Here is a 115343-nt window from a genome sequence, read left to right on the forward strand (position 1 = left end):
CGTCCCGCTGGCAACCATGAGTGGGGCGCCCTGGCCGATGCCGACCTGGGCTTGTATGTCTGTGGCGACTGGTGCCTGTCCGGCCGTGTCGAAGGCGCGTGGCTCAGTGGCCAGGAAGCCGCACGCCGTCTGCACGCCAGCCTGCAATAAACCGCGTCACCCTGCGCCATCCGCTGCTGTCAAAACAGACAGCAGCCTGCCTTCGATAAAACGCCATCACCCCCACACATAAAACCGGTTGACTTGCGCTCGTTCGGACCTATTATGAAAATATTGTACATAAGTAATTTTATGTACAAGTTTTAGTAATCAGAGGTCGCCCATGCCCCACGAAGCGGTCATCAAACCGAAAATCGCCATCAGCGCCTGCCTGATGGGCGCTGAAGTTCGCTTCAACGGCGGACACAAGCAATCGCAGCTATGCAGCCGCACCTTGGTTGATTACTTCGACTTCGTGCCGGTCTGCCCTGAAGTCGCCATTGGCCTGGGCATCCCTCGCGAGCCGATCCGGTTGGTGGGCAATCCCGAACGGCCCGACGCGGTTGGCACGGTCAGGCAGGACCTCAATGTGACCCGGCCATTGGCCGACTACGGACAGCAGATGGCCGAGGAACTGGATGACATTTGCGGCTACATCTTCATGCAGAAATCGCCGTCCTGCGGACTGGAGCGGGTCAAGGTCTACGATCACAACAGCGTGCCCCAGGACGGCGGCGGTCGCGGTATCTATGCCCGGGCGTTTTGCGAGCGTCACCCCGACTTGCCGGTAGAAGAAGACGGTCGCCTGAACGACCCGGTGCTGCGAGAAAATTTTCTGACCCGGGTATTTGCCTACGCGGCCTGGCAGCCGTTGCGCCGCCAAGGCCTGACACGCCGTGACTTGATCCACTTTCACTCGCGCTACAAATATCTGTTGATGGCCCATAACCCGGTGCAATACAAGGCCTTGGGCAACCTGCTGGGCAACATGGGCAAGGCCGACCCTGACGAGCTGGGCACGCGCTATTTCAGTGCGTTGATGGCCGCCTTGAAAAAATGCGCCACCCGCCGCACTCACACTAATGTGCTGCAACACCTGAGCGGGTACCTCAAACGTGCCATCAACGCCGAGGACAAGCAGGAAGTGCAACACCTCATCGGGCAATACCGCCTCGGCATCGTACCCTTGGTGGTTCCGCTGACCTTGCTCAAGCATCACTTGCGCCTGCATCCCGACCCCTATTTGGCGCAGCAGGTCTACCTGCAGCCGCACCCGGAAAACCTCAGTCTGCGAAATGCCATTTGATGAAAAACGAACCTGATTCCAGCGCCAGCGAAGACCTGGGTGCCGACTTCGCCAAAGCCCTGGCGCAGGGTTGGCTGCCCATACGCGAAGTCGCCCGACAAACCGGCGTCAATGCCGTCACACTAAGAGCCTGGGAGCGCCGTTACGGCCTGATCGTGCCGCACCGCACACCCAAGGGTCACCGACTGTTCAATGCCGAACATGTGCAACGTATTTTGAGCATCCTCACCTGGATTGATCGCGGGGTGGCGGTGAGCAAGATAAAACCGCTGCTCGACACGCCGCAGCCGCCCAGCGAACCTCTGGAAAACGATTGGCAGCGCCAGCGCCACGCTCTGCTGCTGGCGGTCACACAACTGGCTGAGCGTCAGGTCGATGACCTGGTCAACCAGGCAATGGCGCTTTATCCGCCCTGGACCGTGTGTGAACAACTGCTCTTACCCTTGCTCGCCGAACTGCACGTGCGCTGGCAGGGCCAGTTTGGTGCGCAGTTGGAACGGGTATTTCTGTACTCCTGGCTGCGCAGCAAATTCGGCAGTCGGATCTACCACAACAATCGTCAGTTGCGCGGTGCGCCGTTGCTGCTGGTCAACCAGTCGGACCTGCCGCTGGAACCTCACTTGTGGCTAAGCGCCTGGCTGGCCAGCAGCGCCGATTGTCCGGTGGAAGTGTTCGACGGGCCGATCCCCGCAGGCGAACTGGCTTTGGCCGTCGAACGCCTCAAGGCCCGCGGGGTGCTGCTGTATTCCAGTAACGCACTGAACTTGTCCCAACTGCCGAAACTGCTCAGCGGGGTTGATTGCCCGATCATCATCGCCGGCCCGGCCGCGTCGATCCATCACGCCAGGTTATCCACAGGCGTCTCGACCGAGAACCTTACTTGGGCCGAAGATCCGTTATCGGCTTACCGCGAACTGAGCCGCAGAGAACTTATTTGAATGAAAAACCGCACGCAACTGATCTGGCTGCGCAGCGACCTGCGCCTGCACGATAACACTGCCCTCGCCACCGCAGCAGCCCAGGGACCTTGTGTGGCGGTGTACCTGCCGAGCCCGGAACAATGGCGCGCGCATGACGATGCGCCGTGCAAAATCGACTTTTGGCTGCGTAACCTCACCTCGTTGAGCACTGCCTTGGGGGAGTTGAACATCCCGCTGCTGATCCGCCACGCACCGCGTTGGGATCAGGCACCGCAGATTCTGCTCTCACTGTGCCACGAGCTGGAAATCGACGCCGTCCATGTCAATGAAGAGTACGGCTTGAACGAAACCCACCGCGATGCTGAAGTTGCCCGGACATTGCAGGGCCAGGGCATCGAGTTTCACAGTCACCTCGACCAGTTGCTGTTCAAACCCGGCAGTGTGCTGACCAAAACCGGCACCTATTTCCAAGTGTTCAGCCAGTTCCGCAAGGTCTGTTACAGCCGCCTGCACTTTTCGCTGCCGAGCCTGGTCGCCACGCCTCCCCGGCAGGCGCCCACCGGTATTATCAGCGACCCGGTGCCCACCCAAGTCGAAGGCTTCTCGCCTGCGAGCGAAACGCTGCGAGCCCTCTGGCCAGCCGGTGAAAACGAAGCCCGACGGCGCCTGGACACCTTCGCCGAACAACACCTCGATGACTACCAGAGCGAACGGGATTTTCCCGCCAGACCAGGCACCAGCCAGCTCTCGGCTTACCTGGTGGCCGGCGTGATATCGCCGCGCCAATGCCTGCACGCGGCGCTGCAGGCCAACCAGGGTGAATTCGAGAGCGGAAGCGTCGGCGCTGTGACATGGATCAATGAATTGCTCTGGCGCGAGTTCTATAAACACATTTTGGTGGGTTATCCACGCGTCTCCCGTCATCGCGCGTTCCGCCCGGAAACCGAAGCACTGACTTGGCGCAATGCCCCCGAAGAACTAGCGGCCTGGAAGCAGGCACGCACTGGCCTGCCAATCATCGACGCGGCCATGCGCCAACTGCTGGAAACCGGCTGGATGCACAACCGTTTGCGGATGGTGGTGGCGATGTTCCTGACCAAGAACCTGCTGATCGACTGGCGCGAGGGTGAACGCTTTTTCATGCAACACCTGATCGACGGCGACCTGGCCGCCAACAACGGAGGCTGGCAGTGGAGCGCCTCGACCGGGACGGACTCGGCGCCCTGGTTCCGGATCTTCAACCCCTTGAGTCAATCGGAAAAATTCGACCGCGAAGGATTGTTCATAAAACGCTGGTTACCTGAACTGAACGATCTTGACAAGCAACAGGTCCATAACCCAAACATGCAGGGAGGATTGTTTGACGCGGCGGATTACCCTCCCGCGATTGTCAACTTGAGTCAGTCCCGGGCGCGTGCATTGCAGGCGTTCAGAAACCTGCCAACGCGACAAACGTGAAGTTGAACAGTGGGGCGGTCAGCGAACAGAAAATTTGCTGACGCAGGATGCAATTTCAACCATGCAGCCATACAGTTTTAATCAAACGTGCGCGCTGCCGGTCGAAAGGAGTGTGGAATGGGCCTGGAAACTCGAAAACGCTATTGGCTAACCGGTGCCGGCAACGGCGTCGGCGCGGCGCTGGCCGAGGCGATACTCAAAACTGGTGCGCACCTGGCCGTTAGTTCGCGCTCGTCACGCTCGTGCGAATACCTTTCGGCGCATTATCCGGGCCAAGTACTGGCAGTGCCTGGCAACTTGACCGACAGCCAGACTGTACGCGAGATCGGCGAACAGATTGCCCGGCAGTGGGGCTCGCTGGACACCGTGATTCTCAACGCCGGATCAGCCGAATACATCGACGGCCAGCCCGCCGCCCCCCTGATCATCGAACACATCGTGCGCAGCAATCTGATGGCCGCCAGCCTCTGCATTCGCACTGCCCTGCCACTGCTGCGCGCAGGCAACATGTCTCATCTGGTGGGTATCGCCAGCCCGGCGACTTACTTGCCACCGTCGTATGCCGAGGCCGATGGCAAAGGGATGCGTTTTCTGTTCGAGTCGGCTCGCGTCGACCTCGCGGCCAAGGGCATCGACGTGACGCTGGTCCACCCCGGCTTCGATGGCCCTGCGCGCAGCCTCGATGATTGTTTTCCGGCTCCAGTCCAGTGGACGGCCGAAACGGCGGCCCATCACGTGCTGACACAACTGGCCGAGCGCCCCCGTGAAGTGGCGCTCCCCGTTTCGTCCATGACCGCACTCTGGCCTCTACCTTCATCGCCCGAGTCGATGCTCACTGACGTCAACTCAAATAAAGCGGGGAACGGGTGCCCGATCAAGGGCCAACCCTGAAGGGCCCGGTTGCCTTACACTGCGCGCCATGAAAACCATCCCTGTTCATCAAATCCCCCTGCCTGCCGTCACTTGTTCGACGTGCGCGGCGTGCTGCTGCCAGTTGGAAGTGATGTTGATCACTGACACTGGCGTGCCTGAACGCTTTATCGACACGGACGAATGGGGCGGGGAAGTGATGTTGCGGCTCGATGATGGCTGGTGCGCGGCGCTGGATCGCGACAGCATGATGTGCACGATCTACGAAAAACGCCCGTTGATCTGCCGCGAGTTCGAGATGGGCGCACCGGAATGCATTGAAGAACGCAAGGGGATTGCGACGGCGTATCGGTAGCCAACCAAGACACTGACTGTGGGAGCGGGCTTGCTCGCGAAGGCGTTGGATCAGTCAATATGAGAGTGCCTGACCCAACGCCTTCGCGAGCAAGCCCGCTCCCACAGGACTTAGGTGTTACAGCGGCATCGTGTAGTGCAGCGCGTAGCTTTCAACACCGTCGTTGGTCGACTTGATGCCGGCGTTGGAGTAATGAGTGGCGCGAATACCCACTTCATGTCCGCCATTGAAGCGCAGCCCCAGACCTATGCGATCCTCGAACTGGAAAGCGGTACCCAGTTGGTTGTTTTCAACTTGGGTGTTCTCGAATAACGCTACACCGATACCCGCTTCGATGTAGGGTTTTACGTTCTGCCCGGCAAACTCATACACAAAGACTGGCGAGAACGACAGGCTGTGGTTGCTGGATGCCTCATCACCCTCCCAGTACGTATACGCACCGCTCCAGTAGCCGGTCAGGCGACCGACGTCGCTCTGCCACCAACTCTTGTCCCAGTCGAACTGCATGCCCAAGCGATAGGTCATGGTCGACTCGCCGGTCTGGCCCACCCCAAACTCCACACCCGCCGCTTGTGCGGTGTAAGTGTGCCCCAACAATGCAGCCGCAAGTGCAGCCAAGCAGAATAAACGCTTCATTAGAAACATCCTTTTCCGAACAGACTTAGTTAGTTTTGTTACAAACAGACAAAGCTATAGAAATCCGCGTTAAAACAGAAGTTCAGCCCGATTTAGGTATTTTTCGTGTTTTTTTACAGGCTGAAGCTTCGCACAATGCCAGACGAATGCCATAGCGCCGGTAGGATTTTTCTTAAATGTATCGGATCCGCGCTACTCCAGAATTGGGTTTCGCTGACGGGGCCGGTGGCCAGGAGTCCGCGCTCGGTCAGCAGGCGTTGAAGTTGCCGAGCGACGGCGGCACCCGTGTCGATCAGGCTGATGTGCGCGGGGACCATTTTTTTGAGCAATGGCTTGAGAAACGGATAGTGCGTGCAACCCAGGATCAGCGTGTCGCAGCCGGCGGCCAGCAACGGTTCGACATAACCCTGCAGCAATTGACGCAGGGCCGGGCTGTGAAGATCGCCCGCCTCAATCAGCTCGACCAGCCCAGGGCACGGCTGGGTGACCACCCGTACATCGGTGGCGAACCGATCAAGTAATGCGGCAAATTTGGCGCTCTGCAATGTGCCGGTGGTGGCCAACACGCCGACAATGCCACTTCGGGTGGCGGCGGCCGCCGGTTTGACCGCCGGTTCCATACCGACGATGGGCCAGTGGGGGTAATCGCGACGCAAATCGGCGACCCCGGCGACCGTTGCGGTATTGCAAGCCACCACCAGCGCCTTGGCGCCCTGCTGATGGAGAAAGTCGGCAATGATCGCGCAGCGCTGCCGGATGAATTCCGGGGTTTTCTCGCCGTAGGGAATGTGCCCGCAGTCTGCGACGTAGAGCAGTGACTCATTGGGTAACAACCGACGGATCTCCCCCAGCACCGACAGCCCGCCAACACCCGAGTCGAACACACCGACCGGCGCTTCACTCATGCTGGCTACCACCACAGACGCTACACCCCGGATCACGCTTGACCCTCAGTTCACGAAAACGGCTACCCAAGGCGTCGATCAACAGCAGCCGCCCGACCAATGGCTCACCGAAGCCGGCCAACAGCTTCAAGGCTTCAAGCGCTTGCAGGCTGCCCACCAGCCCCACCAGCGGCCCGAGCACACCGGCTTCGCTGCAGGTCAACTCGGCTTCACTGCCGTGGCCATAGAGGCAGTGATAGCAGGGGCTTTCGGGACGGCGCGGATCAAACACCGACAACTGCCCTTCCAGGCGAATCGCCGCACCGCTGACCAGCGGTTTGCCTGCCGTGACACACGCCGCGTTCACCGCTTCGCGGGTGGAGAAATTGTCGCAACAGTCCAGCACCACATCCACCGCTGCGACTGCAGCAGACAGGCTGTCTTCGTCCATCGCCTGCGGGTGAGGCACCAGCCTGATTTCGGGGTTGAGCGCCGTCAGGCGGCGCATCGCCGAATCGACCTTGCTCAGGCCCACACTGTCGGTGTCGTGGATGATCTGGCGTTGCAAGTTGGTCAGGTCGACCGTGTCAAAATCCGCCAGGTGCAATTCACCAACGCCGGCTGCGGCCAGGTACAGCGCCACCGGAGCACCGAGGCCGCCCAGGCCGATGATCAATACGCGGCTGTGCTTGAGTCGCAGTTGCCCGTCGATGTCGACGTGCTGCAACAGAATCTGCCGGCTATAACGCAACAGCTCCTGAGATCGTTCAGCACGGCAGGCGCCCCAGGCTGATACGTTCATGCCCACCCAGGTCCTTGCGGCTGTGGACTTCAGCAAACCTTTGGGTTTGCAGCAGATCACGCACTGCGTCGGCCTGATCGTAACCGTGCTCGAGCATCAGCCAGCCGCCCGCTTCAAGATGTTCGGTGGCCTGGGCGATAATTGTGCGCAAATCATCAAGCCCGTCGTGTCCTGCTACCAGGGCACTGGCCGGCTCGAAACGTACGTCGCCCTCAGCCAGGTGAGGATCAGTGGCGGCTATATACGGCGGGTTGCTGATGATCAGCTCAAAACGCTCGCCGTCCAAAGCGCTGAACCAGTGGCTGCTCAGCACGGTGACGTTGCGCAGGTCCAGGCGCTGGCGATTGCGTTCGGCCAGGGCCACCGCCTCCAGCACACGATCGACCGCGGTGACTTTCCAGACCGGGCGCTCGCTGGCCAATGCCAGGGCAATCGCGCCGCTGCCGGTGCCCAAATCCAGAACCCTGGCCGCAGTGGCCGGCAGCAAGGCCAACGCGGTTTCCACCAGCAGTTCGGTGTCGGGACGCGGAATCAATGTGTGGGGCGCCACTTCCAGGTCGAGGTTCCAGAAGCCTTGCTGCCCGAGGATATAAGCCACTGGCTCGCCAGAACGACGGCGGCGCAGGTATTCAGAGAACAGCAACGCCGCTTCGCTTGGCACGATTCGCTCGGGCCAGGTGTGCAGGAAGCTGCGGGACTTGCCCAGAGCCGCGGCCAGCAGCAATTCGGCATCCAGTCGGGGCGTGGGCGAATCCGGCAGCTCGGCGGCGCGTAACAAACTGGCGATGATGGTCATATATTCACCTGTGCTTACTCGCCAATGGCAGCCAACTGGTCGGCCTGGTATTCGGCCAGCAACGGTTCGATCACCGCATCGACGCCGCCGGCGAGAATTTCGTCGAGCGAATACAACGTCAGGTTGACTCGATGGTCGGTGACCCGGCCCTGGGCGAAGTTGTAGGTACGGATCCGCTCCGAACGATCCCCCGAGCCCACCAGCAGCTTGCGTTCGCTGGCGATGGCGTTGGCCGCGGCGCTGGTCTGCTGGTCGTTGAGCTTGGCCGACAGCCAGGACATCGCACGCGCACGGTTCTTGTGCTGGGAACGTTCTTCCTGGCACTCAACCACGATGCCCGAAGGCAGGTGAGTGATGCGGATCGCCGAATCGGTCTTGTTGACGTGCTGGCCACCCGCGCCCGAGGAGCGGTAAGTGTCGACCCGCAGGTCCGCCGGGTTGATCTCGATGGCTTCTTGCTCGTCCGGCTCGGGCAAAACCGCCACGGTGCAAGCCGAAGTGTGGATGCGCCCTTGAGATTCGGTAGCCGGTACACGCTGTACGCGGTGGGCGCCGGATTCGAATTTCAGCTTGCCGTAGACATTGTCACCCTCGACCCGGGCGATGACTTCTTTATAGCCGCCGTGTTCGCCTTCGTTCTCCGAGAGGATTTCCACCCGCCAGCCGCGACGCTCGGCGTAACGTGAATACATGCGGAACAGGTCACCGGAGAATATCGCCGCCTCGTCGCCGCCAGTGCCGGCACGGATCTCGAGAAACACATTGCGACCGTCGTTCGGGTCCTTGGGCAACAGCATGCGTTGCAGATTGCCTTCCAGTTCGAGCAACTGCTCCTTGGCTTCACGGACTTCCTCGACCGCCATTTCGCGCATGTCCGGATCGCTGTCCTTGAGCAACGCCTGGGCGCCTTCAAGATCGCCCTGGACTTTGAGCAACTGTTTATAGGTGGCGACGATCGGCTCGACTTCGGCGTATTCCTTGGAATACGTGCGGAACTTGTTCTGGTCGGAAATGACTTCGCCATCGCCCAGCAAGGCGGTCAATTCTTCGAAACGGTCCTGGAGGATGTCCAGCTTATTGAGCAGTGACGCTTTCATTGCGATTTTTTATCCGAAAAGCTATCCGGTGAACCCTCACCGAGGGCAAAGAGTTCCTGAGCCATGGCCAACGCATCAAGGCGGCCTTCAGCGGTCAGCTTCTTAAGCTGGACACTGGGCGCGTGAAGCAATTTATTGGTCAGGCCGCGAGCCAGTTGCACCAGCACCTCTTCAGCGCTGCCACCATTTGCCAGCAGGCGCTGGGCCTTCTGCAGTTCTTCGTCACGCAGGCGTTCGCTTTGCTGACGATAAGCCTTGAGCACATCCACCGCCGCCAGCTCACGCAGGCGCACCATGAAATCCTCGGCGCCGATGGTGATCATTTCTTCGGCCGCCTGAGCCGCGCCTTGCCGGCTCTTGAGATTCTCGGCGACCACTTCGTGCAGGTCGTCGACACTGTAGAGATAAACGTCGTCCAGCTCGCCGACTTCCGGCTCGATGTCCCGGGGAACGGCAATGTCCACCATGAAAATCGGCTTGTGCTTGCGCAACTTCAAGGCGCTTTCCACCGCGCCTTTGCCCAGGATCGGCAACTGGCTGGCGGTGGAGCTGATGACGATGTCGCTGTGTACCAGCTCGGCCGGGATGTCTGACAGCAGCACGGCATGGGCGCCGAACTGCTCGGCCAGGGTACTGGCGCGCTCCAGTGTGCGATTGGCGACGACGATACGCTTGACCCCCAGGTCGTGCAGATGGCGCGCGACCAAGGTGATGGTCTCCCCTGCACCGATCAGCAGCGCCTGGCTGCGTTGCAAATCGCTGAAAATCTGTTTCGCCAGGCTGACCGCGGCAAACGCCACGGACACCGGGTTTTCACCGATGGCCGTGTCGGTGCGCACCTGTTTGGCGGCATTGAACGTGGCCTGGAACAGGCGCCCGAGCAGAGGGCCGACGGTGCCGGCCTCGCGGGCCACGGCGTAGGCCGACTTCATCTGGCCGAGAATCTGCGGTTCGCCCAGCACCAGCGAATCGAGCCCGGAGGCGACGCGCATCATGTGACGAACGGCCGCATCGTCTTCATGCACATAGGCACTGGCGCGCAGCTCTTCAAGACTCAGACCGTGATATTCGGCCAGCCAGCGCAGCACGGTATCGGCCGAAATGTGATCCTGCTCTATATAAAGCTCGCTGCGATTGCAGGTGGAGAGGATGGCAGCCTCGCGGCTCTCGGTGAGTCGGCAAAGCTGCTGCAGGGCCTCAACCAGTTGCTCAGGCGTAAAGGCCACGCGCTCGCGGACGTCTACGGAAGCAGTCTTGTGGTTAATACCAAGTGCAAGGAAGGCCATTCAAGGTCGCTGATAGTGACGTGAAGCCGGCAATTGTCCTACTTCGCCAGATTCAGAACAACCACTCGATATCTATCGCACTGCCCCGTACCGTAAATCGACGGGCCGGTTATGTTTGACTGAAGGCTTGTGTCATGATGATCCGACCGCAGGTTAGTCGTCCTTTTCCTATATGAATAGATCTTCCGCGTTGCTCCTCGCTTTTGCCTTGCTCAGCGGCTGCCAGTCCATGGCCCCCGTGTCGACAGACGGTACGCCGCCGGTCGAAGACAGCACCCAGGCCCCTGAAAAGCCCAAGGTCTACGGCTCGTTCAGCGAAGAAACCATTTTCAGCCTGCTGAGCGCCGAACTGGCAGGCCAGCGCAATCGTTTCGACATTGCGCTGGACAACTACGTCACCCAAGCCATCAACACCCAGGACCCGGGCATCTCCGAGCGGGCGTTTCGTATTGCCGAATACCTGGGTGCCGATCAGCCCGCCCTGGACACCGCGCTGATCTGGGCCAAAAACGCACCGCAAGACCTCGAAGCGCAACGCGCCGCCGCCGTGCAACTGGCGCGGGCCGGACGCTACGACGACTCCATGACGTATATGGAAAAAGTCCTGCTGGGCAAGGGCGACACCCATTTCGATTTTCTTGCGCTGTCAGCGGCCGATACCGACCAGGAAACCCGCGACGGCCTGACAAAAAGCTTCGATCGCCTGCTGCAGCGTCACCCCAACAACGGCCAACTGATTTTCGGCAAGGCCCTGCTGCTGCAACAGGATGGCGACACCCAAGGTGCCCTTACCCTGTTGGAAGACAACCCGCCGCAAGCGGGTGAAGTGGCGCCGATTCTGCTTCGCGCACGCTTGCTGCAAGGCTCGAACCGCGGCGACGAAGCCCTGCCGTTGCTGGAAAAAAGCATCAGGCAATACCCGGACGACAAGCGCCTGCGCCTCACTTACGCGCGCATGCTGGTGGAAAACAACCGCATGGACGACGCCAAGGTGGAGTTTTCCAACCTGGTTCAGCAGTACCCTGAAGACGATGAATTGCGCTATTCCCTGGCATTGGTTTGCCTGGAAGCCAAGGCTTGGGAAGAAGCCAAGGTTCACTTGGAAGACCTGATTGCACGGGGAACCCATGTCGACTCGGCTCACCTGAACCTGGGCCGTATCGCTGAAGAACGCAACGACCCCGAAAGTGCGCTGCTTGAGTACGCTCAGGTCGGCCCAGGCAACGACTATCTGCCGGCCCAGTTGCGCCAGGCCGACATCCTGATGAGCAACGGCAAAACGGCTGAGGCCCAGAGTCGCCTCGCCGTGCAGCGAGACACCCAGCCGGACTATGGCATCCAGTTGTACTTGATCGAGGCCGAAACCCTGTCGGCCAATAATCAGGGCGACAAAGCCTGGACCGTGCTCGATCAGGCGCTGAAACAGTACCCCGAAGACCTGAACCTGTTGTATACCCGCGCCATGCTGGCGGAAAAACGCAATGACCTGGCCCAGATGGAGAAAGACCTGCGCTTGATCATCCAGCGCGACCCCAACAATGCCATGGCCCTCAATGCCCTGGGTTACACCTTGTCCGATCGCACCACCCGATACGCAGAAGCCAAGGTGCTGATCGAACAGGCCCACCAGCTCAACCCGGAAGACCCGGCGGTGCTCGACAGTCTTGGCTGGGTGCATTTCCGCCTGGGGAACCTCGACGAGGCCGAACGCCTGCTGCGCCTGGCCCTGGAGCGCTTTCCCGACCAGGAAGTCGCCGCGCACCTGGGCGAAGTCCTGTGGGCCAACGGCAAACAGCGCGAAGCCCGGCAGATCTGGAGCAAGTTCCTCAAGGAACAGCCCGACAGCCCCATCTTGCGCAGCACCATCAAACGCCTGACCGGATCAGAGACCCTTTAAAATTATGTTTTTGCGCCACTTCATCGTTTTCAGCTTTATCGCCCTGCTCGCCGGTTGCGCCGGCTTCGGTGCCCGAGAGTCCGTCCAGGGCCACGGCAACCCGGCCCAATGGCGTGAACACAAACAACAACTGAGCGGTCTCGATGGCTGGCAGATCGACGGCAAGATAGGCATACGCGCACCAAAAGACTCGGGCAGTGGCACCCTGTTCTGGCTGCAACGCCAGGACTACTACGACATTCGCCTGTCCGGCCCGCTGGGTCGCGGCGCCGCGCGCCTGACCGGCCGGCCCGGCCAGGTTTCGCTGGAAGTGGCCAATCAGGGTCGCTACGAGTCCCCCTCCCCGGAAGCTTTGCTGGAGGAGCAGTTGGGCTGGAAGCTGCCCGTATCCCACCTGACCTGGTGGGTTCGCGGCCTGCCAGCACCGGACAGCAAAAGCCGCCTGACCCTCGACGCCGACAGCCGCCTGTCCAATCTTGAACAGGATGACTGGCAAATCGAATACTTAAGCTACGCCGAGCAAAACGGCTACTGGTTGCCCGAACGCATCAAACTGCATGGCAGTAACCTGGACGTCACGCTGGTGATCAAGCGATGGCAGCCGCGCAAGCTGGGGCAATGACATGACCGCTGCACGCCTGACCCTACCCTCCCCGGCCAAGCTCAACCTGATGCTGCACATCCTGGGCCGTCGCCCGGACGGCTATCACGAGTTGCAGACGATCTTTCAGTTTCTCGACTACGGCGATGAAATCACCTTTGCCGTGCGTGACGACGGCGTGATTCACCTGCACACCGAATTCCAAGGCGTTCCTCACGACAGCAACCTGATCGTCAAAGCCGCGAGAAAACTTCAGGAGCAATCCGGTTGCTCGCTGGGCATTGATATCTGGATCGAAAAAATCCTGCCCATGGGTGGCGGCATCGGCGGCGGCAGCTCAAACGCCGCGACGACTTTGCTGGGGCTCAACCACCTGTGGCAGCTGGGTTGGGACGCCGATCGCCTGGCCGCATTGGGCCTGACGCTGGGCGCCGACGTGCCGGTTTTCGTACGGGGCCACGCCGCTTTTGCCGAGGGCGTCGGGGAAAAACTCACACCGGTAGAGCCCGAGGAACCCTGGTACTTGGTGCTGGTGCCGCAAGTATCTGTAAGTACAGCAGAAATTTTTTCAGATCCACTGTTGACACGTAACTCTCCGCCCATTAAAGTGCGCCCCGTTCCCAAGGGAAACAGTCGAAATGACTGCTTACCGGTGGTAGCAAGGCGTTATCCAGATGTTCGTAACGCTTTGAATTTGTTAGGTAAATTTACCGAAGCAAAACTCACCGGAACTGGAAGTTGTGTGTTTGGGGGCTTCCCAAGCAAAGCTGAAGCTGATAAAGTCTCGGCCCTTCTGACAGAGACCCTTACAGGGTTTGTAGCAAAAGGAAGCAACGTTTCGATGTTGCATCGCAAGCTGCAAAGTCTGCTCTAAAGGAATCGAGTGCTGGGCACTCGCAGCAACAGATACAGGGGCGTCGCCAAGCGGTAAGGCAGCAGGTTTTGATCCTGCCATGCGTTGGTTCGAATCCAGCCGCCCCTGCCATTTTCCTATACTCATCCAGGTATACCCTCAGCCTTCAGGTACTGCGCGTGTCCAAGATGATGGTCTTTACGGGGAACGCTAACCCCGATCTGGCTCGGCGTGTTGTACGTCAGCTGCATATCCCTCTCGGTGACATCTCTGTCGGTAAATTCTCCGACGGCGAAATCACTGCCGAGATCAATGAAAACGTTCGCGGTAAAGACGTCTTCATTATTCAGCCGACTTGCGCTCCGACCAACGATAACCTGATGGAACTCGTCGTGATGGCTGATGCCTTCCGCCGCTCCTCAGCAACTCGTATTACTGCTGTTATTCCTTACTTTGGTTATGCCCGTCAGGATCGCCGTCCGCGTTCCGCACGTGTGGCAATCAGCGCGAAAGTCGTGGCTGACATGCTTACCGTAGTCGGCATCGATCGTGTGCTCACGGTCGATCTGCATGCTGACCAGATTCAGGGCTTCTTCGATATTCCCGTGGATAACATCTACGGCTCCCCGGTTCTGGTGGATGACATTGAAGATCAGCGCTTCGAAAACCTGATGATCGTGTCCCCGGACATTGGCGGCGTCGTGCGTGCACGGGCCGTTGCCAAATCCCTGGGCGTTGATCTGGGTATCATCGACAAACGCCGTGAGAAAGCCAATCACTCCGAAGTGATGCATATCATCGGTGACGTCGAAGGGCGTACCTGTATTCTCGTCGACGACATGGTCGATACCGCCGGCACCCTGTGCCACGCGGCCAAGGCCCTGAAAGAGCATGGCGCGGCCAAGGTCTTTGCCTACTGCACACACCCTGTGCTGTCGGGTCGAGCGATCGAAAACATTGAAAATTCCGTGCTGGACGAGCTGGTGGTCACTAACACCATCCCGCTGTCCGCTGCTGCACAAGCCTGTGCGCGTATCCGTCAACTGGATATCGCGCCGGTTGTTGCCGAAGCGGTTCGCCGCATCAGCAATGAAGAATCGATCAGTGCGATGTTCCGTTAAGGGCCCTGCCCTTTCCATAACATCTCGTTGACGAAAAGCGCCCCGCCCCGACATTAACTGCCGGGGCGGGGCTTTTTTGCCCATATCGCCTTTAGCGCTGGTCGCAAACGCTGGGGCGAATGTGGTTATTTTGGAGATACAACATGAACGATTTTACCCTGAATGCTGAAGTGCGTTCCGACCTGGGGAAAGGTGCGAGCCGCCGCCTGCGTCGTCTCGCAAGCCTGGTTCCAGCTGTAGTCTACGGTGGCGACAAAGCCCCTGAGTCCATCAGCATGCTGGCCAAAGAAGTTGCCAAACTGCTCGAAAACGAAGCGGCCTACAGCCACATCATCGAGCTGAACGTTGGCGGCACCAAGCAAAACGTCGTAATCAAAGCCCTGCAGCGTCACCCGGCCAAAGGCCACGTGATGCACGCTGACTTCGTACGCGTTATTGCCGGTCAGAAGCTGACTGCTGTTGTTCCAGTGCACTTCATCAACGAAGCTGCTCCGGTCAAGAAAGGCGGCGAAATCTCGCACGTGACTTCCGAGCTGGAAGTGACCTGCCTGCCAAAAGACCTGCCTGAATTCATCGAAGTCGACCTGGCTGACGCCGAAGTCGGCACGATCATTCACCTGTCCGACCTCAAAGCTCCTAAAGGCGTTGAGTTTGTTGCCCTGGCGCACGGCGATGACAAGGCTGTTGCCAACGTCCACGCCCCACGTGTTGCTCCAGAAGCGACTGAAGAAGAAGCTGCAGAGTAATTTCACTCTGTCGCCGGAGTGACCGGAAACATCGCGGACTGGAACGTAGCGAAACAGCGGGCGAGAACGCGAAGTTTACTTAACGGTAGATCCGCCATTTTCGTCCCACTGTCGCAACACCGTTTGAGCGCGACGTTGTTATCCACACTCCAGGAAGGGCCCCTATCGTGACTGCCATTAAACTGATCGTTGGCCTGGGAAATCCAGGCGCCGAATACGAACAGACCCGGCATAACGCAGGGGCCCTTTTTGTTGAGCGCATCGCGCACGCACAAGGCGTCAGCCTGGCGGCCGATCGCAAATATTTCGGCCTGACCGGGCGCTTCTCGCATCAGGGTCAGGATGTTCGTCTGTTGATTCCCACCACCTACATGAACCGCAGCGGCCAGGCCGTGGCGGCATTGGCCGGTTTCTTTCGCATCAAGCCTGAAGAAATCCTGGTGGCCCACGACGAACTCGACCTGCCTCCGGGCGTTGCCAAGCTCAAGCAGGGCGGCGGCCATGGCGGTCACAACGGGTTACGCGACATCATCGCGCAACTGGGTAATCAGAATACCTTTCACCGCCTGCGGCTCGGCATCGGCCACCCGGGCGTTGCCAGTATGGTTTCAAATTTTGTCCTGGGTCGTGCGCCTCGCGCCGAACAGGAAAAACTCGATGCCAGCATCGACTTTGCCCTCGGCGTGCTGCCGGATATCCTCGCCGGTGAATGGAACCGCGCGATGAAAAACCTGCACAGCCAGAAGGCCTGACTCTACTCCGAGGGGAAACACCATGGGATTCAATTGCGGCATCGTCGGCCTGCCTAACGTCGGCAAGTCCACCCTGTTCAACGCCCTGACCAAATCTGGTATCGCGGCCGAGAACTTCCCCTTCTGCACCATCGAGCCGAACACCGGTATCGTGCCAATGCCGGACGCGCGCCTGGAAGCCCTGGCGGCCATCGTCAATCCCAAGCGTATCCTGCCGACCACCATGGAATTCGTCGACATCGCAGGCCTGGTGGCTGGCGCCTCGAAAGGTGAAGGCCTGGGTAACAAATTTTTGGCCAACATCCGCGAGACCGATGCCATCGCTCACGTGGTGCGCTGCTTTGAAGACGAGAACGTGATTCACGTATCCAACAGCGTCGACCCCAAGCGTGACATCGAGATCATCGACCTGGAGCTGATCTTCGCCGACCTCGACAGCTGCGAGAAGCAACTGCAGAAAGTCACCCGCAACGCCAAGGGTGGTGACAAGGATGCAGTGGTCCAGAAAGCCATGCTGGAGCAATTGATTGCTCACTTCACCCTCGGCAAGCCGGCGCGCACCCTGATGAAGAGCATGAACGCCGACGAAAAAGCGGTTATTCGTGGCTTCCACCTGCTGACCACCAAGCCGGTCATGTACATCGCCAACGTCGCTGAAGACGGTTTCGAGAACAACCCGCTGCTGGACGTGGTCAAGGCCATTGCCGAAGAAGAAGGCGCCATGCTCGTTCCGGTCTGCAACAAGATCGAAGCGGAAATCGCCGAGCTGGACGATGGTGAAGAGAAAGACATGTTCCTCGAGGCCCTGGGCCTGGAAGAGCCCGGCCTGAACCGCGTGATCCGCGCCGGTTATGAAATGCTTCACCTGCAGACCTACTTCACTGCCGGTGTCGAAGAGGTCCGCGCCTGGACCGTACGCGTCGGCGCTACCGCCCCGCAAGCCGCTGGCGTGATCCACACCGACTTCGAAAAAGGCTTCATCCGCGCCGAAGTCATCGCCTACGCAGACTTCATCCAGTACAAGGGTGAAGCCGGCGCCAAGGAAGCCGGTAAATGGCGCCTGGAAGGCAAGGAATACATCGTCAAGGATGGCGACGTGATGCACTTCCGCTTCAACGTTTAATGGAGCCAGTGGAGTCACACGGACGTCCCTAGACGAAAAAATCCCCGTAATCATTGCTGATACGGGGATTTTTTTCGTCTAGGGATTTTCACCAGTGATAGAGGGCCGCCATACGTTTCAAACAAACGAGGCCGCGAATGCGGCCCCATCTCTTCCACGTTATCTTTTACGCAACAGCACCCTCGTCACCCGACGTTCCTCAACCTCGACAACGGTCATGCTCCACTCCTGCCAATCGAGTTTGTCTCCGATGATCGGCAAGCGGTCCAGCAAGCTCATGACCAGCCCGGCGAGCGTCTGATAGTCATCCGTCGCCTTCGCCTGGAAGCCGATGTGTTCGCGAACCTGGCTGAGATTCAGCGCACCGCTGACCAGAAAGCCGTCATCCTGGGCCACGATGTTCGGACCTTCTATTTCACTGGCATCGGGCAGTTCACCCGCGATGGATTCGAGAATATCGGTCATGGTAAGAAGACCAATGAAATCACCGAACTCGTTCACCACGAAGGCGATGTGGGTCGACTCTTTGCGCATCTGCTCCAGCGCGTTGAGAATCGTGAAGTTGTCCAGCAGGTTGATGGCCTTGCGAGCCATGGCTTCCAGATTCGGCTGGTTGCCCGCCAACAGTTCCTTGAGCAACTCCTTCTTGTGGATGAACCCCAAGGGTTCATCCACACGTCCTTCGCGGATCAACGGCAACCTGGAATACGACGAGTGCATCAGCCGGGTGCGGATCTCGTCTTGGGAATCGGCCAGGTCAATGTGGTCGATTTCTGCGCGATGAGTCATGACGCTGCGTATGGGCCGCTCTGCCAATTGAAGCACGCCGCTGATCATGACCCGTTCGCGTCGGTGGAAGACCTGTTCGGCTTCATCGCCTGACAGCATGTCAGCAATTTCTTCACCGACTTCATCAGCCCCCAACTTTTGTCCGCCCAGCAAACGCATGACGGCATGCGCGGTGCGCGCGCGCATAGGACGATGACCTTGCATGCTCTTCTTGCGACGTGAGCGAGCCAGTTGGTTGAACAGTTCGATCAGGATCGAGAAACCGATCGCTGCGTAGAGATAACCTTTCGGAATGTGGAAACCCAGGCCTTCAGCCGTGAGGCTGAAGCCGATCATCATCAAAAAGCCCAGGCAGAGCATGATGACAGTGGGATGACCGTTGACGAAGTTGGTCAGGGGCTTACTTGCGATGATCATCAGGCCGATGGAGAAAATCACCGCGATCATCATGACCGACAGATGCTCCACCATGCCCACGGCAGTGATCACGGCGTCCAGGGAGAAGACCGCGTCCAGCACCACAATCTGCGCAACGATGGGCCAGAACATCGCATAGGCGGCGTTACCTGTACGCTCTGTCACATGCCCCTCGAGTCGTTCATGCAACTCCATGGTGGCCTTGAACAACAGGAACACACCACCGAACAGCATGATCAGGTCCCGGCCCGAGAACGTCTTGTCGAAGACCTCGAACAACGGCTCGGTCAGGGTCACCATCCAGGAGATGCTGGCCAGCAGGCCAAGACGCATCAACAATGCCAGCGACAGGCCAATGATACGGGCCCGATCGCGCTGCTCCGGCGGCAGTTTGTCAGCCAGGATGGCGATGAACACAAGGTTATCAATGCCGAGCACCAGCTCCAGCACGATCAGGGTCAGCAGGCCTAGCCATGCCGTCGGATCAGCAATCCATTCCATAGGGGTTATCCAACCTCTCGTAGAGTCGCGGCGAAAGGCGCGAGAGGAAAAAACTTTATCAAGCGGATAGAGCGAGGCACAGCGTGAGAGACGACACCGTTACTCTCGCGGAGAGGAATCGCTGAGAAGCCTGCAGATAGAATTTGGAGGTCCGGCGAGCCGGAAAAACCGGATATACGCTGGGTAACACAGAGCGGACTGGTACAGGGCGCGAATTGAAAAAAACGACCGGGAGGCTCCAGAAGGGTGTTCATATAGACCTGAAAATAGTTGGGGAGGTGATCCTATAATGTTTCCGAACGCGTCATACGCATCGAATTATTACAGAATCTGACACACCCGAACCGAACGAGCCGGGAGATGGGACGCCTGCGCCACCTCATTAGCTTGCCAACGGCAACCTCACCACGAACTCGCTTCCCTTGCCATCGCCCTCACTCTTGCCGAGCACTGTGCCACCGTGGCTTTCGACCAACTCGCGCACCACCGTCAGACCAATGCCCAGGCCAGCGCCGTTGAAGCCGATGGCGTGAACATCCTGCACAAAGGGTTCAAAAATAAACGGCAGTGCCTTGGCCGAAATACCTATGCCGGTATCGCAGATGCTTACCTGCAAGACACTACCTTCGACGGTGACCGACAGTACGACGGTGCCCCCCACGGGGGTGTATTTGGCCGCATTCCCCAGCAGGTTGCCGAGAATCTGAGCAAGCCGCACCGGATCGCCGTACACCAGCAGGGCACACTCGGGCAGTGTGGCGCTGAACAGCAAATTGCCGCTGATCATGACCGGTTTACAGATATCGATGGCCTCACGAATGATCTGAACCATATCGACGATTTGGCAATCGAGACGAAACTTGCCGGTGCTGACGCGGGAGACATCGAGCAAGTCCTCAACTAATCGAGACATGTGCCGGACCTGACCTTCGATCAACGTCTGCATGCGCGGCAACTCCTCACTGGGCACCCGCACCAGCCGACCGGCAATCATGCTGATGGGCGTCAGCGGATTGCGCAGTTCGTGGGCGACCAAGGCGAGAACGCTACGCTGGCGCTCCAGCGCCCGTTCGGCCGAGTCTTGCAGGTGTTGCGCGCTGAGGGCGGCAATGACCAATTGCTCATTGGCTTCGCGCATCTGCAGATACAATTGTTGTTCTGCCTGCGTGAATGCCGGTTTTTCAGCCTCGGACTGGGCCGACAGGATCGCCAGGACCAACTGTTGATTGGCCTCGATCAGTTGCTCGACTTGTTGCTTATCGGCGAGTTGGGTGTTGGCGTCGTTCAGTTCCTTGTGCAGCGCGGCCAGCACCGCGCGCGCCTCGACGGTTTTCTGGCCGAGCAGGAACAGCTCGCGAGCGGCCGTCGCCTTCGCCTGCTCATTCCCGCCGTTGGCCTCATTCATGATGATGGCTCATCCTGTGTCTTTGCCAGAAAGCTGCCGGGTAGGCCGACCTCCGAGCAAACCTTCCTGGTCCGGCAACATTTCACCGATCTGCAAACCGCTATCGTCGATGCTGTAAAGGCGTAACTCATCGGAGTGAGCGCTGGCCCGCACCTTGACCACAGCCATGATGCGCAATAAGCGGCTTTGCACTTCAATGTAGCGCTGAACGATGATTGCGTCGGTGAGAAAAGCCGTGCCGTAAGGACTGAAACGCAGATCCGTGTAGCGATCCTCCAACTCCGAGGTCATCAATACACTGACACCGGCGCTGGTCAATGCGGTGACCATACGCGACAGTGACTCGCGAAAATCTTCGCGAAAGGTCGGCGCCAGGGCCAGTTCGAAACCCGACAGCGAGTCAATCACCACCCGGGTTGCGTTCAGGCGAGCAATCTCGCTCAACAGCAACTGCACGATCTCGTCGATGGACAGGTCTGGAGCGCGGCTATCCACCAATCCGACTTTACCGCTTTGAATCAAGTTTGAGAGGGTGGCGTTCTGGGAGTGATTGGGGCGCTGCTCGAACACCGCAATCACGCCGTTTTCACCATTTCGCGCGCCTTCGGCGAGGAAAGATGCCGCGAGAATGCTTTTTCCAGAGCCCGACGGGCCAGCCACCAACAGGGAATAACCGCGCGGCAGGCCACCACCGAGCATTTCGTCGAGCTGCGGCACTCCCATCCCCAAGCGGTTGATGGGGAACTCCAGCGGTGCTTCGCTCGGCTTGAAGGGAGCAGGGGCAAATACCCTGATCCCGGACGAGGCGATACGGAAGGTATGCAGACCCGGCAGCGTCGGCTGGCCGCGCATCTTCATGATTTCCATCTTGCGCACCATGGAATTGCGCTGAACGCTCTGGCGCAGCCAGATCAGCCCGTCGGCCACGGTGAAAATCGGGTTGGTATCGGTTTCGGTGAAATACTCACCAATCAGGAAAGTCGTGGCCTGCCAGGTGGTCATCAACATGCCCAGTTGCTGGACGAACTGCGGCAAGTTGTTATTCGGGTTGTCCTGGGTCTGGCTGGCCAGCACTACCGAGCGGAACGAGTCAACGAACACCAGCGCCGGGGAGTGAGCCTCCACCTCGCTGACAATGCGCCGCAGCACCTCGTCCAAATCCCCGGCCAGGGTGTCGTCAGCCAGGTTGACGTAGCGGATCGAATGATTGATCGCGTCGCTGTCGAAGAAATCGAACTGTTGCTGATAGCGCAGCATCTTCAGCGGCGGCTCACCCAGCACGGTAAAAAACAGTGCCGGACGTTCGGGGGTCGCCAGGGCAAACATCATCTGGTGCGCGAGGGTGGTCTTGCCGCAACCGGGCGGGCCGGCGATCAGGTTGAACGAAAACTCCGGCAATCCTCCGCCCAAGACCTCGTCCAGTCCTGGCACGCCGGTGGCCAAGCGGTTGATAGTCACTTTGCTGCTCATGGCGAATTTTCCTGCGAAGGGGTGTCGCTCAAAGAAGAATCCCACACGCCACGAAGCAAACGTGCGGTAAGCGAGGGTCCGATCAGCGTGGTCAGCAACTCGTAGAAGATAGTCAGCAACATTTCACCGAAAAACAGCGCATCGGCTTCGCTTTGCTCAACGAGCACTGAGTTAAGGGCGGTCAGAACCCGGCCGGGCTGCACCTTGTCGCAGACGCTGGTCAGGCGCGGATGAGCGGACCCACACAGGCGCAGGCTGCGGCGAAACAACGCGGCAACCCCTTGCTGACCAATGACAGGCGTCAGGGCCACTTCTATATCCTGCAAAATGGAAATGATCGCGTGGGCGGTCTTTGCAATGTCAGCGTTGGGACCAACGCGGTGCGCCAGAGAAGCTACGATCTGACGGCTCTCTTCGCTTAGCGTGGACATGGCTAACTGATATCCGATGGGCGAGTATTGATAGTACACCCTCAGGGGCGTTATCGAGACGCTGATAGACAACGCAATACAGTTGCGATCATTCAAGAACAAGAACTGGATTGACCCCGTGGCGAGGGAGTTTGGTCCCTCGCACAATAAATCTTGAGTGAACAGTGTGCCCGTCAATATGGCGATATCGCTTGATCGAGCTCCAGACAGGCGCCTGAAGCCGACCAGGCAACCAACTACCCCCTTTTGACTTTGAAGCGCCCCAACACCCGCTGCATCAGGGATGCGCGCTCCGAAAGATCCTTGGCCGCCACCGCGCACTCTTGTGAGTTGGACTGGTTTTTCTGCGTCACTTCATCGATCTGTTCCAACCCGATGCTGGCCTGCTGCAAACCTGAAGCTTGCTCGCTGGAGGCTTGATAGATCAATGAAACCAGGTTGGAAACAGCGCTGGTTCCGGTGACGATGTTTTTCAGCGATTCGGCGGTCCGGCCGGCGATGATCATGCCGCGCTGCGTTTTGCTCGAAGAATCGGCAATCAGTGCGGCCGTCTGCTGGGCGGCCTCGGCGCTGCGGGCGGCCAAGCTACGCACCTCATCCGCCACCACGGCAAAACCGCGCCCCAACTCGCCTGCTCTAGCGGCTTCGATGGCCGCGTTCAAAGCCAGCAGGTTGGTTTGTGCGGCGATGTTATCGATGGTGGTGATGATTGCGGTAATGTCTTTGCCCGAATTGTCGATTTCGGCCATGGCGGCAATCAGCTCACTCATCAATTGGTCGCTTTCTCCGGCATCGGCCCGTGATGCCTGGGACTGCTCATCGGCTTTTTTGGCGTTGGCGGCGTTGTCCCGGGTCTGTGCGGCCATTTGCGTCATCACCGCGCTGATTTCGGTGATGGACGATGCGGAATTGGAAGCCCCATCGGACAATGACTGGCTCAGGTCGGTAACCTGCGCCGAGCTGCCGGTGATCTGGGTAGCGCTGGCCTGAACTTCGCCAATCAGTTGGTTCAGATTACCGACCATCTTCTCCAGTGACTTGCCAAGGGTGTCGTGGGGCGAGGACAACCGGACCTCCAGGTCCAGATCACCTTCAGAAATGCGCTCGGCCACCCTGACCTGCCGTTGCAGACTTTCAGACATATCGTTGAGCGCGACAGACAACTGGCCTACTTCGTCCTCGGATTTCTGCACCAGGCGACGCGAGAAGTCCCCCAGGCTGATGTTGGCTGCCAAAGCGGCGGCTTCGCGAATCGGCCCGACGATTTTTGCGGCGGCAAACCACAGGGCGGCCAAGGCCAACAGCGAAATACCCAGGCCAACCGACACCTGCCAGATGCTGTTGCTGATACTGCGCGCCTGTAACTCCTGCTCCAGGGCAATGGCCTGAGTCATGACCACAGCCTTGGGCAGGCGAATCAGCACCGCCCAAGGTTTGCCCGTGCGCCCCAGCTCAATGGGCATCAGTACTTCGATATGCTGGGTGCGCGGATTGAGCAGACCGTCACCATGACCACTCTGGATATCGCGCAGCACTTTCTCCCAGGACTCAGGCAACAAGGCCTTGATGGGCTGACCAATCAGGTCGGTTCGCTGACTGTCCGCGACCACCAGCCCCTGATTACTCAGGATCGACACCGTGCCCTTGCCACCGTAGAGATCGGCCGACATCTGCTCGCTGAGTTTCTGAATAAAGTCGATATCGAAGTCAGCTCCGACCACACCGTAGAACTTGCCATTGGCTACGATCGGAACCGACAAAGTGGTCAGCCATACGTTTTTGCCCTGAACCACATAAGGAATGGGGTCCAGCACGCTTTCCTTCAGGGTGTCGCGTGGGCCGCTGTACCAACCCCCTTTGGGTACACCGTTGGGGTGACGATCCGGGGAGTCATACTCTACCAATGGCTGTACCGCCACATGTCCGCCAGCGCTGCGCGTCCAGTAAGGCGTGAAGCGCCCTGTCAACGGATTACTGCCGTCTTGTACATTACGGAACACAAGATCCTGGCCATCCAGCGCATCCGGCTCCCAGCAGGAGTAAGTGCCATTGAAGTCAGGGTTATCTTTTAGAACGCTGAGCAATACCGTGTTGATCTGTTCACGCCCCAACGCCAAAGGGCTTTGCGAGACCTTGCTGGAGGCAAAGGTGTTGGCCATGGTGCGGGCCGCATCCAGAGCATTTTGCAGCTTGGCCTGAATGGCATTGGCACGGGACTCGGCCAGGTTCTGAATCTCCCGGATCGTTGATTGTTCAACCAGCGCCGAGACTTCGCTCGCCACGTATTGCTCATTAACCCTGGCGGTAAAGAGCCCGTAAACAACCAGGCTGACTGATGAAACAAACAGACATACGCCTGCCGTGACACAAATGCGTGCCTGCAACGATTTGAACTTCATATCATCCCCTGCCTGATTCTTTTTATTGCCAACGTTTAAGACGACAGCCTCAAACTTTTGCACGACACGGTAAATAACAATCAATCACTGCTGTTTACGCTGGCCACGAGGCAATCGCCTTGAACGGGCACGGCGATACAGCTGCTTTATTAGTATTTGAAGCGTGGCAGGTTGGGGCGTGAGTCACCTCACCAGAGGGGGTGAAGGTATTCAGATCAAGAGCCGAAGGCCTTATGTCCCAAGACAATAAGAGCGGCGGGTGGAAAGAATGTGGAAACCTGCTTTCCGGTCACCCCAGCGGACCCCCTTGAAGATTGCCGCAGCGTCCATTCAGTCCATCAACCACAACAGCAAATTAACATGGCCGACTTTTATACAAAATCAAACTTAAGACTTATACAGAACGGTACTTTAGTCGCGGATCCAAGCAACTGGTCAAGTCGCTCTTGTTGGCGGGTATTTTTCAACGCGTTGAAATTCAACTGTGTTGCAAGGAACGGCGGGGGAACTCGCCCCCACCGGCTGGGTATACGTCAGTTTTTTCTGCTTTTAGGCAGAAAAATCGCCAACACCCCAAACAACGGCAAAAACGAGCACAACCAATACACATACTCGATGCCACGGATGTCCGCCAGATGCCCCAGCAGTGCAGCGCCAATCCCGCCGAAGCCGAACATCAAGCCGAAAAACACGCCGGCGATCATGCCGACATTACCCGGCACCAGTTCCTGGGCATACACCACGATGGCCGAGAACGCGGAGGCCAGGATGAAGCCGATGACCACGCTGAGGATGCTGGTCCATAGCAGGTCAACGTGAGGCAGGATCAGGGTGAACGGCGCCACGCCGAGAATCGAGAACCAGATCACCGCCTTGCGCCCGACCTTATCGCCGATAGGGCCACCAAAAAAAGTGCCCGCCGCTACCGCGCCAAGAAACAGGAACAGGTGCAACTGCGAGGAGGCTACCGACAGGTCGAACTTCTCGATCAGGTAGAAGGTGAAGTAGCTGGTGAAACTGGCCATGTAGAAATACTTGGAGAACACCAGCAGCCCCAACACCGCCAGCGCACTCAAGACCCGGCCCTTGGATAAACCGTGAGTAGCCGCCTGACCTTGCTTGAGCTTGAACAGGTTCAAATGATTGGCGTACCAGCGGCTGATGCGGTACAGCACGAACAGCGCAAACAGTGCGAACAGCCCGAACCAGGCCACGTTGCCTTGCCCATACGGGATGATGATCGCCGCCGCCAGCAAAGGGCCGAATGCGGAACCGGCGTTGCCCCCCACCTGGAACGTCGACTGTGCCAGGCCGTAACGCCCACCCGAGGCCAGTCTGGCGACTCGCGAGGCTTCCGGGTGAAAGGTCGACGAGCCAATACCGATCAAACCGGCGGCCAGCAGAATCATGGCGAAACTACCGACCATGGACATCATCACGATACCGATCAGCGTGCACACCGTACCGGCCGGTAGCAGCCAGGGCTTGGGGTGTCGATCCGTGTGATAACCCACCCAAGGCTGCAGCAGCGACGCCGTCATTTGGAAAGTCAGCGTAATCAGGCCAACCTGGGTGAAGGTCAGGCCATAACTGGCCTTGAGCATTGGATAGATAGAAGGCAGTACCGCCTGGATCAGGTCGTTGATCAAATGCGCCAACGCCACGGCACCGATGATGCGCATGACCAAGGGGCTGCTTTGGGGCGTCGCAGGGATGGACGCGGTATTGACCTGGGTATCGCTGATGGCCATGGAAGTTTCCATACGGGGTTGCACAGGAAGCGGGTTCTGCAATGTGCCATTTTTCGGTGCAGCAAGGCTATCCCCTTAGCTTGCTACCGACTTGAAATATTCTCAGCGAACATGGTGATAGCGCAACGCCATGGTCTGAATCTTGCCTTGTTAACGGTCTACAACGCGGCCCCTTACAAAGGGGACCGAGAATGGGAAGTTTCGCTACAGAACCTGCCTACAGAGCGGGCCTGGACAAACTTTCGAAGCCTTTTAAAAGGGCGCCCGCTTCGACACCGTGTCGAAACGCACAAAAATAGTGCAAGGGTGCTCAGGGGAGTATGGGCATGCAGGCTTTTCTATCACCGGGAATCAGGTTGCTGGGGCGTTTTGGCTTTGCCCGTAAATTTCAGTTGTTGTTCCTGCTTTTCATCCTGCCACTCATGGGCAGCCTGTGGATCATCGGCCAGGACTATCGCGACAAACTCAGCCTGATTTCCGAAGAGCGTGCCGGGGTACGCCAGTTGCTGGCCCTGGACAACCTGGACAACCTGCTCGCCGCCCAGCGCAACCGCGCGGCCCGCTGGCGAGCCACGGAAACCAATCGACAGGCAACTCCCGCGACGCTTGCCGCGATGGCAGCTTTCGATGCCGTGCAGCCGGCACTCAACCAGGCCGCCAGTGATCTGGGCAACACCTTGCAAACCGAGGATGCCAAAGCCGACACCCTCGCCCGCTACCAAACGCTGCAAACCAGTCTCAATGGCCTTGATTCGAAAAGCCTGGGCACCGTAGGTTGGTGGCCGGACGGCTATGACCGTTTCACCTCAGCCCTGAGTGCCTTGCAAGGCTTGCGCGAGCAGATCGTCATGGACAATCGCCTGACCCTCGCCTCCTGGCTGGAAACCTATCTGCTGACCCAGATATCGACCCAGCAGACGCCGGACTTGATCGAACGGGTCGGTCGCCTGGCCAGCGTGGGTCAGGCTTCCGTTGTGTCGGGTCAATTCACCCTGCAAAGCCGGCTGCAATTGCGCGACCTGCGCAGCCGGATCGGCGATGCTCGGGATCAACTGGTCAAAACCGGTGGGGTGCTGCAAACACGCCTGCCCAGCGAACTGCAAACCTGGGCCGGACAATTCCAGGGCAGCCTCAAGCATCTGGATTCCGGCCTGAAAGTATTGGATGAAGGGGTGTTCGCCGGCTCCATCAACCTCAAGCCGGAAGATTTCGAGAAGCACATGGATACCCTTCTGGCGGACTTGGCGACCTTGCGTCAGCAGTCTCTGATGGCCCTGGACGCGCGACTGGACCACTACCACACCTCAGCGATCCGCCAGTTCACGCTGGTGGCCACAGTGCTGGGTTGCCTGCTACTGGCCGCGCTTTACCTCTTCGTCTGCCTGCAAGCGTCCATCCGCCGCAGCGCCAGTGGTATCACATTACTGGCCGAAGCCCTGCGTGACGGCAACCTCAGCCTGCAAGTACCGGTGCAAGGACGCGACGAACTGGCGGCCATCAGTACCGCCCTCAACGTCGCGGTGGTGCAGTTGCGCAACAGCCTGTTGGGTGTGGACCACGAAACGTTGCAGTTGAGCAATGCCGTTCGCACCCTCAACACTCACTCCAGCGGCGCCCTGGGGGAAGTCGAAGCCCAACAGATGCAGATCAGCCAGATCGCGGCCGCCGCAACGCAACTGGCCGCCACCTCTCAAGGGGTCGCCAGAAGCTGCGAGCAGGCCTCCGACAGCGCCCAGCAGACCCGGCGCATCGCTGCCGACAGCAGCCGCGACAGTCAACGCACCACGGCGAGCATCCAGCAACTCAACCAGCGGCTCAACGAAACTGCCGCCGCGTTGGGCCGGGTCAGCGAACAGGGGCAACAAATTCAGCTGGTGGTCGACACCATCCGCGGTGTGGCCGAACAGACCAACCTGCTGGCCCTCAATGCCGCCATCGAAGCTGCGCGCGCTGGGGAACAGGGCCGTGGTTTCGCGGTGGTGGCCGATGAAGTGCGCAGCCTTTCGCAACGCACCCAGTCCTCCACACACAACAGATTGCTGGCACCGTCGACAGCCTGCGCGCCACGGTCAACGAAGCGGTCAGCCTGATGGAAGCCGCGTGCGACCAGGCCCAGACCGACGCGCAAGCTGTCACCGGCCTTGGCGAGCGACTGGGAGAAATTGCCAACGCAGTGCAAAGCGTCACCGACACCCTGGCGCAAATCGCCACCGCCGTGGACGAACAAGCCAGCACCGCCGACGAGGTCAGCGGCAATATCCAACAGGTCGACCAGGCGGCCATGCGTTTGCTTGAAGGGGCACGCGCCGTGAACCTCGCAGCGGATACGTTGAGCCAGGGCAGCCAGGCTCTGAGCGCCAACACAGGGAGATTTCAACTCGGTTGACGGGTATTTACTGCGAGGATTGATAAGCGGTTGAAAGCGCTGAGAAATATTTCAGATTTACGCTTGACACATCTTCGTTACCGGCGAATAATGCGCGCCACACTTGGCTACATAGCTCAGTTGGTTAGAGCATAGCATTCATAATGCTGGGGTCCGGGGTTCAAGTCCCTGTGTAGCCACCAAGTACTAAAAACGGCTTATCGAAAGATAAGCCGTTTTTTTATGCCTCGAGAAAAGCAGCGTGGCTGGCAGCGTACGGTTTGCTTGATTCATTGTGGCGAGGGGATTTATCCCCGCTGGGTTGCGCAGCAACCCTGAGATCAGTCGCCTCGGTTTGTCAGGCTGATTGTTTTCAGTCTTTTTTTGGGGCTGCTGCGCAGCCCAGCGGGGATAAATCCCCTCGCCACAGGGTTCTGTGCCTGACTGATATTGTTTAGAGGCATTGCTGTCGCTGATATCACTTTTTGTTCTGATCCGCGCTGATTTGCGCCAGACGCCTCGCATCGCTACAGTCGTTCCCTATCCCCTGGCCCACGGATGGAGCGACATATGCTTGCAGATCTGAAACCCAATCTTCATCGCCTGTCAGCTATTTCGCTACTGGCTGTAGCCCTGGCACTCGTTGCCTGTAAGGCCCCGCCCTCCTCTACAACCCCAGCATTGCCCGTCGCACCGGAGATCGCCTCCGGCTATCGCACCGACTTGCAGACCCGCCACGCCGACAAGCACATGGCCGCGGCGGCCAACCCGCTGGCGGCCGAAGCCGGGCGGCAGATGTTACGGCGCGGCGGCTCGGCCATCGACGCGGCGATCGCCATGCAGGCGGTGCTGACCCTGGTGGAGCCGCAGTCCTCCGGGATCGGTGGCGGTGCATTCATCGTGTTGTGGGATGGCAAGGCTGTACGCACTTACGACGGGCGCGAAACGGCACCGGCCGGCGCCAGCGAGACACTTTTCCTGCAAGCAGATGGCAAACCCATGCCGTTCACCGCCGCGCAGATAGGCGGCCGTTCCGTGGGCACACCGGGCGTGTTGCGTGCGCTGGAACTGGCCCATCGCAAACATGGCCGACTTGAATGGGCCACGCTGTTCGAACCGGCCATCGCGCTGGCAGAACAGGGCTTCGCGATCTCGCCAAGATTGCACTCGATGATTGCTGCCGACACCTCTTTGCCAGAGTCGCCGGACATGGCCGCCTATTTCCTGAACGCCGATGGCAGCCCGAAAGCGGTCGGCACGCTGCTGAAAAATCCGGCTTTGGCCGACGTGCTCAAGCGCATCGCCAGCGAAGGTCCCGACGCGTTGTACAAAGGGCCGATTGCCGAAGAAATCGTCGCCAAGGTGCAGGAACATGCCAACCCCGGCAGCCTGTCACTGGACGATCTCCAGGGCTACGCCGCCCGGGAACGCGCGCCGTTGTGCACGGATTACAAGCGCTGGCAAGTCTGTGGCATGGCGCCCCCGTCTTCGGGCGGGATCGCCGTGGCGCAGATCCTCGGGACTTTGCAGGCATTGGAACAGCGCGACGGCCGCATGGCCCTCGCCCCCTTGAAACCCGTCAAGAGCGATAAACCCGCCGGCATTGAACCAGTGTCCGAAGCGGTGCACCTGATCGCCGAAGCCGAACGCCTGACCTACGCCGACCGCGCCCTGTATGTCGCTGACTCGGACTTCGTCCCTGTGCCGGTCAAAGGCCTGGTCGATCCCGGTTATCTGGCCAGCCGCGCGCGCCTGATCGGTCCGCGCAGCATGGGCATTGCCAAACCCGGCACACCGCCGGGCGTCCAGGTTGCCTACGCCCCGGACCGTTCGCCCCTGCGCATCTCCACCTCGCAAGTGGTGGCGGTGGATGACCAGGGTGGTGCTGTGTCGATGACCACCACGGTGGAGTCAGCCTTCGGCTCGCACCTGATGGTCCGAGGTTTCATGCTTAACAACCAGTTGACCGACTTCTCGTTCATCCCCGAAGAAAATGGGCAGCAGAAGGTCGCCAACCGCGTCGAACCCGGCAAACGCCCCCGCTCGTCCATGGCGCCCACCCTGATCTTCGATCGCCAGAACGGTGAACTGCTGGCCGCTGTCGGCTCACCGGGCGGCTCCCAAATCATCGAATACGTCGCCAAGTCAGTGATCGGCCTGCTGGACTGGGACCTGGACGCGCAAACCGCCATCAACCTCCCCAACTTCGGCAGCCGCAACGGCCCCACCGAACTGGAACAGGGTCAGTTCAGCCCGGCACTGATCCAGGTGCTGAAAGACAAAGGCCATGCCGTGAGCGAGATCGACATGACCAGTGGGACCCAAGCGATCGTCCGGGTGCGTGATGTGCAGGGCAAAATCTCACTGGCCGGTGGGGCCGACCCGCGGCGTGAGGGGCAGGCACTGGGGGATTGAGCGTCGGGGCTATCTGATGGCTTGCGCGGTGGCGTCGCCGGCCAAGTCGAATTCGATCACCGCCGTTGAACGCACCAGCGCACCGATGAGGTTTTCATGCTCGCGCGACGCCTCGATGGTGCGGGTCAGGTCATTGGAATACATTGAGAAATAGCGGATTCGCCCATCAGCCGCCCGTACCGGTTGGAGAATCGAACGCAACCAGGCTTCCTTGCCGTTGCCGCGGAGCAGCCGTACGGCGCCGGAAAAATGTTCGCCTCGAGTCAGCGCCGTCTTGAAACGCAGCTGGAACTCATTGGATTTCAGGTAAGCCGGAACCAGGTCCTCGACGGACCGACCGATGAGGTCCTGGCCCTTGTAATGCATTTCGTCGAGGAAATTCTGATTGGCCGTTTGCACCCGCCCGTCGGCATCCAGCGTGAGGGCCAGCATCTCGTGGTCCAGGCTCTCTTTCACCTGCATAAGGCTGGACAGTTCCTGGCGAAGAGCCGAAAGCTCCTGCTTCAAGCGCTTGTTGAACATGGGCATGCTCCGAGAGCAGGAGAGTGAGCGGGCCTGTTCTCTTGCCATCGGCTCAGCGTTTTTTTTCTAAAGAGCGCTACAGGCCGCGTCTGAAAATATCCTGCGCGCTCGCGAACCCTGATTAGCCTCCCATGGTCACTGGATTGTTCCAGTGTTGGCGCCTGACCGCCAAGACCCTGCCGCTCCCAATACCCATAACCATAAAAACCGAGGTAATTGCCGTGACCACCGACATTCAAGACAGCCGTTCCGCCCGCTTCGCCTTGCGCTGTTCCAGTTTTGCCGAGCGCTGGTTCCCTGACTCCTGGGTATTTGCCGCATTGGCGGTATTGGTAGTAGCGGTGGCGACCCTGTTCATCGGCGCCAAACCCACGGACGCCGCCATGGCGTTCGGCGATGGCTTCTGGAGCCTGATACCGTTCACCATGCAAATGGCTTTCGTGGTGATCGGCGGTTACGTGGTCGCCAGCTCGCCGCCCGCGGTCAAATTGATCGATCGCCTGGCACGCATCCCGAAGAACGGCCGCTCCGCGGTAGCCTGGGTCGCGCTGATTTCCATGGTCGCCTCGCTGCTCAACTGGGGTCTTTCCCTGGTATTTGGCGGTTTACTGGTACGCGCCCTCGCCCGTCGCACCGATTTGAAGATGGACTATCGCGCCGCCGGCGCCGCCGCTTACCTGGGCCTGGGTGCGGTTTGGGCACTGGGTTTGTCTTCGTCGGCGGCGCAATTGCAGGCCAACCCGGCCAGCCTGCCTGCGTCGATCCTGTCGATCACCGGGGTCATTCCGTTCACCCAGACCATTTTTCTCTGGCAGTCCGGGGTGATGTTACTGGCGCTGATCGTCATCTCGATCATCGTGGCCTATGCCACCGCTCCCGGCCCGAACAGTGCCCGTGACGCCGCCGCCTGCGGAATCGATCCCAGCTTCAGCATGCCGGCCTTGCAGCCTCGCACCCGTCCCGGGGAATGGCTGGAGCATAGCCCTCTGCTGACCATCGCCCTGGCGCTGCTGGCCGCAGGCTGGTTGTTCCACGAGTTCTCGACCAAACCTGCGATAAACGCCATCTCCGGTCTCAACACCTACAATTTCCTGTTCCTGATGCTCGGCGCATTGCTGCATTGGCGGCCACGCAGTTTTCTCGATGCCGTGGCGCGCGCGGTGCCGACCACCACCGGTGTGTTGATCCAGTTCCCGCTGTACGGCTCGATTGCCGCCCTGCTGACCACGGTCAAGGGCAGCGACGCCCAGACGCTCGCCCATCACATATCCACCTTTTTCGTACAGATCGCGTCCCACGACACCTACGCCCTGTTGATGGGTGTCTACTCGGCGGTACTGGGCTTTTTCATTCCATCGGGGGGCGGCAAATGGATCATCGAAGCCCCCTACGTCATGCAGGTGGCCAACGACCTGAACTATCACCTGGGCTGGGCGGTACAGATCTATAACGCCGCCGAAGCGCTGCCGAACCTGATCAACCCGTTCTACATGTTGCCGCTGCTGGGGGTGTTGGGGCTCAAGGCCAGGGACCTGATCGGTTTTTCCTTCGTGCAACTCCTGGTTCACACACCATTGGTACTAGTGCTGCTGTGGGCGCTGGGGACGACATTGTCTTATCTGCCACCCGTGATGCCATAAAGCCATAAAAAAGGGCCGATATTTTCGTCGGCCCACTTTTTCTTCGCCCCGGTCTGTTTCAGTATGGCTACACCCTGTTCGAGGGGTCCACACGCTGAAAAGGATCTGAGCATGTCCAAACTCGCCGTACTTTCTCTTGCCACCCTGGCCTTCAGTGCCGCCGCCCACGCCGCCGACATAGACGTACAACTGGGTAGCACCGAACGCGTCACCCGTCTCTTTGCCTACCCCAACAACTGCAACGTCATCTGCTTTCGCGACTGGACCCTGGAACAGACCGTCGAGCACTACCTGAGCCAAAGCGTGCAGCGCGACGGCTACGGCACGGCCAAGGTCCACGTCAAAATCGATAACGACAAGGTCTATGCCAGCATCAGCGGGGTACCGAAGAGCTACGGCCAACCACTCAAGGCCCTGCTCGACGCCGGTGACCTTGCGTACAAAGGCGCCACCAAACTCAACAGCGATAACAAATGGGCCTACGACTGGTACTTGTTCCTACCGCTGGGCATGGCTCTGGAAAACCGCAAGAGTGTCGAGTTGCTGCACTTCCCGCCGGACTACTCCCTGACCCAGGCCCAAGACTATCTGGAGTCGGCCACCACCGACCGTTGGGCCACGCTGCTGACCGTCAACGGAATCGCGGTTGAACAGACGCCGGCCTACCAGACCATCATCGACATCGCGCCCATCGCGGCGCCTTCCAACGCCGGCAGCACACTGGCGGGGCTCTACAGCTACTTCAACGACTACCAGACCACCATGGTCACGCAGGTCACCCAAACCGCCAGCGGCGCCGCATTGCCGATGGTGGCCTTTGGAGCGCCCGTTCGGGACTGGATCAAGACCCAGTACGGCCCAACCGTGAATGTACTCGGCCTGGCGACCATCACAACCGGCAGCGGCGTCAAGGTTCCGGTCCTGGGCTCCAATCACCCGAGCTACATCTGGTATGCCGCCGATCCTGACAGCTACGACGGTGACCAGGCCAAGGCGGATGCGGCAGGTTTGAAAGTCATGGGCCAGGACCTGAGCGCTGCGTGCTGGCAAGCCGGCATGGGCAGCAAACCGGGCACCGATCCGAGTGCGCAATTAAACCAATGCACACAGACCTGGCAGGTCACGCAAAAGGAAGAAACCTGTGAGCTGTTCTATACCTCGATCCGCAAGCTGTCTGCGGACGAAGCGGCGAAAAAATGCGCGGTACCGGAGATCAAATCACAACTCCAGCAATTGAAAGTCCCCATGCCACCGCTGCCTGACGCGGTGTAACCCCCAAGGGCTTTCCTGCGTAAGCCTGCGCTCACGCGGGAAAGCGCCTTTGGCTCCTGTCAGAGTCGACAGTAGATGTCGTTTCAAGGTTGCGCGAAGCTAGGCAGGTTTCAACGACCGCTGGCAGGATCGCCAGCGCCAGAAGGCTGAGCGTCCTACGCGACAGGGACCGTCATGACCACCTTCCTTGCAGACAGCGCTTTCTCACCGAACCGGGACGGCATCTACCCCGAGAAACAACTCAGCACGCGCATGGGTTATCCATCCAGGCACGATTTCGAAGTACGCCAGACGACTAACGGCCGCGGCAATGGCATCGTCGCCCGCAAGCGGTTTGCCCCGCTGGAAAGGATGTGCAGGGTATCAGGGCTGATCGTGAACCGACGACGCCTGCATACACTGCAGATCCTGCCGGACATCCACATGTATGACCCGCGCTTCGCCGGATTGCTGCAGCACTCTTGCAGCCCGAATGTCTTCCTGGACATGAGCGAACTGTGGTTATGGGCGCTGACCAGCATCGAGGCAGGTGACTGCCTGACGATGGATTACGCCAGTACCGAACAGAAATTGTATCGACAGTTCGCCTGCCGGTGCGGTTCGTCCAACTGTCATGGCTGGATCACCGGCTATGACGAACCGCCCAACGAGCGAGGGATGAAATTCCTGCGGCACTGGCGTCGCCGCTGTCATCGCGACTGAATGAGCCGAATCAGGGCGCGTCGACCGGACGCAGCCGATACTGCGGCGGCAACTGCTCGAAACCGCTGATCGTAGTGTCCAGGCTTTTCCAGCGACCATCCTTGATCCCGTAGATGCAGCCATGGATCGACAATTTCTGCCCGCGATGCCAAGCGTTCTGCACAATGCTGGTGTGGCCGACGTTGGCCACCTGCTGGATCACGTTGAGCTCGCACAAGCGATCCACGCGCTCTTCTTCGGTCGGCAATTGGCCCAACGCTTCGCGATGCTCGTAGTACAGGTCGCGAATCGAGCGCAGCCAGCCATCGATCAGGCCCAGTTGACGGTCCTGCATCGAGGCACGCACGCCGCCACAGCCGTAATGGCCGGTGACCAGGATATGTTTGACCTTGAGCACGTCCACCGCGTACTGAATCACCGACAGGCAGTTGAGGTCAGTGTGCAGCACCACGTTGGCCACGTTACGGTGCACGAACAGATCACCGGGCAGCATGCCGACGATCTCGTTGGCCGGCACCCGCGCATCGGAACAGCCGATCCACAGATACTCAGGCGTTTGCTGACGGGCCAGCTTGGAAAAGAAGTCAGGATCTTCCTGCTTGATCGCATCGGCCCAGCGTGCGTTGTTATCAATCAGATCTTGTAATTCGTTCATGCTATCTAGCCCTCGAGAATAGTGCGCAACTTTGACAGACGACCGCCCGTCGAGGTCACGTCCATAATGCCGTTGGAATTCTCGCCACGGCTGTGGGTCCACCCAGTAAGCCCCACAGTATGAGGAATTGCCATGAATGATTCACGACGTCCTTTCGACGCGGTGCAACCGGAACCCATCGACGATAATGAAGACCGCATGGGCTCGATGCATGAGCTGGAATTCGACGAACAAGAGCCCAGCGCGAAGATCGGCGACGAACTGCCGGAAAACGAACGCGAGCAATTGATGCCACGTGAACGCGTGCGTGAGGCCGGGCTGACAGGGGCTTCGACGGATGATCACGAATCCACCGACGACGACATGAGCCCGGAAACGCTCATTCGCGAAGACGGCGCCCGGGACGCCCATGAGGCCGGCGACGACGAGCAGGCCGACTGGGATCTGAGCGTGGTGGATGAAGATGATATTGGTGGGGGTGACGGGCTGGATGAAGCGGAAATGGCCGATATCGATCCGCTGGATGGCAAGCGGTAAGCGCCGATAGCGTTGGGTCAGCTTGCATCAAGGTTTTGAATGTGCTGTCGCCATCGCGAGCAGGCTCGCTCCCACATGGGTATTGGGCTGGTCGCAGGATCCGGGTTAACCGCAGATCCCCTGTGGGAGCGGGCTTGCTCGCGAAAGCGGTGGGTCAGCTTGCATCTGTTGTGAATGTGCCGCCGCCTTCGCGAGCAAGCCCGCTCCCACCGGGGGTCGTGGTGTTCAATCCACCAAAGTACAGGCCATGACCACCGCATCTTCGCGCCCGCCCACCGCAGGGTAATAATCGCGCCGTCGGCCAATTTCATTGAAACCATAGCGCTCATACAGCCGGAACGCCGTGCGGTTGCTGTCACGCACTTCCAGGAAGCACTCCCGAGCCTCGGCCTTGTAGGCAATCGACATCAGGTGCTCCAACAGCCGCAAACCCAAGCCACGGCCCTGGTTTTCCGGCTTGACGGTGATGTTGAGCAGGTGCGCCTCATCCAGAATGATTTGCACCACACCGTGACCCACTTGCTGCTGGCCTTCGAACATCAGCCAGATCTGGTATTTGCCCAGCCCGTCGAGAAATATCCCGCGGGTCCAGGGGTGGCTGTAGGCCGCATATTCGATTTTCAGTACAGCGTCGAGGTCCGCCTCGGTCATCGGGCGGAACGATACAGCGTCACTCATTCGATTCTTTCCAGCGCGCCATCAGCCGGCGCATGGCTTGCCAGACATCAGCCTTGCGCTGTGGCGTCTCCATTAACAATTCCAGGCCGGGCAACGCCCAGGCCGAGCCCAGGCCTTCGACCTGCAACTCGCGATTGAACGCTTGCGCGTCCACCTCGCCAGCAAACTTCACCGCCGGCAAGCCGATCAGCCACAGGCACACGCAGGGCTCATCCTCGAGTCGCGCCGAGACAAAACCCTGGACAAAATCCCGCGCCGCTTCCGGCCCCTGGTCCATGGTGCCGCGTGACAACAGCGGCCAGCGCACCGGCTCGCCAATGATCTGCGGGCTGTCCGGCAGGCCGGCGGCGCGCAACATGTCCTTGAGCAACAGATACGCCGGATCGCGGCTTTGAAACGGTTCGCCCGTGGGCAATTCCACCAGTAGCAGGCAACGCCCGGCCCGCAGCAATTGCAGCGCGAAACGCGGCGGTGCGACGTAGGGTGCCTTGGGTGGCGCCTCGACAATCTCTTCCACCGGCTTGGCGTTGGTGCGGGTCGAGGCCAGGCTCGGGCGCGGAACCTCGACCTTCGGCCGTTCGACCACGGGCGCCATCGGCTCGGCAACCGTCCTGGCCACGGGCGCGGTCACGACCGGCTCGATATCCATCGGCTCGGGCGTTTCCAGCAGCTCGGGCCGCGACGGGGCGGCGAACGGCAATTCGGTACGCGGCAGCCAGTTGACCACCTGCATGGCGGTCAGATAGGCGCGGCGGCGGGACTCGATAAGCAAGGGTCGGCCACTTGTGGATAACTGAAAGTGGAAGGGATTCTACCGCCCTTCGAGGCAGATCGCTTCCCTGTTGAATCAATAGTTGAGCGATTCAACCGACAGTCCGTCTCAGGGGTGAATCGCAACCGGCCTGATGCAGTACAATCGCCCCTTTTAATTGCCAACCCGACGGCCATTGCGATGATCGAACCCAAGCGCGTCTTGCGCGCCCTCGCTGAACACTGGGCATTGCTGGAACCTTTGTGCGAGCACTTCGACCAGGGCACCCTGAGCCTCAACGAATTGCGTTCACAACTGGCCGCCCAACAACTGGACAGTACGCCCCAGGACATCACCAGCCTGCTGGACGTGTGGATCCGCCTGGACATCCTCGTACCGGTGGCAAAAAGCCCGAACCGTTTCGAGCTCAACGCCCAGATCCATGACTTCCTCGCCTACCTGCGCCGCGAACACCGCCTCGGCCTGTGCCTGGAAATCGAAGCCTACCTGCGCCACCTCGAGCGCCTGGCCGGCTACATCCAGGACGCGTTCGACATACGCGACGGCAACGACCTGGCCCGCCAGTTGCGCCTGCTGGACATGCGCGTACGGGACGTACTCAAGAAACTCGCCAACGACGAACAGGCACTGGTAGCAGTGGCCGAACGGGCCAAGACCAGCGACCGGCAGATTCCGTTGCGCCAGCGCTACGCTGAAGTGCTGGCGACCTGGGATGAATACGTCGAACCGATGATCCAGTTGGTGAACGCCGACGGCGCGTTCGAGCAAGGCGTGCGCAAGGTCGAGAACGTGTTATTGCGCATGCTCACCGAACAGCAGCGCCTCGGTCACCTGGTGGACGACGACATGTTGCTGCGCACCCACGCACGCATCCTCGAAATGCAGACCAGCGCCCAACTGACCCTGCGCCATGCCCGTGAGCTGTTGCTGCCACTGCGCGAAGAGGCTCGCCGCCACAACGCCGTGACTCGTGGCGCGGCCCTGGCCCTGGCCGCCATTCGCCGTAAAGGCATCGACGCCGTGCCGCAAGCCGCCATGCCGCTGTTCACGCGGCCGCAGAGCACCTTCCTGGGCAGCGCCAGTCAGGTCGAAGCCTACGTCTATGCGCTGGCCCGTTTCGAACCGAAACCGGCGCGCTTCCCCAAGTCCCACAAGACCCACAAGAGCGGCGAGGCGCCGCGCGCGCCACGCACCGTGCGCGAGATGGTCGAGCGTTGCGAAGATGCGCTGCCAATGCCGGACCTGATGACCTGGTTGCTGGAGCAGGAACCGGACGGCGCCACCGACGAATTGCTGTACTGGTTCTCGCGCCTGTCGCGGGAAAAACGTTTCAAGCGCGAGCGTCTGGAACGCCGCGACTACCACACTCACGAGCATCAGGTCAGCCTGCGCTCCTTCGCCCTGCTCTCGGCCCGCGACACCGCCGCCGAGGATTCTGCGAGCATCCCCCATGCATCTTGATCTATCCGAACTGTCCCAACTGGCGCCGATTTTTCGCGAGCTGTTCAAGGGTTACCACGTCAGCCGCCGCGACCCGGAGCTGTATGCGCAACTGTCGAACTTCCAGGACCAGTACCGCACGCTGTTCAAGGCACTGGGTTTTGAGCTGGTGTGTGACACCCGAGGCTTCTACTATTTTGTGCCGGACCTGGCTGCCGCCGCGGTGAACAAGACCGCCCAGCGCCTGGCGCTGTTTACCTTCATCCTCGTCGAGCACCTGGCCGACCAGGGCCGCGACCCGATTGCCGTGCTCGACGGTGGTAGCCTGGGTCGCGATGAGTTGCCCTCGCTTTTGGAAAAGTATCGCGACCTGTTCCTTCAGGCCGAAGTGCAGACCCAGGAAGAGCTGGAAGAAAAAATCATGCGCCGCATGACCCAACTGGGTTTTGCCAGCGAAGAGAACGGTGTGTACCGCTTCCTGCCGCCGATGCACCGTTTCCTCGACGTCTGCCTGTCGGTCCAGCAGGACCGCGACCTGGCCGCCAGCCTGCACAGCGTGCTGCCGTTGCCCGTGCCGGTGCTGATCGACGAAGACAGCGACGAGAAACTGCTGCAAACCGATGATCCGCTGGACCTCAGCCCCTTTGACGCTGAGAGCGAAGAAGACGCACTGGCCCGCGCCATTGCCGAAGAACAGGAGACCGACGCATGAGCAAGGAACGCTACGGCATCCGCCGCTTTGCCCTTTTAAACACCGCCGGTTACAGCCTGGGTCTGTTCCCGCTGGAAGAACCGCTGTCGGTATACGGCGCCAATAACCTCGGTAAATCCGCGTCGATCAACGCCTTGCAGTTCCCGATCCTGGCGCGCATGTCGGACATGAGCTTCGGTAAGTACAGCCTGGAGCAATCCCGGCGGTTCTACTTTGCCTCGGACACCAGCTATATCCTGGTGGAGGTCGCCCTGCCCCACGGCCCGCACGTGATCGGTGTGGTCGGACGCGGCCCCGGCGGCGGTTTCGGCCACCAGTTTTTTGCCTACGCCGGCAAGCTGGACCTGGCCCATTATCAGAAAGACGACACCTGCCTGCGTCAGAAAGAGCTGTTCACCAACCTGGAGCGTGAAGGCCTCAAAGCCTACGAACTCAAGCCTGATGAACTGCGACGCCTGCTGGTGGGTGGCCACACCTCGATCCCGCTGGACTTGACGCTGATCCCGCTGCGGTCCACCAGCGAGCAAAGCCTCAAGACCTTCCGCGCACTGTTTATCAACCTGCTGCACATGCGCGAAATCACTGCGGCCAAGCTCAAGCAACTGTTCCTCGATGCCTTCGAGCACAGCCTGCGTTCCGGTAGCGTGGATTACATCGCCGCGTGCGAAGAAGCCTTCCGCGATGTACGACGCATGGAACAGGACTACAACTCCCTGGTGGCCGCCGGGCCGTTGGTGGAAGCCCTGGCCAATGGCGTGAAGCAGCGCGATGTACTGCGCGGCAAACTGCATCGCCTGTCGCCTCTGCTCGACTCGCTGCTGGGCACTTGGTCGGACTACGCCAGTGCGCGCAAGGAAGAGCTGACCATTCAGGCCGAACACTACCGCAACGAGCAGGATTCGCTGCAGAACGACCAACGCGGCGGCACCCAGGAACTGATGCGACTGGAACGCGAAATCAGCGGCATCCAGCGCTGGCTCGGCGAACTGTCGGTGCTCAAGCATCGTTTTGCTCTGGTCGATGACGTCAAGGTCCTGGAGCAGCAACTGCTCGCGGCCAAGGACGCCCACGACGAACTGGCCGGCGCCCTGGCCCAGTCCCGGCAGTTCAGCGCCGAAGACCTGGATGAGCGCCTGCGGGATCTGGAAAAACGCCTGAAGTCGGTCAAGCAGCAACTCGATCACGCCGACAACAACAGCTACGCCCGCCTGCGGGAAGAGTTCTCGCAGCAGGACGTCGAACGCCTGATGCGCCTGTTCAACAGCGCCCTGTTCAGCCTGCCGCTGGGCGAGCATGGCATCGCGCTGGACGAGAACGGCGATTGGGTCAAATCCATGGAACTGATCCTCGACGGCTTCAAAGGTGAGCGTTTCGAAGTACCGGGCCTGTCCATTGACCTGTCCCACATCGAACCGCCGGCCCTGCAAGCCCTGGCCGACCGCGCCGCGCTGCGGGACCAGAAAGAACGGCTGGAAAAAGAACTCAAGCAGCTCAAGACCCAGCAAGCGGTGGCCGCCGACCGGGCCGCGAGCAAGACCCAGACCGAGGCGCTGTACCAGCAGGTCCTGGATGCGCAGAAAGCCCTGGAAGACTTCCGTCGCAGCCAGACCCTGAGTGCAGAGGAAGGCGAGAAGCTCGAGCAACTGGCGCAGATGGAAGCCGCCCAGGACGAACTCAAGCGCTCCAGTGATGCCTTCACCGAACGTGTCCAGCAGTTGTCCGCCAAGTTGCAACTGGTGGGCCGGCAGATCGCCGACATGGAAGCCAAGCAACGCACCCTCGACGATGCCCTGCGCCGTCGTCAATTGTTGCCGGCGGACCTACCGTTTGGCACGCCATTCATGGACCCGGTCGACGACTCCATGGATAACCTGCTGCCGCTGCTCAATGACTATCAGGACAGCTGGCAGGGCCTGTTGCGGGTCGATGGCCAGATCGAAGCGCTGTACGCCCAGGTACGCCTCAAGGGCGTGGCCAAGTTCGACAGCGAAGACGACATGGAGCGCCGCCTCCAACTGTTGATCAACGCCTATGCCCACCGCACCGACGAAGCCCTGACCCTGGGCAAGGCACGGCGTGCAGCGGTGACTGACATTGCCCGGACCCTGCGCAACATCCGCAGCGACTACGACAGCCTCGAGCACCAACTGGCGCTGTTCAACCGCGAGATCAACAAGCGTCAGGTCTCCAACCTGCAGAGCTTCCGGATCGTTCTGGCCCCCAACAAGGAAGCGCTCAAGCACATCGACCAGATCATCCACAGCGCCGGCCAGTACGAGGAAGGCGAGACCCTGTCGGTGTTCGACCTCAGCCAGAGCGCCGAGCAGGACAACAAGAACGAAGAGGCCAAGGAATACCTGGCGCGGCTGGTGGCGGCCAACCACAACCAGCTCGGCCTCAAGGATCTGTTCGAACTGGCCTTCGAGATCACCAAGGTCAACGGCCAGCCCGTGATCCACACCGATATCGATGGCGCGGCGTCCAACGGCACCACGATGACCATCAAGGCGCTGACCAACATGTACTTGTTGCTGCACCTGATGGACCGTGAACAGGCCGGGCGCGTGCGTCTGCCGTACTACCTTGACGAAGCGGCCGACATCGACGAGAAAAACCAGGCCGCGCTGCTGGAAACCAGCCTGCAACTGGGTTTCGTACCGATCCTGGCCAGCGTAAAGCCGCAAGTCTGCGCCAGTGTCGCCATCGACCTGGAAGGCGGCAGCGGCCCGAACGGCATCTACATCGACGAGGCGGACTGGAAATACATCCGACGTCACGATGCGGTGAAAGCCACCGTGAACGTGCAGGCCGACGAGCCGGAGCTGGATCCGGTTTGAGGTAAGTAGCCGGATACAAAAAAGGCCGCGATCCAATGGATCGCGGCCTTTTTCATTGCGGTGGGCTTTTTAGGATTATCGCGAGCAGGCTCGCTTCCACAGGTTTAGCGTCGTTCATGGCACTCAGGTACGACACGTATCATGTGGCAGCGAGCCAGCTCGCGATGGCGTCAGAACAGGCAGATTGCCCCCAATCACTTGCCCAGCTTGATCTTCGGCGCCCAGGTCAGCCATTCATCTTCAAACTGATCGAACAACGGGAAGGTCTGCTCCGGTCGCGCCGGGTTGCCCATCCGCTCGCCATCCGGCGTGGCAAAAGCGATGCCGCCCTGGATAAGCGTCTCCAGCGACTCCGTCCGCACCGTCGCGCCTTTGAACAACCCGAAGTCCATGCCGAAGCCACTGGTATTCCAGAACCGCGTGCCGCTGCGCACCAGTGGCGCGTACTTGGGCTCGATCAGGATATGGACCAGCACACGGTCCGCCGTCTGACCCAATTCATAGCCGGTAACCTTACCCACGGTAATCTCACGATACGTCACCGGCACACCGGTCTTCAACGAACCACGGCGAGCGGCGCTCAACACCAGACTCAGGCCGGCTTCGGGGACAACCTTTTGCGGCGGACTGGCGAGGGCCACGAAATTTTTCTGCGGCCCCAGGTTTTTCACCGGTGGTTGTACTTCGATGTACTGCCCGGTCACCAGCGTCTCCAGGTTCGAGGTTTTCATCAGCCCCAGTTCGGGCTTGACTACCCAGAACTGAGAGCCGACCCGGGCAATACGTTCCGGCACCTCGGTGATACGTGCGGTGAGCAGAATGGATTGCATGTCGGCGCTGAGGTCCACGTCCTCGATCTTGCCCACATCCAGCCCTTTGAAGCGAATCGGCGTACCGCTGCGCAAACCGTCGGCGCGATCGACCTTGATCGTCACTATTGTGCCTTTCTGTTGCGCGGCTTCGCGGTCTGCATGCAGGCGGAACCGTGGGATGCGCCTTTTCAACGGCACATTGGGCTCCGGTGTCTCGAAAGAAATACCGCCGGCCATCAGGCTTTGCAGGGATTCGCTCTTGACCTGGATACCGCCGGTCAAACCACCCGTGAGCGTAATCCCACTGGCGTTCCAGAACCGGGTCGATCCGTTGACCAGACCTTCGTATTCCTTCTCGATGTGCACACCAATGATCAACTGCTTTTTCTTGCGGGAGAACTGGTAGCTCTGCACCGATCCAACCTTGACCTGTTTGTAGAGAATCGGACTGCCGACCTCCAGTGAGCCCAGGTTTTCAGTGAGCAGGACCAGGTGCAGCCCGGGCGAACGCAAGTCCAGCGGTGGTGCCTTCGGCCTGGCTTCAAATTCGCGCTGCGGCGCGCCGCCCTTGTCGCCGGGACGTATGGCGATGTAGTTACCTTTGACCAGCGCCTCAAGGCCCGTAATCCCCGCCAGGGAGATCGACGGCTTGACCACCCAGAACTGGGTGCCGGTCACCAGGTAATCCTCCGCCAGTGGGTCGAGGGTCAACTCAGCAGTAGCGCTGGACAGGTCCGGATCGACCTTGAGATTCTTCAGGCTGCCGACCTGGATACCTTTGTACATCACCGGGGTACGACCGGCCTGTAACCCTTCGAAGTCGCTGAGCTTGACCTTCACGCGGATGCCGGCGGCGGCGGCGTCGAAGTCTTCATAAAGACGGAACGGCAAGCTCGGGTCCGTGGGCGGACTGTCTTTGCGAGTCTCCGGCGTGGCGAACGCGATACCACCGGCCACGATACTCGCCAGGGATTCGCTGCGCACTTTGACGCCCGACAGGTTGGCATCGATGCTGATGCCGCTGGCATTCCAGAAACGCGTATGTTTTCGCACCAGACTGGCATAAGTCGGCTCGATGTAAATTTTGATTTCGACCGTGCTCTGGTCCTCGGATAGCAGGTAGCTTTTCACCTGTCCGACCTGGATCTGTTTATAGAACACTGGGCTGCCACGGTTCAGCGAGCCCAGCCGCTCGGCCTTGAGGGTCAGGTGCAAACCGGGCTTGGCGTCCGATAGCGGCGGCTCTTCGGCCAGGGCTTTGAATTTACGGATCGGCTCCCCCTCCCCCGGGCTGATGGCCACGTAGTTACCGGAAACCAGGGTTTCCAGGCCGGTGATCCCGGCCAGGGTCACGCTCGGTTTGACCAGCCAGAAACGTGTCCCGGTCTTGAGGTATTGCTCGACGTCCTTGTTCATCTCAATGGTTGCGACCACGCCTTTGGAGTTGCCTTCGTCATCGAGCTTGAGGGTCTTCACTTTGCCGACCGGCATACCCTTGTAGACAACTTCAGTCTTGTTGACCTGAATGCCCTCGCCGCTTTCAAAGCGCACATTAATCTCGATGCCGGTTTCGTTGTAAGCCCGCCAGCCGAGCCAGCCGCCAATAATCAAGGCAATCAGCGGCAAGACCCAAATCGCGGACCAGTTCGAAGCCGGTCGGGTTTTAGCGGTAGGCAAATCAGTCATGGTCGTCATCCGACTCCGTGTTATCCCAAATCAGTCGGGGATCGAAAGTTACTGCGGCAATCATTGTCAAAATCACTACGCTGGCAAAAGCGATTGCACCAAGACCGGCTTCGACACTGGCGAGCCGGCCAAAATTCACCACTGCTACTAAAATGGCGATCACAAAAATATCCAGCATCGACCAGCGCCCAATGAACTCGATAAAACGGTACATAAGGATGCGTTGTCGTGCAGACATGGGCTGGTGCCGTTGCACGGAAAACAGCAACAAGCCAATGCCCACCAGCTTGAAGGTCGGCACGACGATACTGGCGATGAACACCACAGCAGCAATCGGAATCATGCCGTGCTGAACCAACTCGATGACCCCGGCCATGATGGTGCTCGGAGCACCTTGCCCCAGCGAGTTGATGGTCATGATCGGCAGCATGTTGGCCGGGATGTAGAGAATCGCGGCGGTGACCAATAACGCCCATGTGCGCATCAAGCTGTTCGGGCGACGAGGATGAACCAGGGCGCCGCAGCGGGTACAGGTTTGTGTATCGACGTCAGCGTCCTGCCGATTCAACTCATGGCATTCGGTACAAATCCAAATGCCCGCATCAATCGCCCGCATGGGCATCCTCTCCTGATAACGCTTGCCATATCTGATGCGGCGACATCACCACCTCCAGCCAGACCTGAACCAGCAACAAACTGATAAAACACGCCAGACCAAGCCCCACGGTAATGGCCGCCATGTCTGCCAACTTGACGATGGCCACCAGCACGCCCATGAGGTAAACCTCCAGCATGCCCCAGTCGCGTAAATGGTGATAAATGCGATACAGCAATAAACCGTAGCTACGGCCGATATTCCAGCGGATGGTCAGCAGTACGGCCAGTTGGCAAAGCAGTTTAAGCAGCGGAATGCCCATGCTGCACAGGAAGACCACCACCGATACGCCTTGCATGCCGGTATTGAACAAACCGACCACGCCACTCCAAACGGTGTCCTGGGAAGACTGCCCGAGTAGATTGAGCTGCATGATGGGTAAAAAGTTCGCCGGCACATACAACAGCAGAGCGGCAATGACCAAGGCAAGACTGCGTTCGACCACGTTGTGTCGGTGAGCATAGAGCTCATACCCACAGCGGGGGCATTCGGCTTTTTCGCCATGAGCCAGCTGGGGCTTGCGCATCAACAGGTCGCACTCATGGCATGCCACCAAGTCATCCAACGGCAGATCTGACAACCGAGGGGTGTCAAACGGATCGGGCATAAAGAGCTCTGGCTCAACTAGGGTGGAGGTTATTCTAGTGCGCTGGCTTGAAAATAACTGTGCAATTTTATTACCAGCGTCGGCAAACATTTATTACAGGCAAAACAAAACCCCTACCTGCATCAGCAGATAGGGGTTTCGGAATTTAATCTTGACGATGACCTACTCTCACATGGGGAAACCCCACACTACCATCGGCGATGCATCGTTTCACTGCTGAGTTCGGGATGGGATCAGGTGGTTCCAATGCTCTATGGTCGTCAAGAAATTCGGTAGCCGGTGCGTGCCTTGCGGTCACGTGCCAGCGAATGGGTATGCGATAGATTTGTGTGTTGTGCGAACTTTCGGTTCATAGCGTCTTCACACACCCATCTGTGCCTTTTCGGGTCACAAATTGCTTGGGTGTTATATGGTCAAGCCTCACGGGCAATTAGTATGGGTTAGCTCAACGCCTCACAGCGCTTACACACCCCACCTATCAACGTCGTAGTCTTCGACGGCCCTTCAGGGGACTCAAGGTCCCAGTGAGATCTCATCTTGAGGCAAGTTTCCCGCTTAGATGCTTTCAGCGGTTATCTTTTCCGAACATAGCTACCCGGCAATGCCACTGGCGTGACAACCGGAACACCAGAGGTTCGTCCACTCCGGTCCTCTCGTACTAGGAGCAGCCCCTCTCAAATCTCAAACGTCCACGGCAGATAGGGACCGAACTGTCTCACGACGTTCTAAACCCAGCTCGCGTACCACTTTAAATGGCGAACAGCCATACCCTTGGGACCGGCTTCAGCCCCAGGATGTGATGAGCCGACATCGAGGTGCCAAACACCGCCGTCGATATGAACTCTTGGGCGGTATCAGCCTGTTATCCCCGGAGTACCTTTTATCCGTTGAGCGATGGCCCTTCCATACAGAACCACCGGATCACTAAGACCTACTTTCGTACCTGCTCGACGTGTCTGTCTCGCAGTCAAGCGCGCTTTTGCCTTTATACTCTACGACCGATTTCCGACCGGTCTGAGCGCACCTTCGTACTCCTCCGTTACTCTTTAGGAGGAGACCGCCCCAGTCAAACTACCCACCATACACTGTCCTCGATCCGGATAACGGACCTGAGTTAGAACCTCAAAGTTGCCAGGGTGGTATTTCAAGGTTGGCTCCACGCGAACTGGCGTCCACGCTTCAAAGCCTCCCACCTCCTACACAAGCAAATTCAAAGTCCAGTGCAAAGCTATAGTAAAGGTTCACGGGGTCTTTCCGTCTAGCCGCGGATACACTGCATCTTCACAGCGATTTCAATTTCACTGAGTCTCGGGTGGAGACAGCGCCGCCATCGTTACGCCATTCGTGCAGGTCGGAACTTACCCGACAAGGAATTTCGCTACCTTAGGACCGTTATAGTTACGGCCGCCGTTTACCGGGGCTTCGATCAAGAGCTTCGCGTTAGCTAACCCCATCAATTAACCTTCCGGCACCGGGCAGGCGTCACACCCTATACGTCCACTTTCGTGTTTGCAGAGTGCTGTGTTTTTAATAAACAGTCGCAGCGGCCTGGTATCTTCGACCGGCGTGGGCTTACGCAGCAAGTGCTTCACCCTCACCGGCGCACCTTCTCCCGAAGTTACGGTGCCATTTTGCCTAGTTCCTTCACCCGAGTTCTCTCAAGCGCCTTGGTATTCTCTACCCAACCACCTGTGTCGGTTTGGGGTACGGTTCCTGGTTACCTGAAGCTTAGAAGCTTTTCTTGGAAGCATGGCATCAACCACTTCGTCACCCAAAGGGTAACTCGTCATCAGCTCTCGGCCTTAGAATCCCGGATTTACCTAAGATTCCAGCCTACCACCTTAAACTTGGACAACCAACGCCAAGCTGGCCTAGCCTTCTCCGTCCCTCCATCGCAATAACCAGAAGTACAGGAATATTAACCTGTTTTCCATCGACTACGCTTTTCAGCCTCGCCTTAGGGACCGACTAACCCTGCGTCGATTAACGTTGCGCAGGAAACCTTGGTCTTTCGGCGTGGGTGTTTTTCACACCCATTGTCGTTACTCATGTCAGCATTCGCACTTCTGATACCTCCAGCAAGCTTCTCAACTCACCTTCACAGGCTTACAGAACGCTCCTCTACCGCATCACCTAAGTGATACCCGTAGCTTCGGTGTATGGTTTGAGCCCCGTTACATCTTCCGCGCAGGCCGACTCGACTAGTGAGCTATTACGCTTTCTTTAAAGGGTGGCTGCTTCTAAGCCAACCTCCTAGCTGTCTAAGCCTTCCCACATCGTTTCCCACTTAACCATAACTTTGGGACCTTAGCTGACGGTCTGGGTTGTTTCCCTTTTCACGACGGACGTTAGCACCCGCCGTGTGTCTCCCATGCTCGGCACTTGTAGGTATTCGGAGTTTGCATCGGTTTGGTAAGTCGGGATGACCCCCTAGCCGAAACAGTGCTCTACCCCCTACAGTGATACATGAGGCGCTACCTAAATAGCTTTCGAGGAGAACCAGCTATCTCCGAGCTTGATTAGCCTTTCACTCCGATCCACAGGTCATCCGCTAACTTTTCAACGGTAGTCGGTTCGGTCCTCCAGTTAGTGTTACCCAACCTTCAACCTGCCCATGGATAGATCGCCCGGTTTCGGGTCTATTCCCAGCGACTAGACGCCCTATTAAGACTCGCTTTCGCTACGCCTCCCCTATTCGGTTAAGCTCGCCACTGAAAATAAGTCGCTGACCCATTATACAAAAGGTACGCAGTCACCCAACAAAGTGGGCTCCCACTGCTTGTACGCATACGGTTTCAGGATCTATTTCACTCCCCTCTCCGGGGTTCTTTTCGCCTTTCCCTCACGGTACTAGTTCACTATCGGTCAGTCAGTAGTATTTAGCCTTGGAGGATGGTCCCCCCATATTCAGACAAAGTTTCTCGTGCTCCGTCCTACTCGATTTCATGACTAAGAGATTTTCGCGTACAGGGCTATCACCCACTATGGCCGCCCTTTCCAGAGCGTTCCGCTAATCTCAAAGCCACTTAAGGGCTAGTCCCCGTTCGCTCGCCACTACTAAGGGAATCTCGGTTGATTTCTTTTCCTCAGGGTACTTAGATGTTTCAGTTCCCCTGGTTCGCCTCTTGCACCTATGTATTCAGTACAAGATAACCATCTTATGATGGCTGGGTTCCCCCATTCAGACATCTCCGGATCACAGTCTGTTTGCCGACTCCCCGAAGCTTTTCGCAGGCTACCACGTCTTTCATCGCCTCTGACTGCCAAGGCATCCACCGTATGCGCTTCTTCACTTGACCATATAACCCCAAGCAATCTGGTTATACTGTGAAGACGACATTCGCCGAAAATTCGCATGCTCAAAGAGCACTCACAAATTTTACCTTAGCCTGATCCGTTACCAGTGAAAGTAACGTCCAGTCTATCTTTCTATCACATACCCAAATTTTTAAAGAACGAACTAGTCAAAGACTAGAAATCAACATTCACCATCGAACCGATGGAATGCTCATTTCTAAGCTTTATACAATCGAAGCAGTAGTGGTGGAGCCAAGCGGGATCGAACCGCTGACCTCCTGCGTGCAAGGCAGGCGCTCTCCCAGCTGAGCTATGGCCCCGTATTTCTACAGGCTTTTCCCACACAAAATTGGTGGGTCTGGGCAGATTCGAACTGCCGACCTCACCCTTATCAGGGGTGCGCTCTAACCAACTGAGCTACAGACCCAATTTCGAGCTAATAAGGCCGACCTCACCCTGCTCTTTACCACAGAGCATGGGGTGCGCTCTAACCAACCAAGCCACAACCCTTTTGGCTGCTTTTTCGTCTTCTTCAATGAATCAAGCAATTCGTGTGGGAGCTCATGAGCAGCTGCGGTCGTCGATTAAGGAGGTGATCCAGCCGCAGGTTCCCCTACGGCTACCTTGTTACGACTTCACCCCAGTCATGAATCACACCGTGGTAACCGTCCTCCCGAAGGTTAGACTAGCTACTTCTGGTGCAACCCACTCCCATGGTGTGACGGGCGGTGTGTACAAGGCCCGGGAACGTATTCACCGCGACATTCTGATTCGCGATTACTAGCGATTCCGACTTCACGCAGTCGAGTTGCAGACTGCGATCCGGACTACGATCGGTTTTGTGGGATTAGCTCCACCTCGCGGCTTGGCAACCCTCTGTACCGACCATTGTAGCACGTGTGTAGCCCAGGCCGTAAGGGCCATGATGACTTGACGTCATCCCCACCTTCCTCCGGTTTGTCACCGGCAGTCTCCTTAGAGTGCCCACCATAACGTGCTGGTAACTAAGGACAAGGGTTGCGCTCGTTACGGGACTTAACCCAACATCTCACGACACGAGCTGACGACAGCCATGCAGCACCTGTCTCAATGTTCCCGAAGGCACCCTCCATCTCTGGAAAGTTCATTGGATGTCAAGGCCTGGTAAGGTTCTTCGCGTTGCTTCGAATTAAACCACATGCTCCACCGCTTGTGCGGGCCCCCGTCAATTCATTTGAGTTTTAACCTTGCGGCCGTACTCCCCAGGCGGTCAACTTAATGCGTTAGCTGCGCCACTAAGAGCTCAAGGCTCCCAACGGCTAGTTGACATCGTTTACGGCGTGGACTACCAGGGTATCTAATCCTGTTTGCTCCCCACGCTTTCGCACCTCAGTGTCAGTATCAGTCCAGGTGGTCGCCTTCGCCACTGGTGTTCCTTCCTATATCTACGCATTTCACCGCTACACAGGAAATTCCACCACCCTCTACCATACTCTAGCTCGACAGTTTTGAATGCAGTTCCCAGGTTGAGCCCGGGGATTTCACATCCAACTTAACGAACCACCTACGCGCGCTTTACGCCCAGTAATTCCGATTAACGCTTGCACCCTCTGTATTACCGCGGCTGCTGGCACAGAGTTAGCCGGTGCTTATTCTGTCGGTAACGTCAAAACACTAACGTATTAGGTTAATGCCCTTCCTCCCAACTTAAAGTGCTTTACAATCCGAAGACCTTCTTCACACACGCGGCATGGCTGGATCAGGCTTTCGCCCATTGTCCAATATTCCCCACTGCTGCCTCCCGTAGGAGTCTGGACCGTGTCTCAGTTCCAGTGTGACTGATCATCCTCTCAGACCAGTTACGGATCGTCGCCTTGGTGAGCCATTACCTCACCAACTAGCTAATCCGACCTAGGCTCATCTGATAGCGCAAGGCCCGAAGGTCCCCTGCTTTCTCCCGTAGGACGTATGCGGTATTAGCGTCCGTTTCCGAGCGTTATCCCCCACTACCAGGCAGATTCCTAGGCTTTACTCACCCGTCCGCCGCTCTCAAGAGGTGCAAGCACCTCTCTACCGCTCGACTTGCATGTGTTAGGCCTGCCGCCAGCGTTCAATCTGAGCCATGATCAAACTCTTCAGTTCAAACATCTTTGGGTTTTGAGAAAACCCTAAACTTGGCTCAGCAATCGTTGGTTACATCTTTGATTTCTCGCGGAGCAACTTGTGATGCTGATAATCTGTTGACTAGCAGTCTGACTCCACAAGCACCCACACGAATTGCTTGATTCAGTTGTTAAAGAGCGGTGGGTTGAGCCTTTCGTCTCAACCGAGGCGCGCATTCTACAGCGCCCGATGTATCTGTCAAGCGGTTATTTTTGAAGTTTTCAAAGTTTTGCTTTCCAAAACTTCAGCAACTTCAACCACTTGCGCTTCCGATCTCTCGTTAGCGGGAGGCGAATTCTACAGCGTTACTCGCTGCTGTCAACACCTCTTTTTGACCGCTTTCGATCGAGAAGACCGGATCGTTAACGAAGCCATGTAAGCCGCCCCACCAACTGCTTCCCAGGCTTCGATGATCTGAAGCCCTGCGCCGCCAAAAATCGTTTAACTCATTGAAACTCAAGGAGTTTTTCGTTTCGACTGCGCCGGAAGTGGGGCGAATTATAGACGTCCAGGATTTGCCGTCAAGCGTTAATTACGCTTTTGTTGCAGAAGGTGCTTTGCGACCCATTAAGCGTGGAATCCGGCGCATAACCGGCGGAACTCTCAACATCAGCAGCACGGCCCCTATAGAAGCGTAAATCGACCATTCCTTAAGATCCGCCCGCACGATCCACAACATATGCAGCAATCCAAGGCCCAAGATCGGATAAACCAGGCGATGCAGTTTTTTCCAGCGCGCGCCCAGTCGCCGCTGACTGTAGCGATTGGAAGTAATCGCCAGTGCCAAGAGCCCCAGAAACCCAAGCGCCCCAACAATAATATAAGGTCGCTTGCTCAACTCAACGCCCAGTTGCGACCAGTCGAATCCCAGGATGAACGCCGTATAACCACTCAGATGCAACACCACGTAAGCAAAACACCACAACCCCAGCTGACGCCTGACCGCGATCCACCCCGCCCACCCCGTGAGCTTCTGCAACGGCGTCATGCTCAAGGTGATCAACAGCAAAATCAGCGTGCCCAACCCGAGCCGATCCACCAGCACCTTGCCCGGGTCAGGCCCCAACTTATTCATCAACGCCTCGTAGAGCCAGAGCAACGGCCAAACCGCCGCCGCGACAAACACGCCGATTCGCCAGACTGGAAAACGCATCAGTAATCCTTCCTCAAGTCCATCCCTGCATATAAAGAAGCGACTTCATCCTGATAGCCGTTAAACATTAAGGTATCGCGAACATTGGGACTGAACAGCCCGCTCGGCAGGCGGCGCTCCCGCGCCTGGGTCCAACGCGGGTGATCGACGGTCGGGTTGACGTTGGCGTAAAAGCCGTACTCGTCCGACGCAATACTTTGCCAGGTCGTCTTGGGCTGCTCGCTGACCAGGCTGATGCGCACAATGGACTTCACACTTTTAAAACCGTACTTCCACGGCACTACCAAGCGCAACGGAGCACCGTTCTGGTTGGGCAATTCTCGTCCGTACATCCCTACCGCCATGATTGCCAGCGGATTCATCGCTTCATCCAGTCGCAAGCCCTCCACATAGGGCCAGTCGATCAAAGCGAACCCCGAGCGCTGCCCAGGCATGGTCTTGGGATCCTGCAGGGTCTCGAAACGAATGTACTTGGCCTTAGAGGTCGGCTCGACCTGCTTGAGCAACGCAGAGATAGGGAAGCCGATCCACGGAATAACCATGGACCAGGCCTCCACGCAGCGCAGGCGATAGATTCGCTCCTCCAACTGGTAAGGCTTCATGAAGTCTTCCAAGGCATAGCGCCCCGGCTTGCCCACCTCCCCATCCACCACCACGCTCCAGGGCTCGGTTTTCAAGGATCCGGCATTGGCCGCCGGATCACCTTTACCGGTTCCGAATTCATAGAAGTTATTGTAATGAGTGGCGTCTTTGAACGGTGTGATGGCCTCATCCTTGACCGTAACCGCGCCCCATTGAGTGGACGGCAGTTTCTCGGCAAACCAGGACGGTGCCTTGCCGGGCTCGACATCCGCATAACGCGCAGCATCGGCAGCACTGGCCCAACGCGGGAGCCCGCTCACGGCAAGACCCGCCATGGCGGCCCCCAGCATTTGGCGACGGGATAGATAAAGGGATTCTGGCGTGACGTCCGACTCAAGGCAGTCGGACGACTTGGGGATCTTGATCAGCATGACAACTCCGCAGCATTGGAGGGCAGATGCACCAATAGACTGCGGAGTATGAGGGAAATTACATCACTCGGCTTTTTTGTGCCGACGCAGGCGCAACAGATATTGAACCGGACCGGAAGCGGCATAGGCGAGGAACACCAGCAACAGGATACGTGGCGGGTCACTGAAGACCACCGCGAACACCAGCACCACTGCCAGAATCGCAACGAACGGCACCCGCCCCTTGAGATCCAGCTCCTTGAAGCTGTTGTACTTGATGTTACTGACCATCAGCATCCCGGCCGCCGCGACTAACAGCGCCACAAGGAACGACATCTTCGACCCCTGGATACCGTAGTCGCTGAAAGCCCAGACGACACCGGCCACGACACCCGCCGCGGCAGGACTCGCCAAGCCGATGAAGTAGCGCTTGTCGGCCGTACCGACCTGGGTATTGAAACGCGCCAGACGCAACGCGGCACCGGCGACATAAATGAAGGCGACCATCCAGCCGACCTTGCCCATGTCCCCCAGCGCCCAACCGAACGCCAGCAGAGCCGGCGCCACGCCGAAAGCGACCATGTCCGACAGCGAATCGTATTCGGCGCCGAACGCGCTCTGGGTATTGGTCATGCGGGCCACGCGCCCGTCCAGGCCGTCGAGCACCATGGCAACAAAGATCGCAATGGCAGCGAAGGCAAAGTAACGACTCGCCCCGGCACCATCGCCGGCACTCAAGGCAGCCTGGGCACTCATGGAACTGATGATGGAATAGAAACCGGCGAACAGGTTCGCAGTGGTGAACAGATTCGGCAGCAGATAGATGCCACGGTGCCGGACCTTACGACCTTCAGCGTCATGTCCTTCTTCGACGTGCTCATCGATGGGCAGCAGGCTTTCGGCGTCAGGAGCCTGGTTGGGCTCGTCGGGGCGTTCGCTCATGGACAGTACCTTGCAACGGTGTGAAAAATTCGACAGGTGTCTGGGACGAGGGTTCGGCCGCAAACGATGCAGCTTTATACCAGAAGCTACCGCCCAAACGAAAAAACGCGGCCAGGGCCGCGTTTTTCGATCAAGCTCGCGACTTAGTTCTTGGCTTTGTCGACGATCTTGTTGGCACCGATCCACGGCAATCATCGAGCGCAATTGCTCGCCAATGATTTCGATACCGTGGGCGGCGTTGTTGCGACGCTTGGCGGTCATCGAAGGATAGCCGGTAGCGCCTTCGCTGATGAACATCTTGGCGTATTCGCCGTCCTGAATACGTTTCAGGGCGTTGCGCATGGCCTGGCGGGACTCGGCGTTGATGACTTCCGGACCCGTCACGTACTCGCCATATTCAGCGCGTTGTTGGAGATCGAGTAGTTCATGTTGGCGATACCGCCTTCGTACATGAGGTCAACGATCAACTTCAGTTCGTGCAGGCACTCGAAGTAGGCCATTTCCGGCGCATAGCCAGCTTCAACCAGGGTTTCGAAACCGGCTTTGACCAGCTCGACAGTACCACCGCACAGAACGGCTTGTTCGCCGAACAGGTCGGTTTCAGTTTCGTCCTTGAAGGTGGTTTCGATGATGCCGGTACGGCCGCCGCCGACACCCGCTGCATAGGACAGCGCAACGTTCTTGGCGTTGCCGGAGGCGTCCTGATAGATCGCGATCAGGTCAGGGATACCGCCGCCCTTCACGAATTCGGAACGAACGGTGTGGCCTGGAGCCTTCGGCGCGATCATGATCACGTCGAGATCAGCGCGTGGCACGACCTGGTTGTAGTGAATCGCAAAGCCGTGGGAGAAGGCCAGGGTGGCGCCTTTCTTGATGTTCGGCTCGATTTCGTTCTTGTACAGCGACGACTGGAACTCGTCCGGGGTCAGGATCATGACCAGGTCGGCGGCGGCAACGGCAGAAGCCACGTCGGTGACTTTCAGGCCATGAGCCTCGGCCTTGGCAACGGTGGCCGAGCCTTTACGCAGGCCGACGGTCACGTCAACACCGGAGTCCTTCAGGTTGCACGCTTGGGCGTGACCTTGGGAACCATAACCGATGATGGCGACTTTCTTGCCTTGGATGATCGACAGGTCGCAGTCTTTATCGTAGAAAACCTTCATGAATTACCCCTATATCCGGCCATTCAGGCCATTCGCTAATTTGGTTTAGATGCTCAGTACTTTGTCGCCACGGGCAATCCCGGTGACGCCACTGCGTACGGTTTCCAGAATCGAGGCAGTGCCGATCGATTGAATGAAGCTGTCGAGCTTGTCGCTGGTACCGGTCAACTGAACGGTATAGACGCTGGCGCTGACATCGACGATCTGCCCACGATAAATATCGGTAGTGCGTTTGATCTCGGCGCGCTGGGCACCGGTGGCCTTGACCTTGACCAGCATCAGCTCGCGCTCGATGTGCGCGCTTTCCGACAGGTCCACCAGCTTGACCACCTCGATCAGCTTGTTCAGGTTCTTGGTGATCTGCTCGATGACTTCATCGTGGCCCACGGTGGTCAGCGTCAGACGCGACAGGGTCGGGTCTTCGGTTGGCGCCACGGTCAGGCTTTCGATGTTGTAGTTGCGCTGCGAGAACAGGCCCACTACGCGAGACAGAGCACCCGGTTCGTTTTCCAGAAGCAGGGAAATAATATGTCGCATGATTAGGTACGCTCCGTCTTGCTCAGCCACATATCGCGCATGGAACCGTCTTTGATCTGCATCGGGTAGACGTGTTCGCTGGTATCGACCTTGATATCGAGGAACACCAGGCGATCTTTCATGGCGAAAGCTTCTTCAAGCCCCGACTTCAAGTCCTTCAGGTCGGTGATGCGGATGCCCACGTGACCATAGGCTTCGACCAGCTTGACGAAGTCCGGCAGCGACTCCATGTAGGAGTGCGAGTGACGGCTACCATAGCTCATGTCCTGCCACTGGCGAACCATGCCCAGTACACCATTGTTCAGGTTGACGATTTTCACCGGCAAACCGTACTGCAGACAGGTCGACAGCTCCTGGATGTTCATCTGGATACTGCCCTCGCCCGTGACACAGGCGACGTCGCTATCCGGAAAGCTCAACTTGACACCCATGGCCGCCGGAAAACCGAAGCCCATGGTGCCCAGACCACCGGAGTTGATCCAGCGGTTAGGCTTGTTGAACTTGTAGTACTGCGCCGCGAACATCTGGTGCTGACCAACGTCGGAGGTCACAAAGGCATCGCCCTTGGTCACTTCGCACAGGGTTTCGATCACGGTCTGCGGCTTGATCACGCTGCCGTCGCCCTTGTCGTAAGGGAACAGGCCACGATCACCGCGCCACTCATCGACCTGCTTCCACCAACTGGCTACGGACTCCTTGTTCGGGGTCTCGCCGATTTCCTTGAGGATGGCGACCATTTCGCTCAGCACGCTTTCCACAGGACCGACAATCGGCACGTCTGCCTTGATGGTCTTGGAGATGGACGCCGGGTCGATGTCGATGTGGATGATCTTGGCGTTCGGGCAAAAAATTTCGCCGGGCCGTTGATGACACGGTCGTCGAAACGCGCGCCGACCGCCAGAATCACATCGGCATGGTGCATCGCCAGGTTAGCGGTGTAGCTGCCGTGCATGCCGAGCATGCCGATGAACTGGCGGTCAGTGCCCGGGTAGGCGCCCAACCCCATCAGCGTATTGGTTACCGGCAGGTTGAGCATTTTCGCCAATTCGGTCAGCGGCGCGGAGCCACCACCAAGAATAACGCCCCCCCCCGAATACAGCACCGGACGCTTGGCCGCCAGCAGCATTTCGGCCGCCTTGCGGATTTGCCCGGAGTGACCGCGCACAGCCGGGCTGTAGGAACGCAGCTTGGCTTTCTTGGGGAAAATGTATTCGAACTTCTCGGCCGGGTTGGTCATGTCTTTCGGGACATCGACCACTACCGGGCCTGGACGACCGGATTCAGCCAGGTAGAAGGCTTTCTTCATGACCTCCGGGATTTCCGAAGCGTGCTTGATCATGAAGCTGTGCTTCACGATCGGCCGGGAGATACCGATCATGTCGGTTTCCTGGAACGCGTCGGTGCCGACCATGGTGCTGGGCACCTGACCGGAGATGATTACCATCGGGATGGAGTCCATGTACGCCGTGGCGATACCGGTGATGGCGTTCGTGGCGCCAGGGCCGGATGTCACCAGGACCACACCGGCTTTACCGGTGGCACGGGCATAACCGTCAGCCATATGGGTCGCCGCTTGCTCATGACGAACCAGGATGTGGGTCACTTCCGGCTCTTTGAACAGGGCATCATAGACATGAAGAAGAGCACCACCGGGGTACCCGTAGATATATTTGACGCCTTCGTCACGCAAAAAGCGGACGAGCATCTCACCGCCAGATAAAAGCTCCACGTTGTTCACCTCTAAAACGCCAGAATACCGGCCCACAAAAAGGGACGGGTCTTAATAGGTTTACTTCTCGGCAGAGCATGAGCGACGGTGGTCGCCGACTACGTCAGCACTGACTGAGCAAGTATTGGGATCGTCCCAAGTGTTGCGGGCTTTTCCCACCCAGCGCGAGGTAACGCGTTGCGGGTGTAACAGGTCGGCGCGGATATGCGCCTCATGATCTGCCGAGTGGGCCTGCTTCTGGCAGTCCCTCTACAGCGGACTTTGGATTCTTCTGTTTCGCCCTCTGCAAGTCAAGTCGTGAATGTGCTTTATTCGAAGTAAGCGCATGAGAACGCAAGAAAAAACCTTTAAACGGCAACTGTGTTAGCTTCAATTGCGCAACCCATGACAAGGAAACAGCATGCGAATGTTCTTCTTGATGGCCAGCCTGCTGGTTGGCCTGAGCCCGATGTGCATGGCCGGTCAGGTCTACAAATGGGTGGACGCCCAAGGGGTTACCCACTTCGGCTCCCAGCCGCCGCCAGGCGGACAGGCCACGACGGTGATCAAGTCATCCCCTTCCGCCACCAAGCCAGCAGCCTCCCCGCCTGCTGGGGTCATTGGCGACCAGAAGGCGATTGACCAACAGGTAAAGCAGCAGATTGCCGAGCAGCAAGCCCAGCTCAAGGCTTTCTGCGGACAGACCCGAACCAATCTTGCGCAACTGCAGAACAACCCGAGGGTACGCGAGGACGTGGAAGGAGAAATGCGCCGCCTCACAGAAGAGGAGCGGCGCCAGCGCATCGACGAAACCCGCAAACAGATCGAGGAGCACTGCCAATAACCGGCAGTCAGCTAACGTCGCTGATCAACTGGTCGAACTGCGCCAACAGTCGCTGCAACTCAATGCCTTGCCCTGGCCGCTGGGCATAGACCATTTCAGCCATCGCCAGGATGCCCGAGGCATTGGGCAGCGGCAGGTCATTTTCCAGGATGGCCTTCATGCGCGGCAGGAAAATCCATTGCAGCCATTGCTCGAAGTCCAGCGTGTCGACCGCGAACGGCTCGACACTGGCCAATGCCTCGGCCGACGGCGAAACGCTGCTCCACCAGCCTTGGACCCGCAGCTCCCGCTCAATCAGCAGCAACTGATCAGCGATCTTGGGAAAGCGCGTATCCATCAGAGCGAAACCTTGGCCTTCTGACGGGCCAATGCCGCGCCGGCGGAGTCGCCTTGCTTTTCACGGGCCTGAGCGATCAATTCCCACAGGCTGGCCTGAAGCGCCGGACGACCGTTGGCGAATGTCAGGCCACGACGGGCCAGTTGCTCAGCTTGCGGTGCATCGCCCTGGGCCATGCGCACCTGGGCCAGGCGATAAAGAACCTGAGGTTCGCGCGGCGCAACACGCTGGGCCCGCTCCAGGCTGGAGGAGGCCCCGTTGAGGTCACCACCGGCCTGCTGTTGTTGTGCGGTGGTAAGCAGCGCCAGCACTGGACCGTCCAATTGCTCATCGGCGGACAGACCGCCCGAGCTGGTCGACGGGATGTTGCCCGGTGCCGAAGGCATGCTGTAGCTGCCCTGACCGATTGGCGAAGTATCGATAGGCCCTGGCGTGATCGGCCCCGGCGTGATGGGAGTGCTGCTGATCGGTGCCGACGTCGTGGCGCCGCCACCGGGCACCATCACCACAACACCGGTGTCACCCTGGGGGATCGCCTGGACCTGCCCCTGCACTGGCCGCTGCACCGTCGTTTGACGGAAGCCGCCATTGGCCGAGACCCGCTCACTGTTGGAAACGGCAGTGCCGGAATCGACAACCGGAATCGAACCGCGTTGTACGGTGGAGCAACCGCTGAGCAAAGCCACGGCAGTTACCGCTGGAATCAACCACTTGTTCACTTGAAACCCTCTTTGCTTAATTCATCCAGTCCTTGACCCAATCCATGACCGACTCGGCGGGATTTGGAATGCCACAGGCTGCACCGGGTGGTGGTTCGCTGCCGCGAATATACGGCATCTGCACCGCGCCCGGGCAACTGGCGTCGGAACCTTGGCCGGTGCGCGAATCCACCCAGGCCTGAACGATGTTGTCCGGTTGCGGCATGTCCAGCGGCAACGGATCGGCCTTGCGCATGAAACTGGTCCAGACCTGCAATGCACCAGTGGCGCCAGTGAACGGGGTCTTGCCATTGTCGTCACGGCCAAGCCAGACCACTGCCAGCAGGTCCTGGCTGAAACCGGCAAACCAGCTGTCGCGCGAGTCGTTGCTGGTACCGGTCTTGCCCGCCAGGGTCAGGTTACGCGGCAGTACGTTATAAACCGAACTGCCGGTGCCTTCACGCATGACCCGTTGCATGGCGCTCTGGATCAGATAAATGGACGCCGGGTCAAAACGTTGCTGGATCTGGAACGGGTAGCGCTTGAGCGGCTCGCCGTCGGCGGTGAGCACGCTGCGAATCCCGCGCATCGGCGTGTTGAAGCCGCCGTTGGCCAACGTCTGGTACATGGCAGCCACTTCAATCGGCGTGAGGCCACCGGCTCCCAGCAGCATCGACGGGAAAGCCGGAAATTCACGACTGACGCCCAGGCGGGCCAGGGTCTTGAGCACGTTCGGCACGCCGATCTCAAGCCCGAGGCGGGCTGTCGACAGGTTGTAGGAATGCGCAAGGCCCTGATACAGGAACACCGTCCCGTGGGACCGGCGATCATAATTCTGCGGCTTCCACACCTGGCCGTCCGCGCCCTTGACCGAGAACGCCTCGTCGGACAGCCAACTGGTCAGCGTGTATTGGCTTGGCTTCTCCAGGGCAGTGAGGTAGACCGCTGGCTTGATCAGGGAGCCGATCGGGCGGACCGCATCCAGCGCCCGGTTGAAACCGGCATAATTGGCCTGCCGACTGCCGATCATGGCCTGGACTTCGCCGGTTTCCGGGTTGGTCACCACCATCGCGGCTTCAACTTCATCAGAGCCCTTGCGCCCGGCCAACCGCTTGAAGGTGTCATTGACCGAGGCTTCAGCCTTCATCTGCAGAATCGGGTCGAAACTGGTGAAGATCCGCAAGCCTTCTTCAGTCAAGTCTTCGTCGCGGTAGTCCTCACGCAGTTGACGCTTGACCAGGTCCATGAAACCAGGAAACGAGCTGTCTGCCAGACTGCCGCGTTTGGTCACGCCCAAAGGCATTTTCTTCGCCGCTTCGACTTGCTCGGCCGTCGCCACGCCTTGCTGTTGCAGCAAGTCGAGCACCAGGTTGCGCCGTTCGAGGGCGCGCTCCGGATGACGCCGCGGGTTGTAGGAGGACGGCCCTTTAACCATACCCACCAGCAACGCCACCTGATGCAGCTTGAGCTCGGACAGCGGCTGGCTGAAGAAGAACTGGCTGGCCAGGCCGAAACCGTGAACCGCCCGCTGACCATCCTGGCCGACGAAGACTTCGTTGAGATACGCCTCAAGAATCTCCCGCTTGTCGTAGTGCAGCTCCAGCAACAGCGCCATCATGGCTTCGGTAAGCTTGCGGCTGAGGCTGCGCTCGTTGGTCAAATAGAAGTTCTTGACCAATTGTTGGGTCAGGGTACTGCCGCCCTGGCGCATACGGCCCGAGGATGTGTTGACCCAGATGGCTCGGGCAATCGACTTGGGCGAAACCCCGAAGTGATGGTAAAAATCGCGGTCCTCGACGGCGATCAGCGTATCGAGCAGGAACGGCGGCACCTGGTCGATCTTGATCAGGATCCGGTCCTCGAGGTTCTTGGGATATAGGCCACCGATCAACAGCGGTTCGAGGCGCACCACCGACAGCTTCGCATTGCTGGCACCGGTCAGCGCTGCCACGTAGTCGCCGGAGAAACGCACTCGCACCGCCTGCGCCTGCTCCATGCCTTCATAAAACTGGAAACCACGGGTATTGAGATCGACGGTATTGCCATTGACGGACGCGGCACCCGGGCCATTGGCAACGCTTTCACGGCGATAGCCCAGGGCATCGAGCTCGGTCAGGAAATCATCCCGACTCAGCTTTTGTCCGACGAACAGCTCCAGGGGCCTGGCGTAGACCTTGGCCGGGATGGTCCAGCGCTTGCCGGAGAACTTCTCCTGGACCACGGCATCGAGGTAGACCGCAAAGCCAGCGAGCACGACGAGGCCCACCAGACTGAGTTTAAGGGCCCAGCCCAGCCAGGGCCGCAAGCGACTGGCGGGTGGTTTCTTGGGGGTACGGGGGGATCGGGTACGAGTCATGGCGGCGGATTATACGCACTTTGCCGCGGTTCAACATGACCACACAACGGGCCCTCCTGTTTGCGTTAACGCGGCTTGCCGCCATAATGACGGCCTTGAATTTTCCCAGTCTCTGAAGGATCGCCCGTGAGCCAGTCCCTGATCGCTGCCCTGCAAAACCCGGCCCTCTATCCGCATCCCGTTGAAGGGTTCCAGGTCATCGAGACCCACATTTCCTGGGTATTGCTCACTGGGCCGTATGCTTACAAATTCAAAAAGCCGGTCAATTTCGGCTTCCTTGATTTCACCAGCCTCGAGGCGCGCAAGCATTTCTGCGGGGAAGAACTGCGTTTGAACCAGCGCCTGACCCAGGATCTGTATCTGGAGGTCATGCCGATTACCGGCACCCCAGAAGCGCCGCAACTGGGTGGCGAAGGCCCGGCCATCGAATACGCCCTGAAGATGCGCCAGTTTCCCCAGAGCCAACTGCTCAGCACACTCCAGGCCAATGGCGAACTGACCACGGCGCACGTCGACGAAATGGCCGCGCAGATCGCCCGCTTCCATCTCTCCACGCCCACAGTACCCGCCGAAAACGCCGCCGGCACCCCGGACAGCGTAATGGCGCCGGTACGGCAGAACTTCGAACAGATTCGTCCGTTCCTCAGCGACAAGGCTGATCTGCTGCAACTCCAAGCCCTGCAAGCCTGGGCCGAAAGCAGCTTCGAACGCCTCAAACCGCTGCTCACTCAACGCAAAACCGAAGGTTTCATCCGCGAATGCCACGGAGACATCCACCTGGGCAACGCCACGGTGATCGATGGCAAGGTGGTGATTTTCGATTGCATCGAATTCAACGAGCCGTTCCGTTTCACCGATGTCTATGCCGACACTGCCTTCCTGGCGATGGATCTGGAAGACCGCGGTCTCAAGTCGTTGGCGCGACGTTTCGTCAGTCAATACCTGGAACTGACCGGCGACTATCGGGGCCTGGAACTGCTGAACTTCTACAAAGCCTACCGCGCCCTGGTCCGGGCCAAGGTCGCGCTGTTCAGCATGCCGGCTGAAGCCGACCCGGTGCAGCGCGCCACGACCCTGCGCCAGTACCGCAACTACGCGAACCTGGCCGAAAGCTATAGCACCATTCCCTCGCGCTTCCTGGCCATTACCCTTGGCGTTTCGGCCGTTGGCAAGAGCCATGTCGCGATGCGCCTGGTAGAAGCCCTGGGAGCCATTCGCTTGCGCTCGGACGTTGAACGCAAGCGTCTGTTTGGTGAGCAGCAAATACCCAACGATCCACAAGCCGGCATATATAGCAGCGACGCCAGCGTTGCCACTTATGCCCGCCTGCATGAAATCGCGGGTGTAATCCTGCATGCCGGGTTCCCAGCAGTGATCGACGCCACTTACCTCAAGCACGATCAACGCGATGCCGCGGCGCAGGTTGCCGAAGCCACGGGCGCTCCGTTCCTGATCCTCGATTGCAATGCACCACAAGCGGTTATCGAAAGCCGGCTTGCGCAACGTCAGGCCGATCAAACAGATCCGTCCGACGCAAACCTGGCCGTCATCGCTGCACAACAGGCCAGTCGCGAAGCACTCACTCCCGCGGAGATCCTGTGCAGCAAACGGGTCCAGACCAATGAAAGCGGCACGCTCGACGTCGTGGTCGCGCAGATTCGCCAGCGCTTGCCAGGCTTGTAAAAAACTATTTCGGCCGTGGGGTCTTCCCAGCCTTCACGGCCGCTAAATGGTGGCAGTATACTGGCGTCATAAAACCAACAGGTAATATGAAATGAGCCAACCCAAGCTTCTCGGTACCCCGCTGTATGCTTTGCTGCGCGAAGACGACATTGCCGGTTTCAACAACCAACGGCCTCAAGGTCCAGTTGATATGCGTGGCGGCGATTTTCGCGGACTTGATCTGCGAGAGCTCGATGCCGACGACGTGGATTTCACCGACGCTTACTTCCGCTCCGCGGATTTGCGCGGCATCGATTTTCGCAAGTCATCCCTGGAAGGCGCGAGCCTGGCCCATGCGCAGATATCGGGCGCCTATTTCCCACCGGAGCTGTCTGCCGACGAGATTTTGATGTCGATGAACTTCGGCACCCGGCTGCGTTACCGCACTCGCTGAGCCAAGCCAGGCCTGTCGCAAACCGAATAGATCTCCAGCGCCCCCGCCTGCGCTGGACGATGCAGCTTGCCGCGTGCTCGCGCCTATCGTGCGTAATGCATTAGAAGCTTTTGCTTCAAATCCCACCAAAGAATCACACTTTTCCTACTGACCGCTACACTGCTGAGAAGCTTGCCCACTGCACCAGTCGGCCGTCGCAAGGAGGCTCGATGAATGATGAACTGCAACATCTGAAAAATCTGGGCAAGACATCAGCCCAGTGGCTGCATGCCGTAGGCATCCACAGCGCCTCGGATTTGCGCCGCCTCGGAGCGGTTGATGCCTATCGCGCAGTACGCACTCGCGGCTTCCGGGCTTCAAAGGTATTGCTCTATGCCATAGAGGGCGCGTTGATGGATGTGCACTGGAATGACATCCCAGCCGAGCGTAAGGAAGCCTTGAACAAACAATTGGACGCCGTTTCGACGCGCCACAAAGCCTGACGATTCCCCTTGTTTGGCGCCGCGAGGCCTTAGCCTGGTAGTTATTTCAGCAAATCCAAAAAACAATGTTTGACTTGGTAATGAGAATCGCTATGATTACCACATCCGGTCGCGAGACTGGCCGATATTTGAAAAGCCCTTGGTTCGGACTCTCAGATATCTCCTCATCAGGCTAATCACGGTTATTTGACCCGGCTTTTGCCGGGTCTTTTTTTGTCTGCTCGTCAGCCCTTGGAGTGTTCACGCATCTGCGCGCAGTAATCCTGAGGCGGTGCGGCCTTGGTGTACCACACGTAATCCGCCATGGCCGCAGAAACGTCGCTGCCCTCCTCGGCCAGCATCAGGACTGTCGGCGCCTCACTGGCGCCCAGATCCAGCACATGCAGCGGCACACCGACATCCTTTCGCCCATGCCAGGCACCGGCGAACAACAATGCAGGTATTGGCGCACCCAACAAACGTTCGGCCATACGTCGGTCACGTTGTTGCTGGACAGCCAGCATCGCCGGCATCTGTGATTCGGGCAGCAGGTCGCAATGGGATTGGCGGATCTGCTCCAGCAACTGATCCTTCACGCCGGCCGCATTCGCACGAGCGCCTTGCAAGTCCGGCGCTTGCCGGTAGACGCGCTGGATCTCGGCTGCGTCCAGATTGGCGGCCAATAATGGATAGCCTTGCGCCAGGGCGAACTCGACGATCGGACCATACAGGCTCCAATCCCATCCCGGTGACCAATCCAGGGCACCGGGCAGATCGGTTGGCAAGGCAGGTAACTGGCGGACCGCGTCAACCCGAAGCTGCTGGTGGGGCGTCAGCATTTCCAGCAGCAGGCTGCCTTGGGCCCGTTGCGCGGCCAAGGCTTTAAGCAGCCATAGCTGCAGCACGTGGTGATCCCGATTGTCATGCTGTTCGCCCACCACCACTCGCGGCGCCCGCGCCAGGCGCTCGACCAACACTTGGGGCGTAATGGCCCGGCCATTGTGCAAATCACGGATCTGCCCGTCGACCGGCGGCGGCACGGTGCTCTGACAGGCCGTCAGCACACTCAATGCCAGAATCAGAATCAGGCGCACATCTACATCCTCAAGGAACCCTCAACGGGCGATGATCAATGGATGTCCGCGCTCCGGATGGGGTTGCACCAACACTTCCAGGCCAAATACCACTTTGACCGGTTCCGGGCGCAGCACTTGTTGCGGGGTGTCCAGGGCCACCGGGCGACCAGACGCAAGCAACAGCAGGCGATCACAATAACGCGCAGCCAGATTCAGGTCATGCAGGATCACCAACACGGCAGCGCCGTGATCGGCAAACTCACGCACCGCCTGCAGGATGGTGTGCTGATGCAGCGGATCGAGCATCGAGGTCGGTTCGTCCAGCAACAGGGTCTGCCCCGCCTCCCCTGGCCACAACTGCGCCAACACCCGCGCCAGATGCACTCGCTGGCGCTCGCCCCCGGACAGCGCCAGGTAACTGCGACCGTGCAGATGCGCCGCGTCTGAGGCTTGCAACGCCAAGGCAACGATTTGCTCGTCACGCACTCGACCACTCTGATGAGGCAGGCGTCCCATGCCAACCACTTCTTCGACACGGAACGCAAAATCCAGGGTCGATGACTGCGGCAATACCGCCAGGCGACGGGCTCGCTCGGTGCCGTCCCACTGGGACAAAGGCCGATCATCGAGCCAGACCTGTCCCTGCGCAGGATGCAATTGACCGCACAGCCCCGCCAGCAATGTACTTTTACCTGCACCGTTGGGCCCGAGCACGCCCAACACCTGGCCGGGGTTAAGCTCAAGATTGACATCAGCCAACACGGTCTTGCGACCCCGCTGGATGCGCAAGTTCTGCGCTCGTAACATCAGGCGCGCCCTCGCAGCAATAAATAGAGGAAGAACGGCGCCCCGATGAATGCCGTGACGATGCCGATCGGCAATTCCGCCGGAGCCAGCGCCAGACGCGCCACCAGATCGGCGAACAGCAGCAGACTCGCCCCCGCCAGCACCGAAGCGGGCAACAGAATGCGATGATCGGGGCCAGCCATCAACCGTACCAGATGCGGCACCACCAGCCCGACAAACCCGATCAGGCCCGCCGCCGCCACTGCCGCGCCAACCCCCAGGGCCGTGCAAAACACCAGTTCACGCTTGAGCTTTTCGACATTGACGCCCAAATGGGCGGCCTCGGACTCACCCAGCAACAGAGCATTAAGCGCCCGAGCCCGACGTGGCAGCCAGAGTGCTACGCCAGCGCTGACCAGCAACAGCGGCCACAATCGCGCATAACTGGCCCCGTTCAGGCTCCCCAGATTCCAGAACGTCAAGGTGCGCAGGGTCGCATCGTCCGCCAGGTAGGTGAACAGACCCACCGCCGAACCGGACAGCGCGGTCAGGGCGATACCTGCCAGGAGCATGGTCGCGACATGGGTCTGGCCGTTGCGCCGGCCGAGGCGATAAACCAGTGCCGTGACCCCAAGCCCGCCGAGGAACGCACAGAACGACAACAGATAGGGACCGAACGCTTCCGGCAAGCCGCCCAGCGCCGAGCCGCCAACAATGGCGAACGCCGCGCCCAGCGCCGCTCCGCTGGACACCCCGACCAGCCCCGGGTCGGCCAACGGGTTGCGGAACAGCCCCTGCATCGCCACCCCGGATAACGCCAATACCCCGCCCACCGCCAACCCCAGCAGCGTGCGCGGCAGACGGATCTGGCCGAGGATCAGCTCGGCCTGCTCCAGACCATCGGCGGCTACTGGCAAGCCCATCAGGCGCAACGCGGCGCGCAAGGTATCGAACAGTGGCAAACTCACCGGTCCCAGGGCCAGGGACAGCCAGATCGCCAACAGACACAACAGGCCCAGGCCAATGAACAAGGTGCGCGGCTTGACCAACGGGGTCATGGTGTCTTGGCCGGCTCGGTCGGGTAAAAACCGGCCGTCAGCTTCACCAGGCTTTGCGGCAACCGCGGGCCTAGTCCGCCGACCAACAGTGTCGGGTCAAGCTCGATAACACGCCCAGCCCTGGCGGCCCGGGTGGAGGAGAGAATCGGGTTTTCCCTAAACAGCGCCGCACGTGCTTCTTCACCACTTAACGCGCGATCGGCGAACACCAGCACTTCGGGATTCAGGCTGGCCAGGGTCTCCACCGAAAATGACTTGTAACCATTATGGGTCGCCAGGTTGTGACCGCCGGCCTGCTGCAACAGCCAATCGGCGGAGGTGCCGAGGCCTGCGACCAGTGGCTTGCCGCCAGCGCTCCCCACCAGCAGCAACACGCCGGGAGCCTTTTGCTTGAGCTGGATTTTACTCACCCGGGCTTTTTGCTGGCTGAGCTGCTGTTGATAACTGTCGAACAACTGCTTGGCCTGGGCCTCGGCGCCCAGCAGTTGACCCAGGTGCCGCAAATTATCCTGGAGGGTCGGCAGGTCCGGTGTGGCCGAGAACAGTTCAACCTGCACCCCCGCGCTGCGGATCTGCGACAGCACCGGTGGCGGCCCCATTTCTTCGGTGCCCACGAGGATCTGCGGACGCAGGCTCAATACCCCCTCGGCCGAGAGTTGTCGCTGATAACCGATGCTGGGCAAATCCCGCAAGGCTTCGGGATGCTGACTGGTGGTGTCCACGCCCACCAGTTTCGACTCACCGCCCAGCGCGCTGACCCACTCGGACACTGCCCCGCCGGCACTGACCCAGCGTTGCGGTAGTTCTGCCGCCACCACGCCCTGGCTGGCCAACATGACGACACAGAGCGTGACAACACGGATATTCAGGCGCATCAGGCAGCTTCCTCAAAGAAATATTCACAGGGCCGGGCATGAACCCCTCAGGCAAAGTATCCTCAGCCCCCTGTGAAGGAGGCGCCATTTGATAATTGTTTTCATTTGGACGTCAAGCGCGGACAGAGCGAACCCGGTGGGAGCGGGCTTGCTCGCGAAGGCGGTGCGTCATAAAACACTGCACAGACTGACACACCGCCTTCGCGAGCAAGCCCGCTCCTACAATGTCTCACCTCAACCTTAAGCATAGAGACACACATGAAGTTTCTTTGTACCGGCGCCGAATTGCCCGACGGCGGCAGTCGCGGTTTCGACATCGACGGGCGCAAGCTGCTGGCGGTGCGTCGCGCCGGCCAGGTTTATGTCTATCTCAACCGCTGCCCGCACCGCGGTGTGCCGTTGGAATGGCGGCCCGATGAGTTTCTCGATCCCAGCGCCAGCCTGATCCAGTGCGCCACCCATGGCGCACTGTTTCTGATCGAAAACGGTGAATGCGTCGCCGGCCCCTGCGCCGGGCAGTTCCTCGCTGCGTTAGATAGCCGGGAGGACGAGCAAGGCATCTGGGTCGAGTTGTAGCGGTTCGAGCAACACCGGTAACGGGCGGTCCACCCACATCTGCTCGGGCGTCAGTCTCACCCCGTAGGCCAGCACTTCCACGCCCGCAGCTACAGCGTCGCGCAACGCCGCCGCGTACACCGGGTCGATTTCCTGTGCCGGACGCACTGCGTCGATCCCGCTCAGGTTGACACAATACAACTGCACCGCCCGCACGCCGTCCCGGGCCAAGTGAGCGAGTTCGCGCAGATGCCTGGCTCCACGCAGGGTCACCGCATCGGGAAACGCCGCCACAGTCGTGCCGTCAAAACCCAACGTGACACTTTTGACTTCGACCCAGGCAGAGCCGTCGTCATAGTCCAGGCGAAAATCGATACGACTGTTTTCCTGACCGTAAGCCACTTCACGCTTGAGCCCGGTAAAACCGTTCAGTTCGCTGATGACCCCGGCACGCAGGGCCTCCTCGATCAACGGGTTGGCTCGCGCGGTATTGATGCAGGCCAGCCGCCCCTGGGGGGTTTCGCCTATTTCCCAGGTGCCTGGCAATTTGCGCTTGGGGTCGCTGGAACGACTGAACCAGACTCGCGCGCCTTCGGCCATGCAATTGAGCATTGAGCCGGTGTTAGGGCAGTGAATAGTCAACAGTTCGCCTTGAACGGTCTCGATATCGGCGAGAAAACGCTTATAACGTCGAATCAGCCGACCTTCTTCCAGCGCAGGTGAAAAATCCATTAGCCTTGCCAGCTCCGCAGTCCGCGCTCGATTCGTTCCACCGCCTCCTGGAGCCGCGGCAGGCTCTGGGTGTAGGCGAAACGCACATGGTGCCCAGCCTGGTGGCGACCGAAATCCAGCCCCGGTGTGAACGCCACGTGTTCGGTTTCCAGAAAGTGCTGGCAGAACGCAAAAGCGTCGCCGCCGAATGCACGAATGTCGGCATACAGGTAAAACGCGCCTTCTGGTTCCACCGCAATGCCGAAACCCAACTCACGCAAGGCCGGCAGCAGAAAGTCACGACGCAGCGCGAACTCGGCCCGACGTTGCTCGAATATCTCGATGGTCGCCGGTTCGAAACAGGCCAGCGCCGCGTACTGGGCCATGCTCGGCGCACTGATGTAGAGGTTCTGCGCCAGTTTTTCCAACTCACCGACAGCCGCCGAAGGGGCCACCAGCCAGCCAAGCCGCCAACCGGTCATGCCGAAATACTTGGAAAAACTATTAAGGACAAAAGCCTCGTCGTCGACTTCCAGCACGCTCGCGGCATCGGTGCCATAAGTCAGGCCGTGATAGATCTCATCCACCACCAGGTGACCGTTGTGGCCCTTGATTGCCTTTGACAGCCCGGCCAACTCGTCCCGACTGAGAATCGTCCCGGTCGGGTTGGCCGGCGACGCCACCAGCGCGCCTACGCTGTTCTGGTCCCAGTGGCGGTTTACCAGGTCCGGGGTCAATTGGTAACGAACGTCGGGACCGACCGGCACCAGTTGAGCCGCGCCTTCTACCAGCCGCAGGAAGTGGCGGTTGCAGGGGTAACCGGGGTCAGCCAACAGCCAGTGCTTGCCCGGGTCGACCAGCAAAGCGCTGGCCAGCAGCAACGCGCCGGATCCGCCCGGCGTGACCAGGATGCGCCTGGGGTCAATTTCCACGCCGTAGCGATGCCCATAAAACCCCGCGATGGCTTCGCGCAACTCGGGGATGCCCCGGGCCGCCGTGTAACGGGTCTTTCCCGCCGCCAACGCGGCCTGGCCGGCCTGGATGATCGGCTGCGCCGTGGTGAAGTCCGGCTCGCCGATCTCCAGATGGATGACGTCGTGTCCGGCGGCCTGCAGTTCATTGGCACGGGCCAGTAGCGCCATCACATGGAACGGTTCAATGGCGCGGCTACGCGCACTGTAGGGCTGAGCCATTAGCCTTGCTTCTCACAAAAAGAACCGATTCTACCCAACTCTCTGGCGAACACAGAAACAACTGCGGGAACGAGCCCGAACTCAGGGGACCGGCGGCTTGCAGGAAATGACTCCGGCGATTGGCCCAGGCTTGACTAGAATCAAGCATTGAGCAGGTTTGCTGCCCCACCGGACCGAACCCGACCACCCTTCGCAAGCCCCGGCTACCGCAGGCTCGACAACCGGGAGTAGCGCGGCCCGATTTGATCTGGTAAGTTCGCCCGCTTGCAGCCGCAGGGCCGGCAGGTGTCGGTGATGGAGCAATCCTGCGTAGTGGATTACAAGAGTAGAGGCGGTCCATTCATGCCCACCCAAGCAAAGCAGAATCAAAATCAGTCGCTCAGCGGGTTTGAGCCATATGTCCCGCAAGCCGGCGAAGAGTACATGGGCGCCCCCATGCGCGCGCACTTCACCAAGATCCTGAACAAGTGGAAACAGGACTTGATGCAGGAAGTCGACCGCACCGTTGATCATATGAAAGACGATGCCGCCAACTTCCCCGACCCGGCCGACCGAGCCAGTCAGGAAGAAGAATTCAGCCTCGAACTGCGCGCCCGCGACCGTGAGCGCAAGCTCATCAAGAAAATCGACAAGACGTTGCAGCTGATCGAAGATGAAGAATACGGTTGGTGCGAGTCCTGCGGCGTCGAGATCGGCGTCAAACGACTGGAAGCACGTCCGACCGCCGACATGTGTGTCGACTGCAAGACGCTGGCGGAAATCAAGGAAAAACAGGTCGGCAAGTAAATTGTCGGGGCTGTAACCGAAAACGGAGCGTTCACACGCTCCGTTTTTTGTTTCTGGCACCTGACACCCATTCTGAACCTTGCGAAATCCTGTGGGAGCGGGCTTGCTCGCGAATGCGGTGGATCAGTCGACACAGATGTTGAATCCTCCACCGCATTCGCGAGCAAGCCCGCTCCCACAAATGCGCTTCTGCCAGATCCAAGCTAGTAATATTCCCCTATGACTACCGCCCCCTACATCGGCCGCTTCGCCCCCACGCCCAGCGGCCACCTGCACTTCGGCTCACTGGTCGCCGCGCTGGCGTCCTATCTGGATGCCCGGGCCGTGGGTGGACGCTGGTTGCTGCGCATGGAGGACCTCGACCCGCCACGGGAAGAGCCTGGCGCACAAGCGGCAATCTTGAAGGCACTGCAAAACTACGGGTTTGAGTGGGACGGCGAGATGGTCCGTCAGAGTGAGCGCCATGAGGCCTACGACCAGGTCATCAATCGCCTGCTCAGCCAGGGTCTGGCCTATGCCTGCACCTGCTCGCGCAAACAACTGGAACCGTATCAGGGCATTTATCCGGGCCTGTGCCGCAATGCCGGTCACGACACCAAAGACGCGGCCATCCGCCTGCGCGTTCCTGAGCTGGCGTATCACTTCAACGACCGCGTACAAGGCCCGTTCCGCCAGCACCTGGGCCGTGAAGTCGGCGATTTCGTGATTCGCCGTCGCGACGGGCTCTATGCTTATCAACTGGCGGTGGTGCTGGACGATGCCTGGCAGGGGGTGACCGATATCGTGCGCGGCGCCGACCTGCTGGACTCCACGCCACGCCAGCTGTACCTGCAAGAGCTGCTCGGTTTGCCACACCCGCGCTACCTGCATGTGCCGCTGATCACCCAGCCGGACGGGCACAAGCTCGGCAAAGCCTACCGCTCACCTGCGCTGACGGCCGACCAGGCCACACCGCTGTTGTTGCGTGCATTGCGCGCGCTGGGCCAACAGCCGGGCCCCGAACGGGTCGACGCCAGCCCCCGGGAACTGCTGGACTGGGCCATTCGCCACTGGGATGCGGGCAAAATTCCGCGCACATTGACCCTGCCAGAGGCGCAAATCCGTTGACGGCGCTTGCAGCTTGGCGCTCATCCGTTACCATCGCCGCACGTTTTCGGGCACGCGCTTAAAAAAGAGAGGCCGGGATGTACATCTATCGCTTGGTCCTGCTCCTGGTAGTGGGGATTTATCTGTTCTCCCCGGCCATCATGGATTGGTGGATCGACGCCACGGGTGCCTGGTATCGACCGTATCTGCTTTGGCTGATTCTGATCGTCGTGACCTTCATCCTGCAGAGCCAAAAAGATGCCGATGAGCTTTAGCCTGACCCAGATGATCCTGATCAGCGCCGCCTACCTGGCGGTGCTGTTCGGTGTAGCCTGGATCAGCGAACGGGGCATGATCCCCCGGGCGATCATCCGCCACCCACTGACCTACACCCTGTCGCTGGGGGTCTACGCCAGCGCATGGGCGTTCTATGGCACGGTCGGGCTGGCCTATCAGTACGGCTACGGCTTTCTGTCCAGCTACCTGGGTGTATCGGGGGCCTTCCTGCTGGCGCCGGTGTTGCTCTACCCGATCCTGAAAATCACCCGCACCTACCAGCTATCATCCCTGGCCGACCTGTTCGCCTTTCGCTTTCGCAGCACCTGGGCCGGCGCGCTGACCACGATTTTCATGCTGGTGGGCGTACTGCCGTTACTGGCCCTGCAGATCCAGGCAGTGGCCGACTCCATCAGCATCCTCACCCGCGAACCGGTGCAGCACCGGGTCGCGCTGAGTTTCTGCGCGCTGATCATCCTCTTCACGATTTTCTTCGGTTCCCGTCACATCGCCACCCGGGAGAAACACGAAGGCCTGGTGTTCGCCATTGCTTTCGAATCGGTGATCAAACTGATCGCCATCGGCGGCGTCGGCCTCTATGCCCTGTACGGCGTATTCGATGGCCCGCAACAACTGGAGTTATGGCTGCTGCAGAACCAGACCGCCCTCGCCGCCCTGCACACACCTCTGCAGGAAGGCCCATGGCGCACGCTGTTGCTGGTGTTCTTCGCGTCAGCGATCGTCATGCCGCACATGTACCACATGACCTTTACCGAAAATCTCAACCCACGCTCGCTGGTGAGCGCGAGCTGGGGCCTGCCGCTGTTCCTGCTGCTGATGAGTCTGGCGGTGCCGCTGATCCTGTGGGCCGGGCTGAAGCTGGGGGCCAGCACCAATCCTGAGTATTTCACCCTCGGCATCGGCATCGCCGCCAACAGCAAGGCCCTGGCATTGCTGGCCTACATCGGCGGCCTGTCGGCGGCCAGTGGCCTGATCATCGTCACCACGCTGGCGCTGTCGGGCATGGCCCTCAACCACCTGGTGCTGCCGCTCTACCAGCCGCCGGCCGAGGGCAATATCTACCGCTGGCTGAAATGGACCCGCCGGGCACTGATCGTCGCCATCATCATGGCCGGCTACGGCTTTTACCTGATGCTGGGAGAAGGACAGGACCTGGCCAACCTCGGCATTGTCGCGTTCGTCGCCACCTTGCAGTTCCTGCCCGGCGTACTGTCGGTGCTGTATTGGCCAACCGCCAACCGCCGTGGCTTTATCGCCGGTCTGCTGGCGGGGATCCTGGTGTGGCTGGTTGCCATGCTGTTGCCACTGCTGGGCAACATGCAAGGGTTCTATATTCCGCTGCTGAACATGATCTACGTGCTCGACGACACCAGTTGGCACATGGCGGCCATCGCCTCGCTGGCGGCGAACGTGCTGATGTTCACCCTGATCTCGCTGTTCACCAACGCCAGCAGCGAAGAGGCCAGCGCCGCCGAAGCCTGCGCGGTGGACAACGTCCGCCGCCCGCAGCGTCGGGAGTTGCACGCCGCCTCGCCCCAGGAGTTCGCCACGCAACTGGCCAAGCCCCTGGGTGCCAAGGCTGCGCAAAAAGAAGTCGAACAGGCCCTGCGCGACCTCTACCTGCCCTTCGATGAACGCCGCCCATACGCCCTGCGTCGCCTGCGGGACCGGATCGAAGCCAACCTGTCCGGCCTGATGGGCCCCAGCGTGGCCCAGGACATGGTCGAGACGTTCTTGCCCTATAAGGCCGGCGGCGAGAACTATGTCACTGAAGACATCCACTTCATCGAGAGCCGTCTGGAAGACTACCACTCGCGCCTCACCGGCCTTGCCGCTGAACTCGACGCCTTGCGCCGCTACCACCGCCAGACCTTGCAGGAACTGCCGATGGGCGTGTGCTCCCTGGCCAAGGACCAGGAAATTCTGATGTGGAACAAGGCCATGGAGGAACTGACCGGAATCGCTGCCCAGCGTGTGGTTGGTTCGCGCCTGAGTACCCTGAGTGAGCCGTGGAAAGGCCTGTTGCAAGGCTTCATCGACCTGCCGGACGAGCATCTGCACAAGCAGCACCTGGCCCTTGACGGCCAGACTCGCTGGCTTAACCTGCACAAGGCGGCGATCGACGAGCCGCTGGCGCCGGGTAACAGCGGCCTGGTGTTACTGGTGGAAGACCTCACCGACACTCAGATGCTCGAAGACAAGCTGGTCCACTCCGAACGGTTGGCAAGCATCGGCCGACTGGCCGCCGGGGTGGCCCACGAAATCGGCAACCCGATCACCGGCATCGCCTGCCTGGCGCAAAACCTGCGCGAAGAGCGCGAGGACGATGGCGAACTGACGGAAATCAGCGGCCAGATCCTCGAACAGACCAAGCGTGTGTCGCGTATCGTCCAGTCGCTGATGAGCTTCGCCCATGCCGGCGGCCACCAGCACAACGACGAACCCGTCTGTCTGGCCGAAGTGGCCCAGGACGCCATTGGTCTGCTGGCCCTGAACCGGCGCAATTTCGAGGTGCAATTCTTCAACCTGTGCGACCCGGATCATTGGGTCGACGGCGACCCCCAGCGGCTTGCCCAGGTACTGATCAACCTGCTGTCCAACGCCCGCGACGCCTCACCTGCGGGCAGCGCGGTACGGGTCAAGAGCGAAGCCAGCGAACATACGATCGACCTGATCGTCGAAGACGAAGGCAGCGGTATCCCACAGAACATCATGGACCGATTGTTCGAACCTTTCTTCACCACCAAGGACCCGGGCGAAGGCACCGGTCTGGGCCTTGCACTGGTCTATTCCATCGTTGAAGAGCATTATGGACAAATCACCATCGACAGCCCGGCCGATGTACAAAGCCAACGCGGCACCCGTATACGGGTGACCTTGCCGCGTCATGTCGAAGCGACGTCCGCTGTGAACTGAGACCGTCGAGAGAATCGAATCAATGCCGCACATTTTGATCGTCGAAGACGAAACAATTATCCGCTCCGCCTTGCGCCGCCTGCTGGAACGCAATCAGTACCAGGTCAGCGAAGCCGGTTCAGTGCAGGAAGCACAAGAACGTTTCAGCATCCCCACGTTTGACCTGATCGTCAGCGACCTGCGCTTGCCAGGCGCCCCCGGCACCGAGCTGATCAAGCTCGGCCAGGGCACGCCAGTGCTGATCATGACCAGTTACGCCAGCCTGCGCTCGGCGGTCGACTCCATGAAAATGGGCGCGGTGGACTACATCGCCAAGCCGTTTGACCACGACGAGATGCTCCAGGCCGTAGCCCGCATCCTGCGCGACCGACAGACAGCGACCAGCAATGCGCCGGAACCGGCGAGCAAGACGACAGCCTCCGCCAAAGCCGGTGCCGGCAACCATAACGGCGAAATCGGCATCATCGGTTCCTGCCCGCCCATGCAGGACTTGTACAGCAAGATCCGCAAAGTCGCGCCCACCGACTCCAATGTCTTGGTCCAGGGCGAATCCGGCACCGGCAAGGAGCTGGTAGCCCGGGCGTTGCATAACCTGTCCCGACGGGCCAAGGCCCCGATGATTTCGGTGAACTGCGCGGCGATTCCGGAAAGCCTGATCGAGTCCGAACTGTTCGGTCATGAAAAAGGCGCGTTTACCGGCGCCAGCGCCGGACGCGCCGGGCTGGTGGAAGCGGCGGACGGTGGGACGCTGTTCCTCGATGAAATCGGTGAACTACCCCTTGAAGCCCAGGCCCGTTTGCTGCGGGTGCTTCAGGAAGGCGAGATCCGTCGGGTCGGGTCGGTGCAGTCGCAGAAAGTCGATGTGCGCCTGATCGCGGCCACGCACCGCGATCTCAAGAGCCTGGCGAAGATCGGCCAGTTCCGTGAAGACTTATATTACCGTTTGCACGTCATCGCCTTGAAGTTGCCGGCCCTGCGCGAGCGTGGCGCCGACGTCAACGAAATCGCCAATGCTTTCCTTGCCCGCCAGAGCGCGCGGGTCAACCGCACCGATCTCACGTTCGCCCCGGATGCTGAACAGGCCATTCGTCACTACGCCTGGCCGGGTAACGTTCGAGAGCTGGAAAACGCGGTAGAGCGGGCAGTGATTCTGTGCGAGAGCCCGGAAATCTCGGCCGACCTGCTGGGTATCGACATCGAGTTGAGTGACCTGGACGATGAAGAGTTCATCGGCCTGGCCCCACAACAGGGTGGTGCCAATAACTCCAGCCACGAGCCCACCGAAGATTTGTCCTTGGAAGATTACTTCCAGCATTTCGTCCTCGAACATCAGGACCACATGACCGAGACCGAACTGGCGCGCAAGCTGGGGGTTAGCCGCAAATGCCTGTGGGAACGCCGGCAGCGCCTGGGTATCCCACGCCGCAAGACCGGGGTCGCCAGCGAAAGCTAAGGCGCGCGGGTAACACCGCCAAATGTGAAAAAACTGTTACCTCAGCTTTTTCACGTAACAAAAGCCGGGGTTTACGGTAACGAAACCCCGGCTTTTTTTCGCCCCGAAAAAACCGAAAAACCCATAACCCCCCCGGTTTTGCTGGGGTTCGCAAAAGTTGGCACGCACCCTGCTATAGCTTTGGTACAAGAACAATAACAAGCCATGTAAACGATAATAAAAATAAGACGAATCGACTCACGCACAATAAAAACAAGACGGCGAGAGGCGCAGCTAACTGATTCTTTTGGAGAGGCGTTGTATTTGGGGCTTGCCCCACGACCAGGCCGAGAACAATAAAACTGTCTTAAGACAGGTGCCTGAACTGGTTGGATCGATTGATCACTGCGACACAGCGACCAAAGCAATCCGTTTGCTCTTGACTCCCGAATGGGAGTGTCACGAAGGGAAAACCTTGTGGCGCGGGCACTCAACAAAAACAAGAAGCCCGAAATCAATAATAAAAATAGAGCACGCAACTAATTCTGGGGGAGCTTCGGCTCCCCCTGTGGTTTCTGTCGTTCCGCCTCCCCCGCAGCCTACAAAGCTTGTCGCTTGAAGCTTGCAGCTCAAAACTCCTGTGTCCTACACCATCCCTCGACTAAATGCTAGAATCCCCGCCCATCATGCGGTCACTCTTCGTTTTTGGCCGAATATTCCTTCAAACAGTGCATCCCATGCTGAAGAAGCTGTTCCAGTCATTCCGTTCTCCCTTGCGTCGTACGCAACACATTCGCAGCACGCCTGAAGTGCTCAACAGTGGCCAGCATTCGTTGCAAAAGGCCCAGTTCAGCCGTTACGCGGTGAACATCGTCGAACGCCTGCAGAACGCCGGTTACCAGGCTTATCTGGTGGGCGGGTGCGTGCGTGACATGCTGCTCAACATCACGCCCAAGGATTTCGACGTCGCCACCAGTGCGACGCCGGAACAGATCCGCGCCGAATTTCGCAACGCACGGATCATTGGCCGGCGCTTCAAGCTGGTCCACATCCACTTCGGCCGTGAAATCATCGAAGTGGCAACCTTCCGCGCCAACCACCCGCAAAACGATGAAGAAGAAGACAGCAACCAGTCTTCGCGCAACGAGAGCGGGCGCATCCTGCGCGATAACGTCTACGGCACGCTGGAAGAAGACGCGCAACGCCGCGACTTCACCATCAACGCCCTGTATTACGACCCGGTCAGCGAACGCATCCTCGACTACGCCAATGGCGTACACGACATCCGTAACCGCCTGATCCGCCTGATCGGCGACCCCAAGCAGCGTTACCAGGAAGACCCGGTACGCATGCTTCGGGCCGTGCGTTTCGCCGCCAAACTGGATTTCGGCATCGAAAAGCACAGCGCCACACCGATCCGCGAACTGGCTCCGATGCTGCGGGAGATCCCGTCGGCGCGTCTGTTCGAGGAGGTGCTCAAGCTGTTCCTGTCGGGCAACGCGGCGGACACCTTCGAGATGCTGGTGGACCTGCAACTGTTCGACCCGCTGTTCCCGGCCAGCGCCGAAGCGCTGGAGTACAACCCGACCTACACCCACACCCTGATCAGCGAAGCGCTGATCAACACCGATTTGCGCATCAAGCAGAACAAACCGGTGACCCCGGCCTTCCTGTTTGCTGCATTGCTCTGGCCTGCCCTCCCGGCCCGGGTTCTGCGTCTGCAGGAGCGCGGCATGCCGCCGATCCCCGCCATGCAGGAAGCCGCCCACGAGCTGATCAGCGAACAGTGCCAGCGCATCGCGATTCCGAAACGCTTCACGATGCCGATCCGCGAAATCTGGGATATGCAGGAGCGCCTGCCACGGCGCAGCGGCAAACGTGCCGACCTGCTGCTGGACAACCCGCGCTTCCGCGCTGGCTACGACTTCCTGCTGCTGCGTGAAAGCGCTGGCGAACAAACCGATGGCCTGGGTGAATGGTGGACCGACTATCAGGACGCCAACGACAGCGAGCGCCGCGACATGATCCGCGAGCTCAGCGGCAAGGACGACGGCGCCAGCGGCCCGCGCAAGCGTCGTCGCAGCAGCGGTGCCAAGCGCAAACGTGCCGGTGTCCCGAGCGCTTCGGACGAGTAATCGATGGAACGCATCTACATCGGCATGGGCAGCAACCTCGCCGAGCCCGCCGAACAATTGCGCAGCGCTGTCCAGGCGCTGGCGCAACTGCCCGACACGCAACTGGCGGGCGTGTCAGCGTTCTACCAAAGCGACTCCCTGCTGCCCGGCCAGCCACGCTACACCAATGCAGTCGCGGCGCTGGACACTTGCCTGGCGCCGCTGGACCTGCTCGATGCACTGCAAGCCATCGAAACCGGACAAGGTCGCGAACGCCTGGAGCGCTGGGGTCCGCGCACCCTGGACCTGGATATCCTCCTGTTCGGCGATCGCCTGATCGACGAACCTCGCCTGAAAGTCCCCCACTACCATATCCAGGCTCGGGCCTTCGTGCTCTATCCCCTCGCAGAACTGGCGCCCGCCGACCTGCGCCTGGCCGACGGACGCCTGCTCAAGGACCTGCTTGCAGCGTGCCCGTTTGTCGGCCTGGAACGCTTGCCCTCGAATTGACGTAGCGATCCTGTGGGAGCGAGCCTGCTCGCGATAGCGGTGATTCAGCCAATGTAAATGTCGACTGACCCACCGCTATCGCGAGCAGGCTCGCTCCCACAGGATTCGGACCCGGCAGTCACATTCGAGACACTCCCCCACGCTGAAACGCATCAGTAACCCCGGTAACACCCGGCGGTAACACATCCAATTGACTTCCCGGGTACTCCTCACGACTATAGGCGTCCCGTTGCCGCCCACGCGGCGCTAAAGGGCGCAATCCAGGCCTTACAAGCACCACGCATAGAAGGTGCGCCTGTATAAATGACGAATCATGCGCGTTACTCGCAGTAGTTCAAGGAAGTGTTCTCAGTCAGGGAAACCCGTTGAGAACATTCCCTGGCGCCTAATGAGGACTTTTTCATGCCAGCTATTACCCTGACCACGCTGCAAGGTCTTAAGCAAAAAGGTGAAAAAATCACCATGCTGACCTGCTATGACGCAACCTTCGCCCACGCCTGCAATGAGGCCGGTGTCGAAGTGCTGCTGGTGGGCGATTCCCTCGGCATGGTGTTGCAAGGCCACGACAGCACGCTGCCGGTAAGCACCACCGACATGGCCTATCACGTGGCCGCGGTCAAACGCGGTAACACCGATGCCCTGATCCTCGCCGACCTGCCATTCATGGCCTATGCCACCCTCGAACAGACCATGACCAACAGCGCCCAACTGATGCAGGCCGGCGCTCATATGGTGAAAATCGAAGGCGCGTTGTGGCTGGCCGATTCCATTCGCCTGCTGGCCGAGCGCGGTATCCCGGTGTGCGCACACCTGGGTTTGACGCCCCAAGCGGTGAATATCCTCGGCGGTTACAAGGTCCAGGGCCGCAATGAAAACCAGGCCCGTCAAATGCGCGCCGATGCGATCGCGCTGGAGCAAGCTGGCGCCGCAATGTTGCTGCTCGAATGCGTCCCCAGCGAACTGGCGGAGGAAATCACCCAGGCGGTGAAGATCCCGGTCATCGGCATCGGCGCCGGCAGCGCCACCGACGGCCAGGTACTGGTGCTGCACGACATGCTCGGCTTGTCGATCACCGGTCGCGTGCCCAAATTCGTGAAGAACTTCATGGCCGGGCAAGCGAGCATTCAGGCCGCCCTGGGCGCCTACGTTGCTGAAGTCAAAGCGGCGACCTTCCCTGGCGTCGAGCACGGATTTTCTGCATGAACACCGTCAAAACCGTACGCGAACTGCGGGCCGCCGTGGCCCGCGCTCGCAGCGAAGGCAAACGCATCGCTTTCGTGCCGACTATGGGTAACCTGCACAGCGGCCATATGGCGCTGGTCACCAAAGCGGCGCAGCGGGCCGACTTCGTGGTGGCGAGCATTTTCGTCAACCCGCTGCAATTCGGTGCCGGCGAAGACCTGGACAAATATCCGCGCACTCTGGCGGCCGACCAGGAAAAACTGCTCCAGGCCGGTTGCCATCTGCTGTTCGCTCCAACCGTCGAAGAAATGTACCCCGACGGCATGGCCGGGCAGACCCGGGTCAGCGTCCCGCAATTGTCCGAAGGCCTGTGCGGCGCCAGCCGTCCGGGGCATTTCGAGGGTGTGGCAACGGTGGTCAGCAAACTGTTCAACATGGTCCAGCCTGATCTTGCGGTGTTCGGCCAGAAGGACTTCCAGCAACTGGCGGTGATCCGCGCGCTGGTCCATGACCTGAACATGCCGATCCAGATCATTGGCGAGCCGACCGTTCGCGCCGAAGACGGCCTGGCGCTGTCGTCGCGCAACGGCTTCCTCAGCCCTGAACAACGCGCGGTGGCGCCCGTGGTCTATCGCAGCCTGAGCCAGATTGGCGAGGCGATCAGGCTGGGGCGACGGGATTATCCGGCGCTGGTGGCCGAGCAGATCAAGCAACTGGAAACTGCCGGCCTGCGTCCTGATTATCTGGAAGTTCGCCACGCCCGTACCTTACGACCGGCCACGGCCGAGGACCGCGACCTGGCGATTCTGGTGGCTGCGTTCCTGGGCACCACACGGCTGATCGACAACTTGCACCTGGACCTCGACGCAACCGCCTGAATCACCCCCCGTCCCAATCTGGGGATGGGCCTTGTGGGAGCAATCCTGTGGGAGCAAAGCTTGCTCGCGATAGCGGCCGAAAAGTCGACATATGTGTTGAATTTGACAGCGTCATCGCGAGCAAGCTTTGCTCCCACAGCCTAGCTCCCACAAGGGATAGACGGTATTTTACTGACTGCATTCTCACATCCCTTGCATATTGCCGCCTCCAGAGCCTTCGGGCAAACTGCCCGCCGTTCGGACCCGACCAGAGGAAACATTCATGCACGCCATCATGCTCAAGGCCAAGCTGCACCGCGCCGAAGTCACTCACGCCGTGCTCGACTACGAAGGCTCCTGCGCCATTGATGGTGAGTGGCTGGACCTGTCGGGTATCCGTGAATACGAACAGATCCAGATCTACAACGTCGACAATGGGGAACGCTTCACCACCTACGCGATCCGTGGCGAAGAAGGCTCGCGAATGATTTCGGTCAACGGCGCTGCGGCGCACAAGGCCAAGGTGGGTGACCGGGTGATCATCTGTGCCTACGCCCATTACAGCGAGGCCGAACTGGCCAACTTCAAGCCCCGCATGTTGTACATGGCCCCGGGCAACGAACTGAGCCATACCAGTAACGCCATCCCGGTTCAGGTCGCCTGACCGAACCCCGGCCAGCGTGGGAGCCTGTGGGAGCCTGTGGGAGCAAAGCTTGCTCGCGATGGCGATTGATAGTCGACACGGATGTTGAATGTGACGGCCTCATCGCGAGCAAGCTTGGCTCCCACAGTCCGTCTGTCGGAGCAATCCCGCCCCTGCTGTATAAAAAAGTACCGGGAAACGGTCTGACAAAGTCAAGACAGATCGCAACACGAGGTTTACTGTAGTCGCCCTGTGCCCATAAATCGTGTCGACGCAGTTGTCCGGACGCCCCCTGAGGCCATGCCGGAATTTTTAGTGTACAAAAGGTCGTTCAAGTAAAAAGGAAACCCGCAGCGATGGCGTATTACCGAACCCCTCACGACGTGACCGCTCTGCCTGCCTGGCAAGCGCTGAATGACCACCGCAAAGCCATGCAGGACTTCAGCATGCGCGAAGCGTTCCATGCCGATCCGCAGCGTTTCAATCAATTCACCCTGTCGAGCTGCGGCCTGTTTCTCGACTACTCAAAAAACCTGATCAACGCCCAGACCCGTGACCTACTGGTTTGCCTGGCCAATGAAGTCGACCTCAAGGGTGCGATCAAGGCGCTGTTCGAAGGCGAAATCGTCAATGCCTCCGAGAACCGCCCGGCCCTGCACACCGCCCTACGCCGGCCAGTGGGCGACAAATTGCTGGTAAGCGGCGTCGACGTCATGCCCGACGTACACAAGGTGCTGAACCAGATCACTGATCTGGTAGGTCGCATTCATGACGGTCTGTGGCGCGGCTACACCGAAAAACCGATTACCGACGTGGTGAACATCGGCATCGGCGGCTCTTTCCTCGGCCCGGAACTGGTCTCCGAAGCGCTGTTGTCTTACGCGCAAAAAGGCGTGCGCTGTCACTACCTGGCGAACATCGACGGCAGCGAGTTCCATGAGCTGACCATGAAGTTGCGCGCCGAGACCACGCTGTTCATCGTCTCGTCGAAATCCTTCAACACCCTCGAAACCCTGAAGAACGCCCAGGCTGCCCGTGCCTGGTACCTGGCCCAGGGCGGTTCCGAGGCGGAGCTGTACCGCCACTTCATCGCCGTATCAAGTAATAACGCCGCCGCCGTGGCCTTCGGCATCCGCGAAGAAAACATCTTCCCGATGTGGGATTGGGTCGGCGGGCGCTACTCGCTCTGGTCGGCCATCGGCTTGCCGATCGCCCTGGCCATCGGCATGTCGAACTTCAAGGAATTGCTCTCCGGTGCCTACTCCATGGACCAGCATTTCCAGAGCGCGCCGTTCGAACAGAACATGCCGGTACTGCTGGCACTGCTGGGCGTGTGGTACGGCAACTTCTGGGGCGCGCAAAGCCATGCGATCCTGCCGTACGACCACTACCTGCGCAACATCACCAAGCACTTGCAGCAACTGGACATGGAATCCAACGGCAAGAGCGTGCGCCAGGACGGCACACCGGTGTCTACCGACACAGGTCCTGTGATCTGGGGCGGCGTCGGTTGCAATGGTCAGCACGCCTACCACCAGTTGCTGCATCAGGGCACCCAGTTGATCCCGGCGGACTTCATCGTGCCGATCGTCAGTTTCAACCCGGTTTCCGATCACCACCAGTGGCTGTACGCCAACTGCCTGTCCCAGAGCCAGGCGCTGATGCTAGGCAAGACCCGCGCCGAAGCCGAAGCGGAACTGCGTGACAAAGGCGCGAGCGAAGAAGACGTACAGAAGCTGGCCTCCCACAAGGTGATCCCGGGCAACCGTCCGAGCAACACCCTGGTGGTCGAACGCATCAGTCCGCGTCGCCTTGGCGCATTGGTAGCGCTGTACGAACATAAAGTGTTCGTGCAAAGCGTGGTCTGGGGCATCAACGCTTTCGACCAATGGGGCGTGGAGCTGGGCAAAGAATTGGGCAAGGGCGTCTACAACCGTCTGGTGGGCAGCGAAGAAAGCGCGGCCGAAGACCCTTCGACCCAGGGTTTGATCAACTACTTCCGCGGGCGTCATCGCGGCTGATCCCTGGGTTGCATCACCCTTGTGGGAGCGGGCTTTGTGGGAGCAAAGCTTGCTCGCGATAGCGGTCTGACATCAACTTATCTGTTGAATGTGACGACGTCATCGCGAGCAAGCTCTGCTCCCACCAAGCTCGCACAGTTGATTTGTACATGACTTGAACCCTCAGGCTACTCGGCGCATCTTTATGACTTGTCGCAAAAACAAGAATAAGGAACCGTCATGTTCGATATCAGCCAGTACCCCCAAGCCGATGCCGTCCGCCGGGCTGCGCAACTGAGTCAGGACGAGTACACGCGGCTCTACAAAGAATCCATCGAACACCCGAGCGCTTTCTGGGCCGAGCAGGCCACGCGCTTTCTCGACTGGATGACGCCCTGGCAAACCGTCCAGCGCTATGACCTCAAGATCGGCGACGCCACCTGGTTCGCCGGGGGCAAGCTGAACGTCAGCGCCAATTGCATCGACCGCCATCTGGAGACACGTGGCGACCAGACGGCGATCATCTGGGAAGGCGACAATCCCGCCGAATCGGCAGAAATCACCTACAAAAAACTTCACCACCATGTTTGCCGCCTGGCCAACGTGCTGAAAAGCCGCGGCGTGAAGAAAGGCGACCGGGTCTGCATATATATGCCGATGATCCCGGAGGCGGCCTACGCCATGCTTGCCTGCACCCGCATTGGCGCGGTGCATTCGGTGGTGTTCGGCGGCTTTTCGCCGGATTCGCTGCGCGACCGGATTCTCGACGCCGATTGCCGCACCGTGATTACCGCCGACGAAGGCGTGCGCGGAGGACGATTCATACCGCTCAAGCGCAACGTTGATAGGGCCCTGGAAAGTTGCCCGAACGTCAGCACCGTGCTGGTGGTCGAGCGCACCCAGGGCGAAGTGGCCTGGGTCGAAGGCCGCGATCTGTGGTACCACCAGGCGATGCATGCCATGAGCGACGATTGCCCGCCGGAACCGATGGACGCCGAAGACCCGCTGTTCATCCTCTACACCTCCGGCAGCACCGGTAAACCCAAGGGTGTGCTGCACACCACCGGGGGTTATCTGCTGCAAGCGGCGATGACGTTCAAGTACGTACTGGACTACCGCGACAACGAAGTGTTCTGGTGCACCGCCGATGTCGGTTGGGTCACCGGCCACAGCTACATCGTCTACGGACCGCTGGCCAACGGCGCCACCACGCTGATCTTCGAAGGCGTGCCGAGCTACCCCAGCAGTTCGCGTTTCTGGCAGGTGATCGACAAGCATCAAGTCAATATTTTCTACACGGCCCCGACCGCCCTGCGGGCGCTGATGCGCGAAGGTGCCGGCCCGTTGCGGGAAACGTCGCGCAAAAGCCTGCGATTGCTCGGCAGCGTCGGTGAGCCAATCAACCCGGAAGCGTGGGAATGGTACTTCAACGTGGTGGGCGAACAGCGCTGCCCGATTGTCGACACCTGGTGGCAAACCGAAACCGGCGGCATCATGCTCAGCCCGCTGGTGAGTGCGCCGCGGCTCAAGCCGGGCTGCGCCACCCGACCGATGTTCGGCGTGCAACCGGTATTGCTGGATGAAACCGGCAAGGAAATCCACGGTGCGGGCAGCGGTGTACTGGCGATCAAGGCGAGCTGGCCGGGGCAGATTCGCAGCGTTTATGGCGACCACCCACGCATGGTCGACACCTACTTCAAGCCCTATCCCGGCTATTACTTCACCGGCGACGGCGCCCGTCGAGATGAAGATGGCGATTACTGGATCACCGGGCGCATCGACGATGTGATCAACGTCTCCGGGCACCGCATCGGCACCGCCGAAATAGAAAGCGCCTTGGTGTTGCACGACAACATCGCCGAAGCGGCAGTGGTCGGTTACCCCCACGACCTCAAGGGCCAGGGCATCTACGCTTTCGTCACGCCGATGGATGGAATCGAGGCCAACGACGCATTGAAGAAGGAATTGCTGGACCACGTCAGCAAGGAAATCGGCAGCTTCGCCAAACCGGAACTGATCCAGTGGGCGCCTGCACTGCCCAAGACCCGCTCAGGCAAGATCATGCGGCGCATTCTGCGCAAGATTGCCTGCAACGAGCTCGACAGCCTGGGCGACACCTCGACCCTGGCCGATCCGAGCGTGGTGGAGGGGCTGATCGACAAGCGCCTCAACCGCTGAACCAAACACAAGAACCTGTGGCGAGGGAGCTTGCTCCCGTTTTTTGTGGCGAGGGGATTTATCCCCGCTGGACTGCGCAGCAGTCCCCATACAGCAAGCGAGATCTGACTGACACTCCGAGTCGTCAGATTTCAGGGCTGCTGCGCAGCCCAACGGGGATAAATCCCCTCGCCACAATTCGGTGCCGGCTCACATCCGCATGCAATACCCAACCCGAGTATCCATAACTGCTAAACTCCCGCGCCTCATTTCCTTAAGGCGCGCCCGGCATGTCTTCCTTGAATCAGGCGCTGCGCGCCGCCCTCGATCAGCGTCAGGACCTGCTCGACCAATTGCACCAGCAAGGCACCGACTGCTATCGCCTGTTCCATGGCAGCCAGGAAGGCGCCCCTGGGCTGACGGTCGACCGCTACGGCCCGCAATTGCTGGTGCAGAGTTTCCATCAATCGCTGGAACGCGATGTCTTGTTGCAGTTGCACGGCCTCGTCAACGAGCGCCTGGGCCTGAACACCCTGCTGGTCTACAACGATCGCGCCCGGGGCAATTCGCGCATCGACCGCCAGGACACTGTTTACCAGGCTGACGAAGCCGCCCTGCAAGACCTTGTCGGCCATGAATGGGGCCTGAACTATCGCGTTCGCGGACGCCATGCCGGGCAGGATCCATTGCTGTTTCTCGACCTGCGCAACGCCCGGGGCTGGGTCAAGGAACACAGCCGTCACAAAAGCGTGCTGAACCTGTTCGCCTACACCTGTGGCGTCGGCCTGAGCGCTGCGGCCGGTGGTGCGCGGGAGGTGTGTAACCTGGACTTTGCCGAAGGCAACCTGGCGGTGGGTCGCGAGAACGGTCTGCTCAACCCTGATCTGCCGCCCATGGATTTCGTGCAATCGGATTACTTCCCGGCCATCCGCCAACTGGCCGGCCTGCCCATCAGTCAGCGACGCGGGCAGAAACTGCCAGGTTACGTACGCCTGGAGCAACGCCAGTACGACCTGGTGCTGCTCGACCCGCCAGCCTGGGCCAAGAGCGCGTTCGGCACTGTCGACCTGTTGCGCGATTACCAGAGCCTGCTCAAGCCGGCGCTGCTCACCACCGCTGAAAATGGCGTGCTGATCTGCTGCAACAACCTGGCAAAAGTCTCCATGGACGACTGGCGCGAGCAGGTGCTGCGCTGCGCGGAAAAGGCCGGTCGCCCGGTGCGCGAATGGAAAACACTGACACCCGGCAGCGATTTTCCCTCGCAGGACCAACAGCCGCCACTCAAGACGCTGATCCTCCAGCTCTGAACCAACGGCTCAACTCCTACGCTGAAAACGGACAAATCTGATAAATCACAGTGGCTTCGGAACCGTAAACGCATGCCATACTCCAAGGCATTCCGAATTCACATCAGATGAAGCCGCACATGCCCAAAGGATTGATTCGCGCTTTCGGCGCCCTGTTGACCGTACTGGCCCTCTACAGCCTGCTGGGTTTTCTGATATTGCCCGGTGTCGCCTTGCGGATCGCCAATCAACAACTGGCCGAGCATGCAACGGTGCCGGCCCGGATCCAGCGTATCGAACTCAACCCCTTCAGCCTTGAAGTCACCCTTTGGGGCCTGAATGTCGGCGAGCCGGGCAAGGAGCAGGTCGCCTTCGAACGGCTGTATACCAACCTGCAGCTCGACAGCCTCTGGTCCGGCGCCCTGCACCTGACCGATATCGAGCTGGACAAGCCCAAGACCGAGATCCTGTTCGCCAAGGACGGTCAGCTGAACCTGCTGGGCCTGTTCAAGCTACCGGCCAGCGAACCCACCCCGGCCGACCCTGACGCCAAGCCGTTTCCCCTGCGAGTCGACCGGATCAAACTGGCCGGCGGGTACGTACACTTTCAGGACCTGCGTCCCAGCGAACCCATCGAATTTCTATACGACACCCTTGATTTCGAGCTGAAAAACCTCAGCACACTGCCCGACGACAACGCCGACATGACCCTGGTGGCCGTCAGCCCTCAAGGAGGCCGGGTCGACTGGACTGGCAACTTCAGCCTCACGCCGATCACCTCCGAGGGCAAGATCAAAGTCACCGACGGCCAGATGAAAGTCTGGTGGCCGTACGTACGCGACGCGGTACCGCTGGTGCTGGAAAACGGCGTGCTGAACCTGAGTACCGACTACAAGCTCAACCTGGCCAAGGGCACCGAACTGCTGCTCAACAACGTGGCCGTCAGCGTAGCCCCCTTCTCCATCAAGGCGCCCGACGGCCGTCCATTGGCGAAACTCGAGCGCCTGGATGTGAGCGAAACAACCGTCGACCTGGCCAAGCAACAAATCATCGTCGGCAAGATCCGCAGCCAGAAGCTGGAAACCTGGGCCGCTCGCGAGGCGGATGGGCAACTGGACTGGCAAAAACTCTTCGCCAGCCAGCCGGCCAAACCGCAGGTCAAGGTCGAACCGGCGTCGGCCCCGGCAGCCGCCGACTCGCCCGAGCCTGAACCCCAAGCACCGAGCAAGCCCTGGCAGGTGCTGTTGAAGGACGTGCAACTGCGCAATTACCAAGTGCATCTGGCCGACCGTCAGGCGCAACCTGCCGTGGCCCTGGAGGTCGGCCCGCTGAACCTCGACCTGCAGAACTACGACACCCTCAACGGCTCACCCTTCACCCTCAAGCTGGATACCGGGGTGGGCAAGCAGGGCAAGATCCTGGCTGACGGCGAGGTCAACCTGAACCCGGTCACCGCCCGGCTCAAGGTCAAGACCCAGGACATCGACTTGCGGGTCGCCCAGGCGTATATCAACCCGTTCATTCGCCTGGAACTGCGCTCCGGGATGCTCGGCAGCGACCTGGCGGTGGACCTCAAAAGCACCGAGCCGCTGGCATTCGCCGTCACCGGACGCGCCCAGGTCGATCAACTGCACACCCTCGATACCCTCAGGACCCGGGACTTCATCAAGTGGAAACAGTTGGTGCTCGAAGGGCTCAACTATCAGCACGGCGACAGCCTGTCGATCGACAAGGTCAACCTGTACCAGCCTTACGCACGATTCATGATCAACAGAGACCGCACCACCAACGTCGATGACCTGCTGATCCCGCAACCGGCCGACAGTGGTACGAACAACAGCTCGGCAAAGCCGGCATCCCAGGACAAACCGCTGGGCATCCACGTCGGCGGCATTGCCATCAACGACGGTTCGGCCAACTTCGCCGACTTCAGCCTGACGCCGAATTTCGCCACGGCCGTCCAGCAGCTCAACGGCCAGATCGGCACCATCGACAGCCGCCAGGCCAAGCCGGCCACCGTGGACATCAACGGCAAGGTCGACCGCTACGCGCCTGTCACCATCAAAGGGGCGCTCAACCCTTTCGACCCGATGGCCAGCCTCGACATCGCCACCAGTTTCAAACGGGTCGAGCTGACGACCCTGACGCCCTATTCCGGCAAATTCGCTGGCTATCGCATCCGCAAGGGCCGACTCAACCTCGACCTGCATTACCGGATCACCAAAGGCAAATTGCAGGCCGAGAACAAAGTGGTGGTCGAGCAACTGCAGTTAGGAGAAAAGGTCGACAGCCCAGACGCCGTGAGCCTGCCGCTCAAGCTGGCCGTCGCGCTGCTGAAGGACTCCGAAGGCAGGATTTCCATCGAGCTGCCGGTTTCCGGTGACCTCAATGACCCGCAATTCAGCGTGATGCCGATTGTCTGGCAAACCCTGCGCAACCTGGTAGTACGGGCGGCCCAGGCACCATTCAAACTCATCGGCGGGCTGGTGGCCGGTGGGGCCTCGCAAGACTTGGGCAGCGTGTCATTCGCCCCGGGCTCAAGCGAACTGAACCCGGAGAACGAAGGCACGCTGCTCAAGTTGTCCGAAGCCCTTGGTAAACGTCCGGAGTTGCGCCTGGAGATTGAGGGCACCGCCGCCCAAAGCAGCGACGGTCCGCTGCTCGCCGCCCAGCGTCTGGAACGCGAATACCAGTACAACTACTACAAGATGCTGCAGCGCCGGGGCGACAAGGTCCCTGCCAAGGCCGCGCTGCTGGAGGTGCCCGAGGATGAAAAGGCACCGCTGCTCGAAGGCATCTATCGCACCCGTCTCAAGACCCAGCCACCGGTCGAATGGACACAACTGGATAAAAAGGCGCGCACGGAAAAACTGCGCGAAGGCGTGATCACCTTCTGGAGTGGCAACGAAGTGCTGTTGCGCCAGCTGGGGCAGGAGCGCGCCAGCAGCATCAAGGACTTCCTGGTGGACAAAGGGCAATTGGCCGATGACCGTGTGTATTTCATCGACGCCAGCCTTGGTCAGGCCGAAAGCGACGGGCGCGTGATCACCCCCATGCATCTGGATGCCGAATAAGATGAAACGTCTGTACGGGCTCAGCCTGGTCTTGCTGCTCGCCAGCGGCCAGGCGTCGGCGGCCGACACATTGCGTTGTGGCAACCAGTTGATCAGCGTCGGTGACCGCTCCAGCGAAGTCCTGCAAAAATGCGGGCAACCCGCGGCTCGGGATGACCTGGGCTACAAACGCAGTGTCAATCGCCGCGAAGAATACCCGGTGGAAGAATGGACCTACGGCCCCACCACTGGCATGTACCAGTACTTGCGCTTTGAAGGTAACCGGTTGGTGCAGATCACCAGCAAGCGGGGACGCTGAACGGTCCCTGTTCATTCAGTTGGCACGGCGTGGGATGTACCGCCGTCTTCGCGAGCAAGCCCGCTCCCACAATGGATCGCATTCTTCCCGACGAAACTCGGTCCACTGTGGGAGCGGGCTTGCTCGCGAAAAGGGCAAATCGATGTCCCAGACGGGTCCCTGAATACTTTTCCATTGCGCAATAGAACAGGCCCCCGGCACGAATGCCGGGGGCCTGTAATGGCCACGTCCGTGTGGCCTTCGCATGAACTCTAAAGCAACGGCAAACGTATGTCTCAGCCCGCTTGCCGTGCCTTCTCCCGGTCCAGGCGAGAAGCCTTGAGTCTTACTCGGATTTCAGGCCGTCAGCCGAAACGTCTCTGACGCCTTTGATTTTTTTGGTGATCGCCACGGCGGTGTCTTTTTGCGCGTCGGTCAGGACGGTAGTCGACGACAGCGACACTACGCCTTTATTGGTTTCTACCTTGATATCGGAACCTGGGATGCCCTTTTCAGTGACCAGATCGGCTTTGACCTTGGTGGTGATCCAGGTATCAGAAACGTCTTCCTTGGCTTCTGCCACTTCACCAGCAGCCAGCATCATCGGAGCCTGAGTTGCTTGAGTGGTCTCGGCGAAAGCGCTAGCCATGGTCAGAGTCAGGGCGGTGGCAGCTGCGGCAGTGATAGCGAACTTCTTCATACGAGTAACTCCTGTTTTTCTCAAAAACTGCCGGAGGTGTTTCCCGGCAGGGTTGTCAGGAGTAGTGCGAAGGCTGTGCCAGTTTTCGCCCATGAATTAATTCGTTTTAAATCAATTAGTTAAGCGAAACGGTGATTTTCACAATCATGCAAAATGCATGGCTTGCTGATTTGGGACATGCAAGTTGCGGGTTTTCGGCGCTTGCTAAGCTTATGAATTATTAAGGTTTTCCGTGGCAAGGGGAAAGCGCCCTCGCCACATGCTCAACCAGACCCGAAATCAGGGTGCAGCGGCACCCGTGCAACCGGCGGGCAAGAATTCCTGGACTGCGGTCGAGGTGCACGCCCAAGCGCCGGTAGCTGAACGAGAAAGAGTGATCGTCTTACCTGCTACGGCAGCAGGGGCGTTCGCGAGCGTACAAACGATGGTGCCTGCTCCCGCTGCTGCTGTACCGGTGATCGTAATGGTGCAATTACTGGTAGGAGACGTAATGCTCATATTAGCCACCGATGGATCGGTACCTTGATTCATAGCGTCTTCATAGGGCACCTTCAGCGCCGAAATTTCCGCCAGCCCCGCCGTAGCCTTCGCCCGCGCTTGATACTTGGAATACTGCGGCAACGCAAACGTCGCCAGGATGCCGATGATCGCCACAACGATCAGCAACTCAATCAAGGTAAAACCGTTTTGCTTATTCATAGAGAATCTCCAAAGCATGAGGTGGAATCTCATGACCTGAAGAGACCATTGCATGGCATGTGCCAAGCCTGACGCGCCCGCAGGCAAGGGACTTCACTGCGCACCGGTCCCGTGTCCTACCCCAACAACCGCACTATCTGACGTTTTTTGTCACCCCGCCCCGCTGGTTTGGTCTGGATGCTTGACTAGGCTATAAGTCATGAACCGTCCGCGTCCGGGATTCCCATGAATGACATCGCCTTAAGCGGTCTGGCCAAGCAATTGGTGCTGGCCGAACTGATCACCGAGCAAAGTGCGCAGCAAGCGTACCAACAGGCCCAAAGCAGCCGCATGCCCCTGGTCAGTTACCTGGTGCAGAACAAACTGGTCCAGAGCCGCCAAGTGGCGGAAATTGCCTCGGAGCATTTCGGCGTGGCCCTGCTGGACCTCAACAGCCTGGACAAGGAAACCCAACCCACCGGCCTTGTCAGCGAAAAACTGGTGCGCCAGCATCACGCCCTGCCGCTGTGGCGGCGTGGCAACAAGCTGTTCGTGGGCATCTCCGACCCCACCAATCACCAGGCCATCAATGACATTCAGTTCAGCACCGGCCTGACCACTGAAGCCATCCTGGTGGAGGACGACAAGCTCAGCGATGCCATCGAAAAGTTTTTCGAATCCACCAGCACCGGCCTGGAAGGCATGGGCGATGTCGACCTCGACGGCCTGAACATCGAGTCGATCGATGATCACAAGCAGGACTCCATCGCTGGCCAGGACACCGACGACGCGCCGGTGGTGCGGTTCGTCAACAAGATGCTGCTGGACGCAATCAAGGGCGGCTCCTCCGACCTGCACTTTGAACCCTATGAAAAAATCTACCGGGTGCGGGTGCGTACCGACGGCATACTGCGGGAAGTGGCCCGCCCGCCGATCCAGCTGGGCACCCGCATCGCCGCGCGCCTGAAGGTCATGGCCAGCCTCGATATTTCCGAGCGGCGCAAACCCCAGGACGGGCGCCTGAAAATGCGCCTGTCGCAAAACAAATCCATCGATTTCCGGGTCAACACACTGCCGACGCTCTGGGGTGAAAAAGTGGTGATCCGGATCCTCGACCCCTCCAGCGCGCAGATGGGTATCGATGCCCTGGGCTACGAGCCGGACCAGAAAGAGCTGTACATGGCGGCGCTCAAACAACCACAAGGGTTGATCCTGGTGACCGGGCCCACCGGCTCTGGCAAAACCGTGTCGCTCTATACCGGGCTGAATATCCTCAACACCGTGGACATCAATATTTCCACCGCTGAGGACCCCGTGGAGATCAACATGGAAGGCATTAACCAGGTCAATGTGAATCCACGCCAGGGCCTGGATTTTGCCCAGGCCCTGCGCTCGTTTCTGCGCCAGGACCCGGACGTGATCATGGTGGGCGAGATCCGCGACCTGGAAACGGCCGAAATCGCCATCAAGGCCGCCCAGACCGGACATATGGTGCTCTCCACCCTGCACACCAACAGCGCCGCCGAAACCCTGATCCGTCTGCACAACATGGGCATTCCCGGTTTCAACATCGCCACCGCGGTCCACCTGATCATCGCCCAGCGACTGGCGCGCAAACTGTGCCCCCATTGCAAAAGGGCCATCGAGATTCCCGAGGAAACCCTGTTCAAGGAAGGCTTCCCCCGGGAACGCATCGGCTCGTTCACGATCTATGAGCCGGTCGGTTGCGAACAATGCAACAACGGCTACAAGGGGCGCGTAGGGGTTTACGAAGTGGTCAGGAATACGCCCGAGCTGCAACGGCTGATCATGGCTGAGGGCAATTCGCTGGAAATCGACCTGCAAATGCGCAAGGACGGCTTCAATGACTTGCGCGCGTCGGGACTGCTCAAAGTGATGCAAGGCATCACCAGTCTCGAAGAAATCAACCGGGTCACCAAGGATTGAACATGGCGGTCAAGGCACTAAAAACCGACATTTATACGTGGGAAGGCAAAGACCGCAAAGGCACGAAAATGACCGGCGAACTGACCGGCCAGAGCCCGGCCCTGGTCAAGGCTCAGTTGCGCAAACAGGGCATCAACCCAGGCAAGGTACGCAAGAAATCCACCTCGATATTCAGCAAGGGCAAGCGCATCAAGCCATTGGACATCGCCCTGTTCACTCGTCAGATGGCAACCATGCTCAAGGCTGGCGTGCCCTTGTTGCAGGCGTTCGACATCATCGGCGAAGGCTTCGACAACGCCAATATGCGCAAGCTGGTGGACGAGGTGAAACAGGAAGTCGCCGCCGGCAACAGCTTCGCCGCGTCGTTGCGCAAATGCCCGCAATACTTCGACGAGCTGTATTGCAATCTGGTGGACGCCGGTGAACAGGCTGGCGCCCTGGATACGCTGCTGGAGCGCGTCGCGACCTACAAGGAAAAAAGCGAAGCGCTCAAGGCCAAGATCAAGAAGGCCATGACCTACCCGGCCGCCGTAGTGCTCGTCGCCGCCGTGGTCACGGGTATTCTGCTGGTCAAGGTGGTGCCACAGTTCGAATCGGTGTTCTCCGGGTTCGGCGCCCAACTGCCGGCGTTCACGGTGATGGTCATCGGCCTGTCGGAATTCATGCAGCAGTGGTGGTGGATACTGCTAGGCGGCGCGGTGGCTGCGTTCTTCGGTGTCAAACACGCACTCAAGCGCTCCCAGGGCTTGCGTGACTGGCGCGATAAATGGCTGCTTAAACTGCCGCTGATCGGCACCCTGATGTACAAATCCGCCGTGGCCCGCTATGCCCGGACCCTTTCCACGACTTTCGCAGCCGGCGTACCGCTGGTGGAAGCCCTGGACTCGGTATCAGGCGCCACCGGCAACGTGGTGTTCAAACGCGCGGTACAACGCATCCGGCAGGATGTCTCGACCGGTATGCAGTTGAATTTTTCCATGCGTGCTTCAGGCATATTCCCGAACATGGCAATCCAGATGACCGCCATTGGCGAGGAGTCCGGCGCGCTGGACGACATGCTCGACAAAGTGGCGAGCTTTTATGAAGCCGAGGTGGACAATCTGGTGGACAACCTCACCAGCCTGATGGAACCCTTCATCATGGTGGTCCTGGGGGTGGTCGTCGGCGGCCTGGTGGTTGCCATGTACCTGCCCATCTTTCAACTCGGCTCTGCGATCTGACATGCCCCTGACTGAGTTTTTCGCGCTTTATCCCCTGGCCTTCGTGCTCGCCGCGTTATTGCTCGGACTGATCATCGGCAGTTTCCTCAACGTCCTGGTGTGGCGCCTGCCCAAGATGCTCTCGCGCGAATGGCGGCTGCAAGCCCATGACTTGCTGGGCCTGCCCGCCGAAGCCCCTGGCCCGGTCTACAACCTGATGCTGCCGCATTCCCAGTGCCCGCACTGCGGCCACCGCATCCGGGCCTGGGAAAATATTCCGCTGCTCAGCTACCTGGCGTTGCGCGGTCGTTGCTCCAGTTGTGCCGCGCCCATCGGCCGGCGTTATCCCTTGACGGAGCTGGCCTGCGGCATCCTGTCGGCGTTCGTCGCCTGGCATTTCGGCTTTGGCTGGCAGGCCGCAATGGTGATGGTGCTCAGTTGGGGCCTGCTGGGCATGAGCCTGATTGATGCCGAGCACCAATTGTTGCCCGATACCCTGGTGCTGCCGTTGTTGTGGCTGGGCTTGATCGTCAACAGCTTCGGGTTGTTCGTCTCCTTGAACCAGGCGATGTGGGGCGCCGTGGCCGGCTATCTGGCGCTGTGGTCGGTGTTCTGGGTGTTCAAATTGATCACTGGCAAGGAAGGCATGGGCTACGGGGATTTCAAGCTGTTGGCGATGCTGGGCGCCTGGGGCGGCTGGCAGATCCTGCCACTGACGTTGCTGTTGTCATCGCTGGTGGGCGCCGTTATCGGGGTCATTGTGCTGCGCCTGCGTGATGCACCGACATCGACGCAAATCCCCTTTGGGCCCTATCTGGCCATTGCCGGCTGGATTGCCTTGCTCTGGGGTGGTCAAATAACCGACTTCTATTGGCAGTCTGTCGGTTCCTAATGTCGACTTTAATGAATAGCTCCGCAGAAAAACCCTGGATTCTTGGCCTGACTGGCGGTATCGGCAGCGGCAAAAGCGCGGCGGCCCAGCACTTTATCGACCTGGGCGTGCACGTCATCGACGCCGATCACGCGGCGCGCTGGGTGGTCGAGCCCGGACGCCCGGCGCTGGCTAAAATCGCCGAACATTTTGGCCCCGGGGTATTGCAGGCCGACGGCACACTGGACCGAGCGGTGCTGCGCCAACTGATTTTCGACAATGCCGAGCAACGCCGCTGGCTCGAGGCGCTCCTGCATCCGTTGATCGCCGAGGAAATCGCTCATCATCTGGCCCAGGCACAATCGCCCTATGCGATTCTGGTGTCGCCGCTGTTGATCGAGTCGGGACAGTACGCCATGACCCAGCGGATCCTGGTGATCGATGTGCCGGAACAACTACAGATCGAACGCACCTTGCAACGCGACAAGACCAGCGAGCAACAGGTCCAGGCGATCCTCAAGGCCCAGTCCAGCCGTCAGGATCGCTTGAGGCATGCCGACGACGTGGTGGTCAATGACCGCGACCTCGCCTGGCTGCACAGCGAGGTTGAGCGTCTGCATCATTTTTACCTTACTTTGCGTGGAGGCCAGTCATGAGCCAAACCCCAACCGTTGATTGCCCAACCTGTGGCGCCCCCGTGGAATGGAGCCTGGAAAATACCTTCCGGCCCTTCTGCTCCGACCGCTGCAAACTGATCGACTTGGGCGCCTGGGCGTCGGAAGAACACAAGATCCCGGTCAGCCCCGATGCCGAGGACGACCTGTTCAGCGAAGATTTCGAGCCTCGCCATTAAGGCCACATCGCTCACTCAGAAGCGGTCTGAATCATTGTGGCGAGGGGATTTATCCCCTCGCCACAGAGTCATCGTTTTCCTGGTGGGCAGCATTCACCCACTAAGGCCGCATGAAACCGTAGTCCTGTTCATCGTCGAGGTTTTCCGCGAGAAAACTCAACTCATCGGCCAGGTCTTCGGGGCTGCGCACTGTCTTGCTCTGTTGCACGATCGCACTGAGCAAAGCGCGCAGACTAAGGCCCGGGTCAAAGCCGATCTCCACCGCCGCATCATGGCTGCGCCTGATCTCTTGTCTCGCCCACTCATAAACACTCATGGTTGTGCTCCTGGAAGTTTTCCAGAGCATGAAGCGCGCCCGGCTGGTCAGCCTTGATGTGAATCAAGGCTTGTCGTCATCCTTCCAGGGAGCCGACAGATAGCGCGTACGGTTGAAGGTCTCCAGCCATTCGGGGCTGAACACCACCAACGCGCTGACCACCATGCCGTTGATAAACGCCTCGGGAAAGATGATCAGCCAGAGGTAGCCGATGAAATCTTCCAGCCAGTAAGGCATGGCGAACACCCCGTCGTACCACAGCAGACCAAGCCCCACCAGCAGGCACAACAACGCCGAAAGCGCGGCGGCGAGAAATCCCGAACAGAAGATATACACAAACAGATTGCGCGGCTGGGCGCGCTCCACCAGGATCGCGCAGCACTCGGTGACCAACACCGGCAGCAAAATCAGCAGCGCACCGTTGATACCCACCGCCGCCATGTCCTGGCGCCCCAGCAGCACCAGGGCTAGCTGGGCACAAAGGCCGCCGAGAATCGCCAGTGGCCAGTCCAGTAGCAGTGTCACGGCAGTCATGCCGATGAAGTGATACGAGACGCCGGTATCGAAATCCCGTCGCACCAGCCACAACATGAACAGGGCCAGGACCGTGCCGAACAGCAAGTGCTGACGACGGCTGTCGGTGAACAGCTCCACCCACGGCGCCCGCGCTACGGCCCAGACCAGCACCGGCACATAAATCAGCCAGCCGGCCGTCAGCGTCTGCGGGGACAGCAGTTCGGCACCGATCATGGCGCTACTCCTCTGGCTTGCCCTTGTATCAAAGACTCCATGATCACCTCAGGACTCAAGCCGGCAGTCTACACCTCCCCCTAACCGCCCATAAATCAATGCAACACTTTCAGCTTGTTGCAATTGAACGCTAAGCTTGGGCTCATGGATGATTCCGATTATTTACGCCTGCTGACCATCGCGGCCGAGCAAGCCAACGCCTTTCTCTCCAATGCCCGCAAATGGGAGCGCGAGCGTTGGGTCTGCCAGCGTCTGCTGCAAGGGCTGAACGTGCCCTATCGCGCCGACGAGTTTGCCCCCGCAGGAGAACCGCCGGACGTATTGTTTCGCGATGCTAACTTCGAAGTGTTTTTTGTCCTCGACGAAGGCCGTCGCCTCAATGACGAATGGCGCGACGAGCTGCAACGCCGCCGTAGCGCTTTCTCCCTGAGCCAACTGGTGCGCCGCGAAGCCAAGCCCCGACGCATCCCGGCCAATGAGTTCCTGATGCGGCTGGCCCCGACCCTGCGCAAGAAAGCCCACAACTACACCGAACGCGGCATGGACCTGGGGGAGCTGGACATCATCGCCTTCGCCAGCCTCAAGCGTGAAGTGCTGGACCTCAACAGCCATTTCCCGCCGCCGACCGAGTACCTGCGCCAGGGTTGGCGTTCGCTATCGTTGGTAGGGCCGACGTTTGCCCGGGTGCTGTTCGCCCATCCCGATGCGCCGGATTTCCTGCGTAGCAATCTGGGGCGCAGCATCGTGTTCGATGTCGGGATCAGCCTGTGAGCCCACTGCAAGAACTGATTGCCGCTGTGCCCCAGCAAGGCCGCGTACGCTGGATAGGCGTGCGACCCCAGGGCCATGCGCCCATGATTGAACTGGACGCCGTGGAGGCACGCCTGGAGGCCGGCCTGACGGGCGACCATGCCCGTCCCGGCGCGCGCAATGCCCGTCAAGTCACCTTGATTCAGTGGGAACACCTGGCCGTGATCGGTTCGCTGATGGGCCGACCGACGGATCAGCCGGTGCTGGCGCAAGAGCTGCGACGCAACCTTGTGATCAGCGGCATCAATCTGTTCAGCCTCAAGGGCCGCCGCTTTCGCATCGGCCAGGCCATTTTCGAAACCACCGGCTGGTGCCAGCCGTGCGCACGACTGGAACGCAACCTCGGCGAAGGGACGTTCCAGGCCGTGCGCGGCCATGGCGGAATCACCGCACGGGTGTTAAAAAGTGGAATCATTCGCCTGGACGACAGCTTGAGTGTCGAACCTGTTCCGGCAAGCGGCTACGCTGCTTTCAATGCCGGATAGCCAGACGCTGTAGCGTCTATACCTTTCGCAACGTCTACCTGCCGAGGCCTTTATGACCAGCCGCCTGAACCCGGAAGACCAGAAGCATGTCGAAGAGTACCTGCAACTGTCCCAGCACCGAGTCGAGCGCCGGCCTTTCCGGCCGTGGATGCTCCTGGTGGTGGTACTGGCCATCACCATCGGCCTGGGCCTGTTGAGCCGAATGATCAGTTACCTGACGCTATGAGTTGCGTGGCACTCGCTCGGGTAACGGCACCGATTTCCTTTAGCCTTGCGAGATATCCCCATGACTCATCGTATTGTCATCGTTGGCGGCGGCGCCGGCGGTCTGGAGTTGGCTACCCGTCTGGGTAAGACTCTGGGCAAGCGCGGCACGGCCAGTGTGATGCTGGTCGACGCGAACCTGACCCATATCTGGAAACCGCTGTTGCATGAAGTGGCTGCCGGCTCCCTGAACTCCTCCGAAGACGAACTCAACTATGTCGCCCAGGCCAAATGGAACCACTTCCAGTTCCAGCTCGGGCGCATGAGTGGCCTGGATCGCGAGCGCAAGAGCATCCAGCTGGCCGCCACCTATGATGAGGCGGGCCTGGAGCTATTGCCGGCCCGGGAGCTGGGTTACGACACGCTGGTGATTGCCGTTGGCAGCACCACCAATGACTTCGGCACCGAAGGTGCGGCGCAACATTGCCTGTTCCTCGACACGCGCAAACAGGCCGAGCGTTTCCATCAGCAATTGCTCAACCATTACCTGCGTGCCCATGCCGGACAAACCGACGTGGTCGAGCGCATCAGCGTCGCCATCGTCGGCGCCGGAGCGACGGGGGTTGAACTGGCGGCCGAGCTGCACAATGCCGCTCATGAGCTGGCAGCCTATGGCCTGGACCGGATCAAACCGGAGAACATGCACATCACCCTGATCGAAGCCGGGCCGCGGGTCCTGCCGGCATTGCCAGAGCGCATCGGCGGACCTGTGCATAAAACCCTGGAGAAACTGGGGGTCGATGTCATGACCAACGCCGCCGTTGGCCAGGTGACAGCCGACAGCCTGATCACCGTCGATGGCAAGGTCATCGACGCGAGCCTGAAAGTCTGGGCCGCCGGGATTCGCGCCCCGGACTTCCTCAAGGAAATCGACGGTCTGGAGACCAATCGCATCAACCAGTTGCAAGTGCTGCCGACCCTGCAAACTACCCGTGACGAGAACATCTTCGCCTTCGGCGACTGCGCCGCCTGCCCGCAACCGGGCACCGACCGCAACGTCCCACCCCGCGCCCAGGCAGCGCACCAGCAGGCGTCGCTGCTGGCAAAATCCCTCAAGCTGAGGATCGAAGGCAAGGCGCTGCCGCATTATAAATACACCGATTACGGCTCGCTGATCTCGCTGTCGCGCTTCTCGGCGGTGGGCAACCTGATGGGCAACCTCACCGGCAGTGTGATGCTCGAAGGCTGGCTGGCGCGGATGTTCTATGTATCGTTGTATCGCATGCACCAGATGGCGCTGTACGGCATGTTCCGCACGGCGATGCTAATGCTGGGCAGCAAGATCGGACGCGGGACTGAGCCTCGGCTTAAGTTGCACTGAGGATAAAAAACGAAGCGTCAACCGCTTGTGGTGGCGCTGAGCTTTAGAGTTGCATCGCCTGTCCCATCGTCTTCGCGAGCAAGCCCGCTCCCACAGGAGATCGAGTACTTCATGGGTACGCGATCAACTGTGGGAGCGAGCCTGCTCGCGAAGACGGCAGTGCAGTCAATATTTATCTAAACGATAAAACTCGATCTGCGTAGCCACCGATCAAACCTGAAACCGCTGCACCATCGTGCGCAGCGAATTCGCCAGCTGCGACAACTCATGGCTGGACGCGCTGGTCTGGCCCGCGCCGGAAGCCGAGCGCACCGACAAATCGCGAATGTTCACCAGGTTGCGATCCACCTCACGGGCGACCTGCGCCTGCTCCTCTGCGGCGCTGGCGATCACCAGGTTGCGTTCGTGGATTTCATTGACCGACGCCGTGATGGTCTGCAACGCGTCCCCCGCCCGCTCGGCCATGGCCAGGGTACTGGCGGCACGACTGGAGCTGGCCTGCATGGAGTCGAGTGCCTGGGTGGCACCGCTGCGCATGCCCTGGACCATTTTGCTCGATTTCCTGGGTCGATTGCTGCGTGCGATAAGCCAACGCCCGCACTTCATCTGCCCACCACCGCAAACCCACGTCCGCTTTCACCCGCCCGGGCCGCTTCAATGGCCGCGTTGAGGGCTAGCAGGTTGGTCTGCTCGGCGATGGCCCGAATCACGTCCAGCACCTTGCCGATATCCTGCGACTGGTTGGCCAAAGATTGCACCAAGCCGCCGGTCACTTGCACATCGCTGGCCAGGGCGCCGATGGCATCGACCGTGTCGCTGACCCGCTGCTGCCCAAGGGATGCCGACTCACTGGACTGACGCGTGGCATCGGAGGTGGAAACCGCATTGCGCGCCACCTCCTCCACGGCAGTGGTCATTTCGGTGACGGCGGTGGCCGCCTGTTCAATTTCGTTGTTCTGTTGTTGCAGGCTGTGGCTGCTGTCGAGCGTGACGGCGTTCAGCTCATCGGCCGCGGTGGCCAGTTGCGCGGCCGAACCGCTGATGCCCTGCAACGTCTCACGCAGATTCTGCTGCATGGCCGCCAACGCTTTGAGCAAGCGGCTCACTTCGTCGTTGCCATGGGTCTCGATGGGCCGAGTCAGGTCACCCCGAGCGACGTTCTCCGCAGCGTTCAGCGCCTCCCCCAAGGGTTTGACAATACTGCGCGTGAGCAGCATGGCCAGGGCCACCGTGGCCAGGGCGGCGAGCACAACGAACAGGCTGACGATCATGCGGGAATTGGCGTAGTGCGCCTGGGACTTCTGGCTCTCGATGGACACTTGCTTAGAGAACAACACCGCCAGATCGTTGAGCTGCTTGCCGGAACCGTCCACAACGGTCTTCATGTCCACCAGCAGCAGCTTGATCAGCTCGTCCCGACGCCCCTGCTCCGCCAGGGTGAAGGATTGCGCGATACCGGTACGGTAAGCGGCGAAGGTTTGCTTGAACTGCTCGTAGAGGGCCCTGCCTTCAGGCGTCACGACGAGCTTTTCGTAGGCCGCGATTTTTTCGCTCAGTTCCTTGTCGCGCGTGTCCATTTGCCCACGGTACATCGGGATGTTCTTCGGGTCTTGGTCCAGGGCCATGCGCAGGGAAATGGTGCGGATCCGCAGCATCCACTCGCGGATCTCGCCCCCCTCGCGAATGCTGGGCAGCCATTGGGTTTCCACTGCAACTTCACTGTCACGAATACTCGACATCTGCCCCAGCGCGAACACCCCGAGCAATGCCACCAGCACGGCGATCAAGGCAAAACCCAACGCGGCACGAGGGGCGATATTCAACTGACGAAGAACCATAGGGAATGCCTTTTTTTGTTGGCCTGAAGTGGGGCCAGGCCCCTGTCGGCGTATTATCGGCAGGTTGTACGATGTCTTAAGTCCTATTCACTTTATCGCAGGCAAAAAAAAATCCCCGTATCTTTCGATACGAGGATTTTTAATATGGTCGGGGTAAGGGGATTCGAACTCCTGACATCCTGCTCCCAAAGCAGGCGCGCTACCGGACTGCGCTATACCCCGGTAAAAAAAAGGCGACCTTCGCAAGTCGCCTTCCTCGATCAGCGCTTTTGGCCTCTGATCTTAAGATTCGATTCCAGCGAGCTGGTTTCAAAAATGGTGGGTCGTGTGGGATTCGAACCTACGACCAATTGGTTAAAAGCCAACTGCTCTACCAACTGAGCTAACGACCCAAAAATGGTCGGGGTAAGGGGATTCGAACTCCTGACATCCTGCTCCCAAAGCAGGCGCGCTACCGGACTGCGCTATACCCCGATTGAAATGGCTCCGTGACCAGGACTCGAACCTGGGACCCAATGATTAACAGTCATTTGCTCTACCGACTGAGCTATCACGGAACTGATATTTCAAGTTACTACTATTTGAAGCTACAACATTGAAGCTAGCTTCAACCTCTTTTACCCGTCCGCATCGCTGCGTTCGTGTGTCTGAGGCGCGCTATTCTACAATTTTATAAACCTCTGTCAACCCCTTAAATTGCTTTCAAGACAATGATTTGCAACTTATTTTGGGTTGCTTCTCACAGAGAAGTGGCCCTTGGGGGTGACGTACTGCGGGGCGCACTTTACAAGCCTTTTCCTTTGAGTTCAACGGCCTGATGAAAAAAATGGCCTCGCGCTGCGAGGCCATTCCAATCACCCGATACGTGGGCCTTCAGTTGAAGACGATTTCGTCGTTCTCCACAGTCCCGGTCACGGTTTCGCCCGGCATGAAGCGCCCGGACAGAATCAACTGCGCCAGCGGGTTTTCGATCCAGCGCTGGATTGCACGCTTGAGTGGTCGTGCGCCATAGACCGGGTCATAACCTACCGCGATCAACTTATCCAGTGCCTCGTCACTCAATTGCAGCTTCAGCTCGCGCTCAGTCAGGCGGCTGCGCAGACGTCCCAACTGGATCTCGGTGATGCCAGCGATCTGATCACGGGCCAGCGGCTCGAAAATAACCACTTCGTCCACCCGGTTGATGAACTCCGGCCGGAAGTGGGTGGAGATCGCATCCATCACGGCAGCGCGTTGCGCATCGCGGTCGCCCACCAGCTCCTGGATCTGCGCCGAGCCCAGGTTGGAGGTCATCACGATCACGGTATTGCGAAAGTCCACCGTGCGTCCGTGACTGTCGGTCAGGCGGCCATCCTCCAACACTTGCAGCAAGATGTTGAACACATCCGGGTGGGCCTTCTCCACCTCATCGAGCAGGATCACCGAGTACGGCTTGCGCCGCACAGCCTCGGTCAGGTAACCGCCCTCTTCATAGCCGACATAACCCGGTGGTGCACCGATCAGCCGCGCCACGGAATGTTTCTCCATGAACTCGGACATGTCGATACGCACCATGGCCTCTTCGGTGTCGAAGAGAAACTCGGCCAGCGCCTTGCACAGCTCGGTTTTACCGACACCGGTCGGGCCGAGGAACATGAACGAGCCACTCGGACGATTCGGGTCTGACAGCCCGGCTCGAGACCGGCGCACGGCGTTGGACACTGCCACCACCGCTTCTTCCTGACCGATCACCCGCTGGTGCAGCAGGCTTTCCATCTTCAGCAACTTGTCGCGCTCGCCTTCGAGCATTTTCGACACCGGAATGCCGGTCCACTTGGAAACCACTTCGGCAATTTCTTCTTCGGTGACCTTGCTGCGCAGCAACTGGTTTTCGCTCTTGCCGTGCTGGTCGACCATTTGCAGGCTGCGCTCCAGATCCGGGATCACCCCATACTGCAACTCGGCCATGCGGTTGAGGTCGCCTTTACGGCGGGCCGCTTCCAGTTCCTGGCGGGACTGTTCGATCTTTTGCTGGATCTGCGCCGAGCCCTGGACTTCAGCTTTCTCCGAATTCCAGATTTCCTCGAGATCGGAATACTCGCGCTCATGGCGAACGATTTCTTCCTGCAATTTTTCCAGACGCTTCTTCGCCGCTTCGTCGCTTTCTTTCTTCAAGGCCTGGGATTCGACCTTGAGTTGAATCAGGCGCCGCTCCAGACGATCAAGCACTTCCGGCTTGGAGTCGATTTCCATGCGGATACGGCTGGCGGCTTCGTCGATCAGGTCGATGGCCTTGTCCGGCAACTGGCGGTCAGTGATGTAGCGATGGCTGAGCTTGGCCGCCGCGATGATCGCGCCATCGGTAATCGCTACCTTATGGTGGACCTCATACCGCTCTTTGAGGCCGCGCAGGATGGCGATGGTGTCTTCTTCGCTCGGCTCCTCCACCAGCACTTTCTGGAAACGTCGCTCCAGCGCCGCATCCTTCTCTATGTACTGGCGGTACTCGTTGAGCGTGGTCGCACCGACGCAGTGCAACTCACCACGGGCCAACGCAGGCTTGAGCATGTTGCCGGCGTCCATCGAGCCTTCGCCCTTGCCTGCGCCGACCATGGTGTGCAATTCGTCGATGAACAGAATGATCTGCCCTTCTTGCTTGGACAGCTCATTGAGCAGGGATTTGAGGCGTTCTTCGAACTCGCCGCGGTACTTGGCCCCAGCGATCAGCGAGCCCATGTCCAGGGACAACAGCCGCTTGCCCTTGAGGCCGTCCGGCACTTCGCCATTGATGATGCGCTGGGCCAGGCCTTCGGCGATGGCGGTTTTACCCACGCCTGGCTCACCAATCAGCACCGGGTTGTTTTTGGTCCGGCGTTGCAGCACCTGGATCGTGCGGCGGATTTCGTCGTCACGGCCGATCACCGGGTCGAGCTTGCCTTCCTCGGCGCGCTTGGTCAGGTCGACGGTGTATTTGTCCAGCGCCTGGCGGGACTCCTCATGATTGGCGTCGTTGACCGCCTCGCCACCACGCAGGTTGTTGATGGCATTTTCCAGGGCTTTCTTGCTCACCCCCTGGCCGAGCAGCAGCTTGCCCAGCTTACTGTTCTCGTCCATGGCAGCGAGCAGCACCAGCTCACTGGAGATGAACTGATCGCCCTTTTGCTGGGCCAGACGGTCGGCCTGGTTGAGCAGGCGCGCCAGATCCTGGGACATGTTCACGTCCCCTGTCGGATTCTGGATCTTGGGTAGCTGGTCGAGTTCTTTGGCCAGCTCTTTACGCAGGCTGCTCACGTCAAAGCCCACCTGCATCAGCAGTGGCTTGATGGAGCCGCCCTGCTGCTCGAGCATGGCTTGCATCAAATGCGCCGGTTCAATACCGGGATGGTCCAGGCCGACGGCCAATGACTGGGCATCGGACAGGGCCAATTGCAACTTACTGGTTAAACGGTCAATACGCATGGGTCACCTTCCTTTTGAGCAGGCCGGACCTAAAAAACATCCTGAATGAAGAAACCTGCCAGATACCGCTATAGATGTGGACGATTCTGGAAGATTCAAGCAGTGCGCTATTGATACAGATCAGAGAAGTCTAGCGTTCGAGCCAGATCAGGGAGGCGAAGCGACCGGTACGCGCGTTGCGCCGGTAGGAAAAGAAGCGTGGGTCGGTCACCGTGCACTGGCCGCCCCCGTAGACCGCCGTTACACCGCGCGCCGCCATCCGTTGACGTGCCAGTGCATAAATATCGGCCAGGAACTTGCCGGCATTGTCGCCAGGCACGAAGGCCTCTGCCGCCCGAGGCAGTTGCGCCATGAACGCTTCACGCACTTCCGGCCCCACTTCAAAGGCTTGTGGGCCGATGGCCGGGCCGAGCCAGGCGAGGATTTCGTCGGCCGGGACCTGGAGACTGTCGATAGTAGCCTCCAGCACGCCGTTCGCCAGCCCGCGCCAACCGGCATGGGCTGCCGCGACGCGGGTGCCGGCACGGTTGCAGAACAGCACCGGCAGACAGTCCGCCGTCATCGCCGTGCAGGCGATACCCGGCGTGGCGGTCCAGCTGGCATCGGCGGTGGCCACCCGAGCCGGATCAGCCTCGACCACGGTAATACCGTGGACCTGCTGCAACCAGGCCGGACGGATGGCAAATCGATCGGTGAGGCGGCGACGGTTCTCAGCGACGGCCGTGGGCTCATCGCCCACATGGTCGCCCAGGTTGAGGCTGTCGAACGGCGCCAGGCTGACGCCGCCAGTACGGGTAGTGACGCAGGCCTTTACCCAGGCCGGCGCGGGCCAGTCGGGTATCAGCCAGTCATTCATCCGATGAACGCCTCGCGGTCCTGCTTGAGCAACGTCAGCAGCCAGACGAAGTCATCCGGCAGCGGCGATTCCCAGCTCATGCGCTTGCCGGTGGTCGGATGATCCAGCTCCAGGAAACGCGCGTGCAGCGCCTGGCGCGGGAAGCTTTTCAACGACTCGACCATGGTGATACTCGCGGCCGGCGGAATGCGGAAACGTCCGCCATAGGCCGGGTCGCCCACCAACGGGAAGTTGATGTGAGCCATGTGTACGCGGATCTGGTGGGTACGGCCGGTTTCCAGCTTCACTCGCACATGCGTGTGCGAACGGAAACGCTCCAGCACGCGGTAGTGGCTGACCGCCTGCTTGCCGCCTTCCATCACGGCCATGCGCTGGCGCTGCTGGCCGTGACGGCCGATGGGTGCGTTGATCTTGCCACCGGCGGTGACCACGCCGATCACGATGCATTCATAAATGCGGCTTACGCTGCGACTTTGCAGCTGTGTGACCAGTTGTGTCTGCGCCTGAATGGTCTTGGCCACCACCATCAGACCGGTGGTGTCCTTGTCCAGGCGGTGCACGATGCCGGCGCGGGGCACGTTGACGATGTCCGGCACGTGGTGCAACAAGGCGTTGAGCAGGGTGCCATCGGCATGACCGGCGGCCGGATGCACCACCAGGCCCGCAGGCTTGTTGATCACCAGGATGTCGTCGTCTTCATAGACGATGTCCAGAGCAATGTCTTGGGCGACCCATTCTCCCTGGGCCTCCTGCTCGGCAGTCAGTTCTAGAATGGCGCCGCCATGGACGATGTCGCGCGGGCGGATCACCGCCCCATCCACAGTCAGACGGCCGTCCTTGATCCAGGCGGAAAGGCGCGAGCGCGAATGCTCGGCGAAGAGTTGTGCGGCGACTTGATCGAGGCGTTGGCCGCCCAATTCGGACGGCACCTCTGCGCGAAGTTCTATTTTATCGGACATGCTCGGACTAGGCGTCGGCACAGCCTTTGGTTTCGGCTGCGCGCTTGTGGTTAAATACGGCGTCTTTTGCCCCGAGGCTATTCAACGGGGCGCTCATCATAACAGGACGGCCCCGCCCAAGACAGCGGCCGTCATAGGGACGCAAGCCGCCATGCAAGTGAAACACCTGCTGCTGATCGCCATCCTCGCATTGACTGCTGCTTGCTCGTCGAAGGAAGTCGTAGACGAAAACCTGAGCGAAGTCGAACTGTACCAACAGGCGCAGACCGACCTGGACAACAACAGCTATACCAGCGCCACGGCCAAGCTCAAGGCCCTGGAGTCGCGGTATCCGTTCGGGCGCTATGCCGATCAGGCCCAGCTGGAGCTGATCTACGCCAACTACAAGAACGCCGAGCCGGAAGCTGCGAAATCCGCCGCCGAGCGCTTCATTCGTCTGCACCCGCAGCACCCGAACGTCGATTACGCTTACTACCTCAAGGGCCTGACCTCCTTCGACCAGGACGTCGGCCTGCTGGCGCGCTTCCTGCCGCTGGACATGACCAAGCGTGACCCGGGCGCGGCGCGCGACTCCTACAACGAGTTCGCCCAACTGACCAGCCGTTTCCCCAACAGCCGTTATTCGCCGGACGCCAAGCAGCGCATGATCTACCTGCGCAACCTGCTGGCTGCCTACGAAATCCACGTGGCTGACTACTACCTGACCCGTCAGGCCTACGTCGCCGCCGCCAACCGTGGCCGCTACGTGGTGGAAAACTTCCAGGAAACCCCATCGGTGGGCGACGGCCTGGCGGTGATGACCGAAGCGTACCAGCGCCTGCACCTGGACGATCTGGCCGCCACCAGCCTGGAAACCCTCAAGCTGAACTACCCGGATCACCCGTCCCTGGAGGATGGCCAGTTCACCCCACGGGTTGACGAAGCCGACAACCGTTCATGGCTGAGCAAGGCGACCCTGGGCCTGATCGAATCCCGCCCACCCCTGCCGCCGGGCGAAACCCGCGCCAACCAGGACGTGCAGCGCCAGTTCCAGGATGCCAAGGAAGCCATTCCCAACGAGCTCAAGCCCAAGGACGAAAACGGCGACGTGCTCGAAGAGGAAGAACCTGAGAGCGAATCCAGCGATCGCTCCTGGTTCAGCTACATGACCTTCGGCCTGTTCGACTGAGGCCAGGCGTCAGCCAAAAGGGAGACCCACGGGTCTCCCTTTTTTGTGCCTGGATTTTATAGCGCTGTGCGCCGTTCCTGTCCTTGGCTAAACTGCCTGATCATTAGTCAAAAAGCCGCCCATCATGCTTCGTTTACTATTCTGGATCGCCCTGATTGCCGCCGCGATATGGTTGTGGCGCAAGTTCAAGAGCACCTCTGCCGCACCAAACGCCCCTCGGGAACGGGACGCACCGCCCATGGTCCGTTGCGCCCACTGCGGCGTGCACCTGCCGCGTGACCGGGCATTGGCTCTCGAACAACAGTGGTATTGCAGCCAGGCTCATCTGGAGCAAGGCCCGGGCACTCGTGATCGCTGAGCAGACCCCAAGCCCTCGCGTCAAACAGACGCAGCGCTTGCTGCGTCTTTATCACCTGTACCGCTTAAGCATCGGCATCACCCTGGTGCTGCTGATCTCCAGCAACATGGACAACCGCCTGCTGGAGTTCGCCAACGACGATTGGCTGCGCAGCGGCAGTTGGCTGTACCTGATACTGAATATCCTGCTGGTAGTGTTTCTTGAGAACGCGCGCCGACCTGCCCGGCTGTTCGGCCTGGCACTGACCGACGTGCTGTTGCTGTCGTGGCTGTTCTTCGCCGCTGGTGGCGCCCCCAGCGCCATCGGCAACCTGCTCATTGTCTCGGTGGCCATCGGCAATACGCTGCTGCGAGGCCGAATCGGGTTGTTGATCGCCGCTGTCGCCACGCTTGGCATCGTCGGATCAACCTTGTTCCTCGACCTCAGCGATTCGAGCCGTCCCAGCAGTTACCTGCAAGCCGGCACCCTGGGGGCTTTGTGTTTTGCCGCCGCACTCCTGGTGCAGGGCCTGACCCGACGACTGGAAGCCAGCGAAACCCTGGCCGAACAACGCGCCAGCGAAGTGATCGGCCTCGAAGCGCTCAACGCGCTGATCCTGCAACGCATGCGCACCGGTATCCTGGTGCTCGACCGTCAGCGCCGGGTGCAATTGGCCAATGAAAGCGCGTTGAACCTGCTGGGTATGCACGATCTGGTCGGCCAGCGGCTCGACGACTGCTCCAGCGCCCTGGTCGAACGCCTGCAACTGTGGTTGAACAACCCCAGCCTGCGTCCGCAAAGCCTGACCATCACCGGCACAGGCCTGACCCTGCAACCGAGCTTCATCGCCCTGGGGCATCACGATCAGCACCAGATCCTGGTCTTCCTCGAAGACCAGGCCCAAGTGGCCCAGCACGCCCAGCAGTTGAAACTCGCGTCCCTGGGGCGCCTCACCGCCGGTATCGCCCATGAAATCCGCAACCCGTTGGGGGCAATCAGCCATGCGGCGCAATTGCTGCGCGAGTCCGAGGAACTGAACAGCGCGGATCGGCGTCTGACGCAGATCATCCAGGATCACTCCCAACGAATGAACCGCGTCATTGAAAACGTCCTGCAACTGTCCCGCCGCCAGCAAACCACAGCGCAGCGGCTGGACCTGCGGATCTGGCTAGACCAGTTCGTCCGCCTGGCCCGGGAAAGCGCGGCCGAGCATCAGCAATTGCACCTGAACATCGACCCTGGCGACTACACCACGCTGATGGACCCTGATCAGTTGAACCAGGTGCTCGACAACCTGCTGCGCAACGCCTGGCGACACAGCGCGATGGTCCATGAACAGGCCGAGGTCTGGCTGAAGCTGTTCATCGATCCCCACAGCCAGTTGTCCACGCTGGACATTATCGACAACGGCCCCGGCGTCACGCCGGATCAACAAGCCCATCTGTTCGAACCCTTCTTCACTACCAGCAGCCAGGGCACCGGCCTTGGGCTCTATCTGTCCCGTGAGCTGTGCGAAAGCAACCAGGCCCGCCTAGACTTCAAACCACGCCAAGGCGGCGGCTGCTTTCGCATCACCTTTGCTCACGGACGGAAACAGATTTGACTACACGCTCACGGCAACGAATCCTGATCGTCGATGACGAACCGGACATCCGCGAACTCCTGGACATCACCCTGGGACGGATGAAACTCGACACCCGCAGCGCCCAGAACCTTGCCCAGGCCCAGGCCCTGCTGGCTGAAGAGACCTTTGACCTGTGCCTGACCGACATGCGCCTGCCCGACGGCACCGGCCTGGAGTTGGTGCAACACATCCAGCAACGCTACCCGCAACTGCCCGTGGCAATGATCACCGCCTACGGCAGCCTGGAAACCGCCATCGACGCCCTCAAGGCCGGCGCCTTCGACTTCCTGACCAAACCGGTCGACCTGGGACGGCTGCGGGAGCTGGTCACCAGCGCGTTACGCCTACCGCCGGTCGCCATCCCGGCGGCGTCCATCGAGCGCTGTCTGCTGGGCGACTCCCCGCCGATGCACAACGTCCGCAAACAGATCGAAAAACTCGCTCGCAGTCAGGCGCCGGTCTACATCAGCGGGGAATCGGGTTGCGGCAAGGAGCTGGTCGCCCGGTTGATCCATGAGCAAGGCCCGCGTTCCGGCCAGGGTTTTGTGCCGGTCAACTGTGGGGCGATTCCCAGTGAGCTGATGGAAAGCGAGTTTTTCGGCCATCGAAAAGGCAGCTTCAGCGGCGCCATCGAAGACAAACCCGGACTGTTCCAGGCCGCCCACGGCGGGACCTTGTTCCTTGACGAAGTGGCCGACCTGCCCCTGGCGATGCAAGTCAAATTGCTGCGGGCCATCCAGGAAAAGGCCGTGCGTGCCGTTGGAGGCCAGCAGGAAGAGGTGGTGGATGTACGCGTTCTTTGCGCTACCCACAAAGATCTGGACGCCGAAGTCAGCGCCGGGCGCTTTCGCCAGGATCTGTACTATCGACTCAACGTCATCGAACTGCGTGTCCCGCCCTTGCGTGAACGCCGCGAAGACATCGAACCTCTCGCCACTCATACCCTCCAGCGCCTGGCCGCCAACACCGGCAGTCCTGCGGTCAAGCTCCATCCCCAGGCCCTGGACGCCCTTCGAAACTACCGCTTCCCGGGCAATGTTCGGGAACTGGAAAACATGCTCGAACGCGCTTACACCCTTTGCGAGCACCAGTTGATCGAAGCCCACGACCTGCGCCTGGTTGAAGGCATTAGCACTACCGACGCAGGCAGCCCCGATCTGATGCGGGTCGATAACCTGGAAGACTATCTGGAGGACGTCGAACGCAAACTCATTCTTCAGGCGTTGGAGGAAACCCGCTGGAACCGCACGGCGGCGGCCCAGCGGTTGAAATTGTCGTTTCGGTCGATGCGGTATCGGTTGAAGAAGTTGGGGTTGGACTGAGCGGGCGTCCGGCTCAGCGCAACCAATGGCCGGGCCTACACCACACTGTGTGGCGAGGGGATTTATCCCCGTCGGGCTGCGCAGCAGCCCCAAAAGCAGCAATTTGATCAATCTGATACGGGGGGGTGTCAGGTTGAGGTTTGCTACGCAGCCCAACGGGGATAAATCCCCTCGCCACAAAATAGTGTTCAACCTGACAGCTCTGTTGGTCCGTCTAGCCCTACACCGGCACCTGCTCATCCAATACTCGATTGGCCAGTAATTCACTCAACTCAATCAACTGCTGTACCCCCAAGGCGATATGCCGTCGCGAGCCTTCAAGCTCGAAGGCCAGGTCGCTGACGGTTGCGTTGGCCGAGGCCAGGGTTTCGCTGAGGTTGGCGAGGAGGCATTCGGTGTCGATGCCGTCCACTACGGTGAACAGTTGGGTTGAGGCTGGTTTCTTTTTGGCTTCGGGCTTTGGGCCGAGGTAATAGTCGAGGGCGCGCTGGGCGGCTTCATCGAGTTTTTGGTGATCAGGATCGACGGGGGGTGACGAGGGATCGGTTTCGGGGGGATTGGGTGTAATTTTGTACATAGGGTGACGCTCCGTTTACTGGTTGGAGCTGCCACGTTCGTTTCCAAGCGAGGGGGTGGCAGCCGTACGCAGGTTGGAAAACCGGGGTAAACGAGCCCGGCAGACCCGAAGGTCTCCCGCGCACAGCCGCCATAACGAAGCGAGGTCAAAAGCGAGCGCAAGCATACGTTATGAAGGGCGCTTTCGCGCTGTTTACTTATCGGGTTTCCAAGCCCGGCCGCTGAATTGGCAGCGACGAAAAAAGATTAACGAGAACGCTTCCCACCCGGCAACCGCCAGAACTCGTCGGAAAATTCGGCTCGAATTAGGGGCTTTGTCCGACCATTCCCACAAAGCCTGATCGGCCGTGAGGACGGTGTGTATATCCGTTTCTGCGGTAACGGCTGCTTAGGGTTCCGCCCTTACGGCGGCTCACTTTTGAAAAGCGCAAAAGTAAGCAAAACGCTTCTGCCCCACCACTC

The 115343-nt window shown here is 59.6% G+C and carries 94 protein-coding genes, 8 tRNA genes, 3 rRNA genes and 5 pseudogenes (1 of these 110 only partly in view); 57 read left to right on the plus strand and 53 right to left on the minus strand.

What is annotated here, in order from left to right; genetic code table 11:
* From PSH57_RS24035 to PSH57_RS24060, 6 genes are all read left to right on the plus strand, one after another.
* A protein-coding gene (locus PSH57_RS24035; RefSeq protein WP_305385874.1) for an NAD(P)/FAD-dependent oxidoreductase crosses the window boundary here: on the plus strand, positions 1 to 150 show its 3' portion. The gene continues 837 nt to the left of window position 1, outside the view; the window shows 150 of its 987 coding nt (coding positions 838-987); its start codon lies beyond the left edge, outside the window; its stop codon occupies positions 148 to 150.
* A 172-nt stretch (positions 151 to 322) separates the two neighbouring features.
* Positions 323 to 1285, plus strand: coding sequence for a YbgA family protein (locus tag PSH57_RS24040; protein ID WP_305385875.1), 963 nt, complete (start codon positions 323 to 325; stop codon positions 1283 to 1285).
* Positions 1285 to 2223 (plus strand): MerR family transcriptional regulator, encoded by a 939-nt coding sequence (locus PSH57_RS24045; RefSeq protein WP_305385876.1) that lies wholly within the window; start codon positions 1285 to 1287, stop codon positions 2221 to 2223. The genes PSH57_RS24040 and PSH57_RS24045 overlap by 1 nt, the downstream gene beginning before the upstream one ends.
* The gene (phrB, locus tag PSH57_RS24050; protein ID WP_305385877.1) at positions 2224 to 3663 is read left to right on the plus strand and encodes a deoxyribodipyrimidine photo-lyase; all 1440 of its coding nucleotides are present in this window, start codon (positions 2224 to 2226) and stop codon (positions 3661 to 3663) included.
* Between the two features lie 117 nt (positions 3664 to 3780).
* Positions 3781 to 4554 (plus strand): SDR family NAD(P)-dependent oxidoreductase, encoded by a 774-nt coding sequence (locus PSH57_RS24055; RefSeq protein ID WP_305385878.1) that lies wholly within the window; start codon positions 3781 to 3783, stop codon positions 4552 to 4554.
* A gap of 28 nt (positions 4555 to 4582) precedes the next feature.
* Positions 4583 to 4888, plus strand: coding sequence for a YkgJ family cysteine cluster protein (locus PSH57_RS24060; RefSeq protein ID WP_305385879.1), 306 nt, complete (start codon positions 4583 to 4585; stop codon positions 4886 to 4888).
* Between the two features lie 117 nt (positions 4889 to 5005).
* Here the strand turns inward: PSH57_RS24060 and PSH57_RS24065 are convergent, their stop codons facing one another.
* The 6 genes from PSH57_RS24065 to hemA all read right to left on the minus strand — a co-directional run bounded on the left by PSH57_RS24065 (position 5006) and on the right by hemA (position 10389).
* Positions 5006 to 5524, minus strand: coding sequence for an acyloxyacyl hydrolase (locus PSH57_RS24065; protein ID WP_305385880.1), 519 nt, complete (start codon positions 5522 to 5524; stop codon positions 5006 to 5008).
* Between the two features lie 113 nt (positions 5525 to 5637).
* Positions 5638 to 6429 carry a glutamate racemase gene (murI, locus tag PSH57_RS24070; protein WP_305385881.1) on the minus strand — a complete coding sequence of 264 codons (792 nt, stop codon included), beginning with the start codon at positions 6427 to 6429 and terminating at the stop codon, positions 5638 to 5640.
* A complete protein-coding gene (locus tag PSH57_RS24075; RefSeq protein ID WP_305444766.1) occupies positions 6422 to 7210 on the minus strand; it encodes a molybdopterin-synthase adenylyltransferase MoeB in 789 nt (262 codons plus the stop codon). Before PSH57_RS24075 ends, murI begins: the two co-directional genes overlap by 8 nt.
* Positions 7176 to 8006 carry a peptide chain release factor N(5)-glutamine methyltransferase gene (gene prmC, locus PSH57_RS24080; RefSeq protein ID WP_305385883.1) on the minus strand — a complete coding sequence of 277 codons (831 nt, stop codon included), beginning with the start codon at positions 8004 to 8006 and terminating at the stop codon, positions 7176 to 7178. Before prmC ends, PSH57_RS24075 begins: the two co-directional genes overlap by 35 nt.
* Before the next feature lie 14 nt (positions 8007 to 8020).
* Positions 8021 to 9103, minus strand: coding sequence for a peptide chain release factor 1 (prfA, locus tag PSH57_RS24085; protein ID WP_305385884.1), 1083 nt, complete (start codon positions 9101 to 9103; stop codon positions 8021 to 8023).
* Positions 9100 to 10389 carry a glutamyl-tRNA reductase gene (hemA, locus tag PSH57_RS24090; protein ID WP_305385885.1) on the minus strand — a complete coding sequence of 430 codons (1290 nt, stop codon included), beginning with the start codon at positions 10387 to 10389 and terminating at the stop codon, positions 9100 to 9102. Before hemA ends, prfA begins: the two co-directional genes overlap by 4 nt.
* A gap of 172 nt (positions 10390 to 10561) precedes the next feature.
* On the opposite strand from hemA, the gene PSH57_RS24095 reads away from it, so the two are divergent.
* The 8 genes from PSH57_RS24095 to ychF all read left to right on the plus strand — a co-directional run bounded on the left by PSH57_RS24095 (position 10562) and on the right by ychF (position 17482).
* Positions 10562 to 12286 carry a tetratricopeptide repeat protein gene (locus PSH57_RS24095; protein ID WP_305385886.1) on the plus strand — a complete coding sequence of 575 codons (1725 nt, stop codon included), beginning with the start codon at positions 10562 to 10564 and terminating at the stop codon, positions 12284 to 12286.
* 4 nt (positions 12287 to 12290) lie between these two features.
* Positions 12291 to 12908, plus strand: coding sequence for a lipoprotein insertase outer membrane protein LolB (lolB, locus tag PSH57_RS24100; protein ID WP_305385887.1), 618 nt, complete (start codon positions 12291 to 12293; stop codon positions 12906 to 12908).
* Position 12909: 1 nt separating this feature from the next.
* A complete protein-coding gene (gene ispE, locus PSH57_RS24105; protein ID WP_256230952.1) occupies positions 12910 to 13761 on the plus strand; it encodes a 4-(cytidine 5'-diphospho)-2-C-methyl-D-erythritol kinase in 852 nt (283 codons plus the stop codon).
* A 36-nt stretch (positions 13762 to 13797) separates the two neighbouring features.
* A tRNA-Gln gene (locus PSH57_RS24110) sits at positions 13798 to 13872 on the plus strand.
* Between the two features lie 47 nt (positions 13873 to 13919).
* Entirely contained in the window at positions 13920 to 14861 is a 942-nt protein-coding gene (locus PSH57_RS24115) for a ribose-phosphate pyrophosphokinase (protein ID WP_003171603.1), read from the plus strand.
* 143 nt (positions 14862 to 15004) lie between these two features.
* Positions 15005 to 15607: a 50S ribosomal protein L25/general stress protein Ctc gene (locus PSH57_RS24120; protein WP_305385888.1), complete on the plus strand. Its 603-nt coding sequence runs from the start codon at positions 15005 to 15007 to the stop codon at positions 15605 to 15607.
* Positions 15608 to 15774: 167 nt separating this feature from the next.
* Positions 15775 to 16359, plus strand: a complete 585-nt coding sequence (gene pth / locus PSH57_RS24125) for an aminoacyl-tRNA hydrolase (RefSeq protein WP_003185374.1) — start codon at positions 15775 to 15777, stop codon at positions 16357 to 16359.
* Positions 16360 to 16381: 22 nt separating this feature from the next.
* The gene (gene ychF, locus PSH57_RS24130) at positions 16382 to 17482 is read left to right on the plus strand and encodes a redox-regulated ATPase YchF (RefSeq protein ID WP_305385889.1); all 1101 of its coding nucleotides are present in this window, start codon (positions 16382 to 16384) and stop codon (positions 17480 to 17482) included.
* Between the two features lie 159 nt (positions 17483 to 17641).
* Here ychF and PSH57_RS24135 read toward each other — a convergent pair whose 3' ends face one another.
* The 6 genes from PSH57_RS24135 to PSH57_RS24160 form a co-directional block, all read right to left on the minus strand.
* A complete protein-coding gene (locus PSH57_RS24135; RefSeq protein WP_305444767.1) occupies positions 17642 to 19189 on the minus strand; it encodes a TerC family protein in 1548 nt (515 codons plus the stop codon).
* A 382-nt stretch (positions 19190 to 19571) separates the two neighbouring features.
* Positions 19572 to 20594, minus strand: a complete 1023-nt coding sequence (locus tag PSH57_RS24140; protein ID WP_305385891.1) for a sensor histidine kinase — start codon at positions 20592 to 20594, stop codon at positions 19572 to 19574.
* Positions 20595 to 20603: 9 nt separating this feature from the next.
* On the minus strand, positions 20604 to 22064 hold the full coding sequence (locus PSH57_RS24145) for an ATPase domain-containing protein (protein WP_305385892.1): 1461 nt from the start codon (positions 22062 to 22064) through the stop codon (positions 20604 to 20606).
* On the minus strand, positions 22061 to 22591 hold the full coding sequence (locus PSH57_RS24150) for a hypothetical protein (RefSeq protein ID WP_305385893.1): 531 nt from the start codon (positions 22589 to 22591) through the stop codon (positions 22061 to 22063). Before PSH57_RS24150 ends, PSH57_RS24145 begins: the two co-directional genes overlap by 4 nt.
* A gap of 140 nt (positions 22592 to 22731) precedes the next feature.
* Positions 22732 to 24894 (minus strand): methyl-accepting chemotaxis protein, encoded by a 2163-nt coding sequence (locus PSH57_RS24155; RefSeq protein ID WP_305385894.1) that lies wholly within the window; start codon positions 24892 to 24894, stop codon positions 22732 to 22734.
* Positions 24895 to 25427: 533 nt separating this feature from the next.
* The gene (locus PSH57_RS24160) at positions 25428 to 26645 is read right to left on the minus strand and encodes an MFS transporter (protein ID WP_305385895.1); all 1218 of its coding nucleotides are present in this window, start codon (positions 26643 to 26645) and stop codon (positions 25428 to 25430) included.
* 326 nt (positions 26646 to 26971) lie between these two features.
* On the opposite strand from PSH57_RS24160, the pseudogene PSH57_RS24165 reads away from it, so the two are divergent.
* The 3 genes and pseudogenes from PSH57_RS24165 (at position 26972) to ggt (ending at position 31425) form a co-directional block, all read left to right on the plus strand.
* A pseudogene (locus PSH57_RS24165) lies at positions 26972 to 29031 on the plus strand (methyl-accepting chemotaxis protein).
* 105 nt (positions 29032 to 29136) lie between these two features.
* Positions 29137 to 29213: transfer RNA gene (locus PSH57_RS24170), tRNA-Met, on the plus strand.
* A gap of 367 nt (positions 29214 to 29580) precedes the next feature.
* Entirely contained in the window at positions 29581 to 31425 is a 1845-nt protein-coding gene (gene ggt, locus PSH57_RS24175; RefSeq protein WP_305444769.1) for a gamma-glutamyltransferase, read from the plus strand.
* A 33-nt stretch (positions 31426 to 31458) separates the two neighbouring features.
* Here the strand turns inward: ggt and PSH57_RS24180 are convergent.
* Positions 31459 to 31947 (minus strand): annotated as a pseudogene (locus tag PSH57_RS24180) (PAS domain-containing protein); the annotation flags it as partial.
* Between the two features lie 221 nt (positions 31948 to 32168).
* Here PSH57_RS24180 and PSH57_RS24185 point away from each other — a divergent pair.
* The 3 genes from PSH57_RS24185 to PSH57_RS24195 all read left to right on the plus strand — a co-directional run bounded on the left by PSH57_RS24185 (position 32169) and on the right by PSH57_RS24195 (position 35561).
* Positions 32169 to 33587: a short-chain fatty acid transporter gene (locus tag PSH57_RS24185; protein WP_305385898.1), complete on the plus strand. Its 1419-nt coding sequence runs from the start codon at positions 32169 to 32171 to the stop codon at positions 33585 to 33587.
* A 111-nt stretch (positions 33588 to 33698) separates the two neighbouring features.
* Entirely contained in the window at positions 33699 to 34859 is a 1161-nt protein-coding gene (locus PSH57_RS24190; protein WP_305385899.1) for a hypothetical protein, read from the plus strand.
* A 174-nt stretch (positions 34860 to 35033) separates the two neighbouring features.
* Positions 35034 to 35561, plus strand: coding sequence for an SET domain-containing protein (locus PSH57_RS24195; RefSeq protein WP_305385900.1), 528 nt, complete (start codon positions 35034 to 35036; stop codon positions 35559 to 35561).
* A gap of 10 nt (positions 35562 to 35571) precedes the next feature.
* Here PSH57_RS24195 and can read toward each other — a convergent pair whose 3' ends face one another.
* Positions 35572 to 36216, minus strand: a complete 645-nt coding sequence (gene can, locus PSH57_RS24200) for a carbonate dehydratase (RefSeq protein WP_003205581.1) — start codon at positions 36214 to 36216, stop codon at positions 35572 to 35574.
* Between the two features lie 132 nt (positions 36217 to 36348).
* Here can and PSH57_RS24205 point away from each other — a divergent pair, with 132 nt between their 5' ends.
* On the plus strand, positions 36349 to 36753 hold the full coding sequence (locus PSH57_RS24205) for a serine kinase/phosphatase (RefSeq protein WP_256230966.1): 405 nt from the start codon (positions 36349 to 36351) through the stop codon (positions 36751 to 36753).
* A 225-nt stretch (positions 36754 to 36978) separates the two neighbouring features.
* Here the strand turns inward: PSH57_RS24205 and rimI are convergent, their stop codons facing one another.
* A complete protein-coding gene (gene rimI, locus PSH57_RS24210; RefSeq protein WP_003205585.1) occupies positions 36979 to 37431 on the minus strand; it encodes a ribosomal protein S18-alanine N-acetyltransferase in 453 nt (150 codons plus the stop codon).
* A complete protein-coding gene (locus PSH57_RS24215) occupies positions 37424 to 38203 on the minus strand; it encodes an energy transducer TonB (RefSeq protein WP_305385901.1) in 780 nt (259 codons plus the stop codon). Before PSH57_RS24215 ends, rimI begins: the two co-directional genes overlap by 8 nt.
* A 180-nt stretch (positions 38204 to 38383) precedes the next feature.
* Here PSH57_RS24215 and mksB point away from each other — a divergent pair, with 180 nt between their 5' ends.
* From mksB to mksF, 3 genes are read left to right on the plus strand one after another with little or no spacing between them, the layout of a single operon-like run.
* A complete protein-coding gene (gene mksB / locus PSH57_RS24220) occupies positions 38384 to 39664 on the plus strand; it encodes an Mks condensin complex protein MksB (protein WP_305385902.1) in 1281 nt (426 codons plus the stop codon).
* On the plus strand, positions 39654 to 40355 hold the full coding sequence (mksE, locus tag PSH57_RS24225) for an Mks condensin complex protein MksE (protein ID WP_256230969.1): 702 nt from the start codon (positions 39654 to 39656) through the stop codon (positions 40353 to 40355). The genes mksB and mksE overlap by 11 nt, the downstream gene beginning before the upstream one ends.
* Positions 40352 to 43192: an Mks condensin complex protein MksF gene (gene mksF / locus PSH57_RS24230; RefSeq protein WP_305385903.1), complete on the plus strand. Its 2841-nt coding sequence runs from the start codon at positions 40352 to 40354 to the stop codon at positions 43190 to 43192. Before mksE ends, mksF begins: the two co-directional genes overlap by 4 nt.
* Positions 43193 to 43386: 194 nt before the next feature.
* On the opposite strand, the gene PSH57_RS24235 is transcribed toward mksF, so the two are convergent.
* The 14 genes and pseudogenes from PSH57_RS24235 to PSH57_RS24300 form a co-directional block, all read right to left on the minus strand.
* Positions 43387 to 45690 (minus strand): PqiB family protein, encoded by a 2304-nt coding sequence (locus PSH57_RS24235; RefSeq protein WP_305385904.1) that lies wholly within the window; start codon positions 45688 to 45690, stop codon positions 43387 to 43389.
* Complete coding sequence (locus tag PSH57_RS24240; RefSeq protein ID WP_305385905.1) at positions 45683 to 46306, minus strand: paraquat-inducible protein A; 624 nt, start codon at positions 46304 to 46306, stop codon at positions 45683 to 45685. Before PSH57_RS24240 ends, PSH57_RS24235 begins: the two co-directional genes overlap by 8 nt.
* Positions 46293 to 46952 (minus strand): paraquat-inducible protein A, encoded by a 660-nt coding sequence (locus tag PSH57_RS24245; RefSeq protein ID WP_305416158.1) that lies wholly within the window; start codon positions 46950 to 46952, stop codon positions 46293 to 46295. The genes PSH57_RS24240 and PSH57_RS24245 overlap by 14 nt, the downstream gene beginning before the upstream one ends.
* A 149-nt stretch (positions 46953 to 47101) precedes the next feature.
* Positions 47102 to 47217: ribosomal RNA gene (rrf, locus tag PSH57_RS24250) — 5S ribosomal RNA — on the minus strand.
* A 144-nt stretch (positions 47218 to 47361) separates the two neighbouring features.
* Positions 47362 to 50251, minus strand: a 23S ribosomal RNA gene (locus PSH57_RS24255).
* A 242-nt stretch (positions 50252 to 50493) separates the two neighbouring features.
* Positions 50494 to 50569: transfer RNA gene (locus PSH57_RS24260), tRNA-Ala, on the minus strand.
* A 30-nt stretch (positions 50570 to 50599) separates the two neighbouring features.
* Positions 50600 to 50676, minus strand: a tRNA-Ile gene (locus tag PSH57_RS24265).
* Between the two features lie 158 nt (positions 50677 to 50834).
* Positions 50835 to 52370: ribosomal RNA gene (locus tag PSH57_RS24270) — 16S ribosomal RNA — on the minus strand.
* Together the 16S, 23S and 5S rRNA genes with 2 tRNA genes alongside form the textbook arrangement of a ribosomal RNA operon.
* Before the next feature lie 553 nt (positions 52371 to 52923).
* Positions 52924 to 53544, minus strand: coding sequence for a protein-methionine-sulfoxide reductase heme-binding subunit MsrQ (gene msrQ / locus PSH57_RS24275; RefSeq protein ID WP_305385907.1), 621 nt, complete (start codon positions 53542 to 53544; stop codon positions 52924 to 52926).
* Positions 53544 to 54557: a protein-methionine-sulfoxide reductase catalytic subunit MsrP gene (msrP, locus tag PSH57_RS24280; protein WP_305385908.1), complete on the minus strand. Its 1014-nt coding sequence runs from the start codon at positions 54555 to 54557 to the stop codon at positions 53544 to 53546. Before msrP ends, msrQ begins: the two co-directional genes overlap by 1 nt.
* Before the next feature lie 63 nt (positions 54558 to 54620).
* Complete coding sequence (gene pssA, locus PSH57_RS24285; protein ID WP_305385909.1) at positions 54621 to 55478, minus strand: CDP-diacylglycerol--serine O-phosphatidyltransferase; 858 nt, start codon at positions 55476 to 55478, stop codon at positions 54621 to 54623.
* A gap of 143 nt (positions 55479 to 55621) precedes the next feature.
* A pseudogene (ilvC, locus tag PSH57_RS24290) lies at positions 55622 to 56641 on the minus strand (ketol-acid reductoisomerase).
* 45 nt (positions 56642 to 56686) lie between these two features.
* Positions 56687 to 57178: an acetolactate synthase small subunit gene (ilvN, locus tag PSH57_RS24295; protein ID WP_003176102.1), complete on the minus strand. Its 492-nt coding sequence runs from the start codon at positions 57176 to 57178 to the stop codon at positions 56687 to 56689.
* A 2-nt stretch (positions 57179 to 57180) separates the two neighbouring features.
* Positions 57181 to 58907: pseudogene (locus PSH57_RS24300) on the minus strand (acetolactate synthase 3 large subunit).
* A 400-nt stretch (positions 58908 to 59307) separates the two neighbouring features.
* On the opposite strand from PSH57_RS24300, the gene PSH57_RS24305 reads away from it, so the two are divergent.
* Complete coding sequence (locus tag PSH57_RS24305) at positions 59308 to 59730, plus strand: DUF4124 domain-containing protein (RefSeq protein WP_422766054.1); 423 nt, start codon at positions 59308 to 59310, stop codon at positions 59728 to 59730.
* 7 nt (positions 59731 to 59737) lie between these two features.
* Here PSH57_RS24305 and PSH57_RS24310 read toward each other — a convergent pair whose 3' ends face one another.
* The 3 genes from PSH57_RS24310 to mrcB are packed head-to-tail and all read right to left on the minus strand — an operon-like array spanning position 59738 to position 63121.
* Positions 59738 to 60067, minus strand: coding sequence for a YqcC family protein (locus tag PSH57_RS24310; RefSeq protein WP_305385911.1), 330 nt, complete (start codon positions 60065 to 60067; stop codon positions 59738 to 59740).
* Positions 60067 to 60786: a tetratricopeptide repeat protein gene (locus PSH57_RS24315; RefSeq protein WP_305385912.1), complete on the minus strand. Its 720-nt coding sequence runs from the start codon at positions 60784 to 60786 to the stop codon at positions 60067 to 60069. The genes PSH57_RS24310 and PSH57_RS24315 overlap by 1 nt, the downstream gene beginning before the upstream one ends.
* Before the next feature lie 16 nt (positions 60787 to 60802).
* Entirely contained in the window at positions 60803 to 63121 is a 2319-nt protein-coding gene (gene mrcB, locus PSH57_RS24320; protein WP_256233088.1) for a penicillin-binding protein 1B, read from the minus strand.
* 126 nt (positions 63122 to 63247) lie between these two features.
* On the opposite strand from mrcB, the gene PSH57_RS24325 reads away from it, so the two are divergent.
* The 3 genes from PSH57_RS24325 to PSH57_RS24335 all read left to right on the plus strand — a co-directional run bounded on the left by PSH57_RS24325 (position 63248) and on the right by PSH57_RS24335 (position 65719).
* On the plus strand, positions 63248 to 64804 hold the full coding sequence (locus PSH57_RS24325; protein ID WP_305385913.1) for a bifunctional aminoglycoside phosphotransferase/ATP-binding protein: 1557 nt from the start codon (positions 63248 to 63250) through the stop codon (positions 64802 to 64804).
* A 91-nt stretch (positions 64805 to 64895) separates the two neighbouring features.
* Positions 64896 to 65237, plus strand: coding sequence for a pentapeptide repeat-containing protein (locus PSH57_RS24330; protein WP_305385914.1), 342 nt, complete (start codon positions 64896 to 64898; stop codon positions 65235 to 65237).
* 209 nt (positions 65238 to 65446) lie between these two features.
* The gene (locus tag PSH57_RS24335; protein WP_047229837.1) at positions 65447 to 65719 is read left to right on the plus strand and encodes a TfoX/Sxy family protein; all 273 of its coding nucleotides are present in this window, start codon (positions 65447 to 65449) and stop codon (positions 65717 to 65719) included.
* Positions 65720 to 65943: 224 nt separating this feature from the next.
* On the opposite strand, the gene PSH57_RS24340 is transcribed toward PSH57_RS24335, so the two are convergent.
* The 4 genes from PSH57_RS24340 to PSH57_RS24355 are packed head-to-tail and all read right to left on the minus strand — an operon-like array spanning position 65944 to position 69493.
* Positions 65944 to 66792, minus strand: coding sequence for a ChaN family lipoprotein (locus tag PSH57_RS24340; RefSeq protein WP_305385915.1), 849 nt, complete (start codon positions 66790 to 66792; stop codon positions 65944 to 65946).
* A 21-nt stretch (positions 66793 to 66813) separates the two neighbouring features.
* Complete coding sequence (locus tag PSH57_RS24345; RefSeq protein WP_305444771.1) at positions 66814 to 67581, minus strand: heme ABC transporter ATP-binding protein; 768 nt, start codon at positions 67579 to 67581, stop codon at positions 66814 to 66816.
* Positions 67581 to 68564: a FecCD family ABC transporter permease gene (locus PSH57_RS24350; RefSeq protein WP_305390467.1), complete on the minus strand. Its 984-nt coding sequence runs from the start codon at positions 68562 to 68564 to the stop codon at positions 67581 to 67583. Before PSH57_RS24350 ends, PSH57_RS24345 begins: the two co-directional genes overlap by 1 nt.
* Positions 68565 to 68614: 50 nt before the next feature.
* On the minus strand, positions 68615 to 69493 hold the full coding sequence (locus tag PSH57_RS24355; protein WP_305385917.1) for a heme/hemin ABC transporter substrate-binding protein: 879 nt from the start codon (positions 69491 to 69493) through the stop codon (positions 68615 to 68617).
* Positions 69494 to 69751: 258 nt separating this feature from the next.
* Here PSH57_RS24355 and PSH57_RS24360 point away from each other — a divergent pair, with 258 nt between their 5' ends.
* A complete protein-coding gene (locus PSH57_RS24360; RefSeq protein WP_305385918.1) occupies positions 69752 to 70069 on the plus strand; it encodes a Rieske (2Fe-2S) protein in 318 nt (105 codons plus the stop codon).
* Here the strand turns inward: PSH57_RS24360 and sfsA are convergent.
* Positions 70025 to 70780: a DNA/RNA nuclease SfsA gene (gene sfsA, locus PSH57_RS24365; RefSeq protein ID WP_305385919.1), complete on the minus strand. Its 756-nt coding sequence runs from the start codon at positions 70778 to 70780 to the stop codon at positions 70025 to 70027. The genes PSH57_RS24360 and sfsA overlap by 45 nt on opposite strands.
* A complete protein-coding gene (locus PSH57_RS24370) occupies positions 70780 to 71952 on the minus strand; it encodes a pyridoxal phosphate-dependent aminotransferase (RefSeq protein ID WP_305385920.1) in 1173 nt (390 codons plus the stop codon). Before PSH57_RS24370 ends, sfsA begins: the two co-directional genes overlap by 1 nt.
* Positions 71953 to 72294: 342 nt before the next feature.
* On the opposite strand from PSH57_RS24370, the gene dksA reads away from it, so the two are divergent.
* From dksA to PSH57_RS24445, 15 genes are all read left to right on the plus strand, one after another.
* Positions 72295 to 72738: an RNA polymerase-binding protein DksA gene (dksA, locus tag PSH57_RS24375; RefSeq protein WP_018609331.1), complete on the plus strand. Its 444-nt coding sequence runs from the start codon at positions 72295 to 72297 to the stop codon at positions 72736 to 72738.
* A 219-nt stretch (positions 72739 to 72957) separates the two neighbouring features.
* On the plus strand, positions 72958 to 73845 hold the full coding sequence (gluQRS, locus tag PSH57_RS24380; protein ID WP_305385921.1) for a tRNA glutamyl-Q(34) synthetase GluQRS: 888 nt from the start codon (positions 72958 to 72960) through the stop codon (positions 73843 to 73845).
* Between the two features lie 77 nt (positions 73846 to 73922).
* The gene (locus tag PSH57_RS24385; RefSeq protein ID WP_003176118.1) at positions 73923 to 74099 is read left to right on the plus strand and encodes a hypothetical protein; all 177 of its coding nucleotides are present in this window, start codon (positions 73923 to 73925) and stop codon (positions 74097 to 74099) included.
* Positions 74083 to 77037, plus strand: coding sequence for a sensor histidine kinase (locus tag PSH57_RS24390; RefSeq protein WP_256233098.1), 2955 nt, complete (start codon positions 74083 to 74085; stop codon positions 77035 to 77037). The genes PSH57_RS24385 and PSH57_RS24390 overlap by 17 nt, the downstream gene beginning before the upstream one ends.
* 22 nt (positions 77038 to 77059) lie before the next feature.
* Complete coding sequence (locus PSH57_RS24395) at positions 77060 to 78490, plus strand: sigma-54-dependent transcriptional regulator (protein WP_305385922.1); 1431 nt, start codon at positions 77060 to 77062, stop codon at positions 78488 to 78490.
* Between the two features lie 716 nt (positions 78491 to 79206).
* Positions 79207 to 80604, plus strand: a complete 1398-nt coding sequence (locus PSH57_RS24400; protein WP_256233100.1) for a polynucleotide adenylyltransferase PcnB — start codon at positions 79207 to 79209, stop codon at positions 80602 to 80604.
* Positions 80605 to 80607: 3 nt separating this feature from the next.
* Positions 80608 to 81093 (plus strand): 2-amino-4-hydroxy-6-hydroxymethyldihydropteridine diphosphokinase, encoded by a 486-nt coding sequence (folK, locus tag PSH57_RS24405; RefSeq protein WP_305385923.1) that lies wholly within the window; start codon positions 80608 to 80610, stop codon positions 81091 to 81093.
* 402 nt (positions 81094 to 81495) lie between these two features.
* Positions 81496 to 82296: a 3-methyl-2-oxobutanoate hydroxymethyltransferase gene (gene panB / locus PSH57_RS24410; RefSeq protein WP_305385924.1), complete on the plus strand. Its 801-nt coding sequence runs from the start codon at positions 81496 to 81498 to the stop codon at positions 82294 to 82296.
* Positions 82293 to 83153, plus strand: a complete 861-nt coding sequence (panC, locus tag PSH57_RS24415; RefSeq protein WP_305385925.1) for a pantoate--beta-alanine ligase — start codon at positions 82293 to 82295, stop codon at positions 83151 to 83153. Before panB ends, panC begins: the two co-directional genes overlap by 4 nt.
* A gap of 262 nt (positions 83154 to 83415) precedes the next feature.
* Positions 83416 to 83796, plus strand: coding sequence for an aspartate 1-decarboxylase (panD, locus tag PSH57_RS24420; protein ID WP_047229851.1), 381 nt, complete (start codon positions 83416 to 83418; stop codon positions 83794 to 83796).
* A 335-nt stretch (positions 83797 to 84131) separates the two neighbouring features.
* The gene (gene pgi / locus PSH57_RS24425) at positions 84132 to 85796 is read left to right on the plus strand and encodes a glucose-6-phosphate isomerase (protein WP_305385926.1); all 1665 of its coding nucleotides are present in this window, start codon (positions 84132 to 84134) and stop codon (positions 85794 to 85796) included.
* Between the two features lie 219 nt (positions 85797 to 86015).
* Positions 86016 to 87953 carry an acetate--CoA ligase gene (gene acs, locus PSH57_RS24430; protein ID WP_305385927.1) on the plus strand — a complete coding sequence of 646 codons (1938 nt, stop codon included), beginning with the start codon at positions 86016 to 86018 and terminating at the stop codon, positions 87951 to 87953.
* A gap of 269 nt (positions 87954 to 88222) precedes the next feature.
* A complete protein-coding gene (locus tag PSH57_RS24435; protein ID WP_305385928.1) occupies positions 88223 to 89239 on the plus strand; it encodes a class I SAM-dependent rRNA methyltransferase in 1017 nt (338 codons plus the stop codon).
* 119 nt (positions 89240 to 89358) lie between these two features.
* Positions 89359 to 92292, plus strand: coding sequence for a DUF748 domain-containing protein (locus PSH57_RS24440; RefSeq protein WP_305416167.1), 2934 nt, complete (start codon positions 89359 to 89361; stop codon positions 92290 to 92292).
* A gap of 1 nt (position 92293) precedes the next feature.
* Positions 92294 to 92590, plus strand: a complete 297-nt coding sequence (locus PSH57_RS24445; protein WP_305385929.1) for a DUF2845 domain-containing protein — start codon at positions 92294 to 92296, stop codon at positions 92588 to 92590.
* 325 nt (positions 92591 to 92915) lie between these two features.
* On the opposite strand, the gene PSH57_RS24450 is transcribed toward PSH57_RS24445, so the two are convergent.
* Positions 92916 to 93269, minus strand: coding sequence for a BON domain-containing protein (locus tag PSH57_RS24450; protein ID WP_305385930.1), 354 nt, complete (start codon positions 93267 to 93269; stop codon positions 92916 to 92918).
* 279 nt (positions 93270 to 93548) lie between these two features.
* Positions 93549 to 93968: a pilin gene (locus PSH57_RS24455; RefSeq protein ID WP_305385931.1), complete on the minus strand. Its 420-nt coding sequence runs from the start codon at positions 93966 to 93968 to the stop codon at positions 93549 to 93551.
* Between the two features lie 225 nt (positions 93969 to 94193).
* On the opposite strand from PSH57_RS24455, the gene pilB reads away from it, so the two are divergent.
* Genes pilB through yacG form a run of 5 tightly spaced genes read left to right on the plus strand, consistent with a single transcriptional unit; the run spans position 94194 to position 98817 of the window.
* Complete coding sequence (gene pilB / locus PSH57_RS24460) at positions 94194 to 95894, plus strand: type IV-A pilus assembly ATPase PilB (protein WP_305385932.1); 1701 nt, start codon at positions 94194 to 94196, stop codon at positions 95892 to 95894.
* 2 nt (positions 95895 to 95896) lie between these two features.
* Positions 95897 to 97114 (plus strand): type II secretion system F family protein, encoded by a 1218-nt coding sequence (locus tag PSH57_RS24465; RefSeq protein WP_305385933.1) that lies wholly within the window; start codon positions 95897 to 95899, stop codon positions 97112 to 97114.
* Position 97115: 1 nt separating this feature from the next.
* Positions 97116 to 97985 (plus strand): prepilin peptidase, encoded by an 870-nt coding sequence (locus tag PSH57_RS24470; RefSeq protein WP_305416169.1) that lies wholly within the window; start codon positions 97116 to 97118, stop codon positions 97983 to 97985.
* An 11-nt stretch (positions 97986 to 97996) separates the two neighbouring features.
* The gene (coaE, locus tag PSH57_RS24475; protein ID WP_305385934.1) at positions 97997 to 98620 is read left to right on the plus strand and encodes a dephospho-CoA kinase; all 624 of its coding nucleotides are present in this window, start codon (positions 97997 to 97999) and stop codon (positions 98618 to 98620) included.
* Complete coding sequence (gene yacG / locus PSH57_RS24480; protein WP_305385935.1) at positions 98617 to 98817, plus strand: DNA gyrase inhibitor YacG; 201 nt, start codon at positions 98617 to 98619, stop codon at positions 98815 to 98817. The genes coaE and yacG overlap by 4 nt, the downstream gene beginning before the upstream one ends.
* Before the next feature lie 100 nt (positions 98818 to 98917).
* Here the strand turns inward: yacG and PSH57_RS24485 are convergent, their stop codons facing one another.
* Both PSH57_RS24485 and PSH57_RS24490 read right to left on the minus strand, forming a co-directional pair.
* A complete protein-coding gene (locus tag PSH57_RS24485; RefSeq protein WP_305385936.1) occupies positions 98918 to 99133 on the minus strand; it encodes a hypothetical protein in 216 nt (71 codons plus the stop codon).
* A gap of 63 nt (positions 99134 to 99196) precedes the next feature.
* Positions 99197 to 99883 carry an energy-coupling factor ABC transporter permease gene (locus PSH57_RS24490; RefSeq protein ID WP_305385937.1) on the minus strand — a complete coding sequence of 229 codons (687 nt, stop codon included), beginning with the start codon at positions 99881 to 99883 and terminating at the stop codon, positions 99197 to 99199.
* 144 nt (positions 99884 to 100027) lie between these two features.
* On the opposite strand from PSH57_RS24490, the gene PSH57_RS24495 reads away from it, so the two are divergent.
* Genes PSH57_RS24495 through PSH57_RS24510 form a run of 4 tightly spaced genes read left to right on the plus strand, consistent with a single transcriptional unit; the run spans position 100028 to position 102763 of the window.
* Entirely contained in the window at positions 100028 to 100654 is a 627-nt protein-coding gene (locus tag PSH57_RS24495) for a DUF1780 domain-containing protein (protein WP_305385938.1), read from the plus strand.
* Positions 100651 to 101178: an MOSC domain-containing protein gene (locus PSH57_RS24500; protein ID WP_305385939.1), complete on the plus strand. Its 528-nt coding sequence runs from the start codon at positions 100651 to 100653 to the stop codon at positions 101176 to 101178. Before PSH57_RS24495 ends, PSH57_RS24500 begins: the two co-directional genes overlap by 4 nt.
* 52 nt (positions 101179 to 101230) lie before the next feature.
* Positions 101231 to 101404 (plus strand): DUF3094 domain-containing protein, encoded by a 174-nt coding sequence (locus PSH57_RS24505; protein ID WP_214918225.1) that lies wholly within the window; start codon positions 101231 to 101233, stop codon positions 101402 to 101404.
* A 60-nt stretch (positions 101405 to 101464) separates the two neighbouring features.
* The gene (locus PSH57_RS24510) at positions 101465 to 102763 is read left to right on the plus strand and encodes an NAD(P)/FAD-dependent oxidoreductase (RefSeq protein WP_305385940.1); all 1299 of its coding nucleotides are present in this window, start codon (positions 101465 to 101467) and stop codon (positions 102761 to 102763) included.
* A gap of 210 nt (positions 102764 to 102973) precedes the next feature.
* Here PSH57_RS24510 and PSH57_RS29465 read toward each other — a convergent pair whose 3' ends face one another.
* The 9 genes and pseudogenes from PSH57_RS29465 to rluD form a co-directional block, all read right to left on the minus strand.
* Positions 102974 to 103300: a hypothetical protein gene (locus PSH57_RS29465; protein ID WP_479692302.1), complete on the minus strand. Its 327-nt coding sequence runs from the start codon at positions 103298 to 103300 to the stop codon at positions 102974 to 102976.
* Between the two features lie 42 nt (positions 103301 to 103342).
* Positions 103343 to 104601, minus strand: a pseudogene (locus PSH57_RS24515) (methyl-accepting chemotaxis protein); the annotation flags it as partial.
* Between the two features lie 145 nt (positions 104602 to 104746).
* Positions 104747 to 104823, minus strand: a tRNA-Pro gene (locus tag PSH57_RS24520).
* A gap of 94 nt (positions 104824 to 104917) precedes the next feature.
* A tRNA-Lys gene (locus tag PSH57_RS24525) sits at positions 104918 to 104993 on the minus strand.
* A 5-nt stretch (positions 104994 to 104998) separates the two neighbouring features.
* Positions 104999 to 105075, minus strand: a tRNA-Pro gene (locus tag PSH57_RS24530).
* 7 nt (positions 105076 to 105082) lie between these two features.
* Positions 105083 to 105158 (minus strand) — tRNA-Asn (locus tag PSH57_RS24535).
* Positions 105159 to 105474: 316 nt separating this feature from the next.
* Positions 105475 to 108039, minus strand: a complete 2565-nt coding sequence (gene clpB, locus PSH57_RS24540; protein WP_305385942.1) for an ATP-dependent chaperone ClpB — start codon at positions 108037 to 108039, stop codon at positions 105475 to 105477.
* A 130-nt stretch (positions 108040 to 108169) separates the two neighbouring features.
* Positions 108170 to 108895, minus strand: a complete 726-nt coding sequence (gene pgeF, locus PSH57_RS24545; protein WP_305385943.1) for a peptidoglycan editing factor PgeF — start codon at positions 108893 to 108895, stop codon at positions 108170 to 108172.
* Complete coding sequence (gene rluD, locus PSH57_RS24550; protein WP_305416171.1) at positions 108892 to 109854, minus strand: 23S rRNA pseudouridine(1911/1915/1917) synthase RluD; 963 nt, start codon at positions 109852 to 109854, stop codon at positions 108892 to 108894. Before rluD ends, pgeF begins: the two co-directional genes overlap by 4 nt.
* 151 nt (positions 109855 to 110005) lie before the next feature.
* Here rluD and PSH57_RS24555 point away from each other — a divergent pair, with 151 nt between their 5' ends.
* The 4 genes from PSH57_RS24555 to PSH57_RS24570 all read left to right on the plus strand — a co-directional run bounded on the left by PSH57_RS24555 (position 110006) and on the right by PSH57_RS24570 (position 114305).
* Positions 110006 to 111022 carry an outer membrane protein assembly factor BamD gene (locus PSH57_RS24555; protein ID WP_047229874.1) on the plus strand — a complete coding sequence of 339 codons (1017 nt, stop codon included), beginning with the start codon at positions 110006 to 110008 and terminating at the stop codon, positions 111020 to 111022.
* A 124-nt stretch (positions 111023 to 111146) separates the two neighbouring features.
* The gene (locus PSH57_RS24560) at positions 111147 to 111380 is read left to right on the plus strand and encodes a PP0621 family protein (RefSeq protein ID WP_256233125.1); all 234 of its coding nucleotides are present in this window, start codon (positions 111147 to 111149) and stop codon (positions 111378 to 111380) included.
* Positions 111373 to 112962 (plus strand): two-component system sensor histidine kinase NtrB, encoded by a 1590-nt coding sequence (locus PSH57_RS24565; RefSeq protein ID WP_422766114.1) that lies wholly within the window; start codon positions 111373 to 111375, stop codon positions 112960 to 112962. The genes PSH57_RS24560 and PSH57_RS24565 overlap by 8 nt, the downstream gene beginning before the upstream one ends.
* Positions 112959 to 114305 (plus strand): sigma-54-dependent transcriptional regulator, encoded by a 1347-nt coding sequence (locus PSH57_RS24570; protein WP_305385945.1) that lies wholly within the window; start codon positions 112959 to 112961, stop codon positions 114303 to 114305. Before PSH57_RS24565 ends, PSH57_RS24570 begins: the two co-directional genes overlap by 4 nt.
* A gap of 220 nt (positions 114306 to 114525) precedes the next feature.
* On the opposite strand, the gene PSH57_RS24575 is transcribed toward PSH57_RS24570, so the two are convergent.
* On the minus strand, positions 114526 to 114882 hold the full coding sequence (locus tag PSH57_RS24575) for a DUF6124 family protein (RefSeq protein ID WP_305385946.1): 357 nt from the start codon (positions 114880 to 114882) through the stop codon (positions 114526 to 114528).
* Positions 114883 to 115343: the final 461 nt, after the last annotated feature.

It is taken from the genome of Pseudomonas hefeiensis (assembly GCF_030687835.1).
Classification (GTDB): Bacteria; Pseudomonadota; Gammaproteobacteria; order Pseudomonadales; family Pseudomonadaceae; genus Aquipseudomonas; species Aquipseudomonas hefeiensis.

Bases quoted from the DNA above. Each gene is read 5' to 3' on its own strand.
- PSH57_RS24510 (WP_305385940.1), top strand. From the start codon at position 101,465: ATGACTCATCGTATTGTCATCGTTGGCGGCGGCGCCGGCGGTCTGGAG.
- rluD (WP_305416171.1), bottom strand. From the start codon at position 109,854: ATGTCCGATAAAATAGAACTTCGCGCAGAGGTGCCGTCCGAATTGGGC.
- PSH57_RS24355 (WP_305385917.1), bottom strand. From the start codon at position 69,493: ATGCGCCTGAATATCCGTGTTGTCACGCTCTGTGTCGTCATGTTGGCC.
- acs (WP_305385927.1), top strand. From the start codon at position 86,016: ATGTTCGATATCAGCCAGTACCCCCAAGCCGATGCCGTCCGCCGGGCT.
- PSH57_RS24055 (WP_305385878.1), top strand. From the start codon at position 3,781: ATGGGCCTGGAAACTCGAAAACGCTATTGGCTAACCGGTGCCGGCAAC.
- msrP (WP_305385908.1), bottom strand. From the start codon at position 54,557: ATGCTGATCAAGATCCCCAAGTCGTCCGACTGCCTTGAGTCGGACGTC.
- PSH57_RS24140 (WP_305385891.1), bottom strand. From the start codon at position 20,594: ATGAATGAGGCCAACGGCGGGAATGAGCAGGCGAAGGCGACGGCCGCT.
- ggt (WP_305444769.1), top strand. From the start codon at position 29,581: ATGCTTGCAGATCTGAAACCCAATCTTCATCGCCTGTCAGCTATTTCG.
- PSH57_RS24305 (WP_422766054.1), top strand. From the start codon at position 59,308: ATGCGAATGTTCTTCTTGATGGCCAGCCTGCTGGTTGGCCTGAGCCCG.
- sfsA (WP_305385919.1), bottom strand. From the start codon at position 70,780: ATGGATTTTTCACCTGCGCTGGAAGAAGGTCGGCTGATTCGACGTTAT.
- gluQRS (WP_305385921.1), top strand. From the start codon at position 72,958: ATGACTACCGCCCCCTACATCGGCCGCTTCGCCCCCACGCCCAGCGGC.
- PSH57_RS24495 (WP_305385938.1), top strand. From the start codon at position 100,028: ATGGATGATTCCGATTATTTACGCCTGCTGACCATCGCGGCCGAGCAA.
- pilB (WP_305385932.1), top strand. From the start codon at position 94,194: ATGAATGACATCGCCTTAAGCGGTCTGGCCAAGCAATTGGTGCTGGCC.
- PSH57_RS24040 (WP_305385875.1), top strand. From the start codon at position 323: ATGCCCCACGAAGCGGTCATCAAACCGAAAATCGCCATCAGCGCCTGC.
- PSH57_RS24385 (WP_003176118.1), top strand. From the start codon at position 73,923: ATGTACATCTATCGCTTGGTCCTGCTCCTGGTAGTGGGGATTTATCTG.
- panD (WP_047229851.1), top strand. From the start codon at position 83,416: ATGCACGCCATCATGCTCAAGGCCAAGCTGCACCGCGCCGAAGTCACT.
- yacG (WP_305385935.1), top strand. From the start codon at position 98,617: ATGAGCCAAACCCCAACCGTTGATTGCCCAACCTGTGGCGCCCCCGTG.
- PSH57_RS24120 (WP_305385888.1), top strand. From the start codon at position 15,005: ATGAACGATTTTACCCTGAATGCTGAAGTGCGTTCCGACCTGGGGAAA.
- panC (WP_305385925.1), top strand. From the start codon at position 82,293: ATGAACACCGTCAAAACCGTACGCGAACTGCGGGCCGCCGTGGCCCGC.
- can (WP_003205581.1), bottom strand. From the start codon at position 36,216: ATGAACGAATTACAAGATCTGATTGATAACAACGCACGCTGGGCCGAT.
- murI (WP_305385881.1), bottom strand. From the start codon at position 6,429: ATGAGTGAAGCGCCGGTCGGTGTGTTCGACTCGGGTGTTGGCGGGCTG.
- rimI (WP_003205585.1), bottom strand. From the start codon at position 37,431: ATGAGTGACGCTGTATCGTTCCGCCCGATGACCGAGGCGGACCTCGAC.
- panB (WP_305385924.1), top strand. From the start codon at position 81,496: ATGCCAGCTATTACCCTGACCACGCTGCAAGGTCTTAAGCAAAAAGGT.
- PSH57_RS24160 (WP_305385895.1), bottom strand. From the start codon at position 26,645: ATGGCCATCAGCGATACCCAGGTCAATACCGCGTCCATCCCTGCGACG.
- pgeF (WP_305385943.1), bottom strand. From the start codon at position 108,895: ATGAATGACTGGCTGATACCCGACTGGCCCGCGCCGGCCTGGGTAAAG.
- PSH57_RS24190 (WP_305385899.1), top strand. From the start codon at position 33,699: ATGTCCAAACTCGCCGTACTTTCTCTTGCCACCCTGGCCTTCAGTGCC.
- PSH57_RS24060 (WP_305385879.1), top strand. From the start codon at position 4,583: ATGAAAACCATCCCTGTTCATCAAATCCCCCTGCCTGCCGTCACTTGT.
- PSH57_RS24330 (WP_305385914.1), top strand. From the start codon at position 64,896: ATGAGCCAACCCAAGCTTCTCGGTACCCCGCTGTATGCTTTGCTGCGC.
- dksA (WP_018609331.1), top strand. From the start codon at position 72,295: ATGCCCACCCAAGCAAAGCAGAATCAAAATCAGTCGCTCAGCGGGTTT.
- PSH57_RS24465 (WP_305385933.1), top strand. From the start codon at position 95,897: ATGGCGGTCAAGGCACTAAAAACCGACATTTATACGTGGGAAGGCAAA.
- PSH57_RS24490 (WP_305385937.1), bottom strand. From the start codon at position 99,883: ATGATCGGTGCCGAACTGCTGTCCCCGCAGACGCTGACGGCCGGCTGG.
- PSH57_RS24485 (WP_305385936.1), bottom strand. From the start codon at position 99,133: ATGAGTGTTTATGAGTGGGCGAGACAAGAGATCAGGCGCAGCCATGAT.
- PSH57_RS24555 (WP_047229874.1), top strand. From the start codon at position 110,006: ATGCAAGTGAAACACCTGCTGCTGATCGCCATCCTCGCATTGACTGCT.
- mksF (WP_305385903.1), top strand. From the start codon at position 40,352: ATGAGCAAGGAACGCTACGGCATCCGCCGCTTTGCCCTTTTAAACACC.
- clpB (WP_305385942.1), bottom strand. From the start codon at position 108,039: ATGCGTATTGACCGTTTAACCAGTAAGTTGCAATTGGCCCTGTCCGAT.
- PSH57_RS24135 (WP_305444767.1), bottom strand. From the start codon at position 19,189: ATGGAATGGATTGCTGATCCGACGGCATGGCTAGGCCTGCTGACCCTG.
- PSH57_RS24155 (WP_305385894.1), bottom strand. From the start codon at position 24,894: ATGAAGTTCAAATCGTTGCAGGCACGCATTTGTGTCACGGCAGGCGTA.
- folK (WP_305385923.1), top strand. From the start codon at position 80,608: ATGGAACGCATCTACATCGGCATGGGCAGCAACCTCGCCGAGCCCGCC.
- PSH57_RS24095 (WP_305385886.1), top strand. From the start codon at position 10,562: ATGAATAGATCTTCCGCGTTGCTCCTCGCTTTTGCCTTGCTCAGCGGC.
- PSH57_RS24435 (WP_305385928.1), top strand. From the start codon at position 88,223: ATGTCTTCCTTGAATCAGGCGCTGCGCGCCGCCCTCGATCAGCGTCAG.
- PSH57_RS24075 (WP_305444766.1), bottom strand. From the start codon at position 7,210: ATGAACGTATCAGCCTGGGGCGCCTGCCGTGCTGAACGATCTCAGGAG.
- lolB (WP_305385887.1), top strand. From the start codon at position 12,291: ATGTTTTTGCGCCACTTCATCGTTTTCAGCTTTATCGCCCTGCTCGCC.
- PSH57_RS24045 (WP_305385876.1), top strand. From the start codon at position 1,285: ATGAAAAACGAACCTGATTCCAGCGCCAGCGAAGACCTGGGTGCCGAC.
- PSH57_RS24440 (WP_305416167.1), top strand. From the start codon at position 89,359: ATGCCCAAAGGATTGATTCGCGCTTTCGGCGCCCTGTTGACCGTACTG.
- PSH57_RS29465 (WP_479692302.1), bottom strand. From the start codon at position 103,300: ATGCGCAGCGGTGCCACCCAGGCACTCGACTCCATGCAGGCCAGCTCC.
- prfA (WP_305385884.1), bottom strand. From the start codon at position 9,103: ATGAAAGCGTCACTGCTCAATAAGCTGGACATCCTCCAGGACCGTTTC.
- coaE (WP_305385934.1), top strand. From the start codon at position 97,997: ATGAATAGCTCCGCAGAAAAACCCTGGATTCTTGGCCTGACTGGCGGT.
- PSH57_RS24470 (WP_305416169.1), top strand. From the start codon at position 97,116: ATGCCCCTGACTGAGTTTTTCGCGCTTTATCCCCTGGCCTTCGTGCTC.
- PSH57_RS24445 (WP_305385929.1), top strand. From the start codon at position 92,294: ATGAAACGTCTGTACGGGCTCAGCCTGGTCTTGCTGCTCGCCAGCGGC.
- msrQ (WP_305385907.1), bottom strand. From the start codon at position 53,544: ATGCGTTTTCCAGTCTGGCGAATCGGCGTGTTTGTCGCGGCGGCGGTT.
- PSH57_RS24505 (WP_214918225.1), top strand. From the start codon at position 101,231: ATGACCAGCCGCCTGAACCCGGAAGACCAGAAGCATGTCGAAGAGTAC.
- PSH57_RS24455 (WP_305385931.1), bottom strand. From the start codon at position 93,968: ATGAATAAGCAAAACGGTTTTACCTTGATTGAGTTGCTGATCGTTGTG.
- PSH57_RS24235 (WP_305385904.1), bottom strand. From the start codon at position 45,690: ATGACTGATTTGCCTACCGCTAAAACCCGACCGGCTTCGAACTGGTCC.
- PSH57_RS24335 (WP_047229837.1), top strand. From the start codon at position 65,447: ATGAATGATGAACTGCAACATCTGAAAAATCTGGGCAAGACATCAGCC.
- PSH57_RS24560 (WP_256233125.1), top strand. From the start codon at position 111,147: ATGCTTCGTTTACTATTCTGGATCGCCCTGATTGCCGCCGCGATATGG.
- pgi (WP_305385926.1), top strand. From the start codon at position 84,132: ATGGCGTATTACCGAACCCCTCACGACGTGACCGCTCTGCCTGCCTGG.
- PSH57_RS24195 (WP_305385900.1), top strand. From the start codon at position 35,034: ATGACCACCTTCCTTGCAGACAGCGCTTTCTCACCGAACCGGGACGGC.
- pssA (WP_305385909.1), bottom strand. From the start codon at position 55,478: ATGAGCGAACGCCCCGACGAGCCCAACCAGGCTCCTGACGCCGAAAGC.
- PSH57_RS24370 (WP_305385920.1), bottom strand. From the start codon at position 71,952: ATGGCTCAGCCCTACAGTGCGCGTAGCCGCGCCATTGAACCGTTCCAT.
- PSH57_RS24395 (WP_305385922.1), top strand. From the start codon at position 77,060: ATGCCGCACATTTTGATCGTCGAAGACGAAACAATTATCCGCTCCGCC.
- mrcB (WP_256233088.1), bottom strand. From the start codon at position 63,121: ATGACTCGTACCCGATCCCCCCGTACCCCCAAGAAACCACCCGCCAGT.
- ychF (WP_305385889.1), top strand. From the start codon at position 16,382: ATGGGATTCAATTGCGGCATCGTCGGCCTGCCTAACGTCGGCAAGTCC.
- PSH57_RS24450 (WP_305385930.1), bottom strand. From the start codon at position 93,269: ATGAAGAAGTTCGCTATCACTGCCGCAGCTGCCACCGCCCTGACTCTG.
- PSH57_RS24065 (WP_305385880.1), bottom strand. From the start codon at position 5,524: ATGAAGCGTTTATTCTGCTTGGCTGCACTTGCGGCTGCATTGTTGGGG.
- PSH57_RS24390 (WP_256233098.1), top strand. From the start codon at position 74,083: ATGCCGATGAGCTTTAGCCTGACCCAGATGATCCTGATCAGCGCCGCC.
- PSH57_RS24345 (WP_305444771.1), bottom strand. From the start codon at position 67,581: ATGTTACGAGCGCAGAACTTGCGCATCCAGCGGGGTCGCAAGACCGTG.
- PSH57_RS24145 (WP_305385892.1), bottom strand. From the start codon at position 22,064: ATGAGCAGCAAAGTGACTATCAACCGCTTGGCCACCGGCGTGCCAGGA.
- ilvN (WP_003176102.1), bottom strand. From the start codon at position 57,178: ATGCGACATATTATTTCCCTGCTTCTGGAAAACGAACCGGGTGCTCTG.
- PSH57_RS24310 (WP_305385911.1), bottom strand. From the start codon at position 60,067: ATGGATACGCGCTTTCCCAAGATCGCTGATCAGTTGCTGCTGATTGAG.
- PSH57_RS24245 (WP_305416158.1), bottom strand. From the start codon at position 46,952: ATGCCCGATCCGTTTGACACCCCTCGGTTGTCAGATCTGCCGTTGGAT.
- PSH57_RS24240 (WP_305385905.1), bottom strand. From the start codon at position 46,306: ATGCGGGCGATTGATGCGGGCATTTGGATTTGTACCGAATGCCATGAG.
- PSH57_RS24400 (WP_256233100.1), top strand. From the start codon at position 79,207: ATGCTGAAGAAGCTGTTCCAGTCATTCCGTTCTCCCTTGCGTCGTACG.
- ispE (WP_256230952.1), top strand. From the start codon at position 12,910: ATGACCGCTGCACGCCTGACCCTACCCTCCCCGGCCAAGCTCAACCTG.
- PSH57_RS24360 (WP_305385918.1), top strand. From the start codon at position 69,752: ATGAAGTTTCTTTGTACCGGCGCCGAATTGCCCGACGGCGGCAGTCGC.
- mksE (WP_256230969.1), top strand. From the start codon at position 39,654: ATGCATCTTGATCTATCCGAACTGTCCCAACTGGCGCCGATTTTTCGC.
- prmC (WP_305385883.1), bottom strand. From the start codon at position 8,006: ATGACCATCATCGCCAGTTTGTTACGCGCCGCCGAGCTGCCGGATTCG.
- phrB (WP_305385877.1), top strand. From the start codon at position 2,224: ATGAAAAACCGCACGCAACTGATCTGGCTGCGCAGCGACCTGCGCCTG.
- hemA (WP_305385885.1), bottom strand. From the start codon at position 10,389: ATGGCCTTCCTTGCACTTGGTATTAACCACAAGACTGCTTCCGTAGAC.
- mksB (WP_305385902.1), top strand. From the start codon at position 38,384: ATGATCGAACCCAAGCGCGTCTTGCGCGCCCTCGCTGAACACTGGGCA.
- PSH57_RS24575 (WP_305385946.1), bottom strand. From the start codon at position 114,882: ATGTACAAAATTACACCCAATCCCCCCGAAACCGATCCCTCGTCACCC.
- PSH57_RS24205 (WP_256230966.1), top strand. From the start codon at position 36,349: ATGAATGATTCACGACGTCCTTTCGACGCGGTGCAACCGGAACCCATC.